This window comes from Methylomonas sp. 2BW1-5-20, from assembly GCF_052474515.1.
Genome location: NZ_CP184127.1, coordinates 3331078 through 3445179, shown reverse-complemented (window position 1 = coordinate 3445179; position 114102 = coordinate 3331078). Strand labels below are relative to the sequence as shown.

General features: G+C 52.7%; 110 protein-coding genes and 1 tRNA gene (1 of these 111 only partly in view). 66 read left to right on the top strand and 45 right to left on the bottom strand.

Annotation, left to right across the window (positions count from 1 at the left end; genetic code table 11):
• Positions 1 to 1052, top strand: partial view of a hypothetical protein gene (locus ACH50O_RS15960; protein ID WP_446808752.1) — the 3' portion only. It extends 337 nt beyond the left edge of the window; the window shows 1052 of its 1389 coding nt (coding positions 338-1389); the start codon falls outside the window, past its left edge; it ends in the stop codon at positions 1050 to 1052.
• 179 nt (positions 1053 to 1231) lie between these two features.
• On the top strand, positions 1232 to 1585 hold the full coding sequence (locus ACH50O_RS15955) for a DUF2782 domain-containing protein (RefSeq protein WP_446808751.1): 354 nt from the start codon (positions 1232 to 1234) through the stop codon (positions 1583 to 1585).
• A gap of 68 nt (positions 1586 to 1653) precedes the next feature.
• On the opposite strand, the gene ACH50O_RS15950 is transcribed toward ACH50O_RS15955, so the two are convergent.
• A complete protein-coding gene (locus tag ACH50O_RS15950) occupies positions 1654 to 2070 on the bottom strand; it encodes a hypothetical protein (protein WP_446808750.1) in 417 nt (138 codons plus the stop codon).
• 188 nt (positions 2071 to 2258) lie between these two features.
• Between ACH50O_RS15950 and ACH50O_RS15945 the strand changes: the two genes are divergently transcribed.
• Both ACH50O_RS15945 and ACH50O_RS15940 read left to right on the top strand, forming a co-directional pair.
• Positions 2259 to 2546 carry a hypothetical protein gene (locus ACH50O_RS15945; protein ID WP_446808749.1) on the top strand — a complete coding sequence of 96 codons (288 nt, stop codon included), beginning with the start codon at positions 2259 to 2261 and terminating at the stop codon, positions 2544 to 2546.
• Between the two features lie 2 nt (positions 2547 to 2548).
• Positions 2549 to 3280, top strand: a complete 732-nt coding sequence (locus tag ACH50O_RS15940) for a pteridine reductase (RefSeq protein WP_446808748.1) — start codon at positions 2549 to 2551, stop codon at positions 3278 to 3280.
• Here the strand turns inward: ACH50O_RS15940 and folK are convergent.
• Positions 3269 to 3778: a 2-amino-4-hydroxy-6-hydroxymethyldihydropteridine diphosphokinase gene (gene folK, locus ACH50O_RS15935; protein ID WP_446808747.1), complete on the bottom strand. Its 510-nt coding sequence runs from the start codon at positions 3776 to 3778 to the stop codon at positions 3269 to 3271. The genes ACH50O_RS15940 and folK overlap by 12 nt on opposite strands.
• A gap of 2 nt (positions 3779 to 3780) precedes the next feature.
• The gene (folB, locus tag ACH50O_RS15930; RefSeq protein ID WP_446808746.1) at positions 3781 to 4134 is read right to left on the bottom strand and encodes a dihydroneopterin aldolase; all 354 of its coding nucleotides are present in this window, start codon (positions 4132 to 4134) and stop codon (positions 3781 to 3783) included.
• 87 nt (positions 4135 to 4221) lie between these two features.
• Between folB and plsY the strand changes: the two genes are divergently transcribed.
• Entirely contained in the window at positions 4222 to 4794 is a 573-nt protein-coding gene (gene plsY, locus ACH50O_RS15925; protein ID WP_446808745.1) for a glycerol-3-phosphate 1-O-acyltransferase PlsY, read from the top strand.
• A 4-nt stretch (positions 4795 to 4798) separates the two neighbouring features.
• Here plsY and tsaD read toward each other — a convergent pair whose 3' ends face one another.
• The gene (gene tsaD / locus ACH50O_RS15920) at positions 4799 to 5809 is read right to left on the bottom strand and encodes a tRNA (adenosine(37)-N6)-threonylcarbamoyltransferase complex transferase subunit TsaD (RefSeq protein WP_446808744.1); all 1011 of its coding nucleotides are present in this window, start codon (positions 5807 to 5809) and stop codon (positions 4799 to 4801) included.
• A gap of 103 nt (positions 5810 to 5912) precedes the next feature.
• Here tsaD and rpsU point away from each other — a divergent pair, with 103 nt between their 5' ends.
• The 17 genes from rpsU (at position 5913) to ACH50O_RS15835 (ending at position 21318) form a co-directional block, all read left to right on the top strand.
• Positions 5913 to 6146: a 30S ribosomal protein S21 gene (gene rpsU / locus ACH50O_RS15915; protein ID WP_020483611.1), complete on the top strand. Its 234-nt coding sequence runs from the start codon at positions 5913 to 5915 to the stop codon at positions 6144 to 6146.
• A gap of 8 nt (positions 6147 to 6154) precedes the next feature.
• Positions 6155 to 6604 (top strand): GatB/YqeY domain-containing protein, encoded by a 450-nt coding sequence (locus ACH50O_RS15910; RefSeq protein ID WP_446808743.1) that lies wholly within the window; start codon positions 6155 to 6157, stop codon positions 6602 to 6604.
• A gap of 15 nt (positions 6605 to 6619) precedes the next feature.
• Complete coding sequence (gene dnaG, locus ACH50O_RS15905; protein ID WP_446808742.1) at positions 6620 to 8356, top strand: DNA primase; 1737 nt, start codon at positions 6620 to 6622, stop codon at positions 8354 to 8356.
• Between the two features lie 76 nt (positions 8357 to 8432).
• The gene (gene rpoD / locus ACH50O_RS15900; protein WP_446808741.1) at positions 8433 to 10244 is read left to right on the top strand and encodes an RNA polymerase sigma factor RpoD; all 1812 of its coding nucleotides are present in this window, start codon (positions 8433 to 8435) and stop codon (positions 10242 to 10244) included.
• Positions 10245 to 10277: 33 nt separating this feature from the next.
• A tRNA-Ile gene (locus tag ACH50O_RS15895) sits at positions 10278 to 10354 on the top strand.
• 68 nt (positions 10355 to 10422) lie between these two features.
• Entirely contained in the window at positions 10423 to 11583 is a 1161-nt protein-coding gene (gene metK, locus ACH50O_RS15890; protein ID WP_446808740.1) for a methionine adenosyltransferase, read from the top strand.
• Positions 11584 to 11602: 19 nt separating this feature from the next.
• Positions 11603 to 12895, top strand: coding sequence for an adenosylhomocysteinase (gene ahcY, locus ACH50O_RS15885; RefSeq protein WP_446808739.1), 1293 nt, complete (start codon positions 11603 to 11605; stop codon positions 12893 to 12895).
• A 50-nt stretch (positions 12896 to 12945) separates the two neighbouring features.
• Positions 12946 to 14316: an adenosylmethionine--8-amino-7-oxononanoate transaminase gene (locus ACH50O_RS15880; protein ID WP_446808738.1), complete on the top strand. Its 1371-nt coding sequence runs from the start codon at positions 12946 to 12948 to the stop codon at positions 14314 to 14316.
• A complete protein-coding gene (locus tag ACH50O_RS15875; protein ID WP_446808737.1) occupies positions 14316 to 15044 on the top strand; it encodes a 16S rRNA (uracil(1498)-N(3))-methyltransferase in 729 nt (242 codons plus the stop codon). Before ACH50O_RS15880 ends, ACH50O_RS15875 begins: the two co-directional genes overlap by 1 nt.
• Positions 15044 to 15937, top strand: a complete 894-nt coding sequence (locus ACH50O_RS15870) for a CPBP family glutamic-type intramembrane protease (protein ID WP_446808736.1) — start codon at positions 15044 to 15046, stop codon at positions 15935 to 15937. The genes ACH50O_RS15875 and ACH50O_RS15870 overlap by 1 nt, the downstream gene beginning before the upstream one ends.
• Positions 15938 to 16025: 88 nt before the next feature.
• A complete protein-coding gene (locus ACH50O_RS15865; RefSeq protein WP_446808735.1) occupies positions 16026 to 16334 on the top strand; it encodes a hypothetical protein in 309 nt (102 codons plus the stop codon).
• Positions 16335 to 16947: 613 nt separating this feature from the next.
• Positions 16948 to 18318, top strand: coding sequence for a F0F1 ATP synthase subunit beta (gene atpD / locus ACH50O_RS15860; protein ID WP_446808734.1), 1371 nt, complete (start codon positions 16948 to 16950; stop codon positions 18316 to 18318).
• Positions 18315 to 18725: a F0F1 ATP synthase subunit epsilon gene (locus ACH50O_RS15855; protein ID WP_446808733.1), complete on the top strand. Its 411-nt coding sequence runs from the start codon at positions 18315 to 18317 to the stop codon at positions 18723 to 18725. Before atpD ends, ACH50O_RS15855 begins: the two co-directional genes overlap by 4 nt.
• A 2-nt stretch (positions 18726 to 18727) precedes the next feature.
• Positions 18728 to 19003: an AtpZ/AtpI family protein gene (locus ACH50O_RS15850; protein ID WP_446808732.1), complete on the top strand. Its 276-nt coding sequence runs from the start codon at positions 18728 to 18730 to the stop codon at positions 19001 to 19003.
• 135 nt (positions 19004 to 19138) lie between these two features.
• Entirely contained in the window at positions 19139 to 20218 is a 1080-nt protein-coding gene (locus ACH50O_RS15845) for a lytic transglycosylase domain-containing protein (RefSeq protein WP_446808731.1), read from the top strand.
• Between the two features lie 141 nt (positions 20219 to 20359).
• Entirely contained in the window at positions 20360 to 21055 is a 696-nt protein-coding gene (locus ACH50O_RS15840) for a F0F1 ATP synthase subunit A (protein WP_446808730.1), read from the top strand.
• Positions 21052 to 21318, top strand: coding sequence for a F0F1 ATP synthase subunit C (locus tag ACH50O_RS15835; protein WP_020483596.1), 267 nt, complete (start codon positions 21052 to 21054; stop codon positions 21316 to 21318). The genes ACH50O_RS15840 and ACH50O_RS15835 overlap by 4 nt, the downstream gene beginning before the upstream one ends.
• A gap of 33 nt (positions 21319 to 21351) precedes the next feature.
• Here the strand turns inward: ACH50O_RS15835 and ACH50O_RS15830 are convergent, their stop codons facing one another.
• Positions 21352 to 23457 carry an acyltransferase family protein gene (locus ACH50O_RS15830; protein ID WP_446808729.1) on the bottom strand — a complete coding sequence of 702 codons (2106 nt, stop codon included), beginning with the start codon at positions 23455 to 23457 and terminating at the stop codon, positions 21352 to 21354.
• Positions 23458 to 23730: 273 nt separating this feature from the next.
• On the opposite strand from ACH50O_RS15830, the gene ACH50O_RS15825 reads away from it, so the two are divergent.
• Genes ACH50O_RS15825 through ACH50O_RS15815 form a run of 3 tightly spaced genes read left to right on the top strand, consistent with a single transcriptional unit; the run spans position 23731 to position 26703 of the window.
• Complete coding sequence (locus ACH50O_RS15825; RefSeq protein WP_446808728.1) at positions 23731 to 24486, top strand: F0F1 ATP synthase subunit delta; 756 nt, start codon at positions 23731 to 23733, stop codon at positions 24484 to 24486.
• Complete coding sequence (locus ACH50O_RS15820) at positions 24479 to 25915, top strand: F0F1 ATP synthase subunit alpha (protein WP_446808727.1); 1437 nt, start codon at positions 24479 to 24481, stop codon at positions 25913 to 25915. Before ACH50O_RS15825 ends, ACH50O_RS15820 begins: the two co-directional genes overlap by 8 nt.
• Positions 25912 to 26703 (top strand): F0F1 ATP synthase subunit gamma, encoded by a 792-nt coding sequence (locus ACH50O_RS15815; protein WP_446808726.1) that lies wholly within the window; start codon positions 25912 to 25914, stop codon positions 26701 to 26703. Before ACH50O_RS15820 ends, ACH50O_RS15815 begins: the two co-directional genes overlap by 4 nt.
• Before the next feature lie 12 nt (positions 26704 to 26715).
• Here the strand turns inward: ACH50O_RS15815 and ACH50O_RS15810 are convergent, their stop codons facing one another.
• Positions 26716 to 26859 (bottom strand): helix-turn-helix domain-containing protein, encoded by a 144-nt coding sequence (locus tag ACH50O_RS15810; protein ID WP_446808725.1) that lies wholly within the window; start codon positions 26857 to 26859, stop codon positions 26716 to 26718.
• A gap of 203 nt (positions 26860 to 27062) precedes the next feature.
• Between ACH50O_RS15810 and ACH50O_RS15805 the strand changes: the two genes are divergently transcribed.
• The 3 genes from ACH50O_RS15805 (at position 27063) to ACH50O_RS15795 (ending at position 33880) form a co-directional block, all read left to right on the top strand.
• Positions 27063 to 27755 (top strand): MBL fold metallo-hydrolase, encoded by a 693-nt coding sequence (locus tag ACH50O_RS15805; protein ID WP_446812161.1) that lies wholly within the window; start codon positions 27063 to 27065, stop codon positions 27753 to 27755.
• A 334-nt stretch (positions 27756 to 28089) separates the two neighbouring features.
• Positions 28090 to 28599 carry an aspartate carbamoyltransferase gene (locus tag ACH50O_RS15800; RefSeq protein WP_446808724.1) on the top strand — a complete coding sequence of 170 codons (510 nt, stop codon included), beginning with the start codon at positions 28090 to 28092 and terminating at the stop codon, positions 28597 to 28599.
• A 577-nt stretch (positions 28600 to 29176) separates the two neighbouring features.
• Positions 29177 to 33880, top strand: coding sequence for a YCF48-related protein (locus tag ACH50O_RS15795; protein ID WP_446808723.1), 4704 nt, complete (start codon positions 29177 to 29179; stop codon positions 33878 to 33880).
• Between the two features lie 19 nt (positions 33881 to 33899).
• Here the strand turns inward: ACH50O_RS15795 and ACH50O_RS15790 are convergent, their stop codons facing one another.
• The 6 genes from ACH50O_RS15790 to ACH50O_RS15765 are packed head-to-tail and all read right to left on the bottom strand — an operon-like array spanning position 33900 to position 41661.
• The gene (locus tag ACH50O_RS15790) at positions 33900 to 36050 is read right to left on the bottom strand and encodes an EAL domain-containing protein (RefSeq protein ID WP_446808722.1); all 2151 of its coding nucleotides are present in this window, start codon (positions 36048 to 36050) and stop codon (positions 33900 to 33902) included.
• Entirely contained in the window at positions 36047 to 37708 is a 1662-nt protein-coding gene (locus ACH50O_RS15785) for a sensor histidine kinase (protein ID WP_446808721.1), read from the bottom strand. The genes ACH50O_RS15790 and ACH50O_RS15785 overlap by 4 nt, the downstream gene beginning before the upstream one ends.
• A complete protein-coding gene (locus tag ACH50O_RS15780) occupies positions 37705 to 38325 on the bottom strand; it encodes a DUF1638 domain-containing protein (RefSeq protein WP_446808720.1) in 621 nt (206 codons plus the stop codon). Before ACH50O_RS15780 ends, ACH50O_RS15785 begins: the two co-directional genes overlap by 4 nt.
• Positions 38322 to 39350, bottom strand: a complete 1029-nt coding sequence (locus ACH50O_RS15775) for a uroporphyrinogen decarboxylase family protein (RefSeq protein WP_446808719.1) — start codon at positions 39348 to 39350, stop codon at positions 38322 to 38324. Before ACH50O_RS15775 ends, ACH50O_RS15780 begins: the two co-directional genes overlap by 4 nt.
• Complete coding sequence (locus ACH50O_RS15770; RefSeq protein ID WP_446808718.1) at positions 39347 to 40012, bottom strand: cobalamin B12-binding domain-containing protein; 666 nt, start codon at positions 40010 to 40012, stop codon at positions 39347 to 39349. The genes ACH50O_RS15775 and ACH50O_RS15770 overlap by 4 nt, the downstream gene beginning before the upstream one ends.
• Positions 40012 to 41661 carry an ASKHA domain-containing protein gene (locus tag ACH50O_RS15765; RefSeq protein WP_446808717.1) on the bottom strand — a complete coding sequence of 550 codons (1650 nt, stop codon included), beginning with the start codon at positions 41659 to 41661 and terminating at the stop codon, positions 40012 to 40014. Before ACH50O_RS15765 ends, ACH50O_RS15770 begins: the two co-directional genes overlap by 1 nt.
• Before the next feature lie 427 nt (positions 41662 to 42088).
• Here ACH50O_RS15765 and ACH50O_RS15760 point away from each other — a divergent pair, with 427 nt between their 5' ends.
• Both ACH50O_RS15760 and ACH50O_RS15755 read left to right on the top strand, forming a co-directional pair.
• The gene (locus ACH50O_RS15760) at positions 42089 to 43378 is read left to right on the top strand and encodes an ATP-binding protein (protein WP_446808716.1); all 1290 of its coding nucleotides are present in this window, start codon (positions 42089 to 42091) and stop codon (positions 43376 to 43378) included.
• Between the two features lie 96 nt (positions 43379 to 43474).
• Positions 43475 to 44014, top strand: coding sequence for a response regulator (locus ACH50O_RS15755; RefSeq protein WP_446808715.1), 540 nt, complete (start codon positions 43475 to 43477; stop codon positions 44012 to 44014).
• Positions 44015 to 44097: 83 nt separating this feature from the next.
• On the opposite strand, the gene ACH50O_RS15750 is transcribed toward ACH50O_RS15755, so the two are convergent.
• The 3 genes from ACH50O_RS15750 to ACH50O_RS15740 all read right to left on the bottom strand — a co-directional run bounded on the left by ACH50O_RS15750 (position 44098) and on the right by ACH50O_RS15740 (position 47246).
• On the bottom strand, positions 44098 to 44874 hold the full coding sequence (locus ACH50O_RS15750; RefSeq protein ID WP_446808714.1) for an ATP-binding protein: 777 nt from the start codon (positions 44872 to 44874) through the stop codon (positions 44098 to 44100).
• Positions 44875 to 45260: 386 nt separating this feature from the next.
• Positions 45261 to 45494, bottom strand: a complete 234-nt coding sequence (locus ACH50O_RS15745) for a TIGR02450 family Trp-rich protein (protein ID WP_446808713.1) — start codon at positions 45492 to 45494, stop codon at positions 45261 to 45263.
• A 108-nt stretch (positions 45495 to 45602) separates the two neighbouring features.
• Positions 45603 to 47246 (bottom strand): methyl-accepting chemotaxis protein, encoded by a 1644-nt coding sequence (locus tag ACH50O_RS15740; protein ID WP_446808712.1) that lies wholly within the window; start codon positions 47244 to 47246, stop codon positions 45603 to 45605.
• A 283-nt stretch (positions 47247 to 47529) separates the two neighbouring features.
• On the opposite strand from ACH50O_RS15740, the gene ACH50O_RS15735 reads away from it, so the two are divergent.
• The gene (locus ACH50O_RS15735) at positions 47530 to 48423 is read left to right on the top strand and encodes a LysR substrate-binding domain-containing protein (RefSeq protein WP_446808711.1); all 894 of its coding nucleotides are present in this window, start codon (positions 47530 to 47532) and stop codon (positions 48421 to 48423) included.
• A 19-nt stretch (positions 48424 to 48442) separates the two neighbouring features.
• On the opposite strand, the gene ACH50O_RS15730 is transcribed toward ACH50O_RS15735, so the two are convergent.
• The 6 genes from ACH50O_RS15730 to ACH50O_RS15705 all read right to left on the bottom strand — a co-directional run bounded on the left by ACH50O_RS15730 (position 48443) and on the right by ACH50O_RS15705 (position 52522).
• Entirely contained in the window at positions 48443 to 49249 is an 807-nt protein-coding gene (locus ACH50O_RS15730) for an alpha/beta fold hydrolase (RefSeq protein ID WP_446808710.1), read from the bottom strand.
• 92 nt (positions 49250 to 49341) lie between these two features.
• A complete protein-coding gene (fae, locus tag ACH50O_RS15725; protein WP_446808709.1) occupies positions 49342 to 49893 on the bottom strand; it encodes a formaldehyde-activating enzyme in 552 nt (183 codons plus the stop codon).
• Between the two features lie 150 nt (positions 49894 to 50043).
• Positions 50044 to 50502, bottom strand: coding sequence for an ankyrin repeat domain-containing protein (locus ACH50O_RS15720; protein ID WP_446808708.1), 459 nt, complete (start codon positions 50500 to 50502; stop codon positions 50044 to 50046).
• Positions 50503 to 50517: 15 nt separating this feature from the next.
• Positions 50518 to 51195 carry a hypothetical protein gene (locus ACH50O_RS15715; protein ID WP_446808707.1) on the bottom strand — a complete coding sequence of 226 codons (678 nt, stop codon included), beginning with the start codon at positions 51193 to 51195 and terminating at the stop codon, positions 50518 to 50520.
• Positions 51185 to 51967, bottom strand: a complete 783-nt coding sequence (locus ACH50O_RS15710; RefSeq protein ID WP_446808706.1) for a 4Fe4S-binding leucine-rich repeat protein — start codon at positions 51965 to 51967, stop codon at positions 51185 to 51187. The genes ACH50O_RS15715 and ACH50O_RS15710 overlap by 11 nt, the downstream gene beginning before the upstream one ends.
• Entirely contained in the window at positions 51968 to 52522 is a 555-nt protein-coding gene (locus tag ACH50O_RS15705; RefSeq protein WP_446808705.1) for a flavodoxin, read from the bottom strand. It abuts the gene before it with no gap.
• 361 nt (positions 52523 to 52883) lie between these two features.
• Here ACH50O_RS15705 and ACH50O_RS15700 point away from each other — a divergent pair, with 361 nt between their 5' ends.
• The gene (locus ACH50O_RS15700) at positions 52884 to 53882 is read left to right on the top strand and encodes a hypothetical protein (protein ID WP_446808704.1); all 999 of its coding nucleotides are present in this window, start codon (positions 52884 to 52886) and stop codon (positions 53880 to 53882) included.
• Between the two features lie 215 nt (positions 53883 to 54097).
• Complete coding sequence (locus ACH50O_RS15695; RefSeq protein WP_446812160.1) at positions 54098 to 54439, top strand: hypothetical protein; 342 nt, start codon at positions 54098 to 54100, stop codon at positions 54437 to 54439.
• 147 nt (positions 54440 to 54586) lie between these two features.
• On the opposite strand, the gene ACH50O_RS15690 is transcribed toward ACH50O_RS15695, so the two are convergent.
• The 5 genes from ACH50O_RS15690 to dcd all read right to left on the bottom strand — a co-directional run bounded on the left by ACH50O_RS15690 (position 54587) and on the right by dcd (position 61945).
• A complete protein-coding gene (locus ACH50O_RS15690) occupies positions 54587 to 56578 on the bottom strand; it encodes a sensor domain-containing protein (RefSeq protein WP_446808703.1) in 1992 nt (663 codons plus the stop codon).
• Positions 56579 to 56586: 8 nt separating this feature from the next.
• Positions 56587 to 57009 carry a PAS domain-containing protein gene (locus ACH50O_RS15685; protein ID WP_446808702.1) on the bottom strand — a complete coding sequence of 141 codons (423 nt, stop codon included), beginning with the start codon at positions 57007 to 57009 and terminating at the stop codon, positions 56587 to 56589.
• Between the two features lie 116 nt (positions 57010 to 57125).
• The gene (gene glk, locus ACH50O_RS15680; protein ID WP_446808701.1) at positions 57126 to 58112 is read right to left on the bottom strand and encodes a glucokinase; all 987 of its coding nucleotides are present in this window, start codon (positions 58110 to 58112) and stop codon (positions 57126 to 57128) included.
• 8 nt (positions 58113 to 58120) lie between these two features.
• Complete coding sequence (locus tag ACH50O_RS15675) at positions 58121 to 61378, bottom strand: glycoside hydrolase family 15 protein (RefSeq protein ID WP_446808700.1); 3258 nt, start codon at positions 61376 to 61378, stop codon at positions 58121 to 58123.
• Entirely contained in the window at positions 61379 to 61945 is a 567-nt protein-coding gene (gene dcd / locus ACH50O_RS15670) for a dCTP deaminase (RefSeq protein WP_446808699.1), read from the bottom strand.
• Positions 61946 to 62242: 297 nt separating this feature from the next.
• Here dcd and ACH50O_RS15665 point away from each other — a divergent pair, with 297 nt between their 5' ends.
• The 5 genes from ACH50O_RS15665 to ACH50O_RS15645 all read left to right on the top strand — a co-directional run bounded on the left by ACH50O_RS15665 (position 62243) and on the right by ACH50O_RS15645 (position 67145).
• On the top strand, positions 62243 to 62839 hold the full coding sequence (locus tag ACH50O_RS15665) for a TetR family transcriptional regulator C-terminal domain-containing protein (protein WP_446808698.1): 597 nt from the start codon (positions 62243 to 62245) through the stop codon (positions 62837 to 62839).
• Between the two features lie 98 nt (positions 62840 to 62937).
• Positions 62938 to 63222, top strand: coding sequence for a hypothetical protein (locus tag ACH50O_RS15660; protein WP_446808697.1), 285 nt, complete (start codon positions 62938 to 62940; stop codon positions 63220 to 63222).
• Positions 63223 to 63551: 329 nt separating this feature from the next.
• Positions 63552 to 63824, top strand: a complete 273-nt coding sequence (locus ACH50O_RS15655; protein WP_446808696.1) for a DUF4242 domain-containing protein — start codon at positions 63552 to 63554, stop codon at positions 63822 to 63824.
• Between the two features lie 142 nt (positions 63825 to 63966).
• A complete protein-coding gene (locus ACH50O_RS15650) occupies positions 63967 to 65280 on the top strand; it encodes a selenium-binding protein SBP56-related protein (RefSeq protein WP_446808695.1) in 1314 nt (437 codons plus the stop codon).
• 440 nt (positions 65281 to 65720) lie between these two features.
• Complete coding sequence (locus ACH50O_RS15645) at positions 65721 to 67145, top strand: hypothetical protein (RefSeq protein ID WP_446808694.1); 1425 nt, start codon at positions 65721 to 65723, stop codon at positions 67143 to 67145.
• Between the two features lie 43 nt (positions 67146 to 67188).
• Here the strand turns inward: ACH50O_RS15645 and ACH50O_RS15640 are convergent, their stop codons facing one another.
• A complete protein-coding gene (locus tag ACH50O_RS15640; protein WP_446808693.1) occupies positions 67189 to 67461 on the bottom strand; it encodes a hypothetical protein in 273 nt (90 codons plus the stop codon).
• Between the two features lie 48 nt (positions 67462 to 67509).
• Here ACH50O_RS15640 and ACH50O_RS15635 point away from each other — a divergent pair, with 48 nt between their 5' ends.
• The 4 genes from ACH50O_RS15635 to phoR all read left to right on the top strand — a co-directional run bounded on the left by ACH50O_RS15635 (position 67510) and on the right by phoR (position 71500).
• Positions 67510 to 68370, top strand: coding sequence for an SCO family protein (locus tag ACH50O_RS15635; protein WP_446808692.1), 861 nt, complete (start codon positions 67510 to 67512; stop codon positions 68368 to 68370).
• On the top strand, positions 68363 to 69433 hold the full coding sequence (locus tag ACH50O_RS15630; protein ID WP_446808691.1) for a cytochrome-c peroxidase: 1071 nt from the start codon (positions 68363 to 68365) through the stop codon (positions 69431 to 69433). The genes ACH50O_RS15635 and ACH50O_RS15630 overlap by 8 nt, the downstream gene beginning before the upstream one ends.
• A gap of 93 nt (positions 69434 to 69526) precedes the next feature.
• Positions 69527 to 70219 carry a phosphate regulon transcriptional regulator PhoB gene (gene phoB / locus ACH50O_RS15625; protein ID WP_446808690.1) on the top strand — a complete coding sequence of 231 codons (693 nt, stop codon included), beginning with the start codon at positions 69527 to 69529 and terminating at the stop codon, positions 70217 to 70219.
• 6 nt (positions 70220 to 70225) lie between these two features.
• Positions 70226 to 71500 carry a phosphate regulon sensor histidine kinase PhoR gene (gene phoR, locus ACH50O_RS15620; RefSeq protein WP_446808689.1) on the top strand — a complete coding sequence of 425 codons (1275 nt, stop codon included), beginning with the start codon at positions 70226 to 70228 and terminating at the stop codon, positions 71498 to 71500.
• Positions 71501 to 71508: 8 nt separating this feature from the next.
• Here the strand turns inward: phoR and ACH50O_RS15615 are convergent, their stop codons facing one another.
• On the bottom strand, positions 71509 to 73650 hold the full coding sequence (locus ACH50O_RS15615; protein WP_446808688.1) for an MASE1 domain-containing protein: 2142 nt from the start codon (positions 73648 to 73650) through the stop codon (positions 71509 to 71511).
• Between the two features lie 164 nt (positions 73651 to 73814).
• Between ACH50O_RS15615 and ACH50O_RS15610 the strand changes: the two genes are divergently transcribed.
• From ACH50O_RS15610 to ACH50O_RS15575, 8 genes are all read left to right on the top strand, one after another.
• Positions 73815 to 75221, top strand: coding sequence for a cytochrome ubiquinol oxidase subunit I (locus ACH50O_RS15610; protein WP_446808687.1), 1407 nt, complete (start codon positions 73815 to 73817; stop codon positions 75219 to 75221).
• A complete protein-coding gene (gene cydB, locus ACH50O_RS15605) occupies positions 75211 to 76302 on the top strand; it encodes a cytochrome d ubiquinol oxidase subunit II (RefSeq protein WP_446808686.1) in 1092 nt (363 codons plus the stop codon). The genes ACH50O_RS15610 and cydB overlap by 11 nt, the downstream gene beginning before the upstream one ends.
• A gap of 111 nt (positions 76303 to 76413) precedes the next feature.
• Positions 76414 to 76992 carry a DUF502 domain-containing protein gene (locus ACH50O_RS15600; protein ID WP_446808685.1) on the top strand — a complete coding sequence of 193 codons (579 nt, stop codon included), beginning with the start codon at positions 76414 to 76416 and terminating at the stop codon, positions 76990 to 76992.
• A gap of 86 nt (positions 76993 to 77078) precedes the next feature.
• Positions 77079 to 77573: a CinA family protein gene (locus tag ACH50O_RS15595; RefSeq protein ID WP_446808684.1), complete on the top strand. Its 495-nt coding sequence runs from the start codon at positions 77079 to 77081 to the stop codon at positions 77571 to 77573.
• A 243-nt stretch (positions 77574 to 77816) separates the two neighbouring features.
• On the top strand, positions 77817 to 78602 hold the full coding sequence (locus ACH50O_RS15590; protein ID WP_446808683.1) for a M48 family metallopeptidase: 786 nt from the start codon (positions 77817 to 77819) through the stop codon (positions 78600 to 78602).
• Positions 78602 to 79801, top strand: coding sequence for a succinyldiaminopimelate transaminase (gene dapC, locus ACH50O_RS15585; protein ID WP_446808682.1), 1200 nt, complete (start codon positions 78602 to 78604; stop codon positions 79799 to 79801). Before ACH50O_RS15590 ends, dapC begins: the two co-directional genes overlap by 1 nt.
• A gap of 102 nt (positions 79802 to 79903) precedes the next feature.
• The gene (gene dapD / locus ACH50O_RS15580) at positions 79904 to 80722 is read left to right on the top strand and encodes a 2,3,4,5-tetrahydropyridine-2,6-dicarboxylate N-succinyltransferase (protein ID WP_446808681.1); all 819 of its coding nucleotides are present in this window, start codon (positions 79904 to 79906) and stop codon (positions 80720 to 80722) included.
• Positions 80723 to 80803: 81 nt separating this feature from the next.
• Positions 80804 to 81178 (top strand): DUF1640 domain-containing protein, encoded by a 375-nt coding sequence (locus ACH50O_RS15575; RefSeq protein ID WP_446808680.1) that lies wholly within the window; start codon positions 80804 to 80806, stop codon positions 81176 to 81178.
• A gap of 417 nt (positions 81179 to 81595) precedes the next feature.
• Here the strand turns inward: ACH50O_RS15575 and ACH50O_RS15570 are convergent, their stop codons facing one another.
• Positions 81596 to 82312 (bottom strand): hypothetical protein, encoded by a 717-nt coding sequence (locus ACH50O_RS15570; RefSeq protein ID WP_446808679.1) that lies wholly within the window; start codon positions 82310 to 82312, stop codon positions 81596 to 81598.
• 270 nt (positions 82313 to 82582) lie between these two features.
• Here ACH50O_RS15570 and ACH50O_RS15565 point away from each other — a divergent pair, with 270 nt between their 5' ends.
• The 6 genes from ACH50O_RS15565 (at position 82583) to ACH50O_RS15540 (ending at position 88463) form a co-directional block, all read left to right on the top strand.
• Positions 82583 to 83020 (top strand): hypothetical protein, encoded by a 438-nt coding sequence (locus ACH50O_RS15565; RefSeq protein WP_446808678.1) that lies wholly within the window; start codon positions 82583 to 82585, stop codon positions 83018 to 83020.
• Positions 83021 to 83395: 375 nt separating this feature from the next.
• Entirely contained in the window at positions 83396 to 83641 is a 246-nt protein-coding gene (locus ACH50O_RS15560; RefSeq protein ID WP_446808677.1) for a hypothetical protein, read from the top strand.
• Between the two features lie 6 nt (positions 83642 to 83647).
• Positions 83648 to 83986, top strand: coding sequence for an ArsC family reductase (locus ACH50O_RS15555; protein WP_446808676.1), 339 nt, complete (start codon positions 83648 to 83650; stop codon positions 83984 to 83986).
• Positions 83986 to 85113, top strand: a complete 1128-nt coding sequence (gene dapE / locus ACH50O_RS15550; RefSeq protein ID WP_446808675.1) for a succinyl-diaminopimelate desuccinylase — start codon at positions 83986 to 83988, stop codon at positions 85111 to 85113. The genes ACH50O_RS15555 and dapE overlap by 1 nt, the downstream gene beginning before the upstream one ends.
• 243 nt (positions 85114 to 85356) lie before the next feature.
• Positions 85357 to 87678 (top strand): CHASE domain-containing protein, encoded by a 2322-nt coding sequence (locus tag ACH50O_RS15545; RefSeq protein ID WP_446808674.1) that lies wholly within the window; start codon positions 85357 to 85359, stop codon positions 87676 to 87678.
• A 50-nt stretch (positions 87679 to 87728) separates the two neighbouring features.
• Positions 87729 to 88463, top strand: coding sequence for a TIGR00266 family protein (locus ACH50O_RS15540; RefSeq protein ID WP_446808673.1), 735 nt, complete (start codon positions 87729 to 87731; stop codon positions 88461 to 88463).
• Positions 88464 to 88492: 29 nt separating this feature from the next.
• Here the strand turns inward: ACH50O_RS15540 and ACH50O_RS15535 are convergent, their stop codons facing one another.
• From ACH50O_RS15535 to radC, 3 genes are all read right to left on the bottom strand, one after another.
• Positions 88493 to 89617, bottom strand: coding sequence for a methyltransferase (locus ACH50O_RS15535; protein ID WP_446808672.1), 1125 nt, complete (start codon positions 89615 to 89617; stop codon positions 88493 to 88495).
• Between the two features lie 14 nt (positions 89618 to 89631).
• The gene (locus tag ACH50O_RS15530; RefSeq protein WP_446808671.1) at positions 89632 to 90252 is read right to left on the bottom strand and encodes a TetR/AcrR family transcriptional regulator; all 621 of its coding nucleotides are present in this window, start codon (positions 90250 to 90252) and stop codon (positions 89632 to 89634) included.
• Positions 90253 to 90410: 158 nt separating this feature from the next.
• Positions 90411 to 91085 (bottom strand): RadC family protein, encoded by a 675-nt coding sequence (gene radC, locus ACH50O_RS15525; protein ID WP_446808670.1) that lies wholly within the window; start codon positions 91083 to 91085, stop codon positions 90411 to 90413.
• 112 nt (positions 91086 to 91197) lie between these two features.
• On the opposite strand from radC, the gene coaBC reads away from it, so the two are divergent.
• The 4 genes from coaBC to argB are packed head-to-tail and all read left to right on the top strand — an operon-like array spanning position 91198 to position 96253.
• Entirely contained in the window at positions 91198 to 92385 is a 1188-nt protein-coding gene (gene coaBC / locus ACH50O_RS15520; RefSeq protein ID WP_446808669.1) for a bifunctional phosphopantothenoylcysteine decarboxylase/phosphopantothenate--cysteine ligase CoaBC, read from the top strand.
• A complete protein-coding gene (dut, locus tag ACH50O_RS15515) occupies positions 92357 to 92812 on the top strand; it encodes a dUTP diphosphatase (protein ID WP_446808668.1) in 456 nt (151 codons plus the stop codon). Before coaBC ends, dut begins: the two co-directional genes overlap by 29 nt.
• A gap of 15 nt (positions 92813 to 92827) precedes the next feature.
• Entirely contained in the window at positions 92828 to 95347 is a 2520-nt protein-coding gene (locus ACH50O_RS15510) for a phosphomannomutase/phosphoglucomutase (RefSeq protein WP_446808667.1), read from the top strand.
• 12 nt (positions 95348 to 95359) lie between these two features.
• Positions 95360 to 96253, top strand: coding sequence for an acetylglutamate kinase (gene argB / locus ACH50O_RS15505; protein WP_446812159.1), 894 nt, complete (start codon positions 95360 to 95362; stop codon positions 96251 to 96253).
• Here the strand turns inward: argB and ACH50O_RS15500 are convergent.
• The 4 genes from ACH50O_RS15500 to murJ form a co-directional block, all read right to left on the bottom strand.
• A complete protein-coding gene (locus ACH50O_RS15500; RefSeq protein ID WP_446808666.1) occupies positions 96236 to 97204 on the bottom strand; it encodes a DUF4124 domain-containing protein in 969 nt (322 codons plus the stop codon). The genes argB and ACH50O_RS15500 overlap by 18 nt on opposite strands.
• Before the next feature lie 50 nt (positions 97205 to 97254).
• Positions 97255 to 97830 (bottom strand): YggT family protein, encoded by a 576-nt coding sequence (locus tag ACH50O_RS15495; RefSeq protein WP_446808665.1) that lies wholly within the window; start codon positions 97828 to 97830, stop codon positions 97255 to 97257.
• Positions 97830 to 98657: a pyrroline-5-carboxylate reductase gene (proC, locus tag ACH50O_RS15490; protein ID WP_446808664.1), complete on the bottom strand. Its 828-nt coding sequence runs from the start codon at positions 98655 to 98657 to the stop codon at positions 97830 to 97832. The genes ACH50O_RS15495 and proC overlap by 1 nt, the downstream gene beginning before the upstream one ends.
• Before the next feature lie 85 nt (positions 98658 to 98742).
• The gene (gene murJ, locus ACH50O_RS15485; protein WP_446808663.1) at positions 98743 to 100290 is read right to left on the bottom strand and encodes a murein biosynthesis integral membrane protein MurJ; all 1548 of its coding nucleotides are present in this window, start codon (positions 100288 to 100290) and stop codon (positions 98743 to 98745) included.
• 102 nt (positions 100291 to 100392) lie between these two features.
• Between murJ and rpsT the strand changes: the two genes are divergently transcribed.
• The 3 genes from rpsT (at position 100393) to ACH50O_RS15470 (ending at position 102336) form a co-directional block, all read left to right on the top strand.
• Positions 100393 to 100656 (top strand): 30S ribosomal protein S20, encoded by a 264-nt coding sequence (gene rpsT / locus ACH50O_RS15480; RefSeq protein ID WP_020483383.1) that lies wholly within the window; start codon positions 100393 to 100395, stop codon positions 100654 to 100656.
• A gap of 223 nt (positions 100657 to 100879) precedes the next feature.
• Positions 100880 to 101896, top strand: a complete 1017-nt coding sequence (locus tag ACH50O_RS15475; protein WP_446808662.1) for a Gfo/Idh/MocA family protein — start codon at positions 100880 to 100882, stop codon at positions 101894 to 101896.
• Positions 101897 to 101919: 23 nt separating this feature from the next.
• Positions 101920 to 102336 (top strand): ankyrin repeat domain-containing protein, encoded by a 417-nt coding sequence (locus ACH50O_RS15470; protein WP_446808661.1) that lies wholly within the window; start codon positions 101920 to 101922, stop codon positions 102334 to 102336.
• A 50-nt stretch (positions 102337 to 102386) separates the two neighbouring features.
• Here the strand turns inward: ACH50O_RS15470 and clpB are convergent, their stop codons facing one another.
• Complete coding sequence (clpB, locus tag ACH50O_RS15465; RefSeq protein ID WP_446808660.1) at positions 102387 to 104960, bottom strand: ATP-dependent chaperone ClpB; 2574 nt, start codon at positions 104958 to 104960, stop codon at positions 102387 to 102389.
• Positions 104961 to 105252: 292 nt separating this feature from the next.
• Between clpB and ACH50O_RS15460 the strand changes: the two genes are divergently transcribed.
• From ACH50O_RS15460 to ACH50O_RS15450, 3 genes are all read left to right on the top strand, one after another.
• Positions 105253 to 105456 carry a cold-shock protein gene (locus tag ACH50O_RS15460; RefSeq protein WP_020483379.1) on the top strand — a complete coding sequence of 68 codons (204 nt, stop codon included), beginning with the start codon at positions 105253 to 105255 and terminating at the stop codon, positions 105454 to 105456.
• A 137-nt stretch (positions 105457 to 105593) separates the two neighbouring features.
• Positions 105594 to 106517, top strand: a complete 924-nt coding sequence (locus ACH50O_RS15455; RefSeq protein WP_446808659.1) for a hypothetical protein — start codon at positions 105594 to 105596, stop codon at positions 106515 to 106517.
• A gap of 112 nt (positions 106518 to 106629) precedes the next feature.
• Positions 106630 to 106884 carry a hypothetical protein gene (locus ACH50O_RS15450; RefSeq protein WP_446808658.1) on the top strand — a complete coding sequence of 85 codons (255 nt, stop codon included), beginning with the start codon at positions 106630 to 106632 and terminating at the stop codon, positions 106882 to 106884.
• Here ACH50O_RS15450 and ACH50O_RS15445 read toward each other — a convergent pair.
• The 8 genes from ACH50O_RS15445 to ACH50O_RS15410 all read right to left on the bottom strand — a co-directional run bounded on the left by ACH50O_RS15445 (position 106881) and on the right by ACH50O_RS15410 (position 113959).
• Positions 106881 to 107732, bottom strand: coding sequence for a radical SAM protein (locus tag ACH50O_RS15445; RefSeq protein ID WP_446808657.1), 852 nt, complete (start codon positions 107730 to 107732; stop codon positions 106881 to 106883). The two genes, ACH50O_RS15450 and ACH50O_RS15445, sit on opposite strands and share 4 nt — an antisense overlap.
• Positions 107733 to 107777: 45 nt before the next feature.
• Complete coding sequence (locus ACH50O_RS15440; RefSeq protein WP_446808656.1) at positions 107778 to 108590, bottom strand: formylmethanofuran dehydrogenase subunit C; 813 nt, start codon at positions 108588 to 108590, stop codon at positions 107778 to 107780.
• Positions 108587 to 109483: a formylmethanofuran--tetrahydromethanopterin N-formyltransferase gene (fhcD, locus tag ACH50O_RS15435; RefSeq protein WP_446808655.1), complete on the bottom strand. Its 897-nt coding sequence runs from the start codon at positions 109481 to 109483 to the stop codon at positions 108587 to 108589. Before fhcD ends, ACH50O_RS15440 begins: the two co-directional genes overlap by 4 nt.
• The gene (locus ACH50O_RS15430) at positions 109480 to 111144 is read right to left on the bottom strand and encodes a formylmethanofuran dehydrogenase subunit A (RefSeq protein ID WP_446808654.1); all 1665 of its coding nucleotides are present in this window, start codon (positions 111142 to 111144) and stop codon (positions 109480 to 109482) included. Before ACH50O_RS15430 ends, fhcD begins: the two co-directional genes overlap by 4 nt.
• 10 nt (positions 111145 to 111154) lie before the next feature.
• Positions 111155 to 112414, bottom strand: coding sequence for a formylmethanofuran dehydrogenase subunit B (locus ACH50O_RS15425; protein WP_446808653.1), 1260 nt, complete (start codon positions 112412 to 112414; stop codon positions 111155 to 111157).
• An 11-nt stretch (positions 112415 to 112425) separates the two neighbouring features.
• Entirely contained in the window at positions 112426 to 112803 is a 378-nt protein-coding gene (locus ACH50O_RS15420) for a 4a-hydroxytetrahydrobiopterin dehydratase (protein WP_446808652.1), read from the bottom strand.
• A 194-nt stretch (positions 112804 to 112997) separates the two neighbouring features.
• A complete protein-coding gene (locus ACH50O_RS15415) occupies positions 112998 to 113384 on the bottom strand; it encodes a ClpXP protease specificity-enhancing factor (protein ID WP_446808651.1) in 387 nt (128 codons plus the stop codon).
• A complete protein-coding gene (locus ACH50O_RS15410) occupies positions 113381 to 113959 on the bottom strand; it encodes a glutathione S-transferase N-terminal domain-containing protein (protein ID WP_231886537.1) in 579 nt (192 codons plus the stop codon). Before ACH50O_RS15410 ends, ACH50O_RS15415 begins: the two co-directional genes overlap by 4 nt.
• Positions 113960 to 114102 lie beyond the last annotated feature (143 nt).

Genomic DNA, 114102 nt, shown 5'->3' with positions numbered 1-114102 from the left:
ATCTGGGTCCGGTTCCGACTGGGGTCGATAAATATTTGACTCAGCAGCAGGCAAATCCGGTCACACGGGTTGCCAAGTATTTAATTAAGCAGTCGATTTTATCCAAGGAAGCGCCCGTAACCGGCGTTTCTAAGTACGTTACCAAAAACGACCGCGAAGAGCATGTCGTGACGAATGTCGCCAAATACGTCATTAGGCAAAACCTGCAGGCAGGGGCTGTACCTACGGTAACCGGTGTCGCCAAATATGTGCTGAAACAAGACGTATTGGCGAAAGAGGCGCCGGTGGCGACTGGCGTCAGTAAATATGTAAGCAGGCAAACATGGTTGGCGAAAGATGCACCGGTTGCTACGGGGGTTGCCAAGTATCTCGCACAGCAAGAGCGGGTATTGAAAGAACAGGCTCCGCTGACAGGCGTCGCTAAATTTTTAGCGGAACAAGCCGCGGCGGAAAGAAAAGCCGCCGCAGCTGCGTTAGTTGCCCGATATGTCGAAGCAGAAATCAAATCGCAGCAGGAAAAAGCGGAGGCGAAGTTGAGTCAAGAGCAGAATATTCAGCAAGAGTTGGTCGATGAAGTGATATTTGAGGGTTCGGCGGTAGAGCGGTATCTTGCTAGACAAGCAGCGTCTGCTCAACAAGCACCAAAACCTACCGGTGTTGCCAAATATCTTGCCAGACAACTGCAGTTGCAAAGTCAGGCCGAGCCATTGACTGGCGTTGCGCGTTATATTGCCAAGCAGGCAATATTGGCAAGACAGCTGCCGCCGGCTACCGGGGTAAGTAAATATCTGGCAAAGCAGATTTTGGTGCAAAAACCGGCTGTCGAGCTGAGCTCCGTTAGTCGATACCTTACCAAGCATGAGTTACAGGACAAAGATGGTAAAGAATTGACTGGTGTTGCCAAGTACGTGTCCAAGCAGGATACCTTAGCTAAGGATGCACCCGGTGTTTCCGGTGTGGCGCGTTACATGGCGAAGCAGGCGTTGCAATCCAAGGACGTTGTGGTTGCCAGAACCACGGGCGTTGAGAAATACTTACGCAAACAAGCTTAAGTTTGAATTGAAAAGCCGGCATCTCTGCATGGAGATGCCGGCTTTTTTATATCTGTTGGATTTTGGTTGAGTTGAATTGCATTTACGAGGAAAGCCGTGTTTACCCGCCATGGTTTTATACGATGTAACTGAAACTGTATTATCATGAGTCATCGTTACTATGTTTCGCAGGGATTTAAATGTCTCGACTGTTTATATTTAGCCTGTTACTGCTTCTGCCGACTTTTGGGTTTGCCGTAGAGCCTTTGTCAAATGAGCCTGCTGCGGTTCCCGAGCCGCCGGATTTGCCCCCCCAAGTGCAATCCGGGGAAGAAATGGAACCGGATATCACCATTATCCGCAAAGGCAAGGACACCATTCAGGAGTTTCGCCGTAACGGTAAGCTGTATATGGTTAAGATCCAGCCGCAGGTGGGGCCGGCTTACTATATGCTGGATACGAATGGTGACGAACAGATGGATGTGAAAAAGAACGACTTGGACGAGAACACCAATATCAATAAATGGACTTTGTTCGAGTGGGATTTTAACTAAGTCCATCCCATACTTGAATACGAGAGCTGTAATCTATTTTGTATCGGTTTGGTAATGCCGAATGTCGTTTATTCGGATACTTTTAGCAGCCAGCCGCCATCTGCGTCGCATTTGCTGACTTTGGCCTTGGCTTTTACTGAAATTCTGACAAACGTGTTTTTCAAGCCCTCCGGCAACTTGCCTTTGACTAAATAGAAGGTGTCTTTGTCTTCTATTTGGACTTCAATTGGTTCTTGCTTGATGTTGACGTGAATGTGGCCGGGACCGTTGCTGCCTGAGACCGCGAACGAAAATTCGGCTCCGGGTTTAACTGTTGCTAGATGCTCGGGATGGTAGCGGGTAATTTTAGCGTTCAGGCAACTACCGTCATCATTTCCCCCGGCACTTCCTCCCCCATGTCCGCCATGGCTAGGTGTAGATTGAGACCAAGCCTGGTTGCAAAAGCTTGTGATGATTAACGCGGCGAAAAAAAGACGGGGGCGCACAACTTGTCTCCAAATGTTCTTATTTTTTGAATGCAGCGATTATATGTTCTAAGCCTTAAACTTTGAAGCATAAGCGATAAATGCCATAGGCGGTTATTGATTTGATGTTTTGCCGGGTTTTGATTACATTGAGTCGATGCTGTATTGCGCGAAGTACAATTAACTACAATAAAAAAGGGGGAGAAGGTATGTTGTTTCTGGCTAAATTGTGTGGCATCTTGACCTTGGTCTGGTTTTACTTGACGGCAAAAAATAACGGAGGCCCGTTAATCAATTGGTCGGTCATTGGCTTGATCGGTTATTGGTTGACTTGGTGGTTATCCAAAATGTTAATCGTGGTGCCGTTGGCGGGTATGGTTACCAAGCATTCGACGACAGAGTTTTTGCTGACTCAGTTGCCGGTTTTCGTGGCGTTGGCGGCGTGCTATGTGATCAGGAAAAAATTGATTGCCAGTCTGCCGACAGCTGAAAAATAAAGATGACCAAAAATGCACTGATTACCGGCGCGGCAAGGCGGATCGGTGCAGCTTGCGCGCGGGTTCTGCATCGCGCCGGTTATGACCTTGTATTGCATTATAAAAACTCGGAAGCGGATGCTTTGCACTTATCCGACGAATTGAACGCTATTCGGGAAAATTCGGTTTTTCTGGTAAAAGCCGATTTATCCCAGCAAGGCGAAGTTCAGCAATTGGCCGAAAAGGTTGCGGCTAGAGCGGATGGCGTCGACTTATTGGTGAATAATGCATCCTGGTTTCATTCGGTACCGTTCGGGCAGGTCAAAGAGCTGGATTGGGACTTGGCGATGAGCAGTAACCTGAAGGCGCCATTTTTTTTGTCACAGGCACTGTGGCCGGCGTTGAAAAGTAAGTGCGGCTGTATAGTGAATATTGTCGACATACATGCCGAAACCGGTTTGCCGGGCTATCCCGCCTACAGTATAGCCAAGGCGGGTTTGGTGGCGCTGACGCGTTGTTTAGCCAAGGAAATGGCGCCCGAAGTTCGGGTGAACGCTGTGGCGCCGGGTGCGATTTTATGGCCGGAGCTAGGTATTGCCGTTCAGGAGCAAGCAGAGATATTGCAAAGAGTGGCGTTGCAGCGTTGCGGCGAAGCGAGTGATATCGCGGCGGCGGTGAGGTTTTTAGCGGATGACGCGGCTTATACTACCGGGCAGGTATTGAACGTCGATGGCGGGCGGACGCTATTTCGGTGAGGTTTTATGTTTTGTAGGTTTACCGAGTTTTATTTGCTGTAAATTGTGCTTGTCGAATTTTTGCCATAGATTCCCGTAACTGAGTTTGCAGATTGGGTGAAGCAGGTTGGAGGCTATTTCCGCCAGAGGTTCCAAGACGAAGGCATAGCGCTCTATCTCGTCGCGGGGGATTTGCAGGCGACCTTCGCTGATAATTTGGTCCCCGTATAAAATTAAATCCAGATCCAGTGTTCTTGCCGAAAATTTTTGGCTCTCCCGGCTGCGGCCGTGGTCTAGTTCGATTTGCTTTAACAATTTGGCGACTTCTTTCGCCGACAATTCCGACTCGAATTGCACGACCAAGTTGTGGAAGCTATCGCCGACAAAACCTACCGGCTCGGTTTCGTAAATGCTGGAAACGACCAGCTCTCCAAAAAGCTCGCGCAGCGCTGTCAGGCTGGAAGGAATGTGAATTTCCTTGTCTATGTTGCTGCCAATGCTAATAAATCCAATAGGCATGTCTATCTTTCGCCGCGTTCGATGATGATGCCGACGTCTTGAGCCCGGCTAATGGCGCCCTTTTTATTGAGTGTGATCTTGACCCAGGGAATTGCAAATTCACTGCGCAAGATTCGGGCGATTTCTTCGATCAATTTTTCCACTAAATAAAACTCGCTCCGTTCGACAAAGTCGACGACGCGATCGGACACGGCTTTATAGTCTAGCGTATGCGCGATATCGTCGCTGGCGGCGGCTTTTTTGATGTCGAAACCCATTTCTATATCCAAGATGATTTTTTGCTTGATCTTCCTTTCCCAGTCGTAAATACCGATCACGGTATCGATTTCAAGGCCGCCTAAAAAGATGATGTCCATCGTTGCTTTCCGGTTATTATATTTCTGAGAAGCGGCAGTATCGAGTAAATGACGCCGCCGTACAAGTATTGACGAGAGGTTGTTTAAATGATGGATTGGTTGTTGGTGCCCGTGGCGTATTTAACCGGCTCGGTGTCGAGTGCGATTATTGTTTGTAAAACGATGGGCTTGGCCGATCCACGGGAAAACGGTTCCGGCAATCCGGGGGCTACTAATGTGATGCGTATCGGCGGTAAAAAGGCGGCGGCTATTACTTTGATGGGCGACGCGTTAAAAGGATTGTTGCCGGTGTTGCTGGCGAAAATCTTAGGTGCCGATAGTCTGGTGTTGTCCTTGGTGGTGTTTGCGGCATTCCTGGGGCACTTGTATCCGATTTTTTTTGGCTTTAAAGGCGGCAAGGGTGTGGCGACCTCGTTGGGCGTGACGCTGGGCGTGGACTGGCTTTTGGGTCTGGCAGTTTCCGGTACCTGGCTGCTGATCTATAAAATAGGCAAAATTTCTTCGTTAGCGGCTTTGGTTGCGGCTGCCTTGACGCCTTTGTATGTTTGGTTGATTGTTGGCGATATGAATCTGATAGTAACCTTTGCCGTTATTTCCGTCATTTTACTGTGGCGACATAAAAGCAATATTCAGCGTTTGCTCGCAGGGCAAGAGTCCTAGTGTTTTAAAGGCCGGCTAGGTGGTTCATTGGCCAACGCGGCCTCGCAAAAATTTCCAAGTTTTGACTTTGTCCGGCAAGTAAACGTTGGCAGCCGGCATAGGCGATCATTGCGCCGTTATCGGTGCAGAATTCCGGTCTAGGGAAGTATATTTCCGCATTCTCCTTGGTGGCCATTTGCTGTAATTGCCGGCGAATTTCCCGGTTTGCGCTGACGCCGCCGGCGACCACCAAGGTTTCCATTCCGGTTTGCCGCAGCGCTCGTTTGCACTTGATGCTCAGCGTTTCCGCCATGGCTTGCTGAAAGGCGAAGGCGATATCGGCTTTGTCTTTGGCCGATTGGTCGGTGGCGTGGAGCGCGTTCATCGTGAAGGTTTTTAGGCCGCTAAAGCTGAAGTCCAGTCCGGGGCGGTCGGTCATTGGGCGCGGAAATTTGAACCGGTTACTGCCGCCGCTTGCAAATTCGGCTAATTTGGGGCCGCCGGGGTAGTCTAGGCCCAGCATTTTGGCGGTTTTGTCGAATGCTTCGCCGGCGGCGTCGTCTAGTGATTCGCCTAGTAAGTGATACTTGCCTATCGCCCTCACTTCAATGAGCATGGTATGGCCGCCGGAAATTAACAGTGCGATGAATGGGAATGGTGGTGGATTATCTTCGAGCATGGGGGCGAGTAAATGGCCTTCCATGTGGTGCACGGCAACGGCGGGTATTTTCCAGCTCCAGGCCAGGCTTCTGGCGGTGGCTGCGCCGACGAGCAGAGATCCCATTAATCCGGGGCCGGCCGTGTAGGCAATGCCGCCGATTTCGCCAGCTTGCAATTTTGCATCGTTCAGCACGGTTTTGATAAGCGGAACCAGTTTGCGAATGTGATCGCGCGACGCTAATTCAGGAACGACGCCGCCGTACTCGGCATGGGTCGCAACCTGACTGTACAGAGTATGGGCAATCAAGCCCCTGCTTGCATGGTAAACGGCGACAGCTGTTTCATCGCAAGAGCTTTCTATGCCTAAAACATACATTAGTTTTTGAATAAAAGAATTTTATGGGTATAATCGGCCGTTTTCGGTGGGCTTGCTTCGCCGATAGCGTCACAAGATACTAACATAAATCGGATTATTGATAATGCCATCAGTTAAAGTTAAAGAGAACGAACATTTTGACATCGCGATTCGTCGCTTTAAACGTGCTTGCGAAAAAGCCGGTGTATTGGCTGAAGTGCGTCGCCGCGAGTTTTATGAGAAGCCAACAACCGAGCGTAAACGTAAAGGTGCTGCTGCGGTAAAACGTCATCTGAAAAAATTGGCTCGTGAGCGTTATGCGTTGAAAAACTTGCGTCGCGGTCGCCCACAAATTTAAGGCTGATAATGGATGCGTTAAAAAAGCGTATCACGGACGATATGAAGGCCGCTATGAAGAGCGGCGAAAAGGCTAGGCTCGGTGTCATTCGGATGATTTTGGCGGCTATCAAGCAGGTTGAAGTCGATGAGCGTATCGAGTTGAGCGATGAGCGGGTTATTGTTGTGCTCGATAAGATGCTCAAGCAGCGCCGCGAGTCGATCAAGCAATTCCGCGATGCCGGTCGCAACGACTTGGCGGAAATCGAGGAGGCCGAAGTGTTGGTTATTCAGGATTTTCTGCCTCAACCTCTTAGCGATGCCGAAATAGACAGTATGGTTGCCGATGCAATAGCTGAAGCGGGCGCTACATCGGTTAAAGATATGGGCGGCGTGATGGCTTTGCTGAAGCCGCAGATGCAAGGTAGGGCTGATATGGCGAATGTCAGTGCGAGAATCAAGGCCTGTTTTATCGCTTAATATCTTGTCGGTAATATGTCCGGCAGGATACCTCGTCAATTTATAGATGATCTGTTGGTGCGGATCGATATCGTCGATTTAATCGATTCGCGCGTTCCTCTTAAAAAGTCCGGCAGTAATTTTACGGCGCGATGCCCGTTTCATGCCGAAAAAACCCCCAGTTTTTCAGTCAATCGCGGTAAGCAGATCTATCATTGCTTCGGCTGCGGTGCCAGTGGTAACGCAATTGGCTTTTTGATGGAGTTTAATCACCTTGGCTTTGTCGAGGCGGTTGAAGATTTGGCGGCCTTTGCGGGCGTCGATGTGCCTAGGGAGTTAGTCGATAACGAGCCGGGGTTACCGGATAAGAAGAATGTGTCGCATGTTTACGACGTGTTGGCCGGCGTTGCCGGATTTTACGCTGAGCAACTACGCGGTAATGCCGAAGGTCGGGTGGCTGTCGACTATCTGAAGGCTCGAGGCGTGAGCGGCGAGGTGGCGCGGGATTTTCTTCTTGGTTATGCGCCGAGCAAATGGGATGCATTAGTGGCGCGTTTCGGACAAGCGGATCTTGTTGAGGCCGGCATGTTGGTGGTTAAGGATGATGGCAAGGTTTACGATCGTTTTCGCGGGCGATTGATGTTTCCTATTCGAGACAGGCGTAAGCGCGTTATCGGCTTTGGGGGGCGGGTGCTGGATAGTTCCTTGCCTAAATACCTTAATTCTCCCGAAACCGTGGTTTTTTCTAAAAGCAAAGAGTTGTATGGAATTTATGAGCTTTTGGAACGCAACAGTAAGCCTGAACGGATATTGGTTGTTGAAGGGTACATGGATGTGATTGCATTGGCGCAGTTCGGTATCTTCAATGCGGTGGCTGCCTTGGGTACTGCAACTTCGAAAATGCAAATCGATTTATTATTTCGATTTACCTCAGAGTTGGTGTTTTGTTTCGATGGCGATAATGCTGGTCGGCAGGCGGCCTGGAAAGCAACGGAAGCGGCTTTGCCTTGTCTGCGAGATGGCAGGCAAATCAAGATTATGTTGTTGCCGCAGGGGCAGGATCCCGATTCTTTATTGCGGACGGAAAATTTATCCGCTTTTACGGAACGAATTCGTTCTGCGCAGGTCCTGTCAGATTACTTTTTTCAGAATATTGCGGGCCTGTCGGATTTGTCAACCGTCGAGGGGCGTTCCCAGTTATTGGCGGCCGCAAAGCCGGCGCTGGAGAAAGTGCCGGCTGGTTTTTTCCGGGAGATGATGTTTGCTAGGTTGCAGGAGCTAACGGCTACGCGTATTGCTGTGGATGTTGTCGAAAACCAGACTAGACTTAAGTCTAAGTTTGGTGTGGGTAAGGTAGCTCAATCTCCGCGAGTGAGTTTGGCGCGGAAGGTCATAGCCTTATTGTTGCAGCATCCGAATTTTGCCGGCTTGGTTGAGAAAGACGGTGTGGTGCTTGACGAATTGAGCTTTGCGGGGGTCGAGTTGTTAAGGGATGTTTTGCGGCGGATTGCTCTTGAAAAGCCGGAAAATAGCGCCATCTTGTTGGAATCTTATAGGGAGACGTCGCAGGAAAAAGCGATCAAGGCTTTGGCTGGTTTGGAGCTGGATGTGCCTGTCGGTGGGGAGGAGGCCGAGTTTTGCGGAGCATTGAAACAGCTTTGTAAACAAGCTAAGGAAGCTATGCTAAACGGCTTGATCGAGAAGGAAAGTCGAGAGGGCTTAGTGTTTGAAGAAAAAGAGATGTTGCGGAAGCTGCTAAGGGATAAGACCTAGGTGACCGCATTAATTTTTGCCGTTATAATTTCCTGTTCTGCGGCGCTTGGTGCTGAAAACGTATTGTGAGTAAAGAATGAATCAAGAACAACAGCAATCCCAACTGAAACAACTGATAGCAAAAGGTAAGGCGCAAGGTTATTTAACTTATGCGGAAGTGAACGACCATTTGCCTAGCGATATTATCGATCCGGAACAAATCGACGATATTATCGGTATGATCAACGATATGGGGATTCAGGTTTACGAAGTCGCTCCGGATGACGATGACTCGCTGATTACGTCGGACGCGGTCGTGACTGCGGATGACGATGAGGAAGTGGCTGAGGTTGCGGCATTGGCGTCTGTGGATAGCGAGTTCGGGCGTACAACCGATCCCGTACGGCTATATATGCGGGAAATGGGCTCCGTAGAGCTGTTGACGCGCGAGGAAGAATTAAAAATCGCAAAACGGATTGAAGAAGGGCAGCGGCAAGTGGTCGGTGCTATTGCTCGGTCCGGATTTATTGTCGAATCTTTTATCGAGGCCTTCGATTCTGTACAAGTTGAAGACTCCGGCGTCCGGCTTAACGATTTAGTGCTGGGTTTTGTAGATCTCACCGAAGTTGAGGATATAGACGTTAGCGGCATCGAGATTGAAGAGCCTGCTGATGATGCCGAAGAAGAAAGCAAAACTGTCGATTATGAAGAGGTAAAGCAAAAAGTCGATCTTCTCAGAAAGGCACTAAAAGCAGCGACGGCCTCCGTCAAAAAGAACGGTTACGGCCACGATAAGACCGAAAAATTGTTCGATGCGCTTGACGAAATATTTTGCGAATTTAAATGGACGCCGCAATATTTGAAAAAAATGGTCTCAGTCTCAGAAGAGTTGGTTGCGGCGATTCGAGAGGAAGAACGGTTCATACTGGATGTTTGCGTTAAAAAGGCAAAACTGCCGCGCAAAGAGTTTATCAATGCGTTTGCGGAGAACGAAGCCAATCTTGATTGGTTAAGCCAGTTCGTGGCGAGTCACCCCAATTTTGCGGAAGTGTTAAGTGTTCATCGCGAGCAGATTAAAGCCGCGCAAACGCGTTTGGCTGAACTTGAATCCCGTTATGGTTTGAGCATCGCTGTTCTGAAAGGTATTTGCCGAAATATTTCTTTAGGCGAAGCCAAGGCTAGACGAGCTAAAAAAGAAATGATCGAGGCTAATTTGCGGCTGGTCATTTCGATAGCTAAAAAATATACCAACCGCGGTTTGCAGTTTTTGGATTTGATTCAGGAAGGTAATATCGGCTTAATGAAGGCGGTCGATAAGTTTGAGTATCGGCGCGGCTATAAGTTTTCTACTTATGCCACTTGGTGGATTCGTCAGGCTATTACCCGTTCTATCGCCGATCAGGCCCGGACAATTCGTATTCCAGTGCATATGATCGAGACCATTAATAAGCTGAATCGCGTCTCCAGACAGATACTGCAAGAGTTGGGTCGCGAGGCAACGCCGGAAGAGTTGGCGGAGCGTATGGAAATGCCGGAAGATAAAATCCGCAAAGTGCTGAAGATTGCCAAAGAGCCGATTTCAATGGAAACACCGATCGGCGACGACGAAGATTCGCATTTAGGGGATTTTATCGAAGATTCCAAGATGCTATCGCCCGTCGAATCTGCTACAATCGCCGGCCTTCGCGAGTCTACTCAGAATGTATTAGCTGGTTTGACAGCTAGAGAGGCCAAGGTGCTCAGGATGCGTTTTGGTATCAACATGAATACCGACCATACGCTGGAAGAGGTTGGTAAACAGTTTGATGTGACCCGTGAGCGGATTCGTCAGATCGAAGCGAAAGCGCTACGGAAATTAAGACATCCGTCCAGATCAGAGCAGTTGAGATGTTTTCTTGACGGCGAGTAAAGCGTCTGCATTGTTCGTAGGCTAGATAATTAAGGGCCCTTAGCTCAGTTGGTTAGAGCTTCCGACTCATAATCGGCAGGTCGTAGGTTCAAGTCCTACAGGGCCCACCACAGATAACAGGCCGTTTGCGCGGCCTTTTTTTATACGCGCAAGTTTTAATTTTGGCGAGGGTGTAACCGTGAATAAAAACTACCTTTTTACCTCAGAGTCTGTTTCGGAAGGTCATCCGGACAAAGTCGCTGACCAAATTTCCGATGCTGTTGTTGATGCCTTATTGGCTCAAGACCCGCGTTCCAGGGTAGCCTGCGAAACCTTGGTCAAAACCGGTATGGTTGTTCTTGCTGGCGAGATTACCACCAACGCTTGGGTAGATACTGAAGAATTGGTTAGAAAGGTCGTTTGCGAAATCGGTTACGACAACGGTGAAATCGGCTTTGACGGCAACAGCTGTGCGGTATTGAATGCCATCGGTAAACAGTCGGCGGATATCGCGATGGGTGTCGATGAGTCCGAAAACCACGAACAAGGCGCGGGCGATCAAGGTTTAATGTTTGGATACGCCAGTAATGAAACCGATGTATTAATGCCTGCCCCGATTACCTACGCGCATCGCTTGGTTGAGAGACAAGCGGAAGTGCGTAAGAACAAGACCTTGACTTGGTTACGTCCAGACGCCAAAAGCCAGGTGACTTTCCGTTACGAAAACAACAAGCCGGTCGCCATCGACGCGGTAGTTTTGTCTACCCAACATTCTCCGGAAATAGGCGGCAAACAGCTGGAAGAAGCGGTAATGGATGAAATCATCCTGCCGATTCTGCCGAAAGAATGGTTGCATAAAGACACTAAATATTTTATCAACCCTACCGGCCAGTTTATCATCGGTGGACCAGTCGGCGACTGCGGCCTTACCGGTCGGAAAATTATCGTCGATACCTACGGTGGCATGGCACGTCACGGCGGGGGCGCGTTTTCCGGAAAAGATCCGTCAAAAGTGGATAGATCAGCTGCTTACATGGGACGTTATGTGGCAAAGAATATTGTAGCCGCAGGGTTGGCTGAGCGTTGCGAGATCCAGGTTTCTTATGCCATCGGCGTCGCGGAACCGACTTCCATCAGTATCGAAACTTTCGGTACCGGCAAAATCGATGAAGAACGCTTGGTGCAAATCGTGCGCGAGCATTTTGATTTGAGACCAAAAGGTTTGATTGCGCAATTGGATTTGTTAAAACCGATTTACCGTCCCACTGCGTCTTATGGTCATTTCGGTCGCAACGAAGCTAGCTTCAGCTGGGAAAAAACCGACAAAGCCGAGGCATTGAAAGATGCGGCCGGCATTTAATCAGGATCAGGAAAACATTATGAGCCAAGCCGATTACAAAGTTGCCGATCTCGCCCTGGCGGATTGGGGTCGCAAGGAAATCAATATTGCCGAAACCGAAATGCCGGGTCTTATGGCGTTGCGTGCAGAGTATGGCGCGCAGCAGCCTTTGAAAGGTGCTCGTATCGCCGGTTGTCTGCATATGACTATCCAAACGGCGGTATTGATCGAGACTCTGACCGCGTTGGGGGCGGAAGTTCGCTGGTCGTCTTGCAATATCTTCTCGACCCAGGATCACGCCGCCGCCGCTATAGCTGCTGCCGGGGTTCCCGTTTTTGCCTGGAAGGGCGAGACGGAAGAAGAAGCCGAGTGGTGTATTGAGCAAACCATTCTGGGACCGGACAGTTGGCGTCCAAACATGATTCTGGATGACGGCGGTGACCTCACCAACATGATGCACGACAAGTTCCCTGAGCTGATGACGGATGTGAAAGGTCTTTCCGAAGAAACCACCACGGGTGTGTTGCGCTTGAGTGAACGTGTCGCCAAAGGCTCATTGAAAGTACCTGCCTTTAACGTCAACGACTCCGTCACTAAATCCAAATTCGACAACCTGTACGGTTGCCGCGAATCGCTAGTAGACGGCATAAAACGTGCAACCGACGTCATGGTGGCCGGCAAAATCGCAGTGGTCTGCGGTTATGGCGATGTCGGTAAAGGTTGCGCGCAATCGCTACGTGGATTGGGTGCCACGGTTCTGATTACCGAAATTGATCCGATCTGTGCATTGCAAGCGGCGATGGAGGGCTATCGGGTCGTGACGATGGATGAAGCGGCGGCTATTGCCAATATTTTCGTGACAGCTACCGGCAACGTCGGCGTCATTACTCACGATCACATGAAAGCGATGCGCGATCAGGCTATCGTTTGCAATATCGGCCATTTCGATTCGGAAATCGACATTGCTTCCTTGCGGCATTACACCTGGGAAAACATTAAACCGCAGGTCGATCATGTGATCTTCCCCGACGGTAAACGCATCATCGTATTGGCGGAAGGTCGTTTGGTCAACTTGGGCTGTGCCACTGGTCACCCGAGTTTTGTGATGTCCAATTCCTTCTGTAACCAAGTATTAGCACAAATCGAGCTTTGGACTAATGCGGACAGCTACGAGAACAAGCTTTACGTGCTGCCTAAGAAACTCGACGAAAAGGTTGCGCGTTCGCATCTGGCGCAGATTGGCGTGAAACTGACACAGTTAACTGCCGAGCAGGCGGCATACATTAACGTGCCGGTGGAAGGACCGTATAAACCGGACCATTATCGTTACTAAAGTTCGATCAATCCGACAAAAGGGGCGCAAGCCCCTTTTTTGTGCAAGCCATGAACAATCAATTTATCGTTCAACGTGATTTAGCTGTGCTTTGGCATCCCTGCAGTCAGATGAAGGACTATGGTCCGGGGGCGGCTGAGCGGGATATGCTGCCGTTAATTCCGATCAAGTCCGGGCAAGGCGTCTGGTTGGAAGATTTCGACGGCAATCGTTATCTGGATGCGATCAGTTCTTGGTGGGTGAATCTGTTCGGCCATGCTAATCCCATTATCAATCAAGCGCTTAGGGATCAGCTTGATACCCTTGAACACGTCATTCTTGGTGGCTTTACCCATGAGGCCGCGCTGATGCTGGCAGAAAAGTTGGTGGAAATCACCCCTTCCGGGTTGGATAAATGCTTTTACGCGGATAACGGGTCCTCGGCCGTCGAAATTGCGCTAAAAATGAGTTTTCACTATTGGCGTAATCTCGGGCAAACGCAAAAAACCAAATTTATCACACTGGAAAACAGCTACCACGGTGAAACGCTCGGCGCATTGGCGGTTGGCAATGTTGCGCTATACAAGGAAACCTATGCGCCCTTACTGATGGATGTCATAACGGTTCCCGGGCCGGATTGTTTCTATAGGGAGAGTGGGGAAAGTTGGGAAGCCTATTCGACCCGCCGCTTTTCCGAGATGGAGCAAACCTTGGTGCAATTTGCCGACGAAGTTTGCGCCGTGATTGTCGAGCCGTTGGTGCAATGTGCCGGCAGTATGCGTATGTATCATCCGATATATTTGAAACTGCTGCGGGAAGCTTGCGATAAATACCATGTGCACTTAATCGCCGACGAAATTGCGGTTGGCTTTGGCCGCACCGGCAGCCTGTTCGCATGCGAACAGGCTGCCATTAGTCCGGATTTTATGTGTTTGTCCAAAGGCCTGACCGGCGGTTATTTACCGTTGTCGGCGGTGTTGACTAGCAATAGGGTCTATCAGGCGTTTTATGACGACTACCAAAATCTCACCGCATTTTTGCATTCGCACAGCTATACCGGCAACGCTCTGGGTTGCCGGGCCGCTTTAGCGACACTTGGGATATTTCAGCAGCAAGATGTCATAGCCCGTAATCGGCAATTGGCTGCAGCGATGGCTAAAGCGGTGGAGCGTTTTAAAGATCATCCCAATGTTGCGGAAGTTAGGCAAACCGGCATGATTGTCGCGGTTGAACTGGTTAAAAATAAGCAGACCCGAGAAGTTTACCCGTGGCAGCAGCGGCGCGGATTGACAGTTTATCGCTATGCTTTGAGCCGGGGGGTGCTGTTGCGGCCATTGGGGAATGTCATTTATTTCATGCCGCCTTATGTTATCAACGAGCAGGAGATACAGCTGATGGCCGACGTTGCCTGGCATGGCATCCAACTAGCGGTGCAAGATTGATGCGCGTTTCTCGATTGTATGTCGCGGGAGCGTTAAATGTTGGTGGCCGCGTCGAATTGGTTGGCGATGCAGCCCATTATGTGCGTAGCGTCCTGCGCTTGAAGCAGGAACAAAGTATCATGTTATTTAACGGCCGTGGCGGTGAATATTTGGGGCGTTTTAGCGAGGTCAGTCGCAAGATCGTTCGGGTCGAAATCGAGCAGTTTGTCGATCGTGACGTCGAATCCCCGCTGGCGATCCGGCTGGGTTTGGGCATTTCTCGCGGCGACCGGATGGACTGGGCGGTACAAAAAGCGGTGGAATTAGGCGTTACGCAATTGACGCCGTTGGTAACCGAGCGTTGCGTGATTAAATTCAACGACGATAAAAAGCTGCAACGCCTACAGCATTGGCAACATATCGTGCAGCACGCTACAGAACAATCCGGGCGGACTGTGTGCCCGATGCTAGGCGAGGTTGCTGATTTAGCTGATTGGGCCGGTGCTCAACAGGGCTTGCGTGTGTTTCTCGATCCTTATGCCGAACTATCACTCGCCGACCTAGAACCGGAAAATTCCTGCGTTACCTTGCTTTCCGGGCCTGAAGGCGGCTTTAGCGAGCAAGAACGGATAATCGCGAAGGCCGCAGGGTTCGTGCCCGTGCGAATGGGGGCGCGGATTTTGCGTACCGAGACTGCGGTATTGTCGGCGTTGACCGCCGTGCAAACCTTGTGGGGGGATTTTCGCTGATGCGCTGGCTAGTTTATGCCTTGTCGCCGTTGGCTATATTGCTAGTGACGGCCTTTCTTGCCAGTGTGCTGGGCTACGGCTTGTTGCGGATTAGTGGCGATATTTTGCCGTTGGCAAAAGTCATCAGCAAAATTACGCTGATTCTGTTGCTACTTAGCATTTTGCCGTTGAAGAAATATCTGCAATTCAGTTGGGCCGATTTAGGGGGCGCACCGAAACAGGTTTTTTTCAAACAGGTCGCTCAAGGATTGGCGTTGGCTTTGTTGACATTGCTACCGGTGTTGTTGACATTGTATTGGCTTGATGTTCACGTTTGGGACGATACCCGAAACTGGACGCCTGGTAAAATAGCGGAAAAAGTCGGGTTAGGTTTGTTTTTTGCGATGCTGATTGCCTTGGGTGAAGAACTGTTGTTTCGTGGCCTATTATTGGGTGGGTTACGTCGAAAAATGTCTGTCATTGCTGCCGTAACAATCAGTGCTATCTACTATGCCGCGCTGCATTTCCTGAAAAGTAAATCGCAAATCCCTTACGCCGATTTAACGCCCGGTAGCGGTTTGGCCTTAATGGCCGAAGCTTTTGCCAACTGGTTTAACCCGGCTATACGCAGCGCGGCGCTGGCTTTATTTGTGGTTGGGGTGTTTTTGGCGGTCCTCAGGGCTTGGATGCCGCAAAGTCTGGGCTTATGCATCGGTTGTCATGCCGGCTGGGTATGGCAAATTAAGGTGAGCAGGGATTTGTTCAACGTCAACTTACAGGCCGATTCCTTGTTTTTGGTCAACACCTACTACGACGGTGTGGTTGGCCCTTTGGTTAGTGGCTGGTTGCTGCTGGCTTTAATAGTTTGCTGCTGGTGGGCCAAGCGGCGGAAGATGGTTTGCAGCTGTGCTTAAGTGCCAGCTTGAAAAAACGATTGCCAGATACCAATGTGATTTGCAATATTTCTTCATCAATTCAAGTGCATCTTAAGGGGACATAATTATGCGCAGAGTTAGACTAATTCCTTCCATTTCACTCTTGGCGTTAATGATGGCGGGTTGCGCCAGCGAACCGGCTGCACCCACAAAGCCGGCGGCGGAGAAAATCCTGTCGGGCGAGCAAATGTTGCGGGATAGCCAGGGTATCGCCCAATTAGGTAGTCGTTGGCAAGAAGGCAAGCAAATGGTCGAGCGCGGTCAAACGATGCAGCGCGAGGGACAGATAAAAATCGACGAGGGCCGAAATCTGGTCGAAGAAGGCCAAAAAATTATGCGGGAGAGCGAAGAAGGCTATAAAAATATCAAACAGTAAACTTTAATATGGAAGCCCGATAACTGGCGTTTTCGGCGATTTCAATGTCTTAGCCTGCTCCAGGTCGGATTGCGCGAGACGACTACGCAGTTGTATCTTCGTGGATTTTGCCGCAGTGTCGTACTAGGGTTAAGACAGGTCTGGATTTTTTGAAGTTGGCGTTATAGATTTCCATGCATTCGAGCTGTGTGTTGCAACATAAGGCACACAGCGATGTATTTTGCAAAAACTGCAACTCGTCCGGCGGAATTTCATCCCCGCATCTTGAGCAATAGCTTAACTGCGTTGCCATTGGTTCCATGTTTCCCCCTCTTTGTCGTATTAATCGTTGCCGAGGATAAACGTAATATTCGCTGCCTTCTGTTGGGGTATCGTCATTTTCCGACTCTTTGTCCTTAGGGCAATGTGATAAAGTCCAAAGTTCCTGGATTAACAGTCGTAATCCGGCGTTAAGCGGTAGCCGGGGTGACAGATTGCAAAATAGCAAAAGGCCTAAGGGGATTATCCGAGTAGTGTTGATTCCGTAGCAAGCTTTTTTCGCGGGCGAGTACTAAAATCACGGAATGGGCTTGTCCAAACGTTGTCGAGGGGTTATGCGTCAGAGTAAGCTGCTATGACAGGCAAGATGACACAAGTGGGTTGCATCGAGGCTGCCCAGGGCCCGGTGGTCGACGTGCGATGCGATTATCTGCCGCCGATCGGTCAGGCGCTTGATGTTGTGAACGGTGCAGGCCGTTATGTGTTGGTAGTCTTTCAGCATCTGGAGCCGACGCTGATTCGGGCGATTGCCTTGCACTCTGTCTCGGGGCTCTATCGCGGCATGCCGGTGTTCGATCGTGGCGACGCATTGAACGTGCCGGTCGACCTCAGTTGTCTGGGGCGGATGTTGAATGTCTTCGGCGACCCGCTCGACGGCGGCCAGCCGTTACCGAATGCCGTTTTCCGCAACATTCTCTCTGCTCCGCCGTTACTATCCGATACCCTGCCTGCTTCGCAAATTCTGGAAACCGGGATCAAAGTCATCGACCTGCTTTGTCCGTTCGTGAGGGGCGGTAAAACCGGCTTGTTCGGCGGTGCCGGCGTCGGCAAAACGGTGCTGATGATGGAGTTCATGCATGCGGTTAGCGTGACGATGCAAGGTGTGTCGGTTTACGCCGGGGTCGGTGAACGCATGCGCGAAGGGCACGAACTCTGGCATGAAATGGCGGATGCCGGCGTGTTGCCCAAGGCGCTGTTGATTTACGGACAAATGGACGAGTCACCCGGCGTGCGCTTTCATGTCGGCTACACCGCGTTGGCTTACGCCGAATATCTGCGCGATACGTTGGACACCGAAGTGTTGTTTTTGATGGATAACATTTTCCGTTTCGTCCAGGCTGGAAGTGAAATCTCCGGTCTTTTGGGCCGGATGCCGGCCACGGTCGGCTATCAGCCGACTTTGCTGACCGAAGTCGCGTCGTTGGAAGAGCGCATCGTCTCTACCAAGTCCGGTTCCATCACTTCGGTACAGGCGGTCTATGTGCCGGCAGACGATATGTCCGATCCGGCGGTAGCGACCATACTCGGGCATCTGGACAGCGTGGTAATCTTGTCGCGCCAACAGGCGGCCAAAGGGATTTATCCCGCGATCGATCCCTTACGCTCCGGCAGCCGAATCATGGATCACCATATCCTCGGCGACCGGCATTATCAGGTGGCGCGCGCGGTGCGCGAGCATCTGTCGCGTTATAGGGACTTGGAAGACATTATCGCCATGCTGGGTATCGAAGAGTTATCGCAGGAAGACCGCCGCATCGTCGAACGGGCGCGGCGTTTGCAACGCTATCTGACCCAGCCGTTTACCACCGTTGCCGACCACACCGGCATGCCCGGAGTACGGGTGCCGTTGGCGCAGACTATTGCCGACTGCGAGGCTTTTATGAATGGCAAATACGATCAACTCAGCGAAGCCGATTGCTATATGAAAGGCGCCATGCCCATATGAACAGTTTTACGCTGACGCTATTGGACAGTCGTGGAGCGGAGTGTTTCGATACCGTTACCCAGTTCATCGGCGCCGATGCTGACGGCAGTTTTGGGATCTTGGCGGGGCATGTGTACAGCGTAGCCCTGCTTCGGTATGGTTTGGCGCGTTTCTGCGATCAGGCCGGTATGTGGCATTATCTGGCTGTCCCGGGCGGTGTGTTGCGTTTTGCCGGTAACCAACTTACCGTCACTACGGTACGCTACTTTCTTGGCGACGACCGCGATGCCATCTGCGAACGGCTGGCCGCTGACATGGCTCAGGCCGATTCCGAGGTGCATACCGCGCGTGCCAGTTTATCCGAAATCGAACGTTCGCTGGTAAGGCGCCTCGCCGAGCTTAGCAACCGCGGATCAACGGGGATTTAGCCATGAGCTTTCGCAATAAATTGATCGAGCACACCCGCCGGGATGTGCGGCGCTTGGAAGATAAAACCCGCCGTCCGGCGACGTGGGTGGGTATGCTGTTTTACGGCGGTACTCTGGGGCTGTTGTTTGTGGTGCCTATCGTCGCCGGGGCTTATTTGGGACGCTGGTTAGACACTTTGGTGGCCGGTTATTCGGTGCGCTGGACAGTCAGTTTGATCGTGTTGGGCATTGTCGTCGGCGGCTACAACGTTTTTCGATTTTTGCAGGAAAAAAACTAAATTTTTTCGGATTTATTCCTCACGAAAATTCGAAATGAGCGCTATTATTTATTGAAAATACACGAGGATTATTTTTGCCTCCTCGGTTAGGCCAACTATTCGTCGATCAACGTTGTACCCAATAAACAGACCAAAATGAAACGACTCCTGCTGCGTTTACCTTTTCCCTTAATAGCCTTGGTGTTATTGAATGCCTGTAGTAGCAGTTCGCCGGTAAAGCGAGAGAAAATTGCCTCGGTTAGACCGAATATTGTTCAGCAACGACCGGCTTATCAAACTCAACCCGCGCCCTACAAACCGGTGTTTTACTCCGGGACTTTCCCGAAGCCGGCGGAACTTGAGCCGGCTGTCGAGTTTTGGCGAAAAACCTATGGCGTGTGGCAACGTTCCGAAGTTGCTTTTCATGATGATCGATATCTGGATGTGGTCTATGAGGTGATGACCTTGCCGGGCTATGTAGCGGAAGGTCTAACGCCAGAGCAAAAAGAAATGGTCAGCCAACGGCGCGAATACTGGAAAGCGCAACTGGCGGGATTGGAAAGCAAGTTGCGTTATGGGGCGGCACTGAATGCCAACGACAAGCAATTGATTGCCAAGCTTGAGAGCAACGGCCGATCATTAAATAGCGTGCTGCCCGGGGTTAGCGACCGCGTACGTTCGCAACGCGGCACGCGCGAGCGCTTTAAACGCGGTTTGGAAATCAGTGGTCGCTACGATTTGCAATTTAGAAAAACTTTCCGCGATGCCGGGTTGCCGGAAGACTTGGCTTATCTGCCTCACGTGGAGTCCTCATTTCAACCATCAGCCAAATCATCGGCAGGTGCGGTCGGCATGTGGCAATTTACCAAGGCTGCCGCGAAAACCTTCATGCCCGGCGGTGATCGCATCGATCAACGTTACGATCCTTTCGTGTCGGCCAACGGCGCTGCCCGTTACCTGAGTTACGCTTACGGCAAGTTGGGAGACTGGCCGGCGGCAGTGACGTCGTACAATCACGGTATTGGCGGAATGAAGCGCGCTCAAAATCAGGTAGGCAGCGACTTTGTGCGTATAGTGGATAGCTACGACGGCCCCGCATTCGGTTTTGCCTCCCGAAATTACTACGCGCAATTTTTAGCAGCCCGCGAGATTGCGTCAAACCCGGAGCAATTTTTTCGGGAGGGCATTCGCTACGAAAGCCCGTTGGCTCCCGGACAATATCTGGCAGTCGAATAAGGCCGGTCTCGCGTTTGTTTTGTCCGTTTGGGACGCGTTTAGGGGCCGTGAAGGCCTTTGCAAAGGCTGGGAGAGGGAGCCCGCTGGTTTCTTGAGCTGGCTTTTCGGACACGATCTGCATGCCCAGCTTGAGGTATGAAAATGAATAACACCGAGTCGGTTGCCGATAGCGTTTTTCAGATCGGCCCATTAGCCATCAGTACCACGGTAGTTACGACTTGGGGCGTGATGCTTGGTTTTATGCTATTAAGCCTATTGCTGCGCGTTAGCCGCCCGTCATCCCGCTTACAAAATTTGCTGGAGGCGGTGGTGGTGGCTATCGAAGGCGCAATTGCCGAAGTATTGCCGCCCACCTCGGTGCGCCGGGTATTGCCGTTTGTGGCGAGCTTATGGCTGTTTGTTCTGGTCGCCAATCTGGTGGGTTTAATTCCCGAACTGCATGCGCCGACTCGAGACTTATCGGCCACCGCCGCTTTGGCGGTGCTGGTGTTCGGTTCCACACATTGGTTCGGGATACGCGACCGTGGCTGGCGCCGGCATTTTCGCCATTACGCCGAACCCAGTGTCATCTTGCTGCCGTTTCACATCATCAGCGAGTTCACTCGCACTTTGGCTTTGGCCATCCGTTTGTTCGGCAACATCATTAGTCTGGAAATGGCGGCTTTGCTGGTGTTGCTGATCGCCGGCTTTCTGGTGCCGGTGCCGCTGTTAATGTTGCACGTTATCGAAGCAGTGGTGCAAGCATATATTTTCGGTATGCTGGCCTTGATCTACATAGCTGGCGCATTGGAGCCGACCGAATCAGAAGAATCCGCAATGTCAAAGGAACAGCCATGAACGACATCCATTTATTCAGTATGATTTCCACCGGCGTGGCCGGGTTGGTTATCGCTCTCGGCACCATGTTGCCGGCCCTAGCGATGGGTAAGGCCATTGCGGCCGCGCTGGAAGCCTTGGCGCGCCAGCCGGAAGCCGAGAAAACCATCACCCGCACCTTGTTCATCGGTTTGGCAATGATCGAGTCTTTGGCCATTTATTGCTTGGTGGTGGCCTTGATCGTGTTGTTTAGAAATCCGTTGCTCGAATATTTTTTAAAATAATTCAGGTCAGCTTGTATTAAGCGGGCCACTCGCTTACTTGGAGTCTTTACCCAGCCACTCGGCATACTTGCCAAAAATAAACTTACTGCCGCGCATGGAAAGATGGTCGTCGTCGTAAAAATAAGACACGCCATCGTGCATGCCGCCGCAAGACGAGTCATCACATAAGTATTCGTAGGCGGGAAAAATCTTGATCCGCTTATGAGTGGCGGTATCGATAGAATCGACCGCTTTTCTATATTTTATATTTCTCTCGTCAAAAGATTTTCTGGAGACATCGCATTCGGGTAACGCTTTTTCGGTAATTTGTAGCGGGCGCTCGTCTACACAGTTTTTAGCACTCACCCCAATTTCCGGTACATCTTCAATAAAGACTACCGCTTTACCCAGCTTTAAAATCTCATTAATTGATGCGACATAGCCGGAAATGAATTGATTGTAATTTTCCGCCAACAGATCGTCCGGGCTTTTAATAATCCGATAGTTGTTCTTGGTTTCCGTATTGCCGAAACCCGAGCCTTCGATGTACATCGCGCCTCTAGTCGCGAAAACCACACGCTGAATGGAGGGGAACTCTTTCAGCAGCTTCAGCACAATCGGAATCACTACCTTACATCTCGTCGATTTCTCCGCAAATTCTTCCGTGGGATTAATGGTCACTAGATCGATAAATGGCAGGCAGCCATTCACCGCCACCAATGCCAGTTCGTTCGAGCCTTTCGAAATCGAGTCGTAGACAAATTGCGCGGCGTGACTATCGCCAACGACCAGCGTTTTGGGCGTGGCGCTGGTGAAACGGCAAATCAAATAATTGTAACTGGCTCCCAATACTGCCTTGCAGCGTTCGTCGACCCAATCTTCGGGCGTGTTGTAAAGAACAGTGCCGTTCACGTCGGCAAACATTTTGGTTTTGGTCGACTCATCCGCTTTGCGAAACTCCAAGCCATCCTGCAAATAAGAGCCGTAACCGATAACCCCAATGCAGGTCATCAGCAGCAATAATATGACTGTCTTGGCTGTACTGTGACTGCCCAAGCGTATCGGCCTTTCCACCAGCTTATAGGTAAGCCAAGCCAATACAACGGCGAGCACAACCGCCACTAGGCGAATATTGATGCTGGGTACTTCGGTTTCCACTATCCGCGCGAAAGACAGCAAAGGCCAGTGCCATAGATACAACGGAAAGCTGATTAAACCAAACCATATCGCCAGAGGGTGGGACAAGACGATACGATTGACCCAGGCATTTGGTCCCGCCGATATGATCATTACCGCTCCCAGCATTGGAATCACCGCCCATCGGCCAGGGAAATTGAAATCCTTATTGATCAGGAAGAACCCGTAGGCCAATAGAAATATGCCTATAAAAGAAAGTGCGTTGGCCAGCGTCTTGCCGTCGGCGGCATGAGCGTCTCGATAAACCGCGCATGCCAGCCAACCGTCAAGCTTTGTCTTAAAGGTGGCAAATACGCCCCTTTTGTAGAGACTCGTCCAGGCTAACAAACTGCCGCACAACAGTTCCCAAAACCGGGTTTGTGGGGAATAAAAAGTGGCTACGGGATGAGACAATATCCCCTTTACATTCAGGCAGAAGGAAGCAATGGCGACCAGAAGCGTAATAGTCAGCAGATTAAAGTTTCGCTCCCAGGCAAACCAAAGCAATAGAGGCCAAACGATGTAAAACTGTTCCTCGATACCTAGACTCCACAAATGCAGCAGCGGTTTAGTCTCGGCGGAGTTGTCGAAATAGCTGGCTTCGTTCCATAACACGAAATTCGACACGAATCCCGCGCCGCCGGCAATATGTTTGCTGAGTTGTTTGTACTCGTCGGCAAAGAGCGCGAACCAACCGAAAGCGTAGCAGGTAATCAATACCAGAATGAGTGCGGGAAAAATACGCTTGATGCGGCGGGCGTAAAATTCGGTGAAGCTGAAGGTGCCCTTTTCCAGGTTCTGAAAAATAATGGTGGATATCAGGTAGCCGGAGATCACAAAGAAAATATCGACACCTATGAATCCCCCTTGCAATCTTTCGGGAAAGGCATGGAAGGCAACGACCGAAAGCACGGCGATCGCTCTCAAACCGTCAATATCGGGGCGGTATTTGGGGTGTGAGAGATGCGGCTGTAAAGATGTCATAAGATAACGATGTGCTAAGCGGAACTTTGGCTCGTCGTCTGGTCTGCACTTGGGTGTCCGGTGGAGCGGAGTAGAACCTGGAAATTAGAGCGCCATTTTAAGCCGTAAGCCCCCTAGTCTCAAGCGGCGCCAAGTATTCAAGTATTAACGATACGGCATGGCCAAATTTTTCAGGCGCCGAAACCTGGGCGAGAGTTAAGATACCGGACGAAAGCTGGGGATAGATTCCTAACGACGCCGCAAAATTACCACTAACAAAAGGTTAGCGACTCCATGATGCAATTCGACTGGACAACCTTCATTCTCGAAATTCTCAATTTTCTGGTTCTGGTGTGGATACTGCAACGCTTCCTGTATCGCCCGGTATTGACCATGCTAGATGCCCGCCAGCAACGCATCAAGGACGAAACCGATCACGCCGAGCAATTGCGCGGCGAGGCTGAAGCCTTGCGCCAGCAATACGAAGCGAGATTGGCGGCGTGGAACCAAGAACAGGAAACCAGCCGCCGCCAACTTGAGGAGGAATTAGCGCAATTGCGTAATGCCGCGCAAGAGAATCTGAAACAAGCGCTCGCCGAGGAAGAAGCCGAATTGCGGGTCCGCAATCAGACGCTGATCGCCGCGCGGGAAGCCGCGTTGGTTAGGGAAGCCGCGGGCGCGGCTTACGGACAAGCGGCTGCGATGCTACAACGGCTGGCTAACCCGCAATTGACGCAGAGTATTGTCGAGGTGTTTCTGCAGGATTTAGCCAATATGCCGGCCAGCGAGCAAGCAGCATTGAATAAGGCCGCGGCAATGCCGATGAGCGCTGCCGTCGTTGAGGTAGTTAGCGCGCATCCGCTTGCGGACGCGGAACGATCGAGAGTGGCTGAAGCGATGTCCTTTGCCGCCGGGCAAAAATTGCCGCTAACTTTCAAGGAAGATCCCGCTCTGATCGCCGGTTTGCGGGCGGTGATTGGAGAATGTCAATTACACGCCAATCTGGCCGACGAACTGGCATTTTTCCGGCGTCAAGCCAACCATGGTTGAATCGTCGCCTTATCGTTTTGGTCTGCGTTTCTCCGAGCGCGGTTACGTGGCCGGCATCGGTGACGGTATCGCCTGGATACGCGGTTTGCCCACGGCGCGGCTCGACGAGCTGATAGGTTTCGACGACGGCAGCACCGGATTAGTATTTCAGCTGGGTAAGGAAGTGCTGGGGGCGATTTTGCTGTCGCAGAACCGTGGTGTCACGGCGGGTATGGCTGTGCAACATATCGGCCGCAAGCTGGAAATCGGCGTCGGCGATGCTTTATTGGGGCGGGTGGTCGATCCGCTCGGTAGTCCGCTGGACGGATTGCCGCCGCCGGAACTACGCCAATTCCGGCCGTTGGAAGCCGCCGCGCCGCCGATCATCGAGCGCGATTTCGTTTCCGAGCCGTTATATACCGGCTGTAAGATAGTCGATAGCCTGATTCCGATCGGCAAGGGCCAACGGCAGTTGATTATCGGCGACGACGGCATAGGCAAAAGCGCACTGGCCCTGGATGCGGTGATCAATCAACGCGGTCGCGATGTGCTGTGCGTGATGGTATTGATAGGTCAACCGCGGTCTTCGGTAGCCGGTACCATAGAAGCACTGCGTCAGGCCGATGCGCTGGCCTATACCGTGGTGGTGGTTGCCGAAGCCAACGCCTTGCCGGGTTTTCGTTACCTGGCGCCGTTCGCCGGTTGCGCGATAGCCGAGCACTGGATGCGCCTGGGCCGCGACACGCTGGTGGTATATGACGATCTGACCCGTCATGCCCAGTCTTACCGGGAGCTGTCGCTGTTGCTGCAACGGCCGCCGGGGCGAGAGGCCTATCCGGGGGACATTTTTTATTTGCATTCTCGATTGCTGGAGCGCTCTACGGTTTTGGCCCCTGCGTACGGCGGTGGCAGCATGACCGCGTTGCCTATCATCGAAACTCGCCAAGGCGAATTGTCCGCCTACATTCCCACCAATCTGATTTCGATCACCGACGGCCAGATTTATCTGGAGAGCAAGCTGTTCGCGGCCGGCATTCTGCCCGCTATCGATATCGGCCGTTCGGTGTCGCGGATCGGAGGTAAGGCTCAGCATCCGGCGATCAAAACCGCCTCGGCGCATATTCGACTGGATTATTTGCAGTTTTTGGAGTTGGAGCTGTTTGCCCGTTTCGGCACGCGTCTAGAGGCCGGAGTCGAGGAAAAGCTGCAACGCGGGCGCTTGTTACGGGAAATTTTGAAGCAAGACCGCTTGCAGCCTTTGTCGGAGCTTTCGCATCTGGCCTGGTTACTGGCTTATGGCGAAGGCTTGCTCGAAAGCGTCCCCGCCGAGCGAGTAGCGGAAGTGTTAGCAAGCGCGTTGGCACAATTGCCGCTCGCCAAACTGAAACTTGATTCGCCTAAACAGCAATGGCTGACGGTATTGCGGCAATTATTGGCGGCTAAGGTATGAGCCAACGGCGAGAAGTCGAGGCGCGTTTAGCCTTATTCGACGATCTGTCCGGCATCCTGGGCGCAATGCGCAGTTTCGCGTTGGCGGAGCTGCGTAAAGTCAGCAAGCGCGAGGCGGCTCAACAACAAGTGGTGCAATCGTTGGCAATTGCTTTGGGCGATCTGGCTGACAGCTTGCCGGTACAGCTACAGAGCGACCCTACGAAGGATATCTGGTTGCTGTTGGGTTCGGTGCGTGGTTTTTGCGGTAGTTTTAACGAAGATGTCGTGCGCTTTTGGCGAAGCAATGCTCATGAGCAAGGTCCGTTGATTTTGGTTGGAGAACGCCTGCACCAAATGGTGGATGATCGCACCGCGCTGCAACGGCTGCGAGGCGCCGATGGCGGTTTGGACGCGCCGGCTGCGATCGACGGGATTTTGGCGGCGGTCGCCGAATTGCACAGGGGGGCGGCGTTCGGGTTGATTGCTTGCCTGCGCGACGAACAAGGCGCGCGTAGCGAGCGCCTGTGGCCCTTGCCGAACGCCCCCAGCAATGCAGGGCAAAGTCCGCCGTTAACTTTCGCGCCGGCGGCGACAGTGGCCGCCGGCGTTGCCGAGCATTATCTGTTTCACAATCTGCTGGCTTTGCTGTTGCGTTCCATCCGGGTGGAAAACCATATGCGGCTAATGCAGATGGAAACCGCGTTGCGGCATCTGGAGCGCGGCGGCGAGGAGTTGCAGCGGCAACGCAACCGTTTGCGTCAGGAAGAAATCGTTGAGGAAATAGAGTTAATGGTGGGGCGGCATTGATGCGCGACCGGGCTATAAACCGCATTTCTTAAGCTTGCGCCAAAAAGCCGCTCGGCTCAATCCGGCGTATTTAGCGACCTGTTCCGGATGGTTGGCGCAACTTTGCAATGTTTCGCGGGTTAGATCCTCATTAAACGTCACGCGTAGATGTCGCATGGCCGATCTGTAAAAAAATTAACTAAAACTGTTGGCTTGCCAGCGAAAATTTTTAATTAAAACAGTTGTCTATCAACGGTTGGCGTGTTTGCGGAGCAGGGTGTGCGGGACGAAACGAGGTAATTGAGCTCGTTTACGAGCTGCCACAAGAATTGATATATAAACCGTATATTCCTCTTATTTTGCGATAAACGAGCTTGATGATGATTTTCAGACAACTCCTCGACACCGAAACCTCCACTTACAGCTATTTACTGGGCTGCGAGCGCACCCGCCGCGCTTGCTTGATCGACCCGGTGGCTTCGGAGCTGCCGATTTATATCGAACTACTGCAAAGCCTTAACCTGAAACTGATTTACACCTTCGAAACCCATGTGCATGCGGATCATATTACCGGCTCCGGTTTATTAAGGGAAAAGCTGGGCAGTAAAAGTGTGGTGCATCGGGAAGCCGGCGCATTATGCGCGGATTTGCAGGTCACCGACGGCGTGTTGCTGCAAGTTGGTGATCTGGATATTCAAGTACGGCATACTCCAGGCCATACCGGTGGTTGCGTTAGTTATGTGATGGCCGACCGGGTGTTTACCGGCGATGCGTTGCTTATCGGCGGTTGTGGCCGTACCGATTTTCAACAAGGCGATGCCGGCCGGCTTTACGACAGCATCACCGGCAAGTTGTTTACGTTGCCGGCCGATACGCTGGTTTATCCGGGACACGATTACCAGGGCAATACCGTGTCCACCATCAAACAAGAAATAGCCGAAAATCCGCGCCTGGGCCAAGGCCGCAGCCGGGCCGAGTTCATCGAAATCATGAGCGAATTGAAGCTGGCTTATCCCAAATTCATCGATCAGGCTTTGCCGGCCAATCAGTCCTGCGGTTTTGTAGCCGAGTAGTCGGAGTAGGAAGATGGTTTTGACGCTGATTTTTGGCAATCTGCATTGGTCTGCTGCTGGGCTTATTGGACCGCGGCCGTTTGGCCAGATATTTTTTCGGCGAATGGCTGATGGTATTTTCGGCGCTATCATATTGGTGACCGGCTTGGCGATGATCTTAAAAAATGCGCCAGCCAAGCCTGGACCATCGCCGGCTTTACGATCTTTTATACTGTGCTGCTGATCTTCGAGATGTATCGGATGCTGAAGTATGTGCGCCTTGGTCCCAGTAGCTTGCACCTGGCGCTATTGTTTTGAACCAGCCGCGTTGGCTTACCAATTAGGGAAGAAGACTATGAATAAAACACTTCTATCAACTGTGCTGCTGTTGTCCGTTACCACAGCTCAGGCTATTCCGCCGGTCGATCCGGCCCGGCTCGACGAAGTGCAGGAGCGCGGTAGTCATGTGATGCCGTTTGCTCTGGATAAAACCCTGCATGTCTTCAATAAGACCGAAACCGGCGGCATTCAGCAGGTGATCAGCAAGGAGGCCGCCGACAGTGAGCAAATCGGCTTGGCACGTAGTCATCTGTCGCAACTTGCCGCACGTTTTGCCGAAGGCGATTTTTCCGGGCCGCGCCGTATTCATGGCGACGATATGCCCGGCGTTAAGGCGCTAGCGTCGGCGGCCGGAAAAGTGGGCTTCGTTTATCGGGAGTTGCCGAATGGTGCGGAAATCGAATATCGGACCGAAGACAAACTTCTGATCGAGGCCATACACAGCTATTTCGACGCCCAGCTCAGCGACCATGCCCGGCACGCTGTGCCCGGCGGGCACGGCATGCATCATGGCCACCAGCCTTAATTTTTATCCAGGAGCTAATCATGTTCGATTATGAAACTATCCGTCTGATCTGGTGATTGTTTATTGGGATTGTCGGCATTGTGTTTGCGTTGCCGAAGGCTTTGATTTTGGCGTCATCACCTTGTTACCTTTTATTGGCGGAACCGATGTCGAGCGCTTGCTGATTACCAACATCGTCTGCGCGATCTGGGAAGGCAATCAGGTTGGTCTTGCTAAGTGGGGCCTGTTTTTAGGTGGTACCTTTTGTATTAAGAGAACCGCCATGTGGTATTTCACATGGATACTCGGCGCCGGCTTTACGCGTCTTATGCCATCATCAACACGCTATGCTAGGAATCGGTGTGCGACATCGATAACCACGGTATCGATCAGTTTTGCGATAGTTTGCGTAAATAAGCCGCGTGTTCTTTAGAGACGCAAGATGTTGCGTCTCCACCGCTAAATGCCCTTGCCGTGCGCATCGCCGGTTCAAGCTACGGCTCTCAGGGCATGTGAAATAGTGCCATGCGATTTGCCTTTCCTTGATGCGATTTTGTTGTTAAAAAGTCCCTACGCAAGAAATGTCATAGGGGGCGACATGTCCGTGCTTAAGGCAAGTAAAAAAGCTAGCGTTAAGACTGAAGCAACAACTTCAGCTTCAGGCCATTGGCAGAGCCGCCCGGCACTATGGTTGGGCTTGGCTTTGACCCTGGCCTTACTGTCTACTGTCGGCGCCTTCCAACAAGCGCCGCACCGCAACGCTTATTGTCCTGCCACCAAGTTTTTGAGCTGGGATTACTGGGGCTATCCCGTCGAGCGCAATGCCTTCCGCCGGCTGCCGGCGATTGCCGGTAACCTCAACGATCTTGCCGTCTCCGATGACGGCCAACAAGTTTGGGCGGTGGGCAGCGGCGGTCTGATCGTGTACAGCCTGGATGGCGGCGTGAGTTGGCAGCAAGGCCGCATCGGTCCGCCACCCGTCGAAGCATTGCCGCGGGCCAGCAGTTTCTGGATCAACGAAGCCCAAGCCGGGATGCCGCCGGAGCGTCAACAACAGTACTTGCCACCTGTCGATACCGGAAACTCGGTACCTAATGTTTCGAACAGCAAATCTGACTATGCCAATGCGCCGGCAAGCCAGGAAGTGGTGGCAGATCCTAAGACGCAAACGACGCAAAGCTTTGTGCAATCCAAAGACTTGCCCGCTATCGGAAGCAACGCACTACCGAAACAGACTTTTGCCAATACGGTATCTGAACCCGTTTCCGGTCCCGATAAAAAATCGCCGGCAACCGTCGAGCAAGCTGTAGTAGCGAAACAGCAAGCAGCCGAGACCGATCCAAAATCGGCGGATTTAAAGGCGGTTGCTTTTACCGATACTCTACATGGCTGGGCCGTCGGAAACGACGGTGTCATCCTGAGCACAATGGATGGCGGCAGGAGTTGGCAAATACAACGTAGCGGCACTAAGGGAACGCTTAACGGCGTATATTTCGCCGATAGCGTCCACGGTTGGGTAGTAGGAGTGGGTGGTATCATTCTGGCGACCGGCGACGGCGGTAAAAGTTGGCAAAGCCAAGTTAGCGGTACCGCACAATGGCTGGGATGTGTGAAATTTGCCGATAATTTACATGGCTGGGCCTTGGGTGCCAACGGTCTTATCGTTACTACCACGGATGGCGGCCAAACCTGGCAGCCGCAGGCCGGCAATCTCAAACACACCCTTAACGGCGTGACGTTTATCGATGGTTTGCACGGCTGGGCGGTGGGCGAAGCGGGGGCTATTGTGGCGACCGGCGATGGCGGGAATACCTGGCAAGCTCAGGCTAGCGGCAGCTCGGAACAGCTGAACAGCGTCCGGTTTCTGCAAGACGGCCTACACGGTTGGGCAACGGGCGATAACGGCGTTATGGTCGCGACGATGGACGGCGGTCGTAGCTGGCAAACGCAAAACAGTGGTACATCGTCCCATTTGCTTAGCGTAGATTTTCTAGACGATGGCTCGTGGGGTTGGGCGGTGGGCAACGACGGTACCATACTCGCTACCAGCGATGGCGGAAGCACTTGGCAAGTTGCCAGCCAGAAATCGTTGACCAGAGTGCAATTTCTGGGAAATCGGCAGCAAGGCTGGGTGGTAGGCGCCGACGGTTTGATATTGGCAACCGGCAACGGCGGCCAAAACTGGCAAGTCCAGCCTAGCCGTAGCACTGAACATCTGTTTGGCTTGCAATTTCTCGCCGACGGCATTCGTGGCTGGGTGGCCGGGCACGGCGGCACCGTATTGAATACCCTAGATGGCGGCCGGAGTTGGCAAGCCCAAGCCAGCGGTGTAGACGGCCGGCTCTATCGAGTGCAGTTTCTCGAAGACGGACTACGTGGTTGGGCGGTGGGCGATTCGACCCTGATCACTAGCCGTACCGGCGGACAAACGTGGCAACGCAAGACTGGATTGAGGCCGGAAACATTAGCGCTGGCTTTGCATTTTCAAGCGGACGGTCAGCGCGGCTGGATCGCGGGAGACATGGATAGAGTCTATTTCACCGCCGATAGCGGCGGGACTTGGCAATCTCAAGTCGTCGGCTCCGGTAAAGTGATTGCCGACATTCATTTCCAAGCCGACGGGCAACGCGGCTGGGCCGTTGGTCGATACGGTACGATTTTAGCAACGCTAGACGGCGGAAAAAATTGGCGGGCGCAAGAAAGTTTCACCAAGCAGGATTTGTGGGGCTTGGCTGTTGCCGGCGACGGCAGCCGAGGCTGGGCCATCGGCGATGGCGGTACCGTACTAGCCACCCGGAACGGCGGCGAAGATTGGCAATTGCAAGCCAGCAACACCACGGCATTCCTGACGGATATTCATGGCGACCACGAAGGCCGTTTCGCCTGGATCGTCGGCGCTGCGGGCACCATACTCGCTACCAGCGACGGCGGCGAGCATTGGCTGGATCCGGTGTTGCCGTATCAACGCTACCCGGCGCCCTGGTATTACCTGAGCTGGCTGCCTGTATTGTTGCTGTTTGGCCGGGGCTTGCGCTTGCAGTTGGCCGAATTGCGCGAACCGGAAGCCCATGATCCCACTTTAGGCATCAATCCCACCGCTGCTTCCGATAAGCCCACCGGTCCTGGCAGCAGAGATTATTTGGGCAGTTTGAAGCTAGCCCAGGATTTATCCGCATTTCTGCGCAACGAAAACACCCAGCCGCCGTTAACCTTGGCGATTACCGGCGACTGGGGCAGCGGAAAAAGTTCGGTGATGAATTATTTGCAAGCAGAGTTACGCCGCGAGGGTTTGCGGCCGGTCTGGTACAACGCCTGGCATCATCAGGAAGAACAACAGGTATTGGGTTCCATCCTGGAATGCGTGCGCCGGCAAGCCACGCCGCCGCTATGGCCCTGGCTGTTGCCGGGGCTGTGGTTTAGGTTGCGCTTGCTGACGCATCGGCGGTTTTGGCTGCAACTGCTGGCGGCGTTGCTGTTGACCGGTTTCTGCTGGTTGGCGACATTTTCGTATTTTCATGAAGAGTCGGAAGAAAGCCAGGTTTGGCACTATGTGTCCAATCTGATCGGTTTGGAACAACCGGCCGTGTTGACTGCACAAGGCCATACCCGCTTATGCGGTCAAGCGGATAGCGTAACGAATCCAGCCAAGCCGCTTGCCGACAAGCTGTTTAGCGCGACCGATTGCGAGAAATTACAATGTTTGGTGAACGTGGATGCGTCGGGTATTGCCGACAGACCGGCAAATTGCATTGATACCTTAAGCCGCTTTGCTAGCGATGACGGGCTATTGGAGCATGCCGGAAAATTGCTCGGACATGAATTAACCCAGGAGCGGAAACAGGCTATCGTAAAACAACTGGAACATAGCCCCGGTAAAGCGCCATTCGCGTTGCCGGCCTGGTTGACAGCCTTGTTGACGGTGCTGACTACCGTGGCCGGTGTGGTGGTGGTCAAGGGGGCGTCGTTGTTCGGTTTGGCTAGCACCGATTTGCTGAAAACCGCTATCAGCAAAACCGGTGTTATCGAAACTGCCGAGCCGGTGGGTACCCGGCAGATTTGGGAGCGGCGCTTCGAACGGCTGACCAATTTGCTCGGCAGGCGCCGGTTGGTGTTGTTTATCGACGATCTCGACCGTTGCAGCCGGGACCACGCATTGCGAGTGCTGGAAACCTGTAATTTTTTGGTTAGCAGCGGCGAATTGTTCATCGTGATGGGCATCGCCCCTAAATATGTATTGGCCAATGTAAAGCTGCATTTCAGGGAACTTGCCGAAGCTTTGCACGAATTTGACGACAACGGCCAGGCGGCAAGCGTTGCGGCGGCTCAGGCTGCGTCAACTCAGAAACCTCGCAGCCTAGCGCGGTTTTATCTGCAAAAATTGATCAATATCGAAGTGCCGGTACCCACCGCCGGCAGCGAGGCGATGCTGAACATGTTAACCGGCAACGGCGGCGAGGAGGATAGCAGCGGTGAACGCGAGCAGCGCCTGCAAACCCTCGGCAACGGCCTGGTTTTGACTTTACAAGTCGGCGTTCTGCTGGCGGCGATGGGCTGGGCGGCGTTTCACGCCAGTCAGCCGATACTCATGCCGTCAAGCACGCCGATTTTGACGCAGCAAGCGGTGCCGGTTTCCGCCAGCAACACTTCGGCGGCGAGCGTCGAACCCGAGACGGAGAAAACCGACGCTATTAAGGCCGTGTCGCGTATCGCCTCGTTTCGCGCCGACTTCAAGCCCGAGCAATTGACGCGTTGGCCGCAACGCATAGGCTATGGCTTGTTACTGTTGTTTATATTGCTGGTCTGCGGATTGGTGTGGGTGGGCGTCAACGAAAAAGCCCGAAACTGGCTGGTGGATTATCTGGAAATGGCATACAAATCCCTTGGCCGGGATTGGTTCGGACCTCGGCAAACCCAGGATACCCCGGAGTTTGCCGCGGCCTTGCGGATCTGGTATCCGCTGATTCATGAAACGCAAGCCCAGCCGCCGGAGATCAATTCGCCTCGTACCGTCAAAGCCTTTTTAAATCGCTTGCGCTGTTTTGCCAGCCGTTGGCCGAAAACGGCTGGCGCTCATGGCGAAGCGCAGTTGGTGGCGCTGGCTGCTTTGCATTTTTATTTGGGTGAAGACGACTATGAGCGCGCCGTCAAAGCTCTAATGACCAGTACGCACGATGCCCGCTTGCCGCGTCTATTGTCGAAAGCGTTTCAAGAGCACACACAATTGTTTGATCCGCCCAGTGACGACGACTGCCGGCTGTTTAAATATTTCATCGAGAACCTGGAAATCCACAAGCCGCAATAAGGCCGACCTACTTATCCGACTATTTGAGCGGGCTTTCTTGCTCCAGCCCCGTTTCGGAAGGCGAGGGGAGGGCTGATTTTTTCAGCCATTCCTGATTAGTTAGCCAGTTGGCTATCCAGGCCGGCAAGTCTGCGGCCGGCATCGGCCGGGCGATGCCGTAGCCCTGGGCGTTATCGCAGCCCAATTTCAGCAATAGCGAGCCGTGTTCCTCGGTTTCGACGCCTTCAGCTATTACTTGCCGATGAAAGGCGGCGGTGAGATTGATGATGCCGGCGACGATGGCCAAATCTTCCGGGTCGCCGAGGATGTCGCGAATAAACGATTGGTCGATCTTAAGGGTTTCGGCCGGTAAGGCTTTCAGATACGTCAACGACGAATATCCGGTGCCGAAATCGTCCAATGCAAAGCCGACCCCCATTTTTTGACATTCCTTCATCACGGTAGTGACTCGGCCAATATCTTCCAGCGCGGCGGTTTCCAATATTTCCAATTCCAGGCAGCCGGGCCGCAATTGCGGATGGCCGGCAAAGCCGGCTTGCAAGGTTTCGACAAAATCGTGGTGCAGCAGGTGGCGCGGGGCGATATTGATGCTGATGACAATATCCAAACCTATGTTTTGCCAACTTTCCAGATGATCGAGTGCGCTGGTCAAAACCCAGTTGCCCAGGGCAATTACCAATTCGGTGCCTTCGATATCGGGTAAAAATGCGGCAGGCGGTAACAAGCCCAGTTCAGGATGTTGCCAGCGGATCAAGGCCTCCGCGCCCAGCACGATACCCCGGCGCATATTCACTTTAGGCTGGAAATGCAATACAAATTCGTTATTGGCCAGGGCAATTTCGATTCTGGCCAAAGTTTCGCCGCGTATTTGTGCGATTCGGTTCAACTCCTGGTCGAACAAGTGGTAGCGGTTTTTACCGCGTTGCTTGGCAATGTACATGGCTTGGTCGGCATGCCTTAACAAGGTGTCGGCGTCGGCCAGATCGGCGGGGTATAAGGTCAGGCCCAGGCTGGCGGATACGGCTACGGCATAGTCTGCTATGGTTAACGGCTCGGCGACTTTGCAAAGCATGCGTTCCAGGACGGCTTCGCATTCGCGGCTATCGTTAAAATCCAGCAATAACAGCACAAACTCGTCGCCGCCTATACGGGCCACGGTATCGCCGGCACGTAGGCATTCGCGGATACGTTGGGAGATTTCTATCAACAATTGGTCGCCCACTTCGTGACCGTATTGATCGTTAACCGGTTTAAAACCGTCCAGATCCAGATAACATACCGCCATGTGATTGCCGGCACGATGGGTATGGGCTATCGCTTGCGCGAGCCGGTCGGCCAGTAGCACCCGGTTTGGAATGCCGGTTAAGGGATCGAAATGCGCAATGCGTTCCAGATCGTGTTCGTGGTTTTTTATCGGGGTTATGTCGGCCGATAAGCCTATGTAATGGTGAATACTGCCCTTATCGTCGCGCACCACGGAAATAGAGGTCAGTGCCGCATATATCTCGCCGTTTTTGTTGCGGTTCCAGAGTTCGCCGCTCCAATGATCGTGAGTATCCAGCGATTGCCACATGGATTTGTAAAATTCCCTCGATTGCCGGCCCGATTTCAGAATGTTGGGATCTTTACCCAGAACCTCCGCGCGCGTATAGCCGGTTATCCGGGTAAACGCGGCGTTGACATCAATGATGCGATTACCGCTGTCGGTAATGACGACGCTATCGTGGGTATGGGCGAAAACGCTGGCTGCCAGACGTTGTTCCGCCTCCCGGCGTTGTAGTTCTCGCCTTAATTGTTCCCTTTCCAGCAGATTGCGAATGCGTAAACGGGCGATTTCGACACTGAGAGGTTTGGTCAGATAATCGGCGGCACCTAGCGAAAAGCCGAGGGCCTCGGCTTCGAGGTCGGTCAAGGCGGTGATGAACACGATTGGAATGTCCCGCAATAGCGGATTGCTCCTGATTCTGCGGCAAGTCTCGTAACCGTCCATATCGGGCATCATGATGTCGAGCAGAATCAGGTCGGGCGGATCATCCAGTGCCAGTGCCAAGCCCTTGCCGCCCGAGGTGGCGATTTGAATTTGGTACTCGTCTTGTAAGGCCAAACCCAGCAACGCCAAGTTGGCCGGCATATCGTCGATGGCGAGGATCTTTAACGGTTTATTGTTCATTTACCTTGAGCTCCGCGCCAACCCAATGCAGAACAAAGGTGCTGTAATTGCTGACGGGCTTGTTCGAATTTCATTTCGTTAATCAATTGCGCAACCCCGGTAAACCGCAATGCCACCGGGTTACCCTGCAACAGATTTTGCAGGCGCTTGATTTGATTAATGGCATGAAACATATTTTTGGCAAGTAAATTATCCAGTTCGTCCAGTATCGGGCCGAGCTCCAGGTTGTTTTGAATCAAGTTTGTTTCTTCCTGGCTTATAGCGGAAATCGCGATGCCCGTGGCAAGATCATGAACTGAATTTCCGGGATGAGTTTCCGGTGAAGGTTTATTGACTTGGGCGGGGAGCGGGTAGGAGTCTGATTGATATTCTAAGCGATGTGCCGTTTCCGTATGATCGACGCTTAATAGGCAAGTCAGAATTTCGCAGCGGACGCGAAACCAGAACCGAGCCCCCAACCCCGCTGCGCTCTCCGCCCCGGCTTCGCCCTGCATCAGTTCCGCAAAGCGTTGCACAATGGATAAGCCCAGGCCGGTGCCGGCGTAACGGCGTGTGGAACTAGAGTCGATTTGGCTAAAGGGTTTGAACAACAGGCGTTGTTTGTCGGCGGAAATGCCGATGCCGGAATCGGTTACCGAAAACTCCAACTCGGCATGCGTCTCGTGCCGTGCCCGTTCCGCGGCCCGAATGCGGATCTCGCCTTGATCGGTAAATTTGATGGCGTTGCTGACCAGATTGGAGAGCATTTGCCTGATCCTGATTTGGTCCAGCTGGTAGCTTTGTTCGGCGGGGCCGAGCCATTCGGTTTCGATCAGCAGACTTTTCTGATGCGCGCTTTCGCTAAACAGCGATTGGACTTCGGCGAGAATTTGCGGCGGTTTAACCGCCGAATACACAAGCTCCAGCCGATTGGCTTCGATTTTGGACAGATCGAGTACGTCGTTCAACAGTGTCAGCAAGGTTTGCCCGGAGGTCAAAATGGTGTGCGCGCATTCTTGACGCCTGTTTGGGTCGCAATCCGGCATGCTAAGCAATTGCGCCATGCCCAGGATACCGTTCAATGGAGTGCGGATTTCGTGCGACATGGTAGCCAGGAAGTTACTCTTGGCCTGATTGGCGGTTTCGGCGATACGGGTTTTGATTTCGTTGCTCAAAATCAGCGCCATGTGCGAAAAAAACGGCGATAGATAGTCGCGCATTTGCGCCGAACCCAGCATGTCGCTCATCTTGATGACACCGATTAATTCCTTGCCGATCAGCAAGGGCATGACCCAGGTACAGGCAATTGCCGGTGTCGCACCTCGTAGCAAGGTACGCTGCGAATCGGTTTGTTGTTCGATAAAGCGGCGATATTGAAACACTTCGTTGACCAGAGGATCGTCGATATGCTCCAGCACCCGCCGTTCGCCGAACAAGTTGGCGTAATGGATATCGCCTTCATCGAGATAATAAATTTCGACGTTACTGCCGCCCAGGCTGCCGCACAACGCTGTCATTAGGCTCTCCAGCAGGCCTTCAACCCCGGCAATCGGATTCAGCAGTTCCACCATATGCAGAATCAGATACAGATTGGCTTTTTCTTCGGAGAGTTTGCGGACGCGGCTATCCAGCTGCCGGATCCGCTCCTGTAGTTCTCGATAATTCGATGCTTGTTTCATTGTTCCGCGGCCAGCCGCCGGGTAATCGCATCGGCCAATACCGTTTCCAGATGCTCCAGACCGACATCCATCCACTGTAGCGGCAAATCGACGAAACGGGCGGCGGCTTCCGCCGCACTCGTGAAATCGCCGTTGCACGGGGTTCTGAGGGCCAGAATATATTTATGGCTGCTGTGGAATATTTCTCGAATCACCGTCATATTTGCGCCGAAACAGGCGGTGATCATAGGTTCCCAGGTCAATGCCCAATCTTCCAGCAAAAAATAAGCGCCTTTTTCCAGTTCCTGCATGAACAACTCGTAGCCCAGCAGCATGACGATACAATTTTGGCCGTGGGTGCGGCAGGTGTGGTGGTCTTCCAGATATTTTTCCATTAGCGGGTGGCAGCCGCCGTAAAATACTACGGTTTTTTCGCCGAGCTTTTCGCGTGCTTCAAGGGCTTGATTCAGCTCGGTCGACAGCCGATTCAGGTAATTGTGTAAGGCCGAGTCCAGATAATGGGTGTGGACATTCCAACGGTTATTATCGATCAATCTGTCCACTTCCTTGCGCAAGATGCCGCAGCCTATCATCGTTAGCGGCGCTTGATGTTCCGCTTGTATAGCGAAGGTTTTCATTCCAGTCTCCCGAATTCGAAGCCGGCATTGACCATGGCGTGGATATTCGCCGGTGGAACCGCTAAGGGCATCAGGCCGTTATTGAGCATAAATCGCCCGCCAACCTTGCCGGTTTCGATCACGCGTTTCACCTCGGCGCGAGTTTGTTCCGCACTCCAGTGGATCATTTTAATATCGTCGATGACGCCGCAGGTTAAGCCGCGGCTGCCGACCAGACGCTTTGCTTCGGCTAAATCGGCCAGCGGGCTGATGTGTAAAGTCTTGACTGCCAAGTCTTCCAGAATCAGATCGATCACATTGTTAAACGGCGCCATCCCGCAATAGTAAACGATGCCGTCGGTGCCGCCCGGCAATAAGTCCCGGCGCATCCAGGGCAATACCAAGTGCTCGAGTTGTTTACGGCTAACGAAATAGGATGAGCCGAACGGCGTGGCGTAAATCAGGACATTGGCGCCCAAGGCGCGCAACGCGGCGATTTCCTGATGGAAAAAGTCCGAGCATTTGCGCAGCAGTTCGTCACGTAAATCGAACGGGCCGAGCAGGAAAAGTTCCATCCATTTGTCCATGCCCATCAAGATGGCCGGCAAGGTGGTCGAGGCGGTGACATAAGCGCAAATCGGATGCGTTGCGCCGACTTCGCATCGCAAAATCTTTAGGCTGTCGGCGATGGTTTGCCAGGCTGGGTGTTGGGTAATGTCGGCGGGAATTTCGAGTTTGGCGATGTCGTCCAGGTTTTTGATGACGAAGTCGGCGACATTCGGTGCACCGTCGTCGGCAAACAGGATTTCCCGGCAACCGAGCAATTCCGCTTCCTTGCCGACATAATGCAGGCTCCAGATATTATCGTAGCCATAGCGCCGCAGCATACGCAATTGACCGTCGGCGACATAGTCGCCCTTGTTGAAATATTCCCGGGCGGACATGCCCAATTCCCGGGCGCCATGGTCGGGAAGATTGCAAAAAACCGGAATCCGCGGAGCGGGTGCGCCGGTTGCGGCGGCGTTAACGATTTCCAGCGGCGTCATGACTTGGCCTCGCGGATCAGATCGACGATGACTTTGGCCGCGGTAACTCCATCGGGCGCCCAGGCATCCGCACCGACTTTGGCGTACAGTTCCGGATCGAAACGATAAGGCGCGCCGCCAACCGCCAGCTTGATTTTGTGTTCCAGCCCGTGTTGTTTTAGTAAGGCCCTTACCCCTAAACTGCCTTTTTCGCTGGTTGCGGTATGGACCATCATGGCCGAAACGGCAATTACCTGGGCATCCTCGGCAATCGCCGCTTCGACAAATTTTTCGGCGCTGACATTGGTTCCCAGATCGATTACATCGACCATCAACGATTTTAAGCAACCCGTGACGATGCGTTTGCCCAGCGAATGCAAGTCGCCATAAGCCGCGCCGATGACCACGCGGCCGATCATCTCCGGCGGTTTGCTGAATTTTTCCAGCATTTTTTCGGTGACGTCGGCGGCGATTTGCGCGGTCATGAAATGTTGGGCCAGATTGGCATCCGGGTCTTTTTCGATGAAAGTCATCATCAGTTCGACCGCCGGAATTACCAATTTGAAGACGATATCCTCCGGACTTAAACCGTCGTTCAAGGCCCGATTCACAACATCCAACGCCGCCTGTTTATCTGTTTCGAACACTGCCTCGTTATAAGATTGAATATAAGCTTCGAGCATTATTCGTTCTCCGTGATGGGCATGGGTTGTAAGCGCAAATTGTCGATAAAACGGTTTTCGTATTCGAACAGGCCGCCAAGATTGATCACCTTGGACCGCTGCACGATTGAATCCAGTTTTGCCCGGCTCGCCTGGTTTAACAGGAGTTTTTCGCAACCTGCCAGGCTGGCATTGGCAAGCAGGCTTACCCGCTCGGCGGCGAACGCGGGGATTAAGCCGACGCGGAATGCGTTGTTCAGGTCCAGATGTTGACCAAAACTACCGCAAATCCATAGTCTGTCCAAATCCCTTGCCGTTAATCCGGCTAAGGCCAGCAATTGTGCCATGGCCGCTGCTGTCGATGCCTTGGCACGCTGAAAAATATCTATATCGCTCGCAAAAATAGCACTGTGCGGGTTGCTCGGGTCCAGCAAATAGCCGGTTTCGGTGTGCGGCTCGGTAAAACGTCCGGATGGCTTCAATAGTTTGGTTTCCAACAGCAGCGCAATTGCGTCGATGAAGCCGCTGGCGCAATAGCCGCGTGCCGATACGTCGCCCAGCGTTTGCAAATGCCAGGCTTCGGCAGTCCTGGACACCTTGCAGATCGCGCCGGCTTCGGCCGTTAAACCGTTGCGCATCCCTACGCCTTCGAATGCCGGGCCGCCGGGCACCGAGCTGGCCCATAAGTTTGTGCCATCCCACAGGGCAATTTCGGTATTGGTGCCGAAATCGGCCAATAGCATCGGTTGCGCTTGTTCGGTAATGCCGGTGGCGAGGAGATCCGCCAGCAGATCGGAGCCGATAAAGCCGGCTAGCGGTTGGGCGATATTTATTTCGGCATGCGGCGTGCGCCACGTCTTTAGCCAGAGCTCGGTGTCGGCCGGCTCGCAGGCAATAGGGCTTTGCCAGTTTTCCGGTTGGTAGAGACTGTCCGTACTATTGCCGCAAATTAGCGTGAGCATTGCGGTGTTGCCGACGATCATCACCTTACCCAGATCGGTCAGGATAGGCGTGATTTCACCCATGTCGCGGCTCAGGATATCCCGAATGCCGTCCATGATGGCGGCGCGCGCTTGCTGGCCGATACGTTGGCAGTCCGGACCGCTCAGGCGTTCGGCATCCAGACGAGTCAGAACATCGGCGCCGTGCGCCACCTGCGGATTGATACTGTAACGGCTGCCTATGCGCCGTCCGGATTGCCGGTTCCACAAGGACAGGCGGATATGCGTGGTACCCAGATCGACCGCGACGCCGTAAACGTAGTCGGTGATGGTCGGGTCGCCGCCACCGCGATATAGCTGACGGGTATCCAAACTTTTCCAGTCCGAATGCGGTGCCGGGTGTTCCAAGAAAAGTTCGCTGTCGCTACGCAGATGTAATTGGCAGGCTAGGCGCATGCCTATGGCCAAATCTTCCGGCAGCAGTTTTTGTCGTTCCGTCAGCGTCGGTGGGTTGACGTCGCCGCTGACGATTTGAATCAGGCAGGCGCCGCAGCTGCCCAAACCGCCGCAGGCGGCGCGGACGCGTAAGTCGGTGGTATCCAGTGCTTGCCGGACCGATACGGCAGTGTTGATCGGTAAACGCAGCGTCTGCTTTTCGCTACGCACAGTCGCCAGTGGATCTCCTGCCGGAGATGTTGGCCGCCCGGTATCGAAGTCTCCTTCAGTCATTGTCGTTGACGGCGGCTAAGCGGGGCGTTGCCGTATCGAAGCTTGTACCCGAGCGTAGGGATATCGCTAGGTGCGGTGCGTGCTTGGAAACGGATGACATAATCGATTGATAAGGCCGATTGATAAAAGTGAGCTTAAATGGCATAAACGCCAAAACAGCGGAGTTCTTCCCCTATTATTTTAGTGTGTATCTGAAGTTTCGTTCCGCGGATTGCGTGGGCGAGGCTATTGGCCATTGTTGGGGGAGTCGCCGGGGTAGTGAATTTTGGCCGAAGTGCCGAGACTGAAGACTGTGCGCAATCCGTTAAACTTTGCTATCTTCGCTCGGTATGTTTAAGTAAACGCCAGCTCAAACGCGGAATCCACTATTTCGGGAGGCTTGGGCTTCCCGGTATCTATGGTTTTTGCCGAATCGAACAGGAATTAGATGGAACCCGATAAGCAATCGGCCGATCGCCAGGCTACCATTTTGTTAGTGGACGATGAGTCCATCAATCTGTCGATCTTCGGGCAGTTTCTAGCGCCCTATTATCAGGTTTTGGTGGCCACCGATGGGCCGAGGGCTTTGCAATTGGCCGGCGGTACACCCAAACCGGACGTGATTTTGCTGGATGTGATGATGCCCGGCATGGATGGCTATCAAGTCATCGGTCAATTAAAGGCCGATCCCGATACCCGCGACATTCCGGTGATATTCGTTACCGCCTTGAGCTCGGATGTCGAGGAAGAGCGCGGATTGTTGCTGGGCGCGGTGGATTACATTTACAAGCCTTGTCATTTGTCGATTTTATTGGCCAGAATCAAAACCCAGTTGGAATTAAAGAACGCCCGCGATTGGCTGAAAGATCAAAATGCCTATCTGGAAACGGAAGTGCAGCGCCGGCATCAGGAAAATCAGGTTGTGCATTTGCAGCTTTTGCAATCGGAAAAATTGGCGGCGATAGGGCAACTGGCGGCCGGCATCGCCCACGAAATCAATAATCCCATCGGATTCGTCAGTTCCAATCTGAATACGCTAAACGGTTATTTGCACGACGTGTTTTCCGTGATGGACGCCTGCGATGCGGCATTAAACGAAAATCCTTTATCGGCCGAGACATTGCAAGACTTACGCGAACTAAAAACTAGCAAGCAGCTCGACTATCTACGTGGCGATATTCCGGAATTGATTGCCGAGTCCCGGGAGGGCCTGTCGCGGGTGCGCGATATTATTCAGGATTTAAAGGATTTTGCGCATACCGATAAAAACGAATGGGAATTGGGCGATTTGCATAAGGGTCTGGATTCCACGTTGAATATTATCGGCAACGAGCTGAAATACCGTTGTACAGTGCATAAGCAATACGGCGAGATTCCGCAGATTTATTGCCTGCCGTCGCAATTGAATCAGGTGTTCATGAATTTGCTGATCAATGCCGCGCACGCCATCGAGACCAAAGGCGATATTCATATTCGTACCGGTTGCACGGGGCAGGAAGTCTGGGTGGAAATAGGCGATAACGGCAAAGGCATTGCCCCTGAGAATCTTACCCGTCTGTTCGAGCCGTTCTTTACCACCAAGCCGGTGGGGAAGGGTACCGGCTTGGGCTTGTCTATTTCGCAAAACATCGTCCGTAAACACGGCGGTAGAATCGACGTGAGCAGCGAACCGGGTCAGGGTAGCCGATTTCGCGTTTGGTTGCCGATTCGTCCGCCTGAATTGGGGCGTTCGGCATAGCCCGGCGCGGCGTTCGCGGTTTTTTAAAACCAAACTGGCGGATGGGACGTTTCGTGCCAGACTATACCGGTATCAGAACACCACGATTGCAAAACCATGAACCAGACAGACATTAAAATACTGATTGTCGACGATGAGCCGAACGTGCTGAAAGCGCTGACGCGTTTGTTAAAGCAATACGAGCCTGTTACCGCCATTAGCGGCGAGGAAGCCTTATTATTGGCGGAGGAGCATAAATTCGATCTGGTGATTTCCGACTACCGGATGCCGGGCATTAACGGTATCGACTTTTTGATTCTGTTTAAACGCATGCAGCCGGACGCGGTACGCATCGTGTTGACCGGTTTCGCCGATTTGGAAGGTGCGCAACATGCAATTAACGAGGCGGAAGTGTTCCGCTTTATCAACAAACCCTGGAGCAATCTGGAAATTATTAACGTTGTGGAAAACGGTCTGGCGCACAAGCGTATATTGATGGAAAACCGGGCTTTAGCGGACCAAGTGCGTGCTCAGCAAAAGCTGCTGGATGAAAAAGAAGCGATTATCAGGGCACTGGAAGCGGAGGAGCCGGGCATAACCCAGGTTAACTGGGGGCAGGACGGCTCGATTATTCTCGATGAAGAGGATTTGAAATAGTTGGCGTGTGTTCTCTGTTTGCCGTTTGCGGCGGTGTTTAGCCGCAGCCAGCTGTCTCTCTCCGCCGGCCGCGTTGGATAATCTCAGAGTTGTTCCGTACGCTCGTCATTGCTGAAGGCATTGAAAAATTGCTTTGCAGTGCGGCCGTTTTTCGCGGCGTTCTGGTGGGCGAAATCCAGTGCGGCCTTGTGTAATGCATCGCGATTGCCCGGATAATCGACGAAATAACTGTCGATGATGTCCAGATAGGTCTGCGTATGTTGTGGATAAAACGCCAGACGTAAGCCGAAGCGGTCCGATAACGAAATTTTTTCCTCAACGGCGTCGGAATAATGCACCTCGCCGTCTACCAGCAGGGTGTCCAGATTGTCGCGCATATGTTCCGGCAGTAGGTGGCGGCGATTGGAGGTGGCGTAAAACAGCACATTTTCCGGCGGCAGTTCGATGGAGCCTTCCAAGACGCTCTTCAAGGGCTTGTAAAGCGCGTCGCCGTTTTCGAAGGATAGGTCGTCGCAATAAACGATGAAGCGCTGATTATGTTCGCGGATGTCGTCGACGATTTCCGGCAAATACACTAAATCCTGTTTATCCACTTCGATGATGCGTAAGCCTTCGTGCAGGTATTCGTTCAATAAGGCTTTTATCAGAGAGGATTTGCCAGTGCCGCGCGCACCCCATAACAAGGCATTGTTTGCCGGCAGACCGGCCAGAAAACGCTGGGTATTGTCGATCATTTGCTGTTTTTGCGGTTCTATGCCCAACAGTTGATCCAGCCGAATTGGATCGATTTGCCGAACGGGGCGCAGAAAAGCCTGACGTTGACGCCAGATAGCGGCATAGGTATGGTTCCAATCTATCATTTTGCGATCCTGATTAGGGTTTGAGTCGGTCTGTGCAGACCGCCGAATTGGCTTGGTTAAAGGGGGATTGTATAAATTTTAGTCAATTTAACGCCACTGTAATCACCGCAACAACTTAGCGTAGGTTTTAACGGTTTGTTAACAGAGTTATCCACAGATTTTGTGAACAAATTATCATTCCTGTGGGCATATCACGGCCGAGTCGATGTTTATCGCCCTACTTCAAGGCCATTTGGCACGGTAATGTTGGGCATTGCCGTTTGTTACCGGTAATCCGAACATAATCGCGGGTTAGCACTCAGTTTAGCGCCATGCCGGATAAAAAACGACCACAAAAGCGCATGGAACAGGCGAGGTCTGTTGTCTGGTCATTCTGCATGCGGCGGCTAGTGCCAGCCTTGCTGCCAGCGCGACATGTCGGTTAAGTCTCGCCAAGGGACAATTTGCTTGCGCTTGCTGTATATCGCTTCCAACTCAACGTAGGTCAGCGGTTGATCCGGTTCTGACGCGATCAGTTTGCTGACCAGAAAGTGTTTTTCCTTATCCAGGGGCGAGACCGCGGTCCATTTGCTGAGCAATAGTTTTTGCGGATTCAGGCGAGTATTCAAGGATTTTGCCATATAAATTTCCGGACGAGTGCGACCGCATTTATGCCGGTATGTTTGATACATTCAAGGTGTCGGCTTTATTCGGATGGTGTCGATACGCGTCTAAAGCCATATCTGTCTTCAACTGATTTTGAAGTCGGCAATGATCCGCTCCAGTTTTTGGGCCAGTTCAGCCAGTTCGTCCGCGGAACGGGATGTACCTACGGCAATGTCGCGATTTTCGATAGTGCTGTCGGCTATCAGGCGTACTCGCTGGGTAATGTCTCTGGTCGATGCCGACTGTTCCACCAAGATCCTGGTAATGCCGCCAATGGCCGAGGTAACGCGTTGCGTACTATCGTGAATATCGGTGACCGAAACTGCCGCGCGATGAGCCAGTTCCACCCCGTCGCCGACCCGGTTTACCCCAGACTCGATCTCCTGCGCCGCCCTTTGGGTATTGACCTGAATTTTGGCTATCATCTGAGTGATTTCCTGGGTAGAGCTGGCGGTACGTTGGGCCAAAGCTCTGACTTCGTCGGCGACTACGGCAAAGCCCCGACCCTGTTCGCCAGCTCGGGCGGCTTCGATTGCGGCGTTGAGCGCCAATAAATTGGTTTGATCGGCAATGCCGCTAATCACGCCGACTATACCGGAAATTTGGCTGGAATAATCTTCCAGGCCGCGGATAGTAGCGGCCGTGGATTTAACCGCCTGGGCAACATTCGACATTTCGCTGGCCGCTTCCTGGATTATGCCGCCGCTAGCCAGCGACTCAGTTCCCGATTGTTCGGCTAAGTTGTGTACCGTTTTAGCTCGTTTGCCGATGTCGTCTATCATTGCCGATAGTTCTTCGACGGAGCTCGCCATACTGTTGGCCGCCTGCGCTTGCGTCGACCCTGCTCGTTCGCTTTGATTCGCGGATACCGCCAATGAAGTGGCTGCCTGATTTAGGCTGCCCACATTCTTGCTGATGACGCTGATGATCTCGAGTAGACGTTTACGCATGCCGTCCAGTCCGACGACGAGTTGGGCAATTTCGTCGTCGCCGACCGGCTGCGCGTAACTGGTCAGATTACCGCTCTGAATTTGTTTGGCAATTTGCACGCATTGCAACAGAGGTTGGGTAATTGAGCGAGTGGTGATTTGTCCCAGCAGTATGCCTAATACTAATGCTACCCCTATCAGTGTCGCCAGAACCAGTTTGCTCTTGGCGATGGTATCTCTTAAACCTTGCAACGATGTTTTGACATCGGTCTGTATCGCCGACTCCAGTTTGTCGATTTCGGTAATAAATGCATCGAAACGAGTGTCAAACTGCGCATCCAGTTTATGAAAACTTTCTTCGGGCAGATTTTGACCCAAGGTGGCGTATCGATCGTTCAATGCGGCATTTAAGTCATCGAATTTGGCTTGAGAACTTCTTACCAGGGCCAACGTTGTCGGATTGCTAACCGGCAGGTAGCGGCCCTCCTGGTTCTCGCCGCCGTCGGCGATCACTTTAAGGAACCAAGCGGACTCTTGCATGAGGGCTCGGACGGCGTCTATCGATTCCGCGGAGTCGCCGCCCATAATTTCCTCGAATTTCAGATGGGCCTCGGTGGCGAGTAACTTAGACTCCATTACCGCATCGATCAACGGCGCCGCTGATTCCCCAACGTAAAGGCCGTTGCTGCCAACGACCGAGGTGAAATACATTCCCATTGAACCAATCAGAAAACTGATCAAGGCGCCGATTGAGAAGGCGGTGGTTAGGCGCTTTCCGATACCGATTCGATTTAACATGCGTGTCATGCCCATAAGAGAACTGTTAGATTCAGTATTACTTAAAACAGGTATTTTCCTAGCTCTGTTCTCGGTATTTTTTAAGAAAGCGTATTGAATCTCTATTTATCCGCGCATTTGGACGAATCGGTTGGCTATGGTTACGATGCGGCTCCAGCTCTGAGCTTCCGCCGGACTTGCGGTGAGATTGCCTGGTGGGCCTTTTAGATTCGGGCTGACGGCGGTTAATATATACTCGATGGTTTTCATTTTAACGATAGCTATTAGCTATTTGTGGGGTGCTATGAATCTGCGGGATTTACATTACCTAATCGCTGTCGCCGATCTGCGTAGCTTTGTGCAAGCCGCGGATCGTTGTTGCATTAGCCAGCCGACCTTGAGTACCCAAATCAAGAAGTTGGAAGACGAGTTGAGTATTCGGATTTTCGAGCGCACCAATAAAAAAGTATTGCCCACCGAGTTGGGGGAGCAGATTGTGGCTTCGGCCAGGCGTATTTTGAAGGAACAGGACAATATCAAGGAACTGGCCGCTACTGCCCAGGATCCGTTGGCGGGCAATCTGCGTTTCGGCGCGTTTCCGACCCTGGCGACCTATCTGTTTCCGCAATTGGTGCCTTTGATAAAGCGGGCGTTGCCGCGTATTCGCCTGATTCTGGTCGAGGAGAAAACCGAGCAATTATTGCAACAACTCAGAACCGGACAGATGGATTGCGCCTTGCTGGCAATGCCGGTATACGAGGATTTTCTGGATAGTGCAGCCTTATTCGACGACGAGTTTTTACTGGCGGTGGCAGACGATCATCCTTTGGCTGCTAAGCCGCAAATCGAGCCAGACGATCTGAATGGCGAGCATTTACTGCTGCTGGACGAAGGCCATTGCCTGCGCGGCCATGCCTTGCAAATTTGCCAGGCCGTCGGCGCCGACGAGGAGCAAGACGTACGCGCCACCAGCCTGGAAACCCTCAGGCAGATGGTGCTGGCCGGCACCGGTATCACCTTCATGCCGCGCATCGCGGTGCGCGATGAGCCGGGCGTATGTTACCTGCCGTTCGCTACGCCGGCGCCTGCCAGGACCGTTGGTTTGGTGTGGCGTAAGACTAGTGCCAGAGGGGAGTTGATTCGGCAATTAAGCCAGCTAATTCTGGATGCCGCTAAGAATAGGCCGAAGCAGGTATAGCGTTAGGCAGAACTTGCGGTTATTTAAGAAAGCCGCGCATAGCCACGACCACTGCTTCCGGCGCGCTCACATGCGGCAGATGGCCGGTGGCTTGAATAACCGCGAGTTGACTGCCGGCGATCCGTTGCTGCAGGTAGTTGGCTACTGCCAGCGGCACCGCGAAATCTTCTTTCGATTGGATCAGTAAGGTCGGTGTCTTGACCAGTTCCAAATCTCGCCGATGGTCTGACTGGAAGATTGAACAGAGTACGGTAAGGACGTGGTTTGTGGGAATGCTTTTGATGCTGTTTGCGTAATACTCGGAAAGGTAGGGCCGCTCGGGATTTGCCATCACCATGGGAGCAAAATAATCGGCCCATGCCTCATGGCGTTGAGCTACGGCACCGTAGATCTCGGCAAGATCGTTATCCGTAAAGCCGCCATGGTAGCTTTCGTCGTTGAGATAACGCGGCGAAGCGCCAATCAAGATTAACTTCGAAGCCAGGGAGGGAGCCTTAATCGCGGCAAGCAGACCGATCATCCCGCCAGCCGAATGGCCGATCAAAATAACCTGTTTCAAGTTCAACGCCGCGGCTATCTGTAATAAATCGTTGGCGTAGGAATGAAGATTGAGGTAACGGTGTTGGACAAACGCTTCGGGCGCGGCTTTTCCGGCGCCGACATTGTCGAACAGTATTATTTGATAATCGTCGAAAAATGCCGAAGCAACTTGTTGCCACGCAGATTGATCGGTACCAAAACCATGTACGAAAACCATTGCTTGTTCGGCTTTCGGATTGCCGGTCACCGTGACGTGGTTTTTGTAGAGAGGGTCGAGGTTGTCCATCAGGAATAGGCTAATGGGGATAGCGCTGCATTGCGTTAAACCTGTCGCGCCGACCAAGCGTAAGCCTTGGTCGGCGCGACAGGTTTAAGCTTTTACCATTGCGATTCGCCGGTCTCCGGGTCGTACATTTCGTGGAAAATTTTGTGACGATTGGCAATCAATTCGTCGATGCTGGGCGAGTTGCTCATTGCTCTGGAAATCGCCAGTTTCATTGCTTCGTAGTTGGTACGGTATAAGTCCTTGCGGTCCAGTTCGGGGTTGGTGGCGCAGGATGGGTCGATCCAGATCATGGCGATGATGCACAACTCATTGGCTTGCAGGCGCGGAATAATGCCGTCGGCGACGCTATCGATGACCGCATCGGCTATTGCCGATTGAACCGGGCCGCCGAGCAGATTGACATAAGCCGACGATTTGATCGTGACTTTAGGCACCATGATGGTGGCCGGGCGCACTTGTTGATTGGTGGCGCGGATCGCGAACATGCGGGTGTGGCCTTCGGTTTGGCCCATCAGATTGGCGAACGCGTGACCGGCCGGGCCTTTGACGTCGCCGATCAGGATTTCCGGCATGGCGTCGGTGCCTTGGCCTTCGCTGGAAAATACAGTGGCTTCGCCGGTTCTAAACCAATAGGAGTCTGACATGGGATGCGTCCTCGGAGTGTGTTAGGGAAGGCGGCATTCTATGCCCCCGCAGACATTGCGGCAATAGGTGGGGTTCCGCGCGGCGGTCGTGGCGGAGGAGGTGCGACGAAACGATAGCCGGTATTCAGTGCATAGTGCCGTCAAGCTGTGCTATGCCTGCAAGGCTTTTACTGCATCGCGAAGTAGTTGCAGGCATTGCCGGTTGGCGGCCAAGTCCAATGCACTGAAGTCGTCTTGAGTGGTCAACAGCGGGTCGGCGCCTGCCTCCAGTAATTGCTTAACGACCGCCTGTTTGCCGCTGGAGGCGGCATAGGTCAGCGCGGTGGCGCCACTGGGATTTTGATAATCGACCGCTATGCCTGCTTGCAATAATAGCTCGATGCATGAACCCGCTTCGGCGAAGCAGGCTGCCCATAAGGCGTTATTGCCGTAGGCGTCGAGGACGGCGATGTCGGCGTCTTGTCGTAATAGAAAGGCGAGTACATCGGCGCGGCCTTGTTGGGCGGCTAGGATCAGCGCGTGTTTGCCGTGCGGATTTTTAGCCGAAGGCTGTCGCGCGGTAAAGCCGTTTTCCGCAAGCCAGTTATTAATTTCCGGGGTAATACTCATGCAGTTTACTTTGATTTAGACTAGAGATGGCCGGTGGAGTAAGGACAGATGATTGACGCCGGCGGTTTTTAATTGGTCGGCAAGCTCGTGGCGAGCCAGCTCGCCTTTGCCTCGCAGATATCTCAATTCGGCCCCGGTCAATATCGTGATGGCCACCAGGCGTATTTCGCCGCCAGGCAGCGATAGCGGCCGGTCGGGAACGGCGGGTACGCCCAGCAAAGCGCCGATGCGGCCGCGGCCGTCCTTGATGTGATCGATATTAAATTCCAACGACAACAATTCGCCGTTCAATAAGCGTTCGCACAAACGCGAATAGCCGGCCAGGGTATGGCTAACTTCGGCAGTCAGCGGAAATAACCAAGTATCGGCCAGTGCCGCCAGCGGCGCATCGGAGCCGATGCCGGAATCCGGGCTTTCGATAAACACTTCCAGGCCTAGGCCGGTTTCCGGCCGGTCGCGCTCGACCCAGGGATCGGACAGGCCGTCCGACATCAAGACGGCATGCCGGTCGCGCCGAGCGGCGAGCCAGGCGGCCCCGGCCGGCCACTCCGGCCCTTCGGTCATCGGACCCATCAGGGAGGTCAATGCAGCCAAGTCGGAGTCCAGGCGCTCGCGGATGCCGAGATGGCGCGCTTCGGTGGCCATCCGCAAGCGGTCGGCATAAGTCAGGCCGACAATATGTTCAGCGTTCATCGGCGACGGCCTCGTATTGCAGATCGTCCAAACGCTGCCGGGCAGTTAGGCATACTTCTTCCTCGTTGTCGTCCAGCATTTGTAGTAATAAGTCCGGGTCGGCCCGCAATGCGACTTCATAGCGCACCGTCCAGTCGCGGTCCCGGCTCATCATGGCCAGGTCGTCGACGTCCATGCGTTGTGCCACGATGCGGCGAATGCCGACTTCATGGTCTTCCGCCATCAAACCCAAACTGACGCTGGGAATGCGTTCGGCGACGGTGCGGCGCACTTCGTTGTCTGGGTCAGCGACCAGACGAAACAAACGGCCTTTGGGCAGGCGTTTGGCAACGTAGGCCCTTACCAGATAATCCGGATCGTCGGCCATCAGTTCCAGCTGATGTTCCGGCAGACGGTCGGCGACCGTGACGCGGACTTCTCTATCGCTATCGTTGCGCAACTCCAGCAGCCACTCCAGCGGCACTCTGTAGGCCAGGACTCGACGCACGGCTTCGTCAGGGTCGATCAGCAACGGTTGCAAGCGATTGGTCGGCAAATAGCGGGCGGCAATCGCGCGTCGCTCCCAAAATGGATCTTGGGCGTATTCGGACGCCAAGCCGGGATGAGCTTTGAAGAAGCGATCGATTTGCCGGCCGCTTTCCGCAATCACGCAACGGTCGCCCGGTTTACAAGTGCCAGCCGCCAGCAAGGTGCTGCGATACGCGCAACGCGAGCAGTCGGCCAATGGGGTGAGATCGAGGGCGTCCTCTCCTTCTGCGGATGAGGTCATCATCTAAGCGGCCTCCGCCAAGACCGGCAGCAACTGTGGCGTAATCTGCGCCAGCCAGGCGTTGATACGTTCGTCGGTCAAATGCGGTTGGCCGCGTTGGTCCAGCACCAGACCGACGAATTGATTGTCGATCACCGAATCGGAGTGTTCGAAGGTGTAACCCTCGGTGCTCCAGCGGCCAACGATGTCGGCGCCGTAGCCGTAGAAAATCCGGTAGAGTTGAATTAAGGAACTGGCGAAACGAGAGGCATAGCGTTCCTGATGGCCCAATCCGAACAAGGCGATGCGCTTGCCCGACAGGTCGGCGCCCTTCAGCTGCGGTACGAACTCCTGCCAACTGCGTTCCTGGCAGCCGGCGGCCAAGCCAGGCAAATCGCCGATGCCGTAGCTGGGCGTGCCCAATATCAGCGCATCGTAACTTAGCAATTCGTCGGCTGTTACCCGGTTGATGTTTTTGGGCTTGTCGGCCAGTTCCTCGCCCAAAAATCCGAATATCTTTTTAGCCACCAGCCGGGTGCTGCCGGTATCCGTTCCGAAAAAAATGCCGATTTTGCTCATAAGTCACCTGTGATCGAGTATGCGGGATAAGGCTCTGCAGCCGTTTCTAAACCACCAGCAAATTTCGATCCATATTCAAGTAAGGAGTATGTTGCTGTTTTTTATTTTTATATCAATCACATAGAAAATTCATCGCCGCTCATTCGTTTAGGTTTGTGCAGTTATGTCTACAATTGCAGGCCGGAAAGGAAGATTTGTGACATCGATACGCTAGACTTAAGGACGAGATCGTTAGCGCCGATTCGGCCTATCTTGCGTTAAATACCGCGATTTTTCTCGCCAAGCCGATAAGCGAAATCAGTCGTTTGGCAATCTGGCAGAGATTAAAGTCCGTTACCGTAAAAATAATCAAGGAAGCTTTATGGCAATTCTGCGTTGCAATAACTGTGCTTATTTACGAGAAGTGCCGAATGAGCATGTCGGCAAAACCGTGAAATGTCCGGTGTGCGAACAAGCCTCGGCAATTCACGATACCGTGGCTTTCGTAAAAAAACTCATCGATAAATACGGGGTATTGTTGACCAAGTATCGCGAGCTGGAACAAGCCGGCAATGCCGTCGCGGAAGTCAGCCTTGCCGATATACGTATCGCGAAAGACGAAGAGGTGGATCTGCATAATACGGCGGTGATGAGTAACAGCATGCAGTACAAACCTATTATCAGCTGGTTCGAGCGTAAAAATATCAAGGTTGAAGTCAACCATAACGCCTTGGATACACAGGGTTTTTACGATGAGGTGGCAGTGGAGCTGGGCGATAATTTCCAGGTTTTGCAGGAGGTATTGGACAAAATCAGAAAAACTCAAAGAAATAACTATACATCGGTCGTATTGAATTTAAACGACTACAGCCAGAATCAAATTAAAACCATTACCGGCTTTTGTAAAAACCTATATCAATTCTCGTTTGTCGCTAAGTATTTTTATAATAAAAACGAAAAAAGAGTCCATCTCACTTTGCAGAGTATGCCGGCTATCGTGGGCTTTTTTAATGGCGAGTGGTTGGAATGGTATGTATTTATGAAATTGTTAAAACATTTTTACGAAAGCAAGGGGTTATTTTCCTGTTTAAGAAGTTTTAATATTCAATTTGCCAATGAAGATAAATATGAAGTGGATGTGTTTTTTCTGATTAATAGCCGGATTCCGGTGTTCATCGAATGCAAGTCCGGCGAGTTCCGTCCCTTCATCGAAAAGTACAGCAAAATGCGTCGCCGACTGGACATCGATAAGGAAAACTTTTTGTTACTGGTGTTGGGCGTTAGCGACGAGCAAGTGCTCGGGCTAACGAAAATGTACGATATAACCTTTGTTAACGAAACAAGCTTTATCACGCATATAGCCGGCTTAGTTTCACAATAAGTTATACCGCTTTTTATTTGTGGAAATTGGGCTATTTTTCGCGGTTTCGGTGTGATTTTGAAAATCTATGGTAGGATGAAAAGGCTTTGAGCAAGCAACCGGATTAAAATATACAGTCATAAATTTGTAATTTTAATGTGGTAATAAAAAACACTTAAATATCAATTGATAGGATTTGTATGAACACAGTAAAAAAAACCTTGGCTTCATTTTTGGTGATCGCCGCGGCATTGGTTTCCACATCCGCTAATGCAAACAGCGCTGGCGACGCAAAAGTTCGTGCAGCCGGTGAAACTACCGTTGCCAAAGTAGAGGAAGCTGTAAGTTTGTTGGAAAAAGGCGATAAAGAAGGTACTTTGAAAGCGCTGGGCGAAGTTCGCCAGTCGCAAAAAGAGTTTCGTTATGAGCAAACCGAGCGTTTGCGTCAAAGAGCCGGCGACAAATTGAAAGTTGCCCGCGATGAGATCGAAAAAGGCGATGCCAATGCCTCAGCTAGTTTGAAAGCTACTCTGGATCTTTACAAAGAAATGATGAAAGTTTATAGCGCCGCTCACTAAGGACGCATCTAATCAATCCGCTCCGGGTTGATTAACGGCTGCCACCGGAAGACGCGTTTTCTCGGTGGCTCCCATTTAGTTATTGTTATCTCGGTCTTTATGCCGGCTTGGCAATACCCAAACTATTACCGCGCAGCCGCCGATTTTTTAAAGCGTGCAGTCGGCAAACAATCTTTCAAACTCCGCTGCCGGTAACGGCTTTGCAAACAAATAACCTTGACCGAAATCGCAACCCGCCGCGGTTAGTAATTCGCGTTGGCTGACGGTTTCTATGCCTTCGGCAATCACTTTTATTCCCAGTTTGTGCGCCATCACGATAATTGCCTCGCACAATGCCATATCGTCGGAACCGGCCGCCAGATTGCGGACGAAACTCTGGTCTATTTTCAAATAATCGATATCGAATTTTTTTAGATAAGACAGCGAGGAATAGCCCGTGCCGAAATCGTCCAGCGACACCTGAATGCCGGCGTCGCGGAACGACAGCAACTGTTCGGCCACGCTGTTGTTGGCGTCCAGTAGCAGGCCTTCGGTAATCTCGATGACCACGCTTTGCCCTGGCAGCTTTAGGGTGTGCAACCGATTCAGCCAGTCGCGATGGCTGTCGCGTTCGTTACGGAACTGTACCGGCGATTTATTGATGCTGATCTGAAATTGTTCGTGGATGGACTCGCGCCAGCGGCTGGTTTGTTCGGCAGCCTCCTGAAAAATCCAATTGCCTATACTGCTGATCAAGCCGGTTTCTTCGGCAATCGGAATAAATTCGGCAGGACTGATCAGTCCGCGTGACGGATGCTGCCAGCGGATTAGAGCTTCCGCTTTCCGGATGCTGTTGTTTGACAGATCGACGATAGGCTGGTAGCACAGATAAAATTGGTCGTCCGCCAAGGCCAAGCGTAGGTCGTTGCTGAGCCGCAGGCGTGTTTGCGCGGCCTCTTGCATGGTTGGGATGAAGAAGCAGTATTGATTGCGGCCTTGGCGCTTGGCGGCGTACATGGCCTGATCGGCGTGTTTTAACAAAGACTTCAGGTCGTCGGCGTCGTCCGGGTAAAAAGCGATGCCGATACTGGTGGAAATGTAGGCAATTTCGTTGCCCAACTCGAAGCATTCGGTCATTTTCTGCAGCAGGGTGCCGGCTATGCGTTCGGCATTGCTGGGGTCGCCGATGTCGCCGAGGATCACGGTAAATTCGTCGCCGCCCAGTCTGGCTACGGTGTCGGTTTCGCGCACGCTGCCAACGATGCGTTGCGCGGCGATCTGCAATAACTGATCGCCCATGTCGTGCCCCAAGGTATCGTTCACTTCCTTGAACAAGTCCAAGTCGATGAAAAATAAGGCCAGACGCTTATGTTCGCGCTTGGCTTTTTTGATGTCGTTACTCAGCCGGTCATGAAACATGCGGCGATTGGGCAGTTGCGTCAAAGGATCGAAATTGGCTTGCTGCCAGATGACGCCTTCGGCTTTTTTCTTCTCGGTAATGTCTGAAAACAACGCAATGCGGCGATGCATAAGCTGTTTGGCATCGAAAATGGTATTGACGGTCAGCCACTTGGCAAATAACTCGCCGTTTTTACGTTTATCCCAGATTTCGCCCTGCCAGCGGCCGCTATCGTGAATGGCTTGCCACATGGCTTCGCTGTGACTGCCCGTGTTTAGAATACCTATATGTTTGCCGACCACTTCCTCCAACTGGTAACCGGTAATTGCGGTAAACGCCGAATTGATGGTGAGGATACTGTCGTTGGCGTCGGCCAACAACATGGCTTCGCTGCTGTTCTGATAAATCAGCGCGGCCTGTTGCAGTGCTTCTTCGATGCGCTTACGCTCGCTGATGTCGCGAGCGATGGCCAAGTTATAGCCGACGTTGGCGTATTCGAAATAATTTGCCACTACCTCGACCGGAAACAACCGGCCATCCCTGGTTTTATGAACGGTTTCCAGTTTGTTCGAACGCTTAACTTTTAGTTCCGCCCAATGCTCGGCCCAGATATGGCCGGTAAAGCAAGGGTCGACGTCAGATACGCTCAGTTGCAGCAGCTCTTGGTGACTGTAGCCCAAAGCCTTGCAAGATTGGTGGTTGATGTAGACGAAGCCAGCGTTCTCGGTAATCAAAAAAGCGCTGTCCTGCATTTGATCCATACCGAAGCTTAATTGCGCCAAGCGCCTGCGGGAGGCTTTCTGCTCGGTGATGTCGCGAAAGCTCCAGATTCGGCCAGCGGCTGGCCATCCAGGAATTGCAGCTGGCAATAACTTTCTATAAAACGGCCGTCTTTAAACTCCAGTTCGCTGTAATGGCGTTGTTTGGGGGCTTTGTAAATCTCTTCGATACGGCGGAGGAAGGCTTGCCGGTCTTTCAGAAGATCCAGGGCGTAGCACAGCGATTGTTCATTGTCGCCGATATGTAAAGAGCCCTCCGGAATGCCCCAAATCCGAATAAATTGCGGATTGAAGGTTGCGATTTTGCCAAACGTATCCACCACCAATATGGCGTCGGTACTGGAGTCGAGTGCGGCCTGAAGTATTGATAGCGATTTCTGCAAATTGGCTTGTGTCTGCTTAGGCTGGACCATGAGTTGCGCCACTATCGCTTCACGACGGGCAACAGCTTATGCCCTATTGCTTGTCTCATAAGCCTGAAGGATTGCGGCGGCGTTGATGCTGGTTCGTGCCGAACGGTACTGCACGGCTAATACGCGGCAAAAAAATACATCGCACCCAATAAAGGGGTGCGCGGATTCAAGGCCAGTTTAACCGATAACTTGGATAACAGGGGCTGAAACCGGCCCTTGGCGACAAAGGCTTGGAGAAACTCTCCGGATTCCAGCACCGTTTTGATTTTCGGACCTATGCCGCCGCCGATGAAAACCCCGCCGGTGGCGAAAGCTTTGAGCGCCAAATTGCCGGCTTCGGCACCGTACAGTTCCGCGAATAAGCGCACGGTTTCCCTGCACATGGGATCTTCGCCGTCTATTCCCAGGCGCGAGATCAGGGCGTTGCGGTCTACGCCGGCGCTCGGGCCGGGGCCGGCGGGGATGGCCGGACATGCGGGCGCGAAGCGGCTGGTCAATAGAAAATCGTAGATATTGCTGAAACCGATGCCGGACAGAATCCGCTCCCAGCTAACGTGATCCGGATATTGTCGGCGCAGGTAAGCCAGCAATTGGTCCTGTTGCGGATTTTGCGGGGCGAAATCGCAGTGGCCGCCCTCGGTGGCAATCGGATGGTAGTGTTGACCATCCCAATGCAATATGGCTTCGCCAAGGCCGGTTCCGGCAGCGATCACCGCAATATTGCCGGTTTGCGGTTCGGCATTGGGGTTCAGTTCGATAAAGTCCTGTTCCTGGAGATGCAGCATGCCGATCGCCATGGCTTCCAGGTCATTCAGCAATTTCACCCGCTCGGTGCCGAGCCGAATTTTGAGTTGCTCGCCATCCAGTAGCCACGGCAGGTTGGTGGTTTGGCAGCGTTGATTGACGACGGGCCCGGCGATGCCGAAACAGGCCGATGTCACCGTTGGGCTGTCGCACAGAAATAGATCCAGAATTTCCTCAAAAGTCTGAAATTCGCCGCTGGCAAAGGTTTGTTCCTGCAAACAGCTCAGCGTGCCGTCGGCTTGTCTGTCGAGTAAGGCCAGAACCGTTTTGGTTCCGCCGATGTCGCCGGCTAGAATCATATGCGTCCTCATGAGGTTGGGGTGGCGTTGTTGAGCAGGTGAATCAAGGCATCGAGTATCGCGTTGGCCAGCGCATGCGGCGGCAACTGGTAAAACGCCTGCCAAGCCAGCGATACGCATTCTTCGTAATGATCGCGGTATTGCGGATGCTGCTGTAGCCAGCTGATTCTGACCGCATGGCCGATTAAAATATCCGTGACCAAGGTGTCGTCGATGTAAAGGTCGGGATAATCGCGGACGATGGACGCCAACGCACGTAGAGCTTCCACGCTCAATTGCCGATACACCGGCGCCTGAATTTTATTCAGAATATGGTTGATATGCAGCCTAAAGCTTTGTTCGCCGGCGGTCATTTGCGCTAGCATGATTTCACTATCAATCCGGCGTTTGCTATTGTATTTTTCGCCGACCATCAAACCTTTGCAGTGATGCAATAAGTCCCATACGCCGGCGAAAAATACCTCGTTCTCGCGGCCGACGCTGCCTTGCTGTTCGCGCCAGGCGTACCAATCGTCAGCGTCGCCACGGTCTTTCGGATTCATCGACTCGGGAAAACGCGCCGCCGTCAGATCGCGGTGCGGGCCTTCGCAATTCAGGGTTTCTACCTGGCCGAGCTGATTTTCGCTGTTGTTGTAATCTTCCAGCGTTTCTTGCAGCAACTCCGCGACTTGATGCGGCGGTAGCGACAAAATGTCGCTGAAAGCTTGGTCCAGCGAGGTGCTGGTCAGGCGTTTTTGTCGAGCAATGATCAATTGCAGGATATGGCCGACCCGAATAGTGTGCATATCGGCGAACAGTTCCGGCTTTAATTTGATCAGCATCCCCAAGTAGATAATTAATTCCTGGATGATGATCTGCTGGCTGCTGTCGTTGGGGTTAAAGGTGCGGATGGTATCCAGGATTTGCCAGGAGTCGGTCGGTCTGCGCAAGGTAGCCTTGCCGCTGTAGGCGCGGCCCACGGTCAAGCCATGTTGGCGGACCAATATTTCCGTGGCGGCTTGTTCCAGATTGATGTCGTACTTACCCACCAAGCCGGCGCAGCGGCGCACGATATACCAGGCATGGCGGTCACCGGCCCGCACATAAACTTCTTCCAATAAATCCCGTACTTGGCAAGGGGTGCCGTCGCTGTTGCGCAAGCCGGTGTCGTGGTCCAGCCCGTGGCGTTGGCAGAGCAGGGCCAAGGCTTCCAGTTGCGCGTGCAGGTTGGGATTGTTTTGCAATTGCGCGAGTAGTTGCGCGTCGTCGCCGATTTCCCATTCCGTCAACACGAAGCTGTCCAGCGCTTGCGGAGCTTGGCCGTCGAAGGCCAGTAAGTTGGCGAACGGCCGCTCCACTTCCTCCCAGCAGGCTTCGGAAAAAGTAAAATCGTGCAAATAGCCGATTTTTTCCCTGCTGGAGGTTTTCACGAAATCGGTCAACAGCCCCAGTTTTACCGGCGTGCCTTGCACAGTGCCTTCCCGGAGTTGGTCGATAAAACCCAGTAAAACTTGCCGGTCTTCATTGCCCAACATGTTGTGCTTGATATTGATCACCAGCAAGGGTTGAGCGGGATTGTCCCAATGGCGGCTGATGTAAGCCAGTTCCATGCGCAGGCGCTGAATCAGCAACTGGTTGTCCATCGCAATGTAGAAGCCCTTTTGGTTCATGAACTGTGGTAGAAACAACAGGGGTTCGCCTGCCAGGACATAGAGTTTGGAGGTAGCCAGCGTGCGTAATTGCCTCAGCGGTCTGCCGCTCAGGCCGATGCGGTCATTGCGGCCGACCTGGGTGTAGGCGTCGGCTAATTCGCTGGCATCGCGGACTTGAATAGGCGCAATCTCGGTTAAGGTTTGCGAAGGAATGTCGCGGCCGCGCAACTCGTCTTGTACCTGTTCGTCTTCGGCCAGCAGAGCAATCTGCAAAGTTGAATCGGGATAAAGGCGGGTGGCTTTGTAGCGTCCCAGCGGATCGATGTCGTCTTGGCTGATCAAGCCGTCTTGCAGCAAGCCACCCAGGATATACAAGCTTTGCGCCCACACCAGCGGCACGTTTTCGTTGGCGACGCGGGTTTGGCTATGAGGGTGACGTTTTTCGGCGTCGATAGCACTGTTCGGGACGATGTAAAGCTCGGGCAGCAACCATTGGCCGTTTTGCTCGACCAGCAGGTCTTCCAGGCGGCGACGATAATCGCCAACCCCTTCACTATCCCCGGCAAACAATTTGTTTAGTAATAGATAACAGAAAAACAGCGGCCATTCGCATTCGATGTCCATGAACTGTTTTAATTCGTGCGGTTCGTAATGCAGACGCTGATGGTCTTCGATCACGGTTTGATGGCCGTCCAGCAGGAAGCGTTTGCAGCCGTAGCGGCCTTGCAGCTTGTCGACAATTAAGGCTTCGGTGCGTTCGCGTAGAGCTTTATTGTCTACCGCGAACGCGGGAAAGCCGGTGACACTCAGTACCGCCGAATCGACTTCTTTGGAAATGGATTCGCGCGGTAGCAGGGCTTCCAGGGTAATGCGGGTGCGGGCGATGTCGTCGCTGATCACATGGATGATCGCAGTCTGACCGCCGTCTTTACCAAACAAATTGCAGCCGGACATCGCTTCCAAAGCGGCCTTGGCCATACCGATTGAACTGGCGTTCAATTCCGCCAAGCCGTGATTCATTTTATTGCCGCGCTCCCAGATGCCATAGTCGGGCGTCCGATAGGCTCGGCTGACGTAATGCACCAGGTTTTGCACGAAATTGACTTCGTCGATGCTGAACACAATACGTAAACCGGAGGCTGTCATCTGCGCCAGCATCAGCAAGAACAAGGAGGTGGCATCCAATTGCAAATGGCCCCATTCGCTGTCGCCAACCACTACTTCACCGCTAGTGGTTTTGTATTTGGCGTGCAGCGCGTCCAGCGGGTCCTGGCTGTGCTTGAATTTTTCCACTTTCGCCGCTTGCCGCATCATCGCCGTCAGCAGGCCGCGCATCAGTTTGACGACGCTTTGCTCCAGTAAATAGGTGCGTTCTTGTTGGCCGTCTACCTTGCGGTATGCCAAGCCCAAGCCCCAGGCCGCCAATATGCTATAGACATTATCCCGCACCCAGGCATCAGTGTAATTGCCGTGGGTGGTGACGGCGGTACTGGCCGGTAGCAGGCCGCTTATCCAATCCTGGCGCTTGAGGATAATGTCTTGAACTTGCTGATAATACTGGTCGAGCGTGTCGGTTTGACTGGTCGGCATCATGTATTTAATGGATTGTGAAGTGGCGTTTAAAGAATCGGACACTCAAGCCTTGGGCAAGGTAACTCCGGTTTGGCCTTGATATTTACCGCCGCGATCCCGGTAAGAGGTTTCGCAGACTTCGTCGCCGCCGAAAAACAGCATTTGCGCGACGCCTTCGTTGGCGTAGATTTTGGCCGGCAGCGGGGTGGTGTTGGAAAACTCCAAAGTCACATGGCCTTCCCATTCCGGTTCCAGCGGGGTGACATTGACGATAATACCGCAGCGAGCGTAAGTCGATTTACCCAAACAGATGACGAGCACATCGCGCGGAATCCGGAAAAACTCCACGGTACGCGCCAGCGCAAACGAGTTGGGCGGAATAATGCAGACGTCGGATTTCACATCCACGAAGCTGCCTTCGTCAAAGTCTTTCGGATCGACGATGGTGGAGTTGATGTTGGTGAAGATTTTAAATTCGTTGGAGCAGCGTACGTCGTAACCGTAACTGGAAGTGCCGTAGGAAATGATGCGGCCTTGCGCGGATTCACGGACTTGCCCGGCCTGAAACGGCTCTATCATGCCGCGCTGCTCGGACATGCGGCGTATCCATTTGTCTGATTTTATGCTCATGTTGCTGGTTGGATAGGGAAAAATAACAGAGCGTCCAAAATAGCATATTAGGGCGGAAAAATCGCTAGTTGCCTTGCCGAAAGGCGCTAATTTGTTGAGGTCTGGCGCTTGCTTGTTTTGGGTTGCGGCGTGACAAACCATCTCGGTAGGTCACGTTGCCGCGAAAGCAGTTACGTGACGAGTTTAAATTGTCAGGGAACGCTATCGCGCACCCTGACCTACAAAGTCGGCTAGTTTTTATGTGAATTAGAAAAAACTTATTTACAAAATAAGACGACCGGTCGCATAATGCAGTCCATGGCGAAAACGGCACCCAAACAGCTCAAAAAAGACAAGCTCCTGGAGCAGGGCGTCAGCTTGCTGCTGGAAAAAGGCTATCACGCCACCGGCTTGAAAGAGATTTTGGATACCGTGCAGATTCCCAAGGGTTCGTTTTACGCCTATTTCGAAAGCAAGGAACGCTTTGCTGCCGAAGCCATCCATCATTACATTGAGCCGTTTATCCTGCGCTTGTCCGGGCATTTGCAAAACCCGGAAACGGATGGCTTGGCTGCCTTGAAAGCTTACTACCTGGGATTGATAGCCGAAGTCGCGCAAACCGGCTTCAAGGGCGGCTGTCTGCTGGGCAATTTAATGGGCGAGATCGGCGATACCAGTCCATTGTGCCGCGATGCCTTGCTGGATGCTGTTGGTCGTTACAGTGCCTTACAGCAAGCGGCGTTGGAACGCGGCCAAAAACAAGGTTCGGTAAGGCTGGACCGCTCGGCGAAGAGTATGGCGGATTTGATGTTGAACGGCTGGCAAGGGGCGCTATTGCGGATGAAGGTCGAGCAATCGGTGGAGCCTTTGCAGGCGGTTTGTCGGGATTTGTTGGATGATTATTTTCGGGCTTGAAGAAATATCCGAACTAATGGTTCTATCTATGGTTGCAACTTACACTGGGGTTTAGTGTGGTCAAATTTTCTGTTCAATGTCAAAACCAGGGAGGTTTAATGTACATTTGGGGAGCCTTTCCGGCGACGCTCCTCATGTTATTAACGCCATACGTAGCTGCTGACTTTGATCCATGGTATTTAGGTGCACTATGGTTTGCCGCAGTACTGCTAGGTGTTGTTGGACTTTGGCTCGCGGTATTTCAAAATCCGATTAAGTCTCCCTTTTATTGCATCACAACATTTATTTTTCTTGTTGCAGGAATCATTGCCGAGATTCCACTTGCTATTCCACTATTGTGGATTGAGGTAAAAAGTCTCATCAAACACCTGAGGCTATTCTAAATTTGAGTACTTGGTTAGGCTTTTGGATATTCTATGGTCCCTTGTTTGTGCTTTACATTTTTGCATTAAAAACATTGTTTTGCGGCTAAAACCTGGGTCATAGAAATCTGTTTTATTGTGGAGTGGTAACCGGTTTCGGACGATCCAGTGCGTAGGCTGGGTTGAATGAAATGAAACCCAGCATTGACAGACTTTAGCTGGGTTTCACTATGTGGTCTTCGGCTCGCTTTCGCTCTACCCAGCCTACGAATTGAAATAACCGCTGCCCTCCCGGCAGCATTTTTTAACGCCGGTAATTTAGACGACCGGTCATTTATTAGGAGGTCATCATGCCCAAGTACATTATCGAACGCGATATTCCCGGCGCCGGCCAGCTGACGCAAGCCGAGTTGCAAGGCATTTCCCAAAAATCCTGCGGCGTATTGCGCGACATGGGGCCGCGCATTCAATGGCTGCAAAGCTATGTCACCGGCGACAAGGTTTACTGCATCTATATCGCCGACAGCGAACAAGCGATTCGCGATCACGCCGAGCAGGGTGGTTTTCCGGCCAATCGCATCGAACAAATTACCACCATCATCGATCCGACCACGGGTGACTGACGGCAGCATATGGTTCCCACGCTCCGGCGTTGGAATCGAGCCAGGGACGCTCCTGCGTCTCGAACCGCAGTAGCGGTTCAACATGCATTCCCACGCTGGAGCGTGGGAACGATAACAACGATAATTTACGGGGATAACAATCATGACATTTAAACTAAGCACCTTTACTGCCGCGCTAATGCTCGGCACCGCCAGCCTGTCGGCCAACGCCGACGAAACCTGTGCCTCGCCGTACATGGCGAAAATTACCGGCCAGGAAGATTTTGTGTACATCTGGACCTTGGGCGCCGAAGGCGTCGGCGACGAGCAGGACAAGCTGGTCACCGTCGACGTTAATCCCAAATCCAAACAATACGGCAAGGTGATCGGCAGCTTGTCGGTCGGTGGCCGTAACGAAGCTCACCATTCCGACTTTACCGACGACCGCAAATTTCTCTGGGCCGGTGGTCTGGATACCAACAAGATTTTCATCTTCGACGTGTCTACCGATCCCGCCAAACCGAAACTCAGCAAAACCATCACCGATTTCGTGGCCAAGAGCGGCGGTGTGGTCGGCCCGCACAGTTTGTACGCCTTGCCGGGCCGGATGATCATCACCGGCTTGTCCAATAACAAAGACCACGGCGGCCGCACCGCGATTGTGGAATACAGTAACGCCGGCGAGTACATCGCCACCTACTGGTTGCCGACCGACAGCAACTTGGAAGGCGCGATCAAATCCGGCAAATACGCCGACGGCTATAACTACGACGTGCGGGTATTGCCGCGCAAAAACCTGATGCTGACTTCGTCTTTTACCGGCTGGTCGAATTACATGATGGATTTCGGCAAAATGTTGGCCGACCCGGAAGCGATGAAACGCTTTGGTAATACCGTGGTGCAGTGGGATTTACACAGCCGCCAGCCGAAAAAAGTCTTCGACGTACCGGGCGCGCCGTTGGAAATCCGTTGCGCCTGGGCGGAAGATCATAACTACTGCTTCACCAGCACCGCATTGACCTCGAAAATCTGGTTGATACATCAAGACGACAAAGGCGAATGGCAAGCGAAAGATGTCGCTGACATCGGCGAACCGGCCAAAATCCCGCTGCCGGTGGACATTTCCATCTCCAGTGACGACAAAACCTTGTGGGTCAACACCTTCATGGACGGCATGACCCGCCGCTTCGACATCAGCGACCCGTTTCATCCTAAACAAGTGTTCGAGCAAAAAATTGGCGCGCAAGTGAATATGGTGTCCTCAAGCTGGGACGGCAAACGTTTGTATTACACCTCGTCCCTGTTAGCCAACTGGGACAAAAAAGGCGCGGATAACGAGCAATTCTTCAAAGCCTACAGTTGGGATGGCAGCAAGTTGACCGAGCAGTTTTCGATTGATTTTAATAAAGAGAAACTGGGTAGGGCGCATCAAATGCGGTTTGGGGCGTATGCTTTGTATGGCGGTTCGCCTAAATAGTTTGTAGGGGCGAATTCATTCGCCCTGATGGCTTTCGGGGTTGTCTTATTTGTGTCGCTGTCGCGACGGCTAGATTTAAAGTCGGGTCCCGGCCCGACAGCCGAGATACTTTCTTTTGCTCCGCCAAAAGAAAGTATCCAAAGAAAAGGCGGCCCGGATGCCGCTTTGATCCTGCGATCCGAAGCTTTTATCGAGGGTCGGCAGAAGGGGCTTCCCAGCCCCTCCGCCGACGCAGCGCATCCATGCGCTGCCCCTTCGGGCTATTCTCGATAAAAGCTCCGGTGCTCGGCGCGGCATACGGGAGAACCCCCCGCGCTAAATCCGACAGCTTATTTTTTACGAAGATTTGTAGGGTGCATTAGCGATAGCGTCATGCGCCGAATGATTAGTGCCAAAATACTCAATGCACCTTACGTCTTTTAAATTATGAGTTTAGGAAAATGCAATTAGCCAAACTACGTATTGAGCCTTCACACTTGGCTATAGCTGCTCTTTGTCTCTGGTTTTTTTCGCTCTTTTTTCCAGGGTTTAAATATGGATTTGGAGGAGAGACTCTAAATGGTATTTATATATTGTTACTCGGGATACCGTTTGGTTGGATGAGTAACGGATGGGCCGTTTATGCAAACGTATTCTTTATTTCAGTATTCTTTAAAGTAATCAGTGAAAAAAAACCGGTCTGGTCGGTTTTATTTATGGTTGGATTCGCAGCTACTTTGCCCCTCTGTAATGAAATACTTGTCAACGAAAATGGGGGAATGTCACCGATTACTGCCTGGGGGTGGGGCGCTATTATCTGGATTGAAGCTCTGATTCTGATGACTTGCGCCGCATTCATACAAATAGGGCTTCTAGGTGCTCGGGGTTTGTGGTTGTTGGGTATTTTAGTGATTGCCGTACTTTTTGGAGCCTATCAGGTGCATTTGCGCCAATTGCGAGAAGCTAATGAGCAGGAAAAAACTCTGTTTCTAAGTGGAAAAATGGCGTTCATGACGCTCGATCCTTGTGGGATTGAATTGACTTGGCCCGAACGACAAATGATCCAGTCTAATGCCTCGCTTGGCGTATACATGGATGCCCAACTGACTGAACCAAAAAAAGGCATACCTCATTTATATCTTCCTATGCCTGACAATTACATTGAAATACAGGATGACCGCGAATGGATGGTTTATAGGCAATATAACGGTTATGGTATTCGTGTACTTCGAGCCAAACAGAATAACTATCCAGTATTGGAAGCCAAAGCAAATCAAGGTGGTGCGGTTATTCGATTGATCGGTGAAAAAAAAGAAGTATTGTTTGAACAGCTGTTAAGAATTAAGTCTCTGGGAGATCGTAGTTATTACTGCCCATTAGATAGTCAATATGAGAAGAGTTATCCACAGGGAAAGTTGGCGGACGGGGTTGATTCCGCATTAAAAATAGTTTTAGGTTTTAACGGCTCACCAAAACCAATGGAGAAAAAATCGGCAATATCGGATGAGCTAGCAGAGGAACACTGCGGCTTTCACATGATACGCCTTAAAGATGGAAAACTTCATGGTGTTATGGACAGACGTAATGTAATCATCGATTTTTCATGGATTGAAGATTACACGGAGTTTTGCTCGGATCATTACGTTGCGCTGGTTCAAGTTAACGAGGGGATCAAGAATGATCATTCATTAGGTGGTAGCGTGTTTTTATTTGATCGGAAGACACTACGCCCAATTGTAAGGTTTACAAGCAATCCCAGAAAAGGCTCTGATAAATATAGTTTTTTAAACCCGAACAAACTTCAATCTGTGCGTATCAGCCAGTCTTCAATGCTGGTGCAAACAGAAATCGGTCAACTAATAGCTGAAAATGCTGAGTTTTTTTAAGTTTTCACTTCGGTCGGTAGGGCCGTAGATGTGCTGAACAATGTTAAGCGCATCGTTCGCGATAGTTAATTTTGATATTCCGGGATGGTTTTATCCCGTATGCCGCGCCGAGCACCGGAGCTTTTGAACGGATCAGCCCGAAGGGGTGCGGCATGGATGCCGCACGTTGCCGAAGGGGCTGGAAGCCCCTTTCGGCGACCCCGTTCAAAAGCGAGGAGCGCAGGGAATAAGCGGCATCCGGGTCGCCTTTTCTTTGGATACTTTCTTTTGGCGACGCAAAAGAAAGTATCTCGGCTGTCGGGCCGAAACCCGACATTAAAAACCCGTCGCGATAGCGACACCACAAAGAGTAAACAGCAATCTCATGAAATTCCCTTATTTACTCGGTATTCTCTGTTTACTGGCAAACACAGCCATTCACGCCGAAGAACAAAATCAAAAACCTCTAGCCCCCGGTTACACAGAATTACCTTTTAAACCCGCAAAACCCGGCACCTACACCCTGCCGATTATCAATCCAGCCGCCGACGGCGAAGTAATAACCACCAACAACCAGACTAAAAAACTTCACGACTTGATGGGCGACAAAATCGTCATACTCAGCTTCATCTACGCCGCCTGCAGCGATGTCAACGGCTGTCCGCTGGCCACCCAGGTGCTGCACAAGATCAGCCGGCAATTGCAAAAACAGCCGGAATTAGCCGACAAACTCAGATTATTAACGCTCAGCTTTAACCCGACCCAGGATACGCCGGAAATGATGCGTCATTACGGCGAAGGTTTTAAAACCGGCGATTTCGACTGGCAATTTTTGACTACGCGCAACGAAACCGCTTTGCAGCCCATCCTCGACGGCTATCAGCAAAACGTGCAAAAAGTCTACGACGACAAAGGCTATTTCACCGGCACCTTTTCGCATTTACTACGGGTGTATTTGATCGATAAAGACAAAAACGTCCGTAATATTTATAGCGTGGATTTCCTGCATGCCGACACCCTGATCAACGATGTAAAAACCTTGCTGGCAGTCGCCAAACCGCAATCCGCGCCCCTAAAGGCACAGGCGGACATGTTGTTTCAGCCTGGCGATAATAAACAAAACTACCAGCAAGCCGATTACCAAACCCGCTCCTTGGCGCTGGCCCAGCGCCTGGGGCAGCCGGCTGAATTTGCTGGCCTTGGTGCAACAGCCGCCGCTGGGTTTACCGAAATTGCCGGTGCCTAGAGACAATCTGCTGACGCCAGCCAAGATAGCGCTGGGCCGCAAGCTGTTTTTTGACCGGCGCTTGTCGTTGAACAATACCTTTTCCTGCGCGATCTGCCATATCCCGGAACAAGGCTTCAGCAATAACGAAATGACCACCGCAGTCGGCATCGAGGGGCGTAGCGTTCGGCGCAATAGTCCGTCTTTGTATAATGTCGGTTATGCGCAATTGTTGTTTCATGATGGCCGCGAGAACAGTCTGGAGCAGCAAGCGTGGGGGCCGCTGCTGGCACATAACGAGATGGCCAATCCGTCTATCGGCTATGTGGTGGACAAGCTAAAAGTCAGTGCAGACTATCGTGGCTTATTCGAAAAAGCCTTTAACAAAGGGCCGACGATGGAAACCATCGGTCAAGCCTTGGCCAGTTATCAGCGCACTTTGAACGCTGCCGATTCGGCTTTCGACCGCTGGTATTTCGGTAAACAACAAGCTGCGCTCGGCGAGCCCGCCCAGCGCGGCTTTACACTGTTTACCGGCAAAGCAGGTTGTAGCGTTTGTCATAGCGTGGGAGAAAAGTCTGCGCTATTTACCGATCAAAAACGCCATAACACCGGTGTTGGCTATATCGAATCCATGCAAAAAGCGCCGGAGAAGCAAAGAGTGCAAGTCGCGCCCGGCGCGTTCGTGGAGGTGGATAGTAATAATCTGAAAGGTTTGAATGCCGAGAAACCCAATGATCTGGGGTATTACGAGATCAGCCAAAATCCGGCCGACCGCTGGACCTACAAAACGCCGACGCTACGCAATATCGCGCTCAGCGCGCCGTATATGCATAACGGTTCGTTGCCAACTCTGGAAGATGTGGTGCGGTTTTACAATCAAGGCGGCGTTGCCAACGAAAACTTGTCGCCCTTGCTCAAGCCGCTGGCTTTGTCCGAGCAGGAGAATGCCGATCTTGTCGCCTTTTTAAAGGCGCTGAGCGGCGGGAATGTCGGTACCTTGGTTTCCGATGCGTTTGCCGCGCCGGTCGGCGACAGCGGAACCCAGGTGCAGCCTATTCCCAGCGCGAGCAAGGGTCGGTAAATTCGGGGATTGGCCGGTTTTTTTTGTCACAAAGCGGTAATATAGCGCTGCTAAATTAGCCAAATCCTTGGACCCTTTAGACAAAAAATGCTTATGTCGAACTTGAATATCCTGGTCGTGGAAGATGAAGAAGCCATCAGGGAAATGCTGGTTATGGTGTTGGAGCAGGCTGGGTTTAACGTTTTGGCCGCAAGCAGCGCCGAGCAGGCTAGGCAAAGTCTGGCAGACAATATGCTGGATTTGATTGTGCTGGATTGGATGTTGCCGGGAATCAGCGGCGTGGAATTGGCCCGGCGGCTGAAGAACGAGCCGAGTTATAAGGATTTACCAATCATCTTACTGACCGCGCGCGGCGAGGAAGAAGACAAGATTCGCGGCCTGGAAATCGGCGCCGACGATTATGTTACCAAGCCTTTTTCGCCGAAGGAACTGATCGCCCGGATCAAGGCCGTAATGCGCCGTAGCGGCAAGTTATCGGAGTCCGGCCAACTTACTGTCGGCGACCTGACACTGGATGCCGAGCAACATAAACTGACTATCGCCGGCAGCAGCCTGGAAGTTAGCCCTACCGAGTTTCGATTGATGCAATTCTTCATGACCAATCCCGACAAGGTATACAGCCGCACCCATTTGCTGGATCAGGTCTGGGGCCGTAGCGTGTATATCGAGGAGCGCACGGTGGATGTGCATATTCGCCGCTTGCGCAAGATTTTGGCTACGTACGGCCGTGAGGAACTGATTCAGACCGTGCGCGGTTTCGGTTACCGTTTTTCGATCGCAAATTGATTGTTCATGCAGCGTTGGCAGCGGGAAATTAACATCGCTATTGGGCTACTGTTACCGGCTTTATTGCTGAGTTTTTTTGTGGGCCATTTGAGTTATTTTTTACTGGTCATCACCTCATTTCTGTACATCAAACAAACCATCAGCGTTAACAAGCTGGAACGCTGGCTGAGCCAGGGGGGCATCGGCGAGCGCCCGGATTTTAAAGGCATTTGGGGCGACATCTATTATCACCTGTATAAAATCCGCAAGAGCCAGAAGCGCCGCAAGAAAAAGCTCGGCAAGATGTTGGATAGCTTCCGTAAATCCACCAGTGCCTTGCCAGATGCGATCGTGGTGTTGGGTAGTTATGGCGAGATCGAGTGGAGCAATAAGGTCGCTCACGATTTTCTCGGTCTGAAACGATCCGATAACGGTCAGCGGATTCCCAATCTGGTACGTCATCCGCTGTTTATCCAATATCTGAAAGACCAGGATTACCGGAATAAAATCTGCATTCCTTCGCCAATCAACGAAAACATGGTATTGCAAATCGGTATCGTGCCATACGGCGCCGGTCTGCGGCTGCTGATGGCGCAGGACGTTACCCATATGAAGAATATCGAACGGATGCGTACGGATTTCGTCGCCAATGTCTCGCATGAGTTGCGCACGCCGATCACGGTGCTGCGCGGCTATCTGGAGACATTGCAGGAGATGGATGGCGGCAGCAGTCCTTACACGCGGTCCTTTCAGAACATGGCCGCGCAAACGGAACGCATGCAAGCATTGATCGACGATTTACTGCTATTGGCGCGGTTGGAAAGCAAAACCAAAAAATTCGAATGCGTCAATATTCGGGAATTGCTGGGGCAGGTGTGTCTGGAAAGCGATTTGTTGGAAAAAGACGAGCGCCGGGTCGAGTTATTGGTGGAAAGCGGTGTCAATGTGCGTGGCGATACCGACGAATTGCGTAGCGCGTTCAGCAATTTACTGGTAAATGCGATGAAATACTCGCCGCCCAGCTCGCCGGTTAAAGTGAGCTGGCGCAATCGGGCCGACGGTGGCGTTTGTTTTGAAGTGGAAGATTTCGGCGATGGCATCGCCAGTATGGATATTCCGAGGGTTACCGAGCGTTTTTATCGGGCCGAAGTCAAACGCAATCAAAAAATTCCGGGGACCGGTTTGGGCTTGGCAATAGTCAAACATGTACTGGTCAGGCACGACGCCAAATTGGAAATCGAAAGTCAGTTGGGAAAAGGTAGCCGTTTTAGCTGCGTGTTTCCAAAACAACGGCTTTGTTAAGAGCTGGGCTAGGCCGCCGGTGGCGGGGCTGCAAACCTAAAGTCTTGTAAGCCGCAATGTTTCACCGCATCCATGGCCGCTTGTTTCAACGACTCGGTGCCATCCGCGTCATCGGGGCAAATGGCGATGCCGACACGGCATTTGAGTTCCGCAACATCGTTTTCAACGGCAAAGGGCTCGGCGAATTTTTGAATGATCAATTTAGCAATGCGCGTCACGCTGTCGATTTGTTCCAGCTCGGTCAGAATAATCGCAAACTCCGCGCCGTCCATTCGCGCCACTAAGTCGGTTTCCCGGACATTAGGCAGTACCCGTTGCGCCGCTTCCTGCAAAATGCGGTCGCCGTTCGCGTAGCCGAAGTGCTCGTTAATGGCCTTGAATTGTTCGATGTCCACGACCAGCAATGCTAAAAACCAGCCGCCGCGCTGCGCTTTCTTAATTTCCTGATCCAACCTGTCGTAAAACATGCGCCGATTGCCGATGCCGGTGAGCGGATCGAAATTTGCCTGTTTCCAGAGTTGTTCTTCGCTGAGCTTGCGTTGCGTAATATCGGAAAACAGGCCGATTCGGCGTAAGGGCAAGCCAGCGCGGTCGAAAATGGTGTTGATGCTAAGTTGTTCGACATACAATTCGCCGTTTTTGCGCCGATTCCAAATCTCGCCCTGCCATTCGCCGCCGTTATTCAGGGTCTGCCACATGGCGTGAAAAAATTCCTGATCATGGCGGCCGGACGCCAACATGCGCGGATTTTTGCCAACCACGTCTTCGCTACTGTAGCCGGTGATGCGGCTGAATGCCGGGTTAATCGATACGATGGTGCCGTCCGCTTCGGTGATCATCATCGCTTCCCGGCAATGTTGAAAAAACAGCGCACCCAGTTGCCGGTCTTCTTCTGCCAGTCTTTGTTCGGTAATGTCTTTCAGTATGCCGGTCATTCTGGGGTAGTAGCCGGGCTGATGGCAACCCGAGCCGTGCAGCCAGCGAATTTCGCCGTCGATACGCCGAATTTTGCATTCGAAATTCCAGTTGCCTTGCGCCGAGCAAGCATCGAGGAAACTCCCGTCCACCATTTGCCGATGTTCCGGAACGACATGGCCGAGAAAGGTGTGGTATGTCCATTCCGGCAAGGGGTGGCTGTAACCGAAAATTTGGTCGTGAATCGGCGTGCGTTGTACCGAATAATCTTGTAAATTCAGATCCCAGGCCCCGGTATTGATGGTCTGCAAGGCAAAGCTCAGGCGCGCTTCGCTTTGTTGCAGGGCGTGGGTGGTTTGTTGTTGATGGAACAGCGTCAAGGCCAGCGGAATGCCGACGCTGGCTAAAATCGTTAGATAAAACCAAATGTTTAGCAGGCCGCTTTGCGGATGTACGGTGGCGAACGCGCCAAGTTGATGTTCCAGTCCCCATAAGGATTGAATCGCTGTTTGCGCAATCAATAACAGTACTCCATGGCGTCCAAACCTTACCGCAGCCCAGACCACGAACAAAAAAGCCCAATAGGTTTGGCCGTATGCACTTAATAGTTCGGGAAACCAGCTTAAAAATACCGCTTGACCGCTGAGAAAACTGAACGATAGAAAGGCCAGGGTTTCCGGCAGGCGGGTACGGGCAAACCAATCTTTCGGCCAGTTGCGCCAGACTAAAATCAGCGGCGTAACCAGGGCTATCCCGAGGACATCGGCCATCCACCAATGCAACATGCCGGGCAAAAGCGCTTCCAGCGTCAGGTATTTGTTCAAGAGTAAGGTCATCGGGCCGATCAGCGCGCTGAATCCGGCTGTGACCATCCCGGTGACTGCCAGCCACACAAAGTCGCGCGGATGGCGCAACGACAGCGAGAACCCAGGATTGCCGAGCAGCAGCCATGCACCCAGCCACGACTCCAAGGTATTGCCGGCGGCGATACAGGCCGAGATCGGCCAGGAGTCGCCAACCAGCATGCCGGCGGCAAACGCGCCGGTAAAAATGCCCGGCCAATAACGTGTGCCGCCCAGCAGGAATGTGGCTAGGCCTAAACCGGCCGGAAACCAAACCAGTGTAACGTTGCCGCTATCGGAAAAAAATGCCAGTACTAATTTGGCCAACAGGGCGTACAGCAGCGCTATGCCGATGATTTTTAGTCCAACGATGCCGCGCCGATTAGAGCCCATGAGGTTTTGACAAGTGTGTCGGTAATTTGAAAAGTGTATATCACTACCAAGTATTCTTCAGCTTTCCGGTCCGTTAATAATGCGATGCGGTAGAGAAAAATCGCCGATAAGCGGGCGGATAATTCTATAATTGCCGGCATTTTGAGCTGGACCGAGGGGTGGAGATGATTTCCGAAACGGTTGTCGAGTTGTCGCGGGCGCAGTTTGCGTTGAATGCCGTGCAATATTTTCTATTTGTGCCGTTGACGCTGGGTCTGTCGTTGCTGTTGGCAGGCATGGAAACCTGGTTTTTGCTCAGCGGAAACGCCGTTTATCGGCAGATGACGCAATTCTGGGGCAAGTTCTTCGCGGTCGGTTTTGCTTTGAGCGTCGCCTCCGGTTTGGCGATGACGTGTCAATTCGGTAGCAACTGGTCTTATTTTTCGCACTATGTCGGCGACATATTTGCATTGCCTTTATTGCTGGGTTTGGCCGGATTGTTCATTGCCGCCAACGGCATAGGTTGGCTTTTATCCGGGCGCGCGCGCTTAGGCAACGCGGCCCATCTTGTTGTGACCTGGCTGATTGCTATCGGTTGTCATTTGAGTTTGTACGGTTTTCTGATGGCTAGCGGCTGGATGCAAAATCCGCTTGGCGCGGACTTAAACGCTCAAACCTTGCGCATGGAACTGACCGATCTGCATCCGGTATTCAGCAATCCGCTTGGTTTGGCGAAATTCGGACACAGTTTGCTGGCAAGCTATGCGGTTGCCGCCGGTTTTGTTTTGGCGATCAGTGCTTACTATCTTCTCAAGCAGCGCGAAACGCAATTGGCGCAATTTTCTTATCGCGCCGCCGCTGCTTTGGGTTTGTTGGCCGTTGCTGCGGCCATCGCGTTTGGCGATCCCAGTGTTTACGGCACAGGCGTGGTACAGCGCGCTAAATTGGCGGCGATTAATGGGCTGCCGGTTGACGATGTTTTCGAACAAAACCGCCGGCATATTGAGATCGGCAAACAGGCATATGCCTTGCTCTTGGAATTGCGCGACGAAAAAACCGACCCGCAGTTGCTCTCGGACTTTGCCGCGGCCAAGGTCGATCTGGGTTATGCCTTATTGCTGAAACGCTGGCAGGAAAACGTAGAGGATGCCGGTCAGGCGCAAGTCGAAAAAGCAGCTCGTGCCAGCTTGCCAAAGCCGGTGCCGTTGTTATGGGGATATAAGCTTATGATTGCCGTTGGCGGTGCGATGCTGATCTTTTTTTTCGCCGCAGCGGTGACCAGCGTCTGCGGTTGGCATAAACGCTGGCTGTTGAAAGCAGGTTTATATGCCTGGCCCCTGCCTTTGCTTGCCGGTGCCAGCGGCTGGTTTATCTCGGAAACAGGCCGGCAGCCTTGGCTGGCTGCCGGCATTCTGCCGAGTTGGCAGGGGGTTTCCACGCTGACGGCAACCGATTTGACAGTCGGGCTGATAGCCTATGGCTTGGCTTATGCCGGTTTGGTCTTGCTTGCCGTGCGCTTGACGTTGAAATTTATCGGCCAGGGTAGTGCCGTTGCGATGCCGATAGGCGAGGAGCAGAGCCATGTTGCTTGATTACGAAATGCTGCGCCTGGTCTGTTGGGGGGTACTGGGTTTGTTTGTAATCGGTTTTGCGCTCAGCAGCGGCATCGAAATCGGCGTCGGTATGTTACTACCGTTACTACACGACTCGGAAGACCAGCGTGCGGCGCTCGTTGCCCGCTTGGCTCCGCTCAGCGCCGGTAATCAGCTCTGGTTGCTGGTGACGGTTGCTGTGTTGTTTGCCGGCTGGCCGACGGTGTACGCGGCGACGTTTGCCAGTTTTCAGCCTCTATTGCTGCCGATGGTGCTTTCATTATTCGTGCGGCCCTTGGGTTTATATTTTCGCAGTAGTATCAGTCGCGCCGATTGGCTGCAAAAATGGGACAAAGCCTTGTTTTTTAGCGGATTAATTCCGGCCGTACTGCTGGGCTTGATGGTGGGCAATCTATTGAAAGGCGTGCCTTTTCATTTGGCTAGCGACATGCATATCGCGTTTTTGGGCAGCTTCGGCGGCTTCTTTAGCCCGTTTGCCGCGCTGACGGCCGCTACTTGCGTGGCCTTGCTGGCTGTTCATGCCGCCATTTATCTGCAGGTTCACAGTCGGGACGCGCTTTATCAACGTTGCAAGTCCTTGGTATTGACCAGCGGCATCGGGTTTTTAGTGTTGTTTGCACTGGCCGGCATGTGGATTACCCACCTGGAAGGCTATCACGTCAATACCGAAATATTGCCCAACGGCATGTCCAATCCGCTGACCAAGTTTGTGAAGCGCGGCGACGGTTTATGGCTGGATAATTACGAGCACGAACCGGCGTTATGGGCTTTGCCGACATTGGCTTTTGTAACAGGGATTGCCGCGTTGATCCTGTCGCGGCTGGACCGGGCTTACTGGGCTTTGCTGGCCAGTGCGGTAATGGTGACGATGACGATCCTGACCATGGGCGTTTCAATGTTTCCGTTTTTAGCGCCGTCCAATATTTCCTTGAATAGCTCGCTGACCATCTGGGATGCCAGCGCCAGCCAAACCGCGTTATCCGCGCTGTTGTGCTTGGCTTCCGTGTTGTGGCCGCTGATGGCGGTTTCCACGCGCTGCTTGTTTAGATTTGTCCGTTGAGGTCGGCAATTGCGGTGAATTGTGCGTCGATTGCATCGGGACTTCCTTAACCGGCATAACTCTGATAAAACCATTATTCCTGACAACTATAACTAAAAAGGTAGGCGCATCATGAAGAAAATCCTCAATCACACCCTGATCGGCGTTCTGGCTTTTATTCCGATTATGGTGATTGTGCAAATCGTGCTGTTCGTAAAAGACCGGCTCACCGATTTGTTTCAATTCGTTTATGGGTACTCCGACAATTATCTGGTGACATTCTTGCTGTTCGCCGCCAGCTTCGCGACTATTACTTATGTTGGGCATCGGGTCAGCATGGGCCGATTCTCCATCATTGCGATGTTTGAGCATCTGATTGAGCGCATCCCGCTGTTAAGCACGATTTACCGCGTCACCAAAAAGTTGGTGAACATGATAGCCGGACATCAGTTGCAGGAACCGCGCGAAGTGGTCTACATCGAATATCCCAAGGAAGGCATTTGGGTGCCGGCCTATGTCACCAACAAGACCGAAGACCGTTATGTACTGTTCGTGCCGACATCGCCCAACCCGACCTCAGGTTTTGCAGTAATCGTGCACGAATCGAAAGTGGTCAAGTCGGAGATGAGCATTGAGCAGGTAACCAGCTTTATTATCAGCGTTGGCGCCGATTTCGAGAAAGTCTCCGAAATTGCCAAATTACCGAAATAAAGCCGTCAGTAGCTTGCCGTGAATCCAAGTCCGCAGCAAGCCATCCTCTTTGCGGCTCGACGCCCTGCTTAACCTTTCCTGTGATCATGTGTGACACTTATCTGCTTGCCGAAACGCTCGGCAAGCGATTAAAAACGCTCGATTTGCGTCTGGCTTTGGCGGAGTCCTGTACCGGCGGCGGCCTTGCCAAGGCTGTAACCGATGTGCCGGGTAGTTCCGCTTGGTTCGAACGCGGCTTCGTCACTTACAGCAATGAAGCCAAGATCGACATGCTGGGGGTAAGGCGGGAGACATTGGCAACAGTAGGCGCGGTCAGCGCGGAGACGGCTTTGGAAATGGCCGTTGGCGCGTTAGCGCATAGCCTTGCCGATTTGGCGATGGCTATCACCGGTATTGCCGGACCGGATGGCGGTAGCGAAGCCAAGCCGGTCGGTACGGTGTTTATCGGCTGGCAACGGCGCGGTCAAGCAGCCGAGGCTTTGAAGACACAATTTGTCGGCGACAGACATTCCGTGCGGCAACAGGCTACGCTGTTTTGTTTGCAGCATATGTTGCATTTACTGGAAAACGTCGAAGATTGAGTCGGCGACGTCGCCGGCTCGCGTCATGCTGCTTCCGGGCGACATTTCAGTCTTAATGTAAAGCCAATATGATTGGTTCCCGCCTGCCTTAAGCGCGTACGCAGCGCAAAGCTGCAAATAGTATTAGGTTTCAGAGTCCCCTGAGCCCGAGAAACAACGCAGGCCGTTCAGCCAAAAAGCTTTTAACTCCGGCTGACAAGTTACGTTAAAATGCCGCTTCTTTTCCTTGCGGATGTTTACGCCATGTTGAAAAAACTCCTGCTTTCCTCGGCTGTTTCCTTGCTGTTAAGCGCCTGTGCCACCAGTCCGACCGGACGTTCCCAGTTTATCTATATGCCGGATAATCAGGTCGATCAAATGGGTTTGCAGTCATTCAGTGACATGAAAAGCAAAAACCCTATCAGCAAAAATACCCGCTATAGCCAGTTTGCCAGTTGCGTGGCCCAGGCCATTACCCAGCAGACCGGCCGCCAGTGGGAGGTTGTGGTATTTGAAGACGAGACGCTGAACGCTTTTGCACTGCCCGGCAATAAAATCGGCGTGCATACCGGCCTGATCAACCTGGTGGATAACCAAGATCAATTGGCGGCAGTCATAGGCCACGAAGTGGGGCACGTGTTGGCGCGGCACAGCAATGAGCGCTTGTCGCAGGAAACCGCTGTCAGCACCGGCCTGTCGATGGTGCAAGCGGTGTCCCAGCCGCAAACCGCATTAGGCCAGACCGCACTGGGGTTATTGGGTGTCGGTGCGCAATACGGTGTGATCCTGCCGTTTAGCCGCGTCCACGAAACCGAGGCGGATACGATAGGTTTGGATTTGATGGCCAAAGCCGGTTTCGATCCGCGCCAAAGCATTAACTTATGGTTGAAAATGGATAAGGCGTCTCAAGGCGGACAACCTATCGAATTTATGTCGACTCACCCGTCGCATGCCAGCCGCATCGATAATTTGAATCAGAATATGAATCGGGCCATCCAGCTACAGCAACAAGCCTGGAATGGCGGCAGACAACCGCATTGCGCCAAATAATGAATCCGCATTTATCCCAACTGCATCCGTATCCGTTTGAAAAGCTGGCCACGCTGAAACAAGGTATCGTCCCGCCAGCCGACAAAGCGCATATCGCGTTGTCTATCGGCGAACCCAAGCACGCCACGCCGCATTTTATCCAAGAAGCCTTGCTGCGGCACTTACATGGTTTGACCCAGTACCCGACCACCAAAGGCTTGCCTGAATTAAGACAAGCCATAGCCGATTGGACCTGCCGCCGCTTCGGCATCCCTGCCGGGGGTGTCGATGCTGAAACTCAGGTGCTGCCGGTCAACGGTACCCGTGAGGCTTTGTTCTCATTGGTGCAGGCGGTGGTCGATCCGGCCGACAAGCCGGTGGTGATCATGCCCAACCCGTTTTATCAGATCTACGAAGGTGCGGCCCTGCTGGCTGGCGCCGAGCCGTATTATCTGAATACCGTCGAGGCCGACGGTTATTTGCCGGATTTTGACAGCATGCCTGAGGCGATTTGGCAACGCTGTCAGTTGATCTTTATCTGCTCGCCTGGCAATCCGACCGGCACGGTGTTAACACAAGCCGATCATTTGAAATTATTGGCGTTAGCGGAAAAGTACGATTTCGTTATTGCATCCGACGAGTGCTACACCGAACTTTACGACGATGAAGCCAATCCGCCGCAAGGTTTATTGCAAAGCGCTTATCAGGCCGGCAACACCGGATTTAAACGTTGTGTGATATTTCAAAGCCTGTCTAAACGCTCCAACGCACCGGGTTTGCGTTCCGGCTTCGTCGCCGGCGACACCGAGGTATTGCAGCAGTATTTCAAATACCGCACTTATCACGGCTGCCCGATGCCGGTACCGACTCAGTACGCCAGCATCGCAGCCTGGAACGACGAGGAACACGTCAAGCATAACCGTCAGTTGTACCGGGACAAGTTCAGCGCGTTTATCGAAATATTGCAGGATGTTTGCGAAATCAATCGGCCGCCAGCCAGTTTTTATGTCTGGCTAAAGACGCCGATTGATGATGCTGAATTTGCTAAACAATTGTTTGCCCGGCAAAACATTACGGTGCTTCCAGGTAGCTATTTGTCGCGCGACAGCGGCGGCATCAATCCCGGCGCCAACCATGTGCGCATTGCCTTGGTCGCGCCGATTGAAGAGTGTGTTGAGGCTGCGCAACGGATTAAAACGTTCATTAATAGTCTTTCGTAGGCTGGGTAGAGCGCAGCGAAACCCAGCGTGAAACGCTTCAAGCTGGGTTTGCGCTATCGCTCCTACCCAACCTACATTATTTCAACTTAACCCCGAGAAACCATGTCAAATCTGGAAACCATCATCAACGACGCCTTCGAAAATCGCGCCGAAATCAGCCCGTCCACTGTGTCAACCGAAGTCCGCAACACGGTTGCCGAAGTTTTGAATATGCTCGACAAGGGCGAAGCCCGCGTGGCCGAGAAAAAAGACGGCGATTGGGTCACCAATCAATGGCTGAAAAAAGCCGTGTTGCTGTCGTTTCGCATCAACGAAAACAAAGTCATCGAAAGCGGTGACGTGCGCTATTACGACAAAGTGCCGACCAAATATGGTCAATACAGCGAAGAAGATTTCGCGAAAGCCGGCGTACGGGTGGTGCCGAATGCGGTGGCCCGTTATGGTTCTTACGTTGCGCCCGGCGCGATCCTGATGCCGTCTTACGTCAACATCGGCGCTTACGTTGATAGCGGCACCATGGTCGACACCTGGGTAACAGTCGGTTCCTGCGCGCAAATCGGTAAAAACGTGCATTTATCAGGCGGCGTCGGCATCGGCGGCGTTCTGGAACCGCTGCAAGCAAACCCAACTATCATCGGCGACAACTGCTTCATCGGCGCCCGCTCCGAAATCGTCGAAGGGGTCATCGTCGAAGACAACTGCGTGGTATCGATGGGTGTCTACATCGGCCAAAGCACCAAGATTTTCAATCGGATGACCGGCGAAGTCAGCTACGGCCGCATCCCGGCAGGCTCCGTGGTGGTATCCGGCAACTTGCCGAGCAAAGACGGTAGCCACAGCCTGTATTGCGCGGTGATCATCAAGCAAGTGGACGAGAAAACTCGTAGCAAAACCGGGATTAATGAGTTGTTGCGGGATTGATTGATCGTCGCCGTCGCATGGCGTTTTTTGGACGCCATGCGCTACAATGCAGTTACCGCATTTTATCCGAGGGCGCAGGACATGAACGCGATACCATTTGATACCTTAAAATTTGCGCTACGTTTAAAAGCAGCCGGCTTTACCGAGGCTCAAGCCGAAGTGATCACCGAAATGCAAAAGGAAGTCGTCGACAATACGCTGGAACAAGCCAAGCACGATTTTCATCTTGACGACGTGGCGACAAAACGCGATTTGAAAGACCTTGAAGTCGTCTTGCGTACCGAAATCAGAACGTTGGAGTCTGAGCTAACCCACAAAATAGAATTGCTCCGAGCCGATACTCGCCGTGATCAAGCCGAAACCAAAGCTGATTTAACGCGTTGGATCATTGCCGCAGGGTTCTTGCAAACCACGGTTATTGTCGCAGTGTTGCTGAAAATAGCGCATCTGATTTGATGCATCGCTGGTTGAGTTTTGGAGCTACAACACTATAAAAAAGCGATGAATTATTACTCAAACCCTAATCCCCACGACTTAGAAGTGCGTCCTGGCTTTCGCGTGTCGGGGGCTATATTGGCGCTGTTTGTGTCATATATTGAGGTTGACTCTTCCATCCCACTGTTTGTAGCCGAACATGTTCCGGCAACCGATTGTTCTCGTCAGAGAAGACGAATATTTTGTGAATTGGGCAATTGTTTGGGTAAGGATTCCCGAACATATGCGGGGCCACTGGATGCCATTGGTCATTTGTTGTTTGCATTGGCTTTAATCTACGTAGCATGGCGTTTGCTGAAACCTTTTTTATCAAGTAAGGCATCTCTATAATCAAATGCTCACTAGGCAACGCATTTGTCAGCATGATGAGTATGACGGTTAGTTCGCAAAGCTCTTGCGATCCGCCCGAATCCTAAACACCATCACCAACTCTTCATCCTGTTGCAAGGTCAGCGGCGTTGGCAGGCCGTCCGGGCTGGGTTGCTTGCCGATGATCGGTTCGATGCAGACATACTCGGCTTTTTTATCGCTCCAAATACCAAACGCCAACGCTAGATCGTCCTGCACTGGCGAGATATTGCAAGCCATGCTGACGGTGTAATCGGCTGTACTTAGCTTGACGGGTGCGGTTAGCGATTTCGCGTGGTGTACTCTTAAGCTATCGTGCGGAAGCGCGGCGACCTCAATATGCGTTTCCGCAATATCGATAACGCTGCCGGGAGAAATCGAAAAATAGGGATGAAAGCCGGGGCGAACCAGTGCGGTCTCCGACACCGCGCGAATCCGGGTGCTGACGGTCAGGGTTTTACTTTTGGCTTCCGTCAGCTCTTGCCAGTCTGTAATCACCTCGACAGAACCCCAATTCACATCAGCCGGCGCGGTGAGGTTTTTTTGATGCGGCAGGTCGCTATCGCAAGGCGTTATCCGGTATTCGCCGTGTTTAAGCGCGAAAGGCGGCGATAATTCTTCAAAATTGGGTATACACAGATATACGCCGCCGCGCGAGCCGCCGTCTGCTTTGTCGTGCAGGGGGTGGATAATATGGATATCGTCTAATTGCCAGTTGATTAGGGTGCCCGTATCGGTGAATTTCATTGGGAAAAATATATCCTGTACTTTAATTGTTTTACGGTAAGAGGGGGCGAGCTCCGCTGGATGTGCGCTGCATTGGGCGGATTATCTCGGTTAAAAAGTGCTTTAGCAGCTATTGTAAACAACGCGGCCGAGAAAATGGGGGATTTCGGCTTGCCGCGTCGATGTTTCGGCTAAGAGATGCGCTGAATTGACAATGAATTTACGCCAATTTGTTGGACTATAGACTATGAGAAAATCAATCCGCACATTCGGTTTATCCAGGTCGAACTGATGCAAGCAATCGATATTTTTTCCTTGAAAAGCCACGCCGGTGAATATCAAAGCTGGCCGCTACAGACGCAATTGCTGATCAACGGCCTGCCGAGTTCATGTTATGTGCCCGGCTACCGGCTGTTACATCAATTTCAAACGTCAGCCCATGAATACCTTTTAATCAATGATTGGGATTGCCCCTTTGAGGAGGCCACGGAGATTATCTTGCTGGATAGCCAGTTCAAGGTGGTGGGGGTGCGTTCGTTGGGTGTGCCCTACGGCTCGTTTTCGCTGGACGAAGCGTTGGTGTTGGACGATGTAAACTTAAAACTTACGTTTTTTCGAGATGAGCATTGGCAAGTCACTATTACGCCGCAAAATTTGCCTTGCCTGTATTTTTCGAGCAGAAGTTGGCTGCCGGCGTTTAGAACGCGGATACGGTTGAAACGGCTTTAAACACTTTTAGTGCCCGGTTGGCATTTCTCACTGTAATAGTATTTAACAAGCCAATCCCGCTGGTTGTAGGAATTTCGGTTTCGACTGATGCATTTATATATCGAACTGGTAAGCTAGCGCTCGCGAATCGGAATACGCGATGCCAAGCCGTCGAATCCAGAGCGGAAAATAATTGTACGGGGAAACGTGGCGGTGGGTGAGGAAGCGTTAACGCATGGCAAGGATTAGCGGCTATGCGTTACAATGCTGGCCTTAGTGCCAAGGAGGCCATACAGCATGAATGCGAACCCTTTCGATACGCTGCATCCGCGCACCTGATTTAACGCCGCTTAGCCGGCAACCGTTTTCTCTTCAATCCTAACCTGCGAGCACACCATGCCAGAAAATATTTCCAATAATGCCCTAATCCTCGCCCTGCTGTCCCTGAACGGCGAGATCGCTATTCAAAAAGATTATTTGGAGTCCGGCGAGATTCCCGAAGACGAAGTGACCGACGAGGAAGAAGTGCTGGACGATTTGGAGCAAGCCTTCATGGAATTCGTCGATGTGTACAAAGCTCGCGCCAAAGCTGATGATTCCTTGCCGAGCGTTGAAGAATTGCTGGCCGGCGAAGAAGGCTAATCTTGCATGATCGTAGTTTACGGCATCAAAAACTGCGATAGCGTCAAAAAGGCGCGGACCTGGCTGGAGGCGCGGCAAATTGCCTACCGTTTCCACGACTATCGTGTCGATGGGCTGGATGCGGCTTTGCTGCAGGGCTTTGTCGATGCGTTGGGCGTGGATGCGGTACTGAATCAGCGCAGTACCAGTTGGCGCCAATTGGACGACGCCCAAAAATCCGATTTAACCCCCGACAAAGCCGTGCAACTCATGCTGGCTGTGCCGACCTTGATCAAGCGCCCGATTCTGGATAATGGACAGCAACTGATCGTCGGCTTTAATCCCGATCAGTACCCGACCGAATAATGAGCGAAACCCTTTCCCTGTTAGAAGCGCTGATTCGTCGCGAATCGGTGACCCCCAACGACGCCGGTTGCCAGGATTTGCTGGCGGAGCGCTTAGGTAAACTCGGTTTTACTGACGAGCGCCTGAATTTTGCCGATACTCAAAACCTGTGGTTGCGTAAGGGTCAACAGGCGCCGCTATTCGTGTTTTTAGGGCATACCGACGTGGTGCCGACCGGGCCGTTGACGGCCTGGGATTCGCCGCCGTTCGAGCCGACTATCCGCGACGGCAAGCTTTACGGTCGGGGGGCTGCGGACATGAAAGGCGGCATTGCCGCGTTTGTCACGGCGGTCGAGCGTTTCCTGGTCGAGCATCCCGAACATAAAGGCTCCATAGCCATCATGATGACCAGCGACGAGGAGGGCATTGCCACCCACGGCGTGGTCAAAGTGGTCGAAGTGCTGGAACAGCGCGGCGAAAAGATCGACTGGTGCTTGGTGGGCGAACCGTCCAGCGATAAAAAAATCGGCGACGTGATTCGGGTGGGGCGGCGCGGCTCCTTATGTGCCAAGCTCACCGTGTTGGGTATTCAAGGCCACGTGGCTTATCCGGAATTGGCGGAAAATCCGATTCATACTTTTGCACCGGCCTTGAAGGAACTGACAGAGGAAGTGTGGGACCACGGCAATCAATTTTTTCCGCCGACCCGCTTGCAGGTTTCCAATATCGACGGCGGCACCGGTGCGGAAAACATCATCCCCGGCCAGGTCGAAGTGCAGTTTAATCTGCGGTTTTGCACCGAGCTGGACGAAGCCACCATCAAGTCCCGTACCCAAGCCATATTGGATAAACACGGCTTTAAATACGATCTGCAATGGCGTTTATCCGGCAATCCGTTTCTGACCTCGCAAGGCGCTTTAATCGATGCCACGCATGCGGCGATCGAAAGCGTTTGCGGCTTTCGGACCTTGGACGATACCGGCGGCGGCACTTCTGATGGCCGGTTTGTCGCCCCGACCGGTGCGCAAGTCATCGAACTGGGGCCGTTGAATGCCAGCATTCACAAGGTCAACGAGCATATCGGTTTGGATGATCTGGAAGTTTTGAGCCGGATTTACCAGCAGATTTTGGTCAATCTGCTGGCGTAATTGTCTTTCCCTGCACGCAGCTAGCCGGGTATTGCCTCCGGCGGCGAAATGCCGGCTGCGAGATTCGGATTCCAAGAAATCGGCCGCCGGTGAGCTATGCTGAATAAGGCTAAGCGTTCTCTTTGACGCTAAAATTTCGCCGGACAATAATGGCAAGAGCCGCGCAATAATGGTGGCAATTGATTAAAGCATCAGTACTGCCGGCCGCTTGTTAGGGAATATACCGCATCATCAGGGGGAAGAATGACTGCTAGCCCTGTACAACCGAAATTATGGACACGTTACCGGCATTATTACCCTGCGCTGGTAATTCTGTTGGTTTCGCTCGCGGCTCTGTTTCTGGCTTGGCAAGATCTGAATTGGCGCCATCAACAACGGCTGCAAGAATATTTCGCTTTCGAAACTCAGCGCATTACCGGCAATATCAGCGAGCGTATGGATTTACATGGGCAAACACTACGCAGCGCCGCCGGATTGTTTGCCGCCAGTAATGAGGTAACCCGCGAGGACTGGCGCGCATTTGTGGAGATGCTGGAGCTGGATCGAAGCCATCCTGGGGCGCAAGGCGTCGGTTACGCGGTTTGGATTCCTTCCGCGCGGCTCGAACAGCATATTGCCGCTGTTCGCCGACAAGGGTTTCCGGACTATATAGTTAATCCGTTAGATTCGCGAGAGGGATACTCCAGCATTATTTATTTGGAGCCTTTCAGCGGCCGTAATCTGCGGGCGTTCGGCTACGATATGTTCTCCGATCCCCTAAGGCGCGGCGCGATGGAACGGGCTAGGGATAACGGCAATCTGGCGTATACCGGCAAGGTGTTTTTGATCCAGGAAACCGAAGCCGATTTACAGGCTGGCATGTTGGCGTACTTTCCGGTTTACCGTAACGGCAGCATCCCGCAAACCGTGGAGCAGCGCCGCGCGGCCCTGCTGGGCTGGGTGTATATGCCGTACCGCATGAACGACTTGCTGCATACCATCCTGGGTCGTGATTTATTGGCCTTGCGCTTGGAAATTTTCGATCAGGACGATCTCAGTGCCGAAGGTCTGCTTTACGACAGCCAAAGCAAGCTGACGTCGGTAGCATTTATGCCGCGGGACGACGCAATGACGCTCAATCTCCGCCTGAATTTGGGCGGTCATTTCTGGACCCTACGCTACAGCGCGTTGCCGGAATTCAGTAAGACGGCCAAATTCGAACCGCCCTGGGTCGAAGTGTTGGCCTTGGTGTTTATCAGCTTTCTGCTGTTTTTTATCACTTGGGCCTATATTAATGTACGCCGAAATGCCGAGATTGCGCGGCAATTGACCGAGTCGCTGCGGCAAAGCGAGAGCCGGTTCCGCAGCTTATTTGAAAATTCGCCGGTCGCTTATCTGGCGCTGGATCGGCAAGGTTGCCTGCTGGATGTAAATCCGCAATTATGCGATCTGCTGGACTATGGCAGCGAAGAGCTGATCGGCAGAAAGCTGTTTGAATTTATCTCGCCGGATACGGGGCAGGATTTTCAGCTAAAACTGCAAATGCTCAACCATTACGGTTTGTTGGAATGCGAATTGTCGCTGCTTGGAAAATCGGGCCACACGCTGACCGTGATACTCGACGGCCGCTTGCAGGGTAACAAAGTCCGCCCGGCCGTGATTCATTGCATTCTGACCAACATTACCGAACGCAAGCGTGCCGAAGATAAGCTGCAGCTGGCCGCCCGCGTGTTTAGCGAAGCGCACGAAGGTATTACTATTACGGATGCGGCAGGCAACATAATCGATGCCAATCCGACCTTTTGCGCGATAACCGGGTATACCCGCGAGGAGGTGATAGGCCGCAATCATAGCATTCTGCAATCCGGCAAACATGATGCGGCATTCTATAAAGATCTTTGGCAAACTCTGCAAACCGAGGGCTGTTGGCAAGGCGAAATTTGGAATCGCAAGAAAAGCGGCGAGTTATACGTGGAGTTGTTGACCATCTCCGCGATGCGGAATCGCACCGGTGAAATCCTGAATTATGTCGGCTTGTTTTCCGACATTACTCAAGCCAAACTTCAGCAGCAGGAGTTGGAGCGCATGGCGCACCACGATCCGTTGACGCAATTACCCAATCGCATCTTGTTCAACGACCGATTTCGGCAGGCCCTGGCGCGCTGCAAGCGCGACAATACGCTGCTCGGTGTGGTGTATATGGATTTGGACGGTTTTAAGCAGGTCAACGACCAACTGGGCCACGAGGCAGGCGATATGTTATTGATCGAAGTGGCCACGCGGATTAAGGCCGGTCTGCGCGAGGATGACACGGTGTGCCGCTTGGGCGGCGATGAATTTGCCTTGCTGGTGGGCGGTATCGAATCCAGGGCGCAGTGCGAGCAGGCCGTGCAGCGTATTCATCAGGCGATTTCCCAGCCTTACCGGATCGCCGGGCAAGAGATGGTTGTTGGCGTCAGTAGCGGTATCACCTTATGCCCGTCAGACACAGGTACGCCGGCTGGTTTGCTGAGCCACGCCGATCAGGCCATGTATTTGGCCAAACAGCATGGCCGCGGCTGCTACGAATTTTTTGAGCTCGGTTAGTATCGAGTTTTAGGCGTTTAATTTTTTGAATCACAGAAGAGGATATTGCCATGCGTTGCCACCAAGTCGACTATCAGATCATCGGTCATGACATTCAAATGGTAGAAGTCGAACTCGATCCCAAGGAAACGGTGATCGCCGAAGCCGGGGCGATGACCTATCTTGAACAGGATATCGACTTCGAAGCCAAAATGGGCGATGGCTCCGGCGGAGTAATGGACAAGCTGTTCGGCATCGGCAAGCGTATGCTGACCGGCGAGTCGGTATTTTTAACGCACTTCAGCAACCACGGCTCGCAAAAACGCCGGGTGGCTTTTGCCGCGCCGTTTCCCGGTTCGATTGCCGCGCTGAATCTGGCCGAATTGGGCGAGGAAGTGATTTGTCAAAAATCGGCGTTTTTGGCCGCGGCCTTCGGCACTCAAGTCGATATCGCCTTTAACAAACGCTTGGGTAGCGGCTTTTTTGGCGGCGAGGGCTTTATTTTGCAACGTCTGCGCGGCGACGGCATGGCCTTTATTCATGCCGGCGGCACCGTGATTCGCAAGGAATTGCGCAACGAAACCTTGCGTCTGGACACCGGTTGTCTGGTCGCGTTTAGCGGCGACATTGATTACAACATCGGCATGAGCGGCGGTTTGAAGAGCATGCTGTTCGGTGGCGAGGGTTTGTTTCTGGCGACGTTGAAGGGCACTGGTTCGGTGTGGATCCAAAGCATGCCGTTTTCGCGCTTGGCGGAGCGGGTGCTAAGCCAATACCGGCCGCCGGTAGGGCAAGATGCCCAATAGTTCATTACCTTAGCGGTTTGCCTGTAGTATTAAAGGCCGGCGTTCGGTATCACGACCAGTATTTTGCCCATGGAGCGCAGATTGACCTGTTCGTGAAGCGCCTGCCCTGCTTGGGCGAAAAGTTGGTGCCATTCGCTAAGCGTACGTTCTCGGCCTTGGGTACCCATAAACATCTGCATATCGAACGCGGCACTGGCAAAATCGGCGGGGGGATCCGGCATGACTAATTCCATAATGGCGATTACGGCTCCGGTATCGCCAATCGCTTCCGCGAGATTGCGCAGGGCGCGAACGCAGTTTTTGTGGTCCATCCCATGCAGAACCGCGCTGAGCAGGTAGATGTCTTTACCGTTTTTGGCGGCGGGTACTGACTCTAACAGCTTGCCGACCACGAAACTTACGCGGTTAAGCAGTTCCGGCGCGGCATGGGTGGCCCAATAGTCAGCCGCGGTGTCAATGACTTGTGGTCGGTCGAACACCACTGCGTTTAGATGGGGATGTTGCTTTAATAGCGTCAACGCTTTACTGCCTTTTGAGCCGCCGACATCGATAACGCGCTCGAATCGTTCCCAGGCAAAATCGTGGGCGTAACTGTCGCCCGTTAAAGCTTGGACGCTGTCCATCGCGCGGGCGAACAACGCATCGAATTCGGTATTCCGGTCCATATGGGTATACAGTTCGTTGCCGTGCACACTCTCGAACGGTACGTTGCCGGTGCGTATGCCTTGCTCCAATTGTTCAAACCAGGGCCGGCTCATTTCGGCCGAGTTGTGCATTAAAATCATTGCTCGCACATTCTTAGGATGATCTTCCCGCAAATAATTTGAGAGTGTATTGTTTTTGAAAATTCGTGGCGAGATTTCTTCGAATATACCCAGCGCGGCCAGCATGCGTAGCAGCCGATAGACTGCGTCTGTTTGCGCCGAAACCCGCGCGGCCAAAACATCGGCCGCGAGCGCTTGATCCGCCAGCGTCGTCGCTATATCCAGCCGAACGGCGACATATAGTGCCCGCGATTGCCAGAAAGCCGAACCGATCTGGATCAGCCTAAAGGGCGGCGGGATGATTTGATGGGGCAGTCGCTGCAACCAGTCGGCGAATTTCAGTAATTTGCTAAACAGGTAAACTGTACCTGCGTGCTTTTGTAATGACATCGGTTATGCTCCGTTTATTCAGGCAGATTAGACGCCAAGCCTGCGGAAAACAGGCGGCCGTTGAAAGCGGCGAGTTGAGTCACGAATGCGGTATCCATCGGGCGGCCCATTTGCTCTTCGAAAATGTCTTTCAGCAGCATCGGCATCATTGCCAGACTGACAAAGGCTAGCCGCAGCATGTCGGGATCGGTCGACGCGGACACTCGCCCGCTGGATTTAAGTTTGCCCACTTTCTTTGCTCCCTTCTTGCGTCCGCGTGCCAATAGTTGTTGAATAAAACGCCGCCCCGGTCCCTGGTTGAGCGCCAATACTTTCAAGATCAGCTTGGGAAATTTCGGATGTTCGGCCATGACCCGGTAATACAGGTTGAGAAAGTCGGCAAAGCCATCGACCGAATCCAGCATTTGCCCATTCAATACCTTTAACAGCGGCGCCATCGTGTCGCGGATCATCTCTTCGTAAAGGCCTTCCTTGTTGCCGAAGTAATAGCGAATCATCGACACATTGGCGTCGGCTTTCTGCGCGATCAGGCGGGTGGTGACTTTGTGGTAGTCGTCGGATAGAAAACTGTCGAGAGCCGCTTTTAGCAGGCGTTCCCGCACGGGATCTGCCGCGAGTTCCGGGTTGCAAGGCATCGATTTCTCCGGGGTTTTGTTAAGTGAAAGCTAGATTAACAATAGGAAGTGGGAGCAGCTAGGCGTTTTGTCAATCAAATTCAAGGGTTTGATTGAGCTGCACTACTTTGCCGGCAGGCGGCGGAAAGCATTACCCGGTTTCGACCGAGCGAGAGAATTTACAACAGTCCATGCTCCGCGAACGAAAAGGGCTGGCCGTCGCCGACGATAAAATGATCTAACACCCGGATATCGAACAGGCCCAGGGCCTGTTTCAGTTTGTCGGTGATTTGCTTGTCGGCCTGACTCGGCTCGTTGATACCGGACGGGTGGTTGTGTGCAAAAATGACCGCCGCGGCGTGGTGAAACAAGGCCCGTTTCGCCACTTCGCGCGGATAAACGCTGGCGCCGTCTATCGTACCGCGAAACAATTCTTCCCATTGAATTACCCGGTGTTGGTTGTCCAGAAATAAACAGGCGAATACTTCGTAACTGTAACCTCGCAACTGGGCGCTGAGATAGGCGCGGGTGACTTCCGGGCTGGTCAGGGCGTTGCCGCGTTGCAGGATTTCCGCAAAATGCCGGCGGGCCATTTCCAGTACCGCTTGCAGTTGGGCGTATTTCGCGTCGCCCAAGCCATTGCTTTGACAGAAACGTGGTTGATCGGCGCCGAGCAAAGCCTGTAATGAACCGTATTCGCTCAACAAATCGCGGGCCATGTCCACAGCCGATTTGCCCGGTGTGCCGGTGCGGAGAAAAATCGCCAGCAGCTCGGCGTCGGTCAGTGCGGTAGCGCCGCGCTGTAACAATTTTTCGCGGGGTCGTTCGTCGGCGGGCCAATCCTTGATGCTCATCCACTCCTCCTAGCCGTTAATAAACGATTTAAGCATAGAAGAATCGAGTCGAGTTTGCCATAATTCCAGAAATTGAGCTTTTCGGGACAGGAATATTAACAAGCGAATTTTATTGGGAGTTTGCGGCGGTATCGCGGCTTATAAAGCGGCAGAGCTGGTGCGCGTGTTGCGGAAGCAAGACCATGAAGTTCGGGTGGTGATGACCGCCGCTGCCCGCCAGTTTGTCGCGCCGCTGACGTTTCAGGCCTTGAGCGGCCATGCCGTGCATGGCGATTTGCTGGACGTCGAGCAGGAGCAGGCCATGAGCCATATCCATTTGGCCCGCTGGGCAGACCTGCTGCTGATTGCGCCGGCGACCGCCGATATGCTGGCGAAAATTGCGCACGGATTGGCGGACGATTTGCTGTCTACTTTATATCTCGCCGCGGAATGTCCGGTATTCGTCGCGCCGGCGATGAATCAGGCGATGTGGGGTAAAGTTGTAACGCAAGAGAACATCGCCAGGCTACAAAGCCATGGGGTGCATTGTATCGGCCCTGCCGCTGGCGAGCAGGCTTGCGGTGAGCAGGGTTTGGGACGGATGGTTGAGCCGGCGGAAATTTGTCGGCAAGTGCTGAAATATGAACAGCCCAGTTTACTTGCGGGCGTTAACATTGTGATCAGCGCCGGACCGACGCGCGAGCCGCTTGATCCGGTGCGTTACATTACTAACCGCAGCTCCGGCAAAATGGGTTACGCCTTAGCGGCCGAAGCCGTGTCAGCCGGCGCCAATGTGACGCTGGTGAGCGGCCCCGTAAACTTGCTCGCGCCTGCGGGAGCCAAACTTATTCCGGTGGAAACCGCGCTGCAAATGTATGATGCGGTGATAATGCATAGCCGGTCGGCCGATATTTACATTGGCGCCGCGGCAGTGGCCGATTACCGGCCGCAAACGCTCGCGGAGAGTAAGATCAAGAAAGACGGCGAAACCGGCAGCATAGTCTTGACAAAAAATCCGGATATCATCGCCGCCGTCGCCCGTTTGCAGCCAAAGCCCTTGGTAGTGGGTTTCGCCGCCGAAACCGACGATCTGGAAAATTACGCCAAACATAAGCTGCAGAGCAAAAATCTGGATCTCATCGCCGCGAATTGGGTTGGCCAAGCCGAAGGCGGTTTCGATAGCGACCGCAACGCTTTGCAAGTATTTTGGCCGGGCGGGCAACAAATTCTGGCGATGACCGATAAACGTACTTTAGCCGTACAACTGCTTAATCTGATAACCGAGAAATGGCATGAGAAAAATCCAGTTAAAAATTCTTGATCCACGCCTGGGCCAGGAGATTGCTTTACCTGCTTATGCCACACACGGTTCGGCGGGACTGGATTTGCGTGCGTGCCTGGAGCAAGCGCTGACCTTGCTGCCCGGTGAAACTGCGTTGATTCCTACCGGTCTGGCGATTCATATCGACGATCCGCATCTGGCTGCTGTGTTGCTGCCGCGCTCCGGCCTGGGTCATAAGCATGGCATTGTGCTGGGTAATTTGGTGGGTTTGATCGACTCTGATTATCAGGGCCAGATTTTTATCTCGTGCTGGAATCGCGGCGATAGCGCGTTTACCGTCGAGATCGGCGAGCGTATTGCGCAAATGGTATTTGTGCCGGTAGTGCAGGCCGAATTCGAATGCGTGGCCGAATTCGACGAAAGCCATCGCGGCAGCGGCGGCTTTGGGCACAGCGGCCGCCACTAAACGGAGCCGCGACGCATGGGACGCATATTTAGCATAATCGCCGGAATTGCGGCGTTGATGGTGTTATTGGCCGGCGGCGGCGCGTATTGGTTTTCGGCGGCCCAGGTCAGCGACACCCGGCAAACAAGCACCACGGCAATAGCCAGCGGCATGGCAGTGAGTATTGCCAGCCAGATCGATACTTTGCAGCGGGTGATCGACGGTCTGGCAATGCAGCCGGATGTAATTGCGGCGTTGAGCACCGATAACCGTAACAAAGCGGAATTGGATGCGGTGGCGGGGCGATTGCAAAATGCGCTTCCGCAGTCGATGCGCGTACGCCTGCTGCCGGCCGCGGTCAGCGAGCCCGATTTAACCGATACGCCGAATATGGGGTTTGCCGATCTGGAAATGGTGCGGGCAACGCTGACAGCCAAACAAAAACCGTTTGTGCAGGGCGAGGGCGAACACAGACATTTGGCGATGACGGCTGCCGTCAGTCAAAATCAGCAAGTGATTGGGGTTATTTTGGTCAGTCTAAAGCCGGATTTGTTGCAGCAGTTGATCGCAAAAACCAATTTCGGCGACGGCTATGTCGAAATTAAACAAGAACAGGCAATTTTGGCGACTGCCGGTAATCCGGCCGTTAAACTGGACGATCCGCAAGCGGTGCCTCTGACCAACAGCCGTTGGCGGATCGACTTGTGGATAGGCGGTGGTGGCAGTGTCGGCGACCTGGTGCTATTTGCTTGTATCATTTTGATTCCGGCCTTGCTGGCCTGTCTGGCGTTTTTTATCGGATATCGAAAACTCGCGGATTATCTGCATCACGATCAGAGCAGTATTCTAAAAGCAGCCAAGGATATGATGACCGGCAAGCAAGTGGGTCATTATCCGGTACAACTTGACGAAATGCGGCCGATTATTTCTACGTTGGCGCAGTTCAAACGCATCCTGGAACAAGAGAAAAGTCCGGGCAAAGCGCCCGAGGAATTGGGCGAATATGATTTTTTCGACGAGTCTTTCGATATCGATTTTATCGAAGAGTCGCCTAAAGCCGCGGAACAATACGCCAGCGTACCGGTGAGTTTGGCGACGGCGCCTATCAGCATGGCCGAACAGATGCCGCTCGCCGCGACGACTCCCGCTGCGTCCGCGCTTACATTGGCACCGGCGAGCGAGGGGTTTGCCGATATCTTCCGCTCTTACGATATTCGGGGCATCGTCGGTCGCGGCTTGACTACGGAAACGGTGCGAAATATCGGCCAGGCTTTAGGCAGCGAGGCCAGACAGCTGAATATCAAGACTATCGTCATGGGTAGGGACGGGCGCCTCTCCAGCCCGGGTCTGTCGGACGCGCTGGCAACAGGCATTACCGAAGCCGGTTGCGACGTGTTGAATATAGGCTTGGTGCCAACGCCGCTGCTGTATTTTGTCACGCAGCACAGCGAAGGCAGGAGCGGTGTGATGATAACCGGTAGTCACAACCCGGCGGACTATAACGGCCTAAAACTGGTGTTGAACGGCGAAACCTTATCCGGCGATAAGATTCAGCAATTAAGAAAACGCATCGAAGCTGGCGACTTTAGCGAAGGCACGCCCGGGTCGGTCGAGCTGAACAGCCTATTCAGCAACGAATATATCGGCATGATTTCCGACGATGTGCATTTGGTAAGGCCGATGAAAGTGGCTGTCGATTGCGGTAATGGTGCGGCCGGACAACTAGCGCCGATTCTGTTGCGCACCATGGGCTGCGAGGTGATCGAGTTGTATTGTGAAATCGACGGCAATTTCCCCAATCATCATCCCGACCCAAGTAAACCGGAAAATCTGGCCGATTTAATCAAAACGGTCAAGCAATACGACGCAGACATCGGTGTGGCATTCGACGGCGACGGCGACCGGATTGGCGTGGTCGATTCCGGCGGCAAAATCATTTGGCCGGACCGGCAAATGATGCTGTATTCCCGCGATGTGCTAGCCAACAAGCCGGGCGCGGAAATTATTTACGATGTGAAATGTTCCAGGCATTTACACGATCAAATCGTCAAGCGCGGCGGACGGCCGTTGATGTGGAAAAGTGGGCATTCCCTCATGAAAGCCAAGCTAAAAGAAACCGCGGCGGCATTGGCGGGTGAGATGAGCGGGCATATCTTCTTCAATGATCGCTGGTTCGGATTCGACGACGCCCTGTATGCTGCGGCGCGGCTAATCGAAATTTTATCCGGCGATATGCGTAGCAGTAGCGACGTGTTTGCCGATCTGCCGGATAGTATCAATACGCCGGAGTTGCATGTGCCGATGGCCGAAGGCGAGGGCGTGCGTTTTGTGGAGCAGCTATTTAGTCAAGCCAAATTTAAAGACGGCAAGATTATCAATATCGACGGCATGCGCGTCGAATTTACCGATGGCTGGGGTTTGGTCAGAGCTTCCAATACCACGCCGGTGTTGACGGTGCGCTTTGAAGCGGATAGCCAGGACGCCATGCAGCGGATACAAGCTCAATTCAGGCAGCTAATGCTGCAAATCAAACCCGATATCAAACTACCTTTTTAATTGTTAGCGATGATGAAAGAAAAAACCGCGCATCAGATTGCCCACGTTCTTATCGAGGCCTTGCCTTATATCCAAAAATTCAAGGGCAAAACCGTTGTCATCAAATTCGGCGGCAATGCGATGGTCGATGAGGCCTTGAAACATAGTTTTGCCCGTGACATTGTTCTGATGAAGCTGGTAGGTATCAATCCCATCGTGGTGCATGGCGGCGGTCCGCAAATTGGCGACTTGTTGAAACGTCTGGGTAAAACCTCGGAGTTTATCGACGGCATGCGCGTCACCGACAGCGAAACCATGGATGTGGTGGAAATGGTGCTGGGCGGTCTGGTGAATAAAGAGATTGTGAATATGATCAATATGCAGGGCGGGAAGGCCGTAGGCTTGACCGGTAAGGACGGTAATTTCATCCATGCGCGTAAAATCAACATGACCAAGGCCGGGCCGACGCTGGATGATGCGCCGGAAATCATTGATCTGGGGCATGTTGGAGAAGTCAGCAGTATCGATCCTGCGGTGGTGGAAATGCTGGGTAATAGCGATTTTATTCCGGTGATAGCGCCGATTGGCGTGGGTAAGGACGGACATTCTTACAACATCAATGCCGATCTGGTGGCCGGTAAAGTTGCGGAAGTATTAAAAGCCGAAAAACTGATGTTGTTGACTAATATCCCCGGCATTATGGACAAGCAGGGCAATTTGTTGACCGGCCTGACACTGACCGATATAGATAATCTCATTGCTGACGGCACAATTTCCGGAGGAATGATTCCGAAAACCCGTTGCGGGACCGATGCGTTGAAAGGCGGTGTGAACAGCGTGCATATCATCGACGGGCGAGTCGATCACGCGGTGCTGTTGGAGCTGTTTACCGATCAGGGTGTCGGTACTTTATTGTTGCGCCGCTAAACTGGATTGAATGAAGGGGGCAAAGGCTTGGCGAATGCTCTGCGCCTTGGGGCCCGCGCACAATTCATTGCCTATGCTGGATTGACGGCAGCGGATATCCAGAAATATCTGTTGACTGTTGTTGCGCTCCAGCAGCGACACCGACAGGCTTAAGTCGTCGTCTTTCTGCGGCGCGGCACGCATGATCAGCTTTTCGCTTTCCACGTCTTGGCCGGTAGTAGAGTTTGTGGCGACAAACTCTCCGGCAATTTTCCAGGCCTTTTCGCATTGCGCGGCGTCCTGACAAACAAACAGCCCGAGGTCGTTGCTGGCATTGCTGGCGGCTAAAGTGTCGCCATTAACGGGTTTGCCGTCGCTGTTGGATTGGGTCAGGAATTGAAAGCGGGCGATGTCGGCTTTGAATTCTTTCTCGCTGTTCTGTTTGTCTTGCTGATGATGTATCAGTTCTTGTTTGCCGGATTCTATTTGTTGTTTGCTGGCGGCAATATCGGCCAATAGCTTGGGCGGGATCTTAGTCCCGTTGCGTTCAAGATTGGCGGCTTGCTGCTGTTGCTGTTGCAATTGCTGTTCAAAGCGTTCGATATTGCCTTCAATCACTTTTCGTCCGGCATCGAAGGATGCCATTTTGTTACTCAGCGCCTTATTCATATCGTCAATGCTGCGAAAGGTACTTAACAGTACTTTATCGTTGGCGTTTTGTTTGGCGATAATTTTTTCCTGTTCCTTGCGTAGCGCATCCAAACGTTTTTGTTGGGCAAGTTGCTCGGCGGTTTTGGCTTTCTCCAGCACGTCGAGTACGCGGGCTTTCTCGCTTAAGGTTTCCCGTTTATGTTGTACCTGATCGGGTGGGACTTGGTCGGAAAAATAGACGTTGCCGTTCTCGTCCACCCAGCGGTACATTTTTTTCGCAAACGCCTCTTCTCCCGTTGCTAACAGCAGGGCTAGAGCCATAATTAGCGTTCTTTTGGCGGCGGCGTGGGGCATGGCGAGACCGGTTGCGTTTAGCCCAGCAGGCTGACCAGTTGATGCAATGGCGGCAAGATCATCATTTTTGCCAATTGCAGCAACACCAGCGCCAGCAATGGCGACAAATCGATGCCGCCCAGGTCCGGCAGCACTTTACGACAAATATTTAATAGCGGATCGGTCAAGCTGTACAAAATCGACGAGGCCGAACCGTAACTGCCAGGCGCAAACCAGCTAAGGATGGCGCCGGCAAAAATGGCATAGACAAAAATATCAATCAGCATCTTTAGCAAGTCGGTAAACGACAATAGCGTCAACGCGACAAAGCTGACTGATAGTCCTTTGATCGCCAGTATCGAAAAGTTAGCGGCCATTTGCAGCAGCAATGCCAGTACCAAGGAAGAGCTGTCTATCCGGCCGATGGATGGAATAAAACGACGCATGATCCGCAGCGGCGGATGGGTGATTTTGACCAGAAACTGCGATACCGGGTTATAGAAATCGGCCTGGGTCCATTGCAACAAAAAGCGCAAGGCTACCGCCAAAATATACAACGAAAACAGGGTGTCGATCAGGAACACTATCGGGTCGGTCATGTAATTGCTGCCCATTAGTCGGCTCCCAGCTGTTTTGACATTTCAATCGACCGATCTCTGGCGGCATGTAAGGCTTTGGCAACCAGTTCGACGAAACCGTTTTGCACAAACGTTTCGATGGCTTGTTGAGTGGTGCCGCCAGGCGAGGTGACTCTGGCGCGCAATTGGGCGGGCGATTCGGAGGATTCCAATGCAATTTTGGCGGCACCCAGTGCGGTTTGCTGAATCAGCAGTCTTGCGGAATGCTCGTTCAGACCCAATTCCAAGGCGGCTTTTTCCATCGCCTCCATCAACAGAAAAAAATAAGCAGGTCCGCTACCGGAGACGGCCGTCACGGCGTCGAGTTGGCTTTCGTCGTTTACCCATAGCGCCAAACCGACTGCACGCAGGATATTTTCGGCCAGATCTTTTTGTTCGTCGTCCACATTGGCATTGGCATGCAGGGCCGTTGCGCCGGTCTGTACCAGTGCGGGTGTATTCGGCATGCAACGCACGATGGCGACCTCGCCGCCAAGCCATTGCGACAGGCTTTGTTGAGAAATGCCGGCGGCAATCGATACCACCAGTATATTTTTTTGTTTCAGGCTGGGGGCGATTTGCAAAGCAACGTCACGCAGTATTTGCGGTTTAACCGCCAGCACCACCACTTCCGTTTCGTTAATTACCGTCTCATTGCTGGCGGTAGTATTTACATGCAGTTGATCGGCATGAGCCTGCAAAGTGGTTGGTGCTGTATCCGACACCCAGATCTGCTGCGGCGAATGACCGCTGGCAATCAAGCCGCTGATTAGACTGGTCGCCATATTGCCGCCACCAATAAAACCGATTGTTTTTGTTTTCATAGCTTACTGATTATTATGTTGAATCGTTACGGAAACCGCTGTGTGCGGTGCATTCTACATGACAATGGTGGCGCCGCAGAGAATCTCAAGTCGTTACGGATTTTTGCAAGCCGATATGCCGGGGCCGGATGCCCAACAATACTAACGCCGAACTATAAATCAAGATTGCCAAGCCAATTGTCATTCCCAGGTGCAAGCCGCGTTGCGAGGCGCTCCAATCCAGCCAAAGCGTGACATCGACAAAATAATACAAAAACGCCGACATAATTGCGTTGGCCAGCACAATCCGCACAATGTATGGAAACCATTCCCGGCAAGGTTGGTAAATCCGGCTTTTTAACAACGAAAACAGCAATAATAATGCGTTTAGATAGGCCGACAGGCTGGTTGCCAATGCGATGCCGGCATGAGCTAAGGGTATTACCAGAATTAGAGCCAATACGATGTTAGCTAGTATTGAATACATGCCGAAGCGCACTGGCGTTTCGGTGTTCTGGCGCGCCGTAAATCCAGGCACCAATACCTTTATCAGCATAAATGCCAATAAACCCAAAGCGTATGCCATCAGGCTTTTGCCGGCCATTCTGACATCTTCGCTGCCGAATTCATTGTATTGAAATAAGGTCGATAATAAGGGTTCGGCGAGCAGCGTCAGGCCCAGCGTGGCCGGCAAGCCGATTAACAGAACCAATTTCAAACCCCAGTCCAGCGCTTTGGAAAACGCCTGGGGGGCATCGGCGGCATGATTTTCCGATAATCTCGGTAAAATTACAGTCGCTAGCGCAACCCCCAAAATACCGAGCGGAAACTCCACCAGTCTGTCCGAGTAATACAGCCAGGAAACGCTGCCCGTGGTCAAGAACGAGGCTACCAGCGTGCCAAACAGCAAGTTAACTTGCACCACCGATACCCCAAAAATGGCAGGCAACATCAGTTTTAACATTCGCTTTACTGCAGGATCACGGTACCCCCAGCGCGGTCGTGGCAGCAGACTGAGCCGCAGTAAAGCCGGAATCTGAAACAGCAGTTGCACTACGCCGGCGCCAAATACACTCCAGGCCAAAGCCATGATCGGTTCCGCCATGAGCGGTGAAAGCCAGATAGCAGCACCTATCATGCAAATGTTCAGAATAACCGGCGTTAGGGCTGGAATCGCAAATTTGCCGCGGGCATTCAAAATCGCGCCGGCAAATGCCACCAACGTAACAAAGAATAAATAAGGGAAGGTGATGCGGAGCATTTGCACGGCTAGTTCGTACTGGCCGCTTTCCCACAAAAATCCCGGTGCGAACAGCATAATCAGTAGCGGTGCGGCAACTACTCCCGCCAGCGTAATCAGCATCAACAGGACGGCTAATGTGCCTGCTGTACGGTCGATAAATAGTTGTAGAGCCTCGCGACTGCCGTTTTCGTTATAATCCGACAGAACCGGGACGAAAGCTTGGGCGAACGCGCCTTCCATGAACAAGCGGCGCAGAAAATTTGGGATTCGAAAAGCCACGAAAAACGCATCGGTCGCTGCGTTCACGCCGAAAATATTCGCAAACAACATGTCCCGCACAAACCCCATGACCCGCGAAATCATGGTCATACTGCTAACTATTGCGGTGGATTTAAACAGCTGCTTGCTCACTGCAGGCCTCGGATTGAGTTTGGAAACACTAAAAATTTGACAATCATAGCATCCAAAATGATAATACGCGGTTCCAGATTAACTCAAAAGAACTGATAGACTATGGCTAATTCACCACAAGCTAGAAAAAGAGCGCGTCAGGCTGAGAAAAGCCGTATTCGCAATGCCGGACAGCGCAGCAACTTACGCACTTTCGTTAAAAAAGTGATCGCCGCTGTTAGAGCAGGCGATAAAGAGCAAGCTCAAGCCGCGTTTAAAACTGCTGTTCCCGTGATCGATTCGGCTGTTAACAAAGGCCTGATCCACAAAAATAAAGCCGCTCGCAGCAAAAGCAGACTTAACGACAGATTGCGCGCGATGGCTTGATCTCGACGCGAAGTCGATAGATCAACAAGGCCTATGCAACAGATGTTGCTTGGGCCTTTTTTATGCGCGGCGTTTTTATATGGCGCAGCTGCTCCATGGCTTCCAGGCTTACTGTTAGTTAGAGATTGTGGGTGCTCGCTACATTTTTTAGGTTACGGTGCTTGCGGCGCGCGGACAAGCTGCTAATCTGATAGCTCTCAGCTCATCAGTCTAAGGTACTGTCATGAATAACCAAGACCAAGCCAAACTGCGTTGGGGCATTCTCGGTGCTGCCCGTATCAACGAGCGCCTGTTGCCGGCGATAGTCGACGCTTCCAACGCGCAGCTGGTCGGCATAGCCAGCCGCCGCCCAGGTGCAGCAGCACAGACGCTCACGCAATATGCTCCCTGCCATCCAGAAATACCAAGTTACGATAATTTGGATGCCCTGCTAAATGACGAAGACGTGCAAGCTATCTATTTGCCGATGGCGAATCACGAGCATGCGGAATGGACTTTGCGTGCCATCGAACACCGTAAGCATGTGCTTTGCGAAAAGCCGATGGCCTTGACGGTGGAGGACATCGACGCGATCGAAACCGCCGCGCGCCGTTACCGGGTGACTGTGATGGAAGGTTTTATGTACCGATTCCATCCGCAGCATGCTCGTGTATTGGAGTTGATCCGGTCAGGCTTGATCGGCGAAATCCGCTCGGTGCGCGCCAGTTACTCGTTCATGATGCGTCCCGCCCGGATGTATCGACTGGCCGAGGATGTCTCGCGCGGCGGCGGGGCGATGTGGGATATTGGTTGCTATGCGATTCACTCATTACGCATGTTCTTCCAACAAGCGCCGCGTACCGTCACCGCCTTATCCAAATATGTCGAAAGCGGAGCTGATATTACCACGAGCGGTATTCTGGATTTCGGCGACGGAAAGTTCGCGCATTTCGATTTCAGTTTCGAACGCGCCCGGCGTTGCGAATACGAAATTATAGGCACCCAAGGTGGGATCAAATGCCACGTGGTTTGGCAGTTGCCTGGGGATGTGCCGGTAATCTCTTGGTGGACCGAAGATGGGCGGCAGTCGGAAGAACGTTTGCCTGTCGCAAATCATTTTCGTCTGGAAATAGAGCATTTCAGCGATTGCGTATTAAACGGCAAGGATCCGCAGTTGTCGTTCAACGACGCTCGCGACAATTGCCGGACCATCGTTGCCGCGCTGCAGTCAGCGGCAGAGGGGCGGGTAATCAAAATATGATTCAGGGAAACGAGAGTGACGGTATGACTTACAGCCGTGAGAGGCGCGAGCCGCCGTGTGCGAGCCGCGTAGGCGTTCCGGCCGCTTTATTGCTGCTTTTGTTTGGCTTGTTGCAGTCAGATGTATTGCTTGCGACTGATGTCGTGATAGCGCGAAAAGATTTACAGCAAATGGGGGTCGAATACACAGAGTTCCAATTTGCTACGTCAGCCGGCTCGGGGGACGCGGTTGCGGTAAAGCTGTTTCTCGACGCCGGCATGGATGTAAATGCCGGAGGCGGAGCGGCGCTGGGATTGGCGGCTGGCAGGGGGCAGTTGGAAATGGTCAAGCTGTTACTGGCTAACGGCGCCAAGCCAACAGCCAATGCGTTGCAGTTTGCCCGAACGCGAGGGCATAAGGAAATTGAGGATGTTTTGGTACAGGCGGGGGCGAAAGAGTAGATGTCATAGGCCGAGCTAAACCTTGGGCTAGCCCGGCTCTCTGAGCTCGTTTATTTGCTAAAAGTCAGTCCATCGTTAGCGACATCGATTTTAATCACATCTCCCGGCATAAAGTGGCCTGACAAAATTTCATTCGCCAGCGGATTTTCCAGTTGCCGTTGTATTGCCCGTTTCAAAGGCCGCGCACCATAGACGGGGTCAAAGCCGGCTTCGCCTAGTAAATCCAACGCCGTTTCGCTGACTTCGAAGCCGATATCTTTTTCCTGCAAACGCCGGCGCAACAATTCGATCTGAATTTTGCAGATTGCCCGGATTTGACCTTGGCCGAGCGGATGGAAGACCACGGCCTCGTCGACCCGATTGATGAACTCGGGGCGGAAATGTTGACCGACAATTTCCATCACCGCATCCTTCATTTCGACGTAATTACTCTCGCCCGCCAGTTCCTGGATCACGCTGGAGCCCAGGTTGGAGGTCATCACCACCACGGTGTTTTTGAAGTCCACGGTACGGCCCTGGCCATCGGTCAAACGGCCATCGTCCAATACCTGCAACAACACGTTAAAGACGTCATTATGGGCTTTCTCGATTTCATCCAGCAAAATTACCGAGTAGGGTTTGCGCCGCACCGCTTCGGTTAAATAACCGCCTTCTTCGTAGCCGACATAGCCCGGAGGTGCGCCGATCAAACGGGCAACCGAATGCTTCTCCATGAATTCCGACATGTCAATGCGCACCATCGCTTCTTCGGTATCGAACATGAATTCGGCCAGGGCTTTGCAAAGTTCGGTTTTACCGACACCGGTAGGGCCGAGAAACAGAAAGGAACCGTTGGGCCTATTCGGGTCGGACAAGCCAGCGCGGGAACGGCGAATTGCGTTACTGACGGCTTTCAGGGCTTCGGTTTGGCCGATTACCCGTTTGCCAAGTTCTTCTTCCATGCGCAGTAATTTCTCGCGCTCGCCTTCCATCATTTTGGAGACAGGGATGCCGGTCCATTTCGACACCACTTCGGCGATTTCTTCTTCCGTGACCTTGCTGCGTAGCAGGGTGGTTTCCTGCATTTCTGCTTGTGAAGCCAGATCCAGCTCTTTTTCCAGTTTGGGAATATCGCCGTATTGTAGCTCGGACATGCGGGCGTAATCTTGGCCGCGGCGGGCTGCTTCCAATTCCAGGCGTGCGTGTTCCAGGCGTTCCTTGATCGTCGCCGTGCCTTGCAATGCGGCTTTTTCGGCCTTCCAGATTTCTTCCAGATCGGAATATTCTTTTTCCAGTTCAGCGATTTCCACTTGCAGGATTTCCAGGCGTTTTTTCGAGGCGGCATCGCTTTCGTTTTTCATGGCCTCGCGCTCGATTTTCAACTGAATCAAGCGTCTGTCGAGCTTATCCATCGATTCCGGTTTGGAGTCCATTTCCATTCGGATCCTGCTGGCGGCTTCATCGATCAAATCGATGGCTTTGTCCGGCAATTGCCGGTCGGATATGTAACGGTGAGACAGCATTGCGGCGGCAACGATGGCCGGATCGGTGATGTCGACACTGTGATGGATTTCGTAACGTTCCTTCAAGCCGCGCAAAATGGCGATGGTGTCTTCGACGCTGGGTTCGTCGACCAGCACCTTTTGAAAACGCCGTTCCAGCGCGGCGTCTTTTTCGATGTATTGCCGATATTCGTCCAGTGTCGTGGCGCCGACGCAATGCAGTTCGCCGCGCGCCAGTGCCGGTTTCAGCATATTGCCGGCATCCATGGCGCCTTCGGCCTTGCCGGCGCCGACCATAGTGTGCAATTCGTCAATGAACAGAATCACCTGGCCTTCCAGCTTGGCGACATCGTTTAATACGGCTTTCAAGCGCTCTTCGAATTCGCCGCGAAACTTGGCGCCGGCAATCAACGCGGCCATGTCCAGCGACAGCAATTGCTTGCCCTTGATACCCTCGGGCACTTCGCCGTTAACGATACGCTGCGCCAGGCCTTCCACAATCGCGGTTTTACCGACGCCGGGTTCGCCGATTAATACCGGGTTATTCTTGGTGCGGCGTTGCAGAACCTGAATGGTGCGGCGGATTTCGTCGTCGCGGCCGATCACCGGATCGAGCTTGCCTTGCTCGGCACGTTCGGTCAGGTTGATGGTGTATTTTTTCAGGGCCTGGCGTTGGTCTTCGGCGTTGGCGTCGTTCACATTTTGCCCGCCGCGCATATTTTCGATGGCTTTTTCGACAGCTGACGCTGTGACGCCGGCCTGTTTCAAAAGTTTTTGCAAGGCCCCGCCGGTCTCCAGCGCGGCTAATACAAATAGTTCGCTGGAGATAAAAGCATCTTTGCGTTTCTGCGCCAGTTTGTCGGTCAGATTTAGCATCCGCGACAGTTCATTGGAAATTTGCACATCGCCGCCGGCACCGGAGACGCTGGCCAAACGGTCTATTTCCTTGCTCAGTTCATTGCGCAACGCGTTGACTTGAATGCCGACCTGCATCAGTAAAGGCTTGATGCTGCCGCCTTCCTGGTCGATTAGTGCAAGCATCACGTGCAAAGGTTCGATGAATTGGTGGTCCTTACCCAATGCCATACTTTGCGCATCGCTGAGAGCTTGTTGAAATTTGCTGGTTAATTTATCCATTCGCATGCAGCGTACCTCTTTTGGAATATAAATTGTGTTGCCGCAGAGATGGGGAACTAAGTGCTGCTTTTCAAGCGATGACGGCCGGATAATTCCATTATTTTTGCAATGAAATTATGCTTGGTTGTAGGCTGCTTTCTTACGACATCGTCGGTAGCCTTGGTAAATGTTTCAAAGTACAATGTTCGCGCTCAGATAACAGATGTTGAGGGATTATGGTCATTGCTAGTCAGCAGGTCCGGTTATCAATATTGTCGGTCTGCGTAACCATTAGTTTTATTTTGTAGGAGTTTTAAAAATGGCAACAGGCACTGTAAAGTGGTTCAACAATACCAAAGGGTTTGGATTTATCGAGCCTTCCGAAGGCAAGGAAGATGTTTTCGTACATCACTCTGTTATTAAGGGCGAAGGTTTTAAAACCTTGTCGCCAGGCCAGTCGGTTCAATTCGATATCGAATCCGGTCCTAAAGGTTTAACGGCTGCGAACGTCCTGCCCAGATAAGCGCTAACGGTTACGGGTAAAAAGGCTCTTGCGTTGCAAGGGCCTTTTTTATGTCTGAAACAAAATGGATTTTTCGGTCGAGGACAATATAACCAAGCTATAATGCGGCTATCCCTTCCAAACCGGCGTAACTGATTATGGCACGCGAATTTTCATCTTTAAAACAAATGGATACCCCTGTCAAAGTGCTGTTTACCGGCTATCTGACTACCGTTGCGGTCGGATATTTGATGGCTTTGATCCAAATTCTGTTTACCCACGGTATGGCCGACGGCAAATTCGGCTTGTCGATAGACGATATCGTTTACAGTTATTACGGGAATCGTTCCGGTACGGTGCTGGAAACCAAGCTGAACGGCTCGATGAAGGAGAATGCCTCCGAGCAGGAACGTTTCGCGATTATTCAGTGGGTGCGCGACGGCGCCGATAAGGACGATTTTGTCGATGACGGCATCGAGAAAATCATTCAGGAACGGTGTGTGATGTGCCATAACAAGGATGCTTCGGTTCCGGATTTGAGCGATTTTAAAGTGTTGAAGGAGCTGACCAAGGAAGACGAAGGCGCCACCTTTAGTTCGCTGACGCGGGTTTCGCATATTCACCTATTCGGCATCAGCTTTATCTTTATGTTTGTCGGCTTGATTTTCAGTTTTTCGGAAACCAGTACCGTCAAGTACAAATGTATTGCTATCGGTATGCCTTACGTATTTTTGCTGGTGGATATTTTATCCTGGTGGTTGACGAAGCTGGATCCGGTATTCGCCTGGCTGGTGATTGTAGCGGGCGGCGGCATGGCTGTGTCATTTGCGTTTATGTGGACGGTGTCCGTTGCGGAAATGTGGCTGTTCGATAGTGTGTTTTTAGATGCGGACGGTCAGCCTAGGCCGCAGTGGAGTACGATAGTCGAAGCTAAATTTAAGCAGGTTGGCGGAGAAGCTGCAGCCAAAAAATTAGGCGAGTTATCAAAGCAAATCGGTATCTACGGTTGGACGAAATTTCAAAGCCAAGGTTTGCCGTTTTTGAAAGAGCTGTATTCGAAAATATTTAAGAAAGACAAATAGTTAAGCAAGTGTGACTAGGTAAGCAAAACGGTATCGGAAAGTTAAAGTTGTGTGCTTGGCAAGCCGATAACCTGAACGGTATGATGCAAACTCGATTTGCAGGAGGTATACCATGATTAGCAATGCACTCAATAGCGCAACCAGTCTGATCAGCCATGCTCAGCAAAAAGCCAACACAGCCGCTCAAACCATAGCGAATTTGCCGGTGCAGGCGCAGGAAGTAGGCGGTTCCAAGGACATCGGTTCCGCCGATTTGTTCAAGCCGGTGTTGAGTTTGAAAGAAGCTGAGCTGGAAGTGTCAGCTGGCGCTAAAATTATCAAGGCTCATGAAAAAATGTTGGGTTCGATTCTCGATGTTAAGGCCTAGTGGCTAACGCTGACATCATAGCCTAGCGCTTTGATGTCAGCGGCAAACGCATTCATCTCGTCAATATCCATTCTTTCCAGCTCGTCTGCTTCCGTTTGGAAAGATTGTCTGGCCACGCTGTAAAGCATGATTTCTTGCAGTTTAATCTTGTTAACCCGTAATTCCTGCAAAAGCGCTAAATAGGCCTGCTTTTCGCTGTCAGACCACGCTTGCCGATAATGCAGCATGCAGGTTTGTAATTTGGTCGGGCATAGGCTGGCGGCAATCTTTAGGTGTTCCAATAACTTTTGCTGACTTTGGCCGGTGTTGTTGATCAGTTTGCGGCCCTGTTCCGTCGCGCTGTCCAGCTTGAACCATAGTTCGCCATTATAGCTAGCTAATTCCGTCAAGCCTGCTTGCACTGTTAACTGGTGTATTAAGCTGCCATTACTGATCAAGACGAATTTGCTGGCCGGAAATACGCCTGATTCCGTGGCGATCTCGCCGATCAGATGCACGGCTTTATCGAAATCCATCAGGCTGGTCGGTTCGCCGTTGCCGGAAATGGCGATATCCTTGATAACGCGCTGGTCGATTTCTACGTTGAATTGCTCGAAAAAATCACCGTGCTGCACGTAATTCAGAAAGAAACGCAACTCTTGCTCCAGCAATGCAAAATCCATTTCCGGTGCGTTGCCGCGCTGTAAATCCGGTACTTGGCAATAAATGCAGCGCCAGTTGCAGGCATTGTTGGGATTGAAATTGACGCCTATCGACAAACCGCCCGCACGCCGGGAGATGACCGGGTAAACATATTTCAGGCCGGCAACGTTACGATTGTGATTGGTGGTGGTGAGTATCGGTTTCACTTTAGAGACGCCGCGCAAGCCGTAACCGGTTTACGCGGCAATGGGTTAGATTCGGACCAGCACTTCGCCGCGTCCGGTTTCCGCCATATCGCCGCCGTAACGTTGCACGCGGTTAAAAGCCGCGCCGGTATCCGCGAAGCGGGAGTTGAAGGATTTGAACGATGCGAACAGGATAGGGAGGAAGGCCAGGGTATGCGAGCCGCAATCGTTAAAGGTGGCGGACAACTGCGGCTGATTCCACAGCAACAAGGTGCCGCGCCGCATCGCATAGCCTAGATAGCGGCCGGTGTTACCCATTACCGCGATCGTGCCTGCCAGCATCCGCGAGCCGCAATAATCGCCGGCGTTGCCTTCGATCAAAATCTGGCCGCGGCGCATGTGGTCGCCGGCGCGCTGGCCTACGTTGCCTTTCACCAATACGGTGCCGCCTTTCATGCCTTGTTTGTTGCCGGGCAGCGCGCCGCCGAGAAAATCGCCGGCATCGCCTTCAATTTGCAACAAGCCGTTTTTCATTTCGCAACCGGCATATAGGCCGGCGTCGCCGCTGACGTTGATCGTGCCCGATTTCATTTGCATGCCCAGATAAGCGCCGGCATCGCCTTGCACGCTGATGCTACCGCCGTCCAATTCCTTGCCGATGAAGTCCAGCTTGTTATTGCTGTAGGCGATGATGATTTCCTGGGTGTTCATGCCGGTGATGTAGAACAGTTCGTCGACCCGGCGGCGGCTTTTGCCGTTTTGTAGTTCGATCGCGGCAATGGCATCGACATTCAAACCTTGCAGCTTTTGACAAACCAGCGGCAACATGTCAATACGCTGGTCGGTTGGCTGTTTCAGGGTAAAGGTTAACGCGCTCATGCCATGATCTCCTGCAAATGAAAGTGGAACGGGCCCAATTTGCCGCCGTAGTTGCCGGCGCTGATACGCTTGATGCCGTTAGCCGCACCCAGATCGCAAACCGCTTGGATGCCTACGCGCATGGCTTTGTCGATGTCTTCCTTGCTCAAGCCGTCGATGACGATTTCCATCACCGATTCAATTTCCGGCGACAGGTCGGTCTTGGTCACGCCTTTTAACGTCGGGCAGAAGGCATCGTTGGTCGAAGCGCCTAATGAGGCGTACTTGGAGCCAACTTTGGAGCCGGAACGTACCACGCCGCCGGGAAAAGGCATGATCACGTTCGGGATTTTGCGCATTTCCTCGATAGCTGCTTCGCAGGCTGCCAGCGCTTGCGGTTGCGATTCGGCCAGTACCAGAAAATTGCCGCCGCCGACCGCATCGACCATGCCGGTGGTGGCTTCGGTCAGAAACTCGCCGTCCATCACAGGTACCCGCCAGTAACGTTTGCCGCCGATTTTTTTGGCAATTTGAAAGCCGTCGCCGAAGTAGCGCAGGTTCTTACCCAACGGAATCGGCTTACCGCCTTCGATGCCGGCAAATAAGGCTGACGTCGGTGAAGTCAATACGCACTGTCCGGCGCGAGTTTCCAGTTGTTTGGCCAGGCCTTTACCGCCCATCGCATAAATCATGATCGCTACGCCGGGACGGCCGTCCGGGGTTTCGTCGGGGCTCAACACTCGTTCGATGCCGGCTTCGCAGCCGCAGGCGATTACCGAGGTGGCGAAGCCGGTCATCGCTTGCGCGGAAATCATCGCCCATTTTTCATTTTGCGCGGTGATGATGGCTCGCGTTGCCTTCATCGGGAAGGCTTCGGCGAAGGTTTTGTCTATGGTTACGCCGTTAATAATCATGCTGCACCTCGCAATGGATGAGCCGTCAAGCTGCCGCGTCCGTCTTCGCTAATTTCGTCGTCGCTGATTTTAAAGTTGCTGAGTTTCATAGTCAGGTATTTGTCGAAATACGGTTTCAGGTCTTTTTCGATGGACAGGTCGTAATCCGGTTTGACGATATGGGTTGTGCCCCAGGTGACTTTAACAACCTGGCCGTCTTTAACTACCAGTTCGCCGTCTTTGAACACATAATCCGGTTTGGTGAACATGGTTTGACGGTCGGCGTTTTCGGTGTAAACGGTGATGTCGGCCCAGTTGCCGGCACTCAGCGCGCCACGATCTTTTAAGCCGATAATGCGTGCCGCGCCGGCCCGGGTCATGATCGCTATTTCGTTAAGTGTGTATTCGCGCTCGATCGAGGCTAGCGTGGTCATTTTTTGCGCTTCCGGATGGATGGTTGCCAGCATGTCGTTACGGAAGCTTCTGTCCATCAGCAGGCGGATCAGATGCGGATAGCTGGTGAACGGCGCGCCATTGGGATGGTCGGTGGTCAGGAAGATGCGCCAAGGGTCTTCAACCAGCAGGAAGATCTCCAAGCCGATTGCCCATTGCAAGGCGTTGACGAAATTTTGGTCTTTATACTTGAATGGAACCACGCCGCAGCCGGCATCACATTCGATGTCCATGCACACCCATTTGTTCGGGCTGGCGAAGCGGTGGTTGGCGTGCTGGCGCATATTGTCGCCGGACGCTGTCACAGTTTGGCCGAACAGGATTTGGCCGACGTCGGCGGTGATGTTTTTGTTTTGGTTGATCGCTTCGGCAATCTGCGCGGCGCCGGAGGAGAATTTGAAATCGCCTTCTTTACCGTAGCTGTGGAATTGAATATGCGTCAAGTGCATCGGCAAGCCGTCGATACCTTGGATGGTATTTAAGGTGGTTTCCAGATTGCCGGGGACGCCCAGGTTGCAGCCATGCACGTGCAGCGGATGAGTGATGCCCAGTTCCTGCACGGCTCTCGCTAGGGTTTGTAGGATTTGCCGTGGTGTGACGGCGTAATGGCTGTTTTGCTCGTCCAGATCCAGTTTGCGTTGGTTAAATTTAAACGCGCTGATTCCGCCGGCATTCACCACTTTGATGCCGATGCCTTTGGCTGCATTCAGCGTCCAAGCCACGTAATCGTTGATGGCTTTTTGGTCTTTGTTGGCCGCCATCATGCGCAGGAAAAAGTCATCGCTGCCCAGCATCACGTAGCCGCCCTTGTCGACGATCGGCGTGTCGCCCATTTCCATGTGTGCTTGGCGGGCGTTGATCGGCAAGACCGCCGGTTCGAAGCAGGCGGTGTAACCCATTTCGGCATAGCGGTAGCCGGCGACATAAGTGCTGGGCATGGCATGGCCGTTGCCGGAACGAGTGATCGGCGTACGTTGTACCGGGTCCATGCGGTGATCTTCCGGTAACAGGGTGCGGGCGATATTGCCTTTGCCGCCACCAATATGCGTGTGCATGTCTATCGCGCCGGACATGACGACTTTACCGCGCAAATCGTATTCTTGATCGACCGGGCGGCCGTCTTTCGGCGCATCGACGATGCGGCCGTCCTGCACAAAAATATCCTGTTGTTGACCGTCGATGCCGCTGGCCGGATCGTAAACGGTTCCACCTGTAAGTTTTATCAGCATGTGTTTGATCCTAAAGTGCTTGTTCGATAGCGGTCAGGACTTCGGCGGTGCAGGGCAGGCCGGAGTCGCGCAGTTTTTTCAGGCGGATCGCCACCACATTATCCAGGCGGTAGGCATGGCCGGAGTGGTCGATGCCGGGCGTGCCGACCGGAATGAACACATCCGGCTCTTTCTCGAACTTCATGCCGGAGCGGCCGATGACAATGGTTGGTAATTCGGTTTTCGGCGGCAGTGCGCTGCTGTTAAATGCCTGAACCCAAACCAAGGCGTCAGCTTCGCCATTACTCAGTAGTGCTTGGGTGTCGTATAGATAAGGGTCGTACTCAGGATAACCACGGGCAAAATTGATGCGCGCCGGGTAACCTGTAGTCCAGCCACAGACCTGGTTGGCGGTTTGATCGCCTTCCTTGCCGCCCAATGGAAAACCGGAACAGCGCGTGCCCAATTGGTTAATGTCCTTGACGATGCTACACAGCGTTTGTACGGTGAGTTCAGCTTGATCGAAGCCCAAGGCAGCAGCGCCCCATAAAATGACCCCGTAATGAGCGGATTTTAATTTGTCGGCGATGGCTTGTAGATCGGAAATCGCAATGCCGGCAACGCTTTGTGCATGCAGCAAGCGGCCTTTAACCAGGGCTGAAAGTACGGCGGTCACGTCCGGTAAGTCGGTATCGGCGCAAGGCAGTACCGTGGCTTTTTGTCCGGTCGGAGATGTTGATGCACTTCCGGACGGTGCTTTGCCCAGATAAATAATGTCGCGGTTGGCGGTGCTGTCGAGAAACATCGACTCTTCGTTCCATAGATATTTCTCGAAAAAACGCGGCGCAAACGCTTCCAGATCGGTGCCGACCACCAGCAACAAGTCGCAACGGTTTTTCAGTTCGGCCAGCGTGGTGTTCATCCAGCCGGAATCCTGCAAAGCCAGCAAATTGCGACGGGCATTGTTGAAATTGATATTGTCGACGACCGCGCCGCTCTTGTCGGCTAAAGCCAGTAGGGCTCGCATACCGTTGACGTCGGTTGCGCAGCCGCCAATCAGAGGCTGGTTGATGTCGCGCAGCAGTTCCGCGGCTTTGTTGGTCGCCGCCTCCAGACTAACCGATTGGCCGGCGACGCGGGGTGTCGTGTCCGCGATAGCTTGCTCGAAAGCCGGCGTATTGACCGCGCAGCCGTTTGCGATCACTTTCAGCGTTGCGCCGTCCACCTGTATGCTCAGGTCGTCAGTACCGATGCCGCAAAAGGGGCTGGGTACCTCGGTTATTTCAGTCATAAGAAAAGTCCTCAATCTTTTTTGATGTATTTGAAACGTGGATCGTCGGGCGTGCCTTCCAGGACGCCGGCGGAGGTTTCCGCCGCATCCCACATCAACACTTCTTCAATTTTTTTGGCCAGCAGAAAATCTTTATCGGTGACGCCTTTCGCCGCATGCGTGACCAGTTTGACGATCACGAATGCATAGGAAACAGTTAAATCCGGGTGGTGCCAGGCTTTTTCCGCCAAGTGGCCGACCGTGTTGACTACCATTAAAGTAGCTTTCCAGCCGCTGGTCTTGATTTTGCGGCGGATCCAGCCATTCTCGAAGTACCAGTACGGCAGTTCCAGTGCTAAACGCTCGGCGATTTCGGTCTCGCTATAGACCTTGGCAGTATCGTGCGACATCGTTTATCCCCCCGGATTGAAATGACTCGGCATTCTATCGCACAGTTTAGTCGGTGTCTTTAAGGTGTGCAGGCGTTTGTCTGGTTACCGTGCCAATTGCTGCTACATGGGGGATGGGCGCGGCTCGGTTCCTCGGATGGGCTCACCCAAAGAACACGCCGGTGCTGACGCATTCTTTTTAACCCTCACGGAGGCTATTTAACCACTCGTAGTTGCGGTCTTTGCGGGGCTTTCGGTTCAGTCGGCGGTGTCGGTGGGGTTTCGTCCTCGTTTTCTTCCGGGTCGAAAATCATCCCTTTACCGTTTTCCTTTGCGTATATCGCCAGTACGGCTTTGCATGGGGCGATTATGCGCATGGCTTTGCCTGAGAAGCGGGCGTTGAACTGGATCTCGTCATTGCCCAGCACCAGGCCTTGGATCGCTTCGGGACGCATGTTTAGCACGATTCTGCCGTCTTCTACGAAGTCGCCTGGTAGCGTCACGCCGGGGTAGTCGGCATTCACCAACAGATGGGGGGTGAGGCTGTTATCGACGATCCATTCGTAGATGGAGCGAATCAGGTAGGGTTTAAGTGGGGTCATTTGCTTGGGGCTTGCATCATGTCTTTTTCCTCGCGGCTCAGGCTTTCTTGAAAAGCCCGTCTGGAGAAGAGGCGGTTGGCGTAGGCGGTAATGCCTTTGCCGAGGCTGGCGATGTCGATGCCAATACTGGGTAGTCGCCACAAGAACGGCGCCATCGCGCAATCGATCAATGAATATTCCTCGCTCATGAAATACGGTGTGGCTTCGAATACCGGCGCGGCCGCCATCAAACTTTCCCGCAGCATTTTTTTAGATTTGGCGGCTTTTTTATCGCCGTTAACCAGTACGTCGTCCAGCAGCGGATACCACTCCTGGTCGATGCGTTTGATCAACATTCTGGCGTTGGCGCGCGAGACCGGATCCATTTGATGAAGCGCGGGATGCGGGAAGCGTTCGTCCAGATATTCCATGATGATGCGGGCGTCGTACAGCACCAAATCCCGTTCGACAAATGTCGGTGCATTGCCGTTGGGGTTGAGTTCCAGCAAATCTTCGGGCGGATCGTTCGGGTCGAAAAACTCGACTTCCGCTGGTACGCCTTTTTCGTATACGACTAGCCTGGCGCAGTGGCTCATAATGCAGGCTGGGGATGAAAAAAGAGTCATTGCGGATTTTCGGCTGGTGATGTTTGCCACGAAGAATAACCTCTTTGAGTAACAGGATTTAAATCGGGGCAGATTGTAGCATGGATGCTCGGGCTTTTGGGGGTGATGCCCCT

Bases quoted from the DNA above. Each gene is read 5' to 3' on its own strand.
- ACH50O_RS15955 (WP_446808751.1), top strand. From the start codon at position 1,232: ATGTCTCGACTGTTTATATTTAGCCTGTTACTGCTTCTGCCGACTTTT.
- ACH50O_RS15945 (WP_446808749.1), top strand. From the start codon at position 2,259: ATGTTGTTTCTGGCTAAATTGTGTGGCATCTTGACCTTGGTCTGGTTT.
- ACH50O_RS15940 (WP_446808748.1), top strand. From the start codon at position 2,549: ATGACCAAAAATGCACTGATTACCGGCGCGGCAAGGCGGATCGGTGCA.
- folK (WP_446808747.1), bottom strand. From the start codon at position 3,778: ATGCCTATTGGATTTATTAGCATTGGCAGCAACATAGACAAGGAAATT.
- folB (WP_446808746.1), bottom strand. From the start codon at position 4,134: ATGGACATCATCTTTTTAGGCGGCCTTGAAATCGATACCGTGATCGGT.
- plsY (WP_446808745.1), top strand. From the start codon at position 4,222: ATGATGGATTGGTTGTTGGTGCCCGTGGCGTATTTAACCGGCTCGGTG.
- tsaD (WP_446808744.1), bottom strand. From the start codon at position 5,809: ATGTATGTTTTAGGCATAGAAAGCTCTTGCGATGAAACAGCTGTCGCC.
- rpsU (WP_020483611.1), top strand. From the start codon at position 5,913: ATGCCATCAGTTAAAGTTAAAGAGAACGAACATTTTGACATCGCGATT.
- ACH50O_RS15910 (WP_446808743.1), top strand. From the start codon at position 6,155: ATGGATGCGTTAAAAAAGCGTATCACGGACGATATGAAGGCCGCTATG.
- dnaG (WP_446808742.1), top strand. From the start codon at position 6,620: ATGTCCGGCAGGATACCTCGTCAATTTATAGATGATCTGTTGGTGCGG.
- rpoD (WP_446808741.1), top strand. From the start codon at position 8,433: ATGAATCAAGAACAACAGCAATCCCAACTGAAACAACTGATAGCAAAA.
- ahcY (WP_446808739.1), top strand. From the start codon at position 11,603: ATGAGCCAAGCCGATTACAAAGTTGCCGATCTCGCCCTGGCGGATTGG.
- ACH50O_RS15880 (WP_446808738.1), top strand. From the start codon at position 12,946: ATGAACAATCAATTTATCGTTCAACGTGATTTAGCTGTGCTTTGGCAT.
- ACH50O_RS15875 (WP_446808737.1), top strand. From the start codon at position 14,316: ATGCGCGTTTCTCGATTGTATGTCGCGGGAGCGTTAAATGTTGGTGGC.
- ACH50O_RS15870 (WP_446808736.1), top strand. From the start codon at position 15,044: ATGCGCTGGCTAGTTTATGCCTTGTCGCCGTTGGCTATATTGCTAGTG.
- ACH50O_RS15865 (WP_446808735.1), top strand. From the start codon at position 16,026: ATGCGCAGAGTTAGACTAATTCCTTCCATTTCACTCTTGGCGTTAATG.
- atpD (WP_446808734.1), top strand. From the start codon at position 16,948: ATGACAGGCAAGATGACACAAGTGGGTTGCATCGAGGCTGCCCAGGGC.
- ACH50O_RS15855 (WP_446808733.1), top strand. From the start codon at position 18,315: ATGAACAGTTTTACGCTGACGCTATTGGACAGTCGTGGAGCGGAGTGT.
- ACH50O_RS15850 (WP_446808732.1), top strand. From the start codon at position 18,728: ATGAGCTTTCGCAATAAATTGATCGAGCACACCCGCCGGGATGTGCGG.
- ACH50O_RS15845 (WP_446808731.1), top strand. From the start codon at position 19,139: ATGAAACGACTCCTGCTGCGTTTACCTTTTCCCTTAATAGCCTTGGTG.
- ACH50O_RS15840 (WP_446808730.1), top strand. From the start codon at position 20,360: ATGAATAACACCGAGTCGGTTGCCGATAGCGTTTTTCAGATCGGCCCA.
- ACH50O_RS15835 (WP_020483596.1), top strand. From the start codon at position 21,052: ATGAACGACATCCATTTATTCAGTATGATTTCCACCGGCGTGGCCGGG.
- ACH50O_RS15830 (WP_446808729.1), bottom strand. From the start codon at position 23,457: ATGACATCTTTACAGCCGCATCTCTCACACCCCAAATACCGCCCCGAT.
- ACH50O_RS15825 (WP_446808728.1), top strand. From the start codon at position 23,731: ATGATGCAATTCGACTGGACAACCTTCATTCTCGAAATTCTCAATTTT.
- ACH50O_RS15820 (WP_446808727.1), top strand. From the start codon at position 24,479: ATGGTTGAATCGTCGCCTTATCGTTTTGGTCTGCGTTTCTCCGAGCGC.
- ACH50O_RS15815 (WP_446808726.1), top strand. From the start codon at position 25,912: ATGAGCCAACGGCGAGAAGTCGAGGCGCGTTTAGCCTTATTCGACGAT.
- ACH50O_RS15810 (WP_446808725.1), bottom strand. From the start codon at position 26,859: ATGCGACATCTACGCGTGACGTTTAATGAGGATCTAACCCGCGAAACA.
- ACH50O_RS15805 (WP_446812161.1), top strand. From the start codon at position 27,063: ATGATTTTCAGACAACTCCTCGACACCGAAACCTCCACTTACAGCTAT.
- ACH50O_RS15800 (WP_446808724.1), top strand. From the start codon at position 28,090: ATGAATAAAACACTTCTATCAACTGTGCTGCTGTTGTCCGTTACCACA.
- ACH50O_RS15795 (WP_446808723.1), top strand. From the start codon at position 29,177: ATGTCCGTGCTTAAGGCAAGTAAAAAAGCTAGCGTTAAGACTGAAGCA.
- ACH50O_RS15790 (WP_446808722.1), bottom strand. From the start codon at position 36,050: ATGAACAATAAACCGTTAAAGATCCTCGCCATCGACGATATGCCGGCC.
- ACH50O_RS15785 (WP_446808721.1), bottom strand. From the start codon at position 37,708: ATGAAACAAGCATCGAATTATCGAGAACTACAGGAGCGGATCCGGCAG.
- ACH50O_RS15780 (WP_446808720.1), bottom strand. From the start codon at position 38,325: ATGAAAACCTTCGCTATACAAGCGGAACATCAAGCGCCGCTAACGATG.
- ACH50O_RS15775 (WP_446808719.1), bottom strand. From the start codon at position 39,350: ATGACGCCGCTGGAAATCGTTAACGCCGCCGCAACCGGCGCACCCGCT.
- ACH50O_RS15770 (WP_446808718.1), bottom strand. From the start codon at position 40,012: ATGCTCGAAGCTTATATTCAATCTTATAACGAGGCAGTGTTCGAAACA.
- ACH50O_RS15765 (WP_446808717.1), bottom strand. From the start codon at position 41,661: ATGACTGAAGGAGACTTCGATACCGGGCGGCCAACATCTCCGGCAGGA.
- ACH50O_RS15760 (WP_446808716.1), top strand. From the start codon at position 42,089: ATGGAACCCGATAAGCAATCGGCCGATCGCCAGGCTACCATTTTGTTA.
- ACH50O_RS15755 (WP_446808715.1), top strand. From the start codon at position 43,475: ATGAACCAGACAGACATTAAAATACTGATTGTCGACGATGAGCCGAAC.
- ACH50O_RS15750 (WP_446808714.1), bottom strand. From the start codon at position 44,874: ATGATAGATTGGAACCATACCTATGCCGCTATCTGGCGTCAACGTCAG.
- ACH50O_RS15745 (WP_446808713.1), bottom strand. From the start codon at position 45,494: ATGGCAAAATCCTTGAATACTCGCCTGAATCCGCAAAAACTATTGCTC.
- ACH50O_RS15740 (WP_446808712.1), bottom strand. From the start codon at position 47,246: ATGTTAAATCGAATCGGTATCGGAAAGCGCCTAACCACCGCCTTCTCA.
- ACH50O_RS15735 (WP_446808711.1), top strand. From the start codon at position 47,530: ATGAATCTGCGGGATTTACATTACCTAATCGCTGTCGCCGATCTGCGT.
- ACH50O_RS15730 (WP_446808710.1), bottom strand. From the start codon at position 49,249: ATGGACAACCTCGACCCTCTCTACAAAAACCACGTCACGGTGACCGGC.
- fae (WP_446808709.1), bottom strand. From the start codon at position 49,893: ATGTCAGACTCCTATTGGTTTAGAACCGGCGAAGCCACTGTATTTTCC.
- ACH50O_RS15720 (WP_446808708.1), bottom strand. From the start codon at position 50,502: ATGAGTATTACCCCGGAAATTAATAACTGGCTTGCGGAAAACGGCTTT.
- ACH50O_RS15715 (WP_446808707.1), bottom strand. From the start codon at position 51,195: ATGAACGCTGAACATATTGTCGGCCTGACTTATGCCGACCGCTTGCGG.
- ACH50O_RS15710 (WP_446808706.1), bottom strand. From the start codon at position 51,967: ATGATGACCTCATCCGCAGAAGGAGAGGACGCCCTCGATCTCACCCCA.
- ACH50O_RS15705 (WP_446808705.1), bottom strand. From the start codon at position 52,522: ATGAGCAAAATCGGCATTTTTTTCGGAACGGATACCGGCAGCACCCGG.
- ACH50O_RS15700 (WP_446808704.1), top strand. From the start codon at position 52,884: ATGGCAATTCTGCGTTGCAATAACTGTGCTTATTTACGAGAAGTGCCG.
- ACH50O_RS15690 (WP_446808703.1), bottom strand. From the start codon at position 56,578: ATGGATCAAATGCAGGACAGCGCTTTTTTGATTACCGAGAACGCTGGC.
- ACH50O_RS15685 (WP_446808702.1), bottom strand. From the start codon at position 57,009: ATGGTCCAGCCTAAGCAGACACAAGCCAATTTGCAGAAATCGCTATCA.
- glk (WP_446808701.1), bottom strand. From the start codon at position 58,112: ATGATTCTAGCCGGCGACATCGGCGGAACCAAAACGGTTCTGGCCTTA.
- dcd (WP_446808699.1), bottom strand. From the start codon at position 61,945: ATGAGCATAAAATCAGACAAATGGATACGCCGCATGTCCGAGCAGCGC.
- ACH50O_RS15665 (WP_446808698.1), top strand. From the start codon at position 62,243: ATGGCGAAAACGGCACCCAAACAGCTCAAAAAAGACAAGCTCCTGGAG.
- ACH50O_RS15660 (WP_446808697.1), top strand. From the start codon at position 62,938: ATGTACATTTGGGGAGCCTTTCCGGCGACGCTCCTCATGTTATTAACG.
- ACH50O_RS15655 (WP_446808696.1), top strand. From the start codon at position 63,552: ATGCCCAAGTACATTATCGAACGCGATATTCCCGGCGCCGGCCAGCTG.
- ACH50O_RS15650 (WP_446808695.1), top strand. From the start codon at position 63,967: ATGACATTTAAACTAAGCACCTTTACTGCCGCGCTAATGCTCGGCACC.
- ACH50O_RS15645 (WP_446808694.1), top strand. From the start codon at position 65,721: ATGCAATTAGCCAAACTACGTATTGAGCCTTCACACTTGGCTATAGCT.
- ACH50O_RS15640 (WP_446808693.1), bottom strand. From the start codon at position 67,461: ATGTCGGGTTTCGGCCCGACAGCCGAGATACTTTCTTTTGCGTCGCCA.
- ACH50O_RS15635 (WP_446808692.1), top strand. From the start codon at position 67,510: ATGAAATTCCCTTATTTACTCGGTATTCTCTGTTTACTGGCAAACACA.
- phoB (WP_446808690.1), top strand. From the start codon at position 69,527: ATGTCGAACTTGAATATCCTGGTCGTGGAAGATGAAGAAGCCATCAGG.
- phoR (WP_446808689.1), top strand. From the start codon at position 70,226: ATGCAGCGTTGGCAGCGGGAAATTAACATCGCTATTGGGCTACTGTTA.
- ACH50O_RS15615 (WP_446808688.1), bottom strand. From the start codon at position 73,650: ATGGGCTCTAATCGGCGCGGCATCGTTGGACTAAAAATCATCGGCATA.
- ACH50O_RS15610 (WP_446808687.1), top strand. From the start codon at position 73,815: ATGATTTCCGAAACGGTTGTCGAGTTGTCGCGGGCGCAGTTTGCGTTG.
- cydB (WP_446808686.1), top strand. From the start codon at position 75,211: ATGTTGCTTGATTACGAAATGCTGCGCCTGGTCTGTTGGGGGGTACTG.
- ACH50O_RS15600 (WP_446808685.1), top strand. From the start codon at position 76,414: ATGAAGAAAATCCTCAATCACACCCTGATCGGCGTTCTGGCTTTTATT.
- ACH50O_RS15595 (WP_446808684.1), top strand. From the start codon at position 77,079: ATGTGTGACACTTATCTGCTTGCCGAAACGCTCGGCAAGCGATTAAAA.
- ACH50O_RS15590 (WP_446808683.1), top strand. From the start codon at position 77,817: ATGTTGAAAAAACTCCTGCTTTCCTCGGCTGTTTCCTTGCTGTTAAGC.
- dapC (WP_446808682.1), top strand. From the start codon at position 78,602: ATGAATCCGCATTTATCCCAACTGCATCCGTATCCGTTTGAAAAGCTG.
- dapD (WP_446808681.1), top strand. From the start codon at position 79,904: ATGTCAAATCTGGAAACCATCATCAACGACGCCTTCGAAAATCGCGCC.
- ACH50O_RS15575 (WP_446808680.1), top strand. From the start codon at position 80,804: ATGAACGCGATACCATTTGATACCTTAAAATTTGCGCTACGTTTAAAA.
- ACH50O_RS15570 (WP_446808679.1), bottom strand. From the start codon at position 82,312: ATGAAATTCACCGATACGGGCACCCTAATCAACTGGCAATTAGACGAT.
- ACH50O_RS15565 (WP_446808678.1), top strand. From the start codon at position 82,583: ATGCAAGCAATCGATATTTTTTCCTTGAAAAGCCACGCCGGTGAATAT.
- ACH50O_RS15560 (WP_446808677.1), top strand. From the start codon at position 83,396: ATGCCAGAAAATATTTCCAATAATGCCCTAATCCTCGCCCTGCTGTCC.
- ACH50O_RS15555 (WP_446808676.1), top strand. From the start codon at position 83,648: ATGATCGTAGTTTACGGCATCAAAAACTGCGATAGCGTCAAAAAGGCG.
- dapE (WP_446808675.1), top strand. From the start codon at position 83,986: ATGAGCGAAACCCTTTCCCTGTTAGAAGCGCTGATTCGTCGCGAATCG.
- ACH50O_RS15545 (WP_446808674.1), top strand. From the start codon at position 85,357: ATGACTGCTAGCCCTGTACAACCGAAATTATGGACACGTTACCGGCAT.
- ACH50O_RS15540 (WP_446808673.1), top strand. From the start codon at position 87,729: ATGCGTTGCCACCAAGTCGACTATCAGATCATCGGTCATGACATTCAA.
- ACH50O_RS15535 (WP_446808672.1), bottom strand. From the start codon at position 89,617: ATGTCATTACAAAAGCACGCAGGTACAGTTTACCTGTTTAGCAAATTA.
- ACH50O_RS15530 (WP_446808671.1), bottom strand. From the start codon at position 90,252: ATGCCTTGCAACCCGGAACTCGCGGCAGATCCCGTGCGGGAACGCCTG.
- radC (WP_446808670.1), bottom strand. From the start codon at position 91,085: ATGAGCATCAAGGATTGGCCCGCCGACGAACGACCCCGCGAAAAATTG.
- dut (WP_446808668.1), top strand. From the start codon at position 92,357: ATGAGAAAAATCCAGTTAAAAATTCTTGATCCACGCCTGGGCCAGGAG.
- ACH50O_RS15510 (WP_446808667.1), top strand. From the start codon at position 92,828: ATGGGACGCATATTTAGCATAATCGCCGGAATTGCGGCGTTGATGGTG.
- argB (WP_446812159.1), top strand. From the start codon at position 95,360: ATGAAAGAAAAAACCGCGCATCAGATTGCCCACGTTCTTATCGAGGCC.
- ACH50O_RS15500 (WP_446808666.1), bottom strand. From the start codon at position 97,204: ATGGCTCTAGCCCTGCTGTTAGCAACGGGAGAAGAGGCGTTTGCGAAA.
- ACH50O_RS15495 (WP_446808665.1), bottom strand. From the start codon at position 97,830: ATGGGCAGCAATTACATGACCGACCCGATAGTGTTCCTGATCGACACC.
- proC (WP_446808664.1), bottom strand. From the start codon at position 98,657: ATGAAAACAAAAACAATCGGTTTTATTGGTGGCGGCAATATGGCGACC.
- rpsT (WP_020483383.1), top strand. From the start codon at position 100,393: ATGGCTAATTCACCACAAGCTAGAAAAAGAGCGCGTCAGGCTGAGAAA.
- ACH50O_RS15475 (WP_446808662.1), top strand. From the start codon at position 100,880: ATGAATAACCAAGACCAAGCCAAACTGCGTTGGGGCATTCTCGGTGCT.
- ACH50O_RS15470 (WP_446808661.1), top strand. From the start codon at position 101,920: ATGACTTACAGCCGTGAGAGGCGCGAGCCGCCGTGTGCGAGCCGCGTA.
- clpB (WP_446808660.1), bottom strand. From the start codon at position 104,960: ATGCGAATGGATAAATTAACCAGCAAATTTCAACAAGCTCTCAGCGAT.
- ACH50O_RS15460 (WP_020483379.1), top strand. From the start codon at position 105,253: ATGGCAACAGGCACTGTAAAGTGGTTCAACAATACCAAAGGGTTTGGA.
- ACH50O_RS15455 (WP_446808659.1), top strand. From the start codon at position 105,594: ATGGCACGCGAATTTTCATCTTTAAAACAAATGGATACCCCTGTCAAA.
- ACH50O_RS15450 (WP_446808658.1), top strand. From the start codon at position 106,630: ATGATTAGCAATGCACTCAATAGCGCAACCAGTCTGATCAGCCATGCT.
- ACH50O_RS15440 (WP_446808656.1), bottom strand. From the start codon at position 108,590: ATGAGCGCGTTAACCTTTACCCTGAAACAGCCAACCGACCAGCGTATT.
- fhcD (WP_446808655.1), bottom strand. From the start codon at position 109,483: ATGATTATTAACGGCGTAACCATAGACAAAACCTTCGCCGAAGCCTTC.
- ACH50O_RS15430 (WP_446808654.1), bottom strand. From the start codon at position 111,144: ATGCTGATAAAACTTACAGGTGGAACCGTTTACGATCCGGCCAGCGGC.
- ACH50O_RS15425 (WP_446808653.1), bottom strand. From the start codon at position 112,414: ATGACTGAAATAACCGAGGTACCCAGCCCCTTTTGCGGCATCGGTACT.
- ACH50O_RS15420 (WP_446808652.1), bottom strand. From the start codon at position 112,803: ATGTCGCACGATACTGCCAAGGTCTATAGCGAGACCGAAATCGCCGAG.
- ACH50O_RS15415 (WP_446808651.1), bottom strand. From the start codon at position 113,384: ATGACCCCACTTAAACCCTACCTGATTCGCTCCATCTACGAATGGATC.
- ACH50O_RS15410 (WP_231886537.1), bottom strand. From the start codon at position 113,959: ATGAGCCACTGCGCCAGGCTAGTCGTATACGAAAAAGGCGTACCAGCG.